At 64.0% G+C, this 111,048-nt stretch carries 117 protein-coding genes, 2 tRNA genes and 1 pseudogene (2 of these 120 only partly in view); 66 read left to right on the plus strand and 54 right to left on the minus strand.

The window, feature by feature from the left end; genetic code table 11:
- The 7 genes from AC2FNY_RS02435 to AC2FNY_RS02465 form a co-directional block, all read left to right on the plus strand.
- Positions 1-453, plus strand: the 3' portion of a protein-coding gene (locus tag AC2FNY_RS02435; RefSeq protein WP_496801520.1) for an adenylate kinase. It extends 231 nt beyond the left edge of the window; the window shows 453 of its 684 coding nt (coding positions 232-684); the start codon falls outside the window, past its left edge; its stop codon occupies positions 451-453.
- A gap of 173 nt (positions 454-626) precedes the next feature.
- Positions 627-911, plus strand: coding sequence for a DUF4212 domain-containing protein (locus AC2FNY_RS02440; protein WP_234169996.1), 285 nt, complete (start codon positions 627-629; stop codon positions 909-911).
- 6 nt (positions 912-917) lie between these two features.
- Positions 918-2,702, plus strand: coding sequence for a sodium:solute symporter family protein (locus tag AC2FNY_RS02445; RefSeq protein ID WP_496801521.1), 1,785 nt, complete (start codon positions 918-920; stop codon positions 2,700-2,702).
- A gap of 109 nt (positions 2,703-2,811) precedes the next feature.
- The gene (locus tag AC2FNY_RS02450; protein WP_496801522.1) at positions 2,812-4,635 is read left to right on the plus strand and encodes a DUF294 nucleotidyltransferase-like domain-containing protein; all 1,824 of its coding nucleotides are present in this window, start codon (positions 2,812-2,814) and stop codon (positions 4,633-4,635) included.
- Positions 4,636-4,720: 85 nt separating this feature from the next.
- Positions 4,721-5,239: a hypothetical protein gene (locus tag AC2FNY_RS02455; protein ID WP_496801523.1), complete on the plus strand. Its 519-nt coding sequence runs from the start codon at positions 4,721-4,723 to the stop codon at positions 5,237-5,239.
- 1 nt (position 5,240) lies between these two features.
- Positions 5,241-6,653 (plus strand): 3'-5' exonuclease, encoded by a 1,413-nt coding sequence (locus AC2FNY_RS02460; RefSeq protein WP_496801524.1) that lies wholly within the window; start codon positions 5,241-5,243, stop codon positions 6,651-6,653.
- A 182-nt stretch (positions 6,654-6,835) separates the two neighbouring features.
- On the plus strand, positions 6,836-7,336 hold the full coding sequence (locus AC2FNY_RS02465) for a flavin reductase family protein (protein WP_234137016.1): 501 nt from the start codon (positions 6,836-6,838) through the stop codon (positions 7,334-7,336).
- 139 nt (positions 7,337-7,475) lie between these two features.
- Here AC2FNY_RS02465 and AC2FNY_RS02470 read toward each other — a convergent pair whose 3' ends face one another.
- Genes AC2FNY_RS02470 through AC2FNY_RS02485 form a run of 4 tightly spaced genes read right to left on the minus strand, consistent with a single transcriptional unit; the run spans position 7,476 to position 9,911 of the window.
- A complete protein-coding gene (locus tag AC2FNY_RS02470) occupies positions 7,476-7,955 on the minus strand; it encodes a DUF6505 family protein (RefSeq protein ID WP_234162465.1) in 480 nt (159 codons plus the stop codon).
- Positions 7,952-8,659 carry a biotin/lipoate--protein ligase family protein gene (locus tag AC2FNY_RS02475; protein WP_496801525.1) on the minus strand — a complete coding sequence of 236 codons (708 nt, stop codon included), beginning with the start codon at positions 8,657-8,659 and terminating at the stop codon, positions 7,952-7,954. Before AC2FNY_RS02475 ends, AC2FNY_RS02470 begins: the two co-directional genes overlap by 4 nt.
- Positions 8,656-9,717 (minus strand): Mrp/NBP35 family ATP-binding protein, encoded by a 1,062-nt coding sequence (locus AC2FNY_RS02480; protein ID WP_496801526.1) that lies wholly within the window; start codon positions 9,715-9,717, stop codon positions 8,656-8,658. The genes AC2FNY_RS02475 and AC2FNY_RS02480 overlap by 4 nt, the downstream gene beginning before the upstream one ends.
- The gene (locus AC2FNY_RS02485) at positions 9,714-9,911 is read right to left on the minus strand and encodes a DUF6494 family protein (RefSeq protein WP_234136550.1); all 198 of its coding nucleotides are present in this window, start codon (positions 9,909-9,911) and stop codon (positions 9,714-9,716) included. The genes AC2FNY_RS02480 and AC2FNY_RS02485 overlap by 4 nt, the downstream gene beginning before the upstream one ends.
- 68 nt (positions 9,912-9,979) lie before the next feature.
- Between AC2FNY_RS02485 and AC2FNY_RS02490 the strand changes: the two genes are divergently transcribed.
- Positions 9,980-10,708, plus strand: a complete 729-nt coding sequence (locus AC2FNY_RS02490) for a hypothetical protein (RefSeq protein WP_496801527.1) — start codon at positions 9,980-9,982, stop codon at positions 10,706-10,708.
- Between the two features lie 107 nt (positions 10,709-10,815).
- On the opposite strand, the gene AC2FNY_RS02495 is transcribed toward AC2FNY_RS02490, so the two are convergent.
- The gene (locus AC2FNY_RS02495) at positions 10,816-12,765 is read right to left on the minus strand and encodes a 4Fe-4S binding protein (protein WP_496801528.1); all 1,950 of its coding nucleotides are present in this window, start codon (positions 12,763-12,765) and stop codon (positions 10,816-10,818) included.
- A 257-nt stretch (positions 12,766-13,022) separates the two neighbouring features.
- On the opposite strand from AC2FNY_RS02495, the gene AC2FNY_RS02500 reads away from it, so the two are divergent.
- The 10 genes from AC2FNY_RS02500 (at position 13,023) to AC2FNY_RS02545 (ending at position 22,246) form a co-directional block, all read left to right on the plus strand.
- Positions 13,023-13,583 (plus strand): DUF3305 domain-containing protein, encoded by a 561-nt coding sequence (locus AC2FNY_RS02500; RefSeq protein WP_496801529.1) that lies wholly within the window; start codon positions 13,023-13,025, stop codon positions 13,581-13,583.
- Positions 13,580-14,203, plus strand: coding sequence for a DUF3306 domain-containing protein (locus tag AC2FNY_RS02505; protein ID WP_496801530.1), 624 nt, complete (start codon positions 13,580-13,582; stop codon positions 14,201-14,203). The genes AC2FNY_RS02500 and AC2FNY_RS02505 overlap by 4 nt, the downstream gene beginning before the upstream one ends.
- A 3-nt stretch (positions 14,204-14,206) precedes the next feature.
- The gene (locus AC2FNY_RS02510; RefSeq protein WP_234220072.1) at positions 14,207-14,818 is read left to right on the plus strand and encodes a TorD/DmsD family molecular chaperone; all 612 of its coding nucleotides are present in this window, start codon (positions 14,207-14,209) and stop codon (positions 14,816-14,818) included.
- 65 nt (positions 14,819-14,883) lie between these two features.
- Positions 14,884-15,075, plus strand: coding sequence for a twin-arginine translocation signal domain-containing protein (locus AC2FNY_RS02515; RefSeq protein WP_234220071.1), 192 nt, complete (start codon positions 14,884-14,886; stop codon positions 15,073-15,075).
- A gap of 106 nt (positions 15,076-15,181) precedes the next feature.
- Complete coding sequence (locus tag AC2FNY_RS02520) at positions 15,182-18,076, plus strand: formate dehydrogenase subunit alpha (RefSeq protein ID WP_496801531.1); 2,895 nt, start codon at positions 15,182-15,184, stop codon at positions 18,074-18,076.
- Positions 18,077-18,088: 12 nt separating this feature from the next.
- The gene (fdh3B, locus tag AC2FNY_RS02525; protein ID WP_164127012.1) at positions 18,089-18,682 is read left to right on the plus strand and encodes a formate dehydrogenase FDH3 subunit beta; all 594 of its coding nucleotides are present in this window, start codon (positions 18,089-18,091) and stop codon (positions 18,680-18,682) included.
- Between the two features lie 122 nt (positions 18,683-18,804).
- Positions 18,805-19,986, plus strand: coding sequence for a formate dehydrogenase subunit gamma (locus AC2FNY_RS02530; protein WP_496801532.1), 1,182 nt, complete (start codon positions 18,805-18,807; stop codon positions 19,984-19,986).
- Positions 19,986-21,251 (plus strand): c-type cytochrome, encoded by a 1,266-nt coding sequence (locus AC2FNY_RS02535; protein ID WP_496801697.1) that lies wholly within the window; start codon positions 19,986-19,988, stop codon positions 21,249-21,251. The genes AC2FNY_RS02530 and AC2FNY_RS02535 overlap by 1 nt, the downstream gene beginning before the upstream one ends.
- On the plus strand, positions 21,248-21,373 hold the full coding sequence (locus AC2FNY_RS02540; RefSeq protein WP_255699818.1) for a hypothetical protein: 126 nt from the start codon (positions 21,248-21,250) through the stop codon (positions 21,371-21,373). The genes AC2FNY_RS02535 and AC2FNY_RS02540 overlap by 4 nt, the downstream gene beginning before the upstream one ends.
- Positions 21,374-22,246: a substrate-binding domain-containing protein gene (locus AC2FNY_RS02545; protein WP_496801533.1), complete on the plus strand. Its 873-nt coding sequence runs from the start codon at positions 21,374-21,376 to the stop codon at positions 22,244-22,246.
- Positions 22,247-22,337: 91 nt separating this feature from the next.
- Here AC2FNY_RS02545 and AC2FNY_RS02550 read toward each other — a convergent pair whose 3' ends face one another.
- From AC2FNY_RS02550 to AC2FNY_RS02580, 7 genes are all read right to left on the minus strand, one after another.
- Positions 22,338-23,153, minus strand: a complete 816-nt coding sequence (locus tag AC2FNY_RS02550; RefSeq protein WP_496801534.1) for an ABC transporter substrate-binding protein — start codon at positions 23,151-23,153, stop codon at positions 22,338-22,340.
- A 19-nt stretch (positions 23,154-23,172) separates the two neighbouring features.
- Positions 23,173-23,907, minus strand: a complete 735-nt coding sequence (locus AC2FNY_RS02555) for an ATP-binding cassette domain-containing protein (protein WP_234136539.1) — start codon at positions 23,905-23,907, stop codon at positions 23,173-23,175.
- Positions 23,900-24,613, minus strand: coding sequence for an ABC transporter permease (locus AC2FNY_RS02560; protein WP_496801535.1), 714 nt, complete (start codon positions 24,611-24,613; stop codon positions 23,900-23,902). Before AC2FNY_RS02560 ends, AC2FNY_RS02555 begins: the two co-directional genes overlap by 8 nt.
- Positions 24,614-24,782: 169 nt before the next feature.
- A complete protein-coding gene (locus tag AC2FNY_RS02565; RefSeq protein ID WP_234136537.1) occupies positions 24,783-25,769 on the minus strand; it encodes an ABC transporter substrate-binding protein in 987 nt (328 codons plus the stop codon).
- A gap of 72 nt (positions 25,770-25,841) precedes the next feature.
- Positions 25,842-26,687, minus strand: a complete 846-nt coding sequence (locus tag AC2FNY_RS02570) for an ABC transporter permease (RefSeq protein WP_234136536.1) — start codon at positions 26,685-26,687, stop codon at positions 25,842-25,844.
- Positions 26,688-26,781: 94 nt separating this feature from the next.
- Positions 26,782-27,696: an ABC transporter permease gene (locus AC2FNY_RS02575; protein WP_234166707.1), complete on the minus strand. Its 915-nt coding sequence runs from the start codon at positions 27,694-27,696 to the stop codon at positions 26,782-26,784.
- 111 nt (positions 27,697-27,807) lie between these two features.
- A complete protein-coding gene (locus AC2FNY_RS02580) occupies positions 27,808-28,611 on the minus strand; it encodes an ABC transporter ATP-binding protein (protein ID WP_234136534.1) in 804 nt (267 codons plus the stop codon).
- Between the two features lie 155 nt (positions 28,612-28,766).
- Here AC2FNY_RS02580 and AC2FNY_RS02585 point away from each other — a divergent pair, with 155 nt between their 5' ends.
- Entirely contained in the window at positions 28,767-29,057 is a 291-nt protein-coding gene (locus tag AC2FNY_RS02585; RefSeq protein ID WP_234136533.1) for a cupin domain-containing protein, read from the plus strand.
- A gap of 5 nt (positions 29,058-29,062) precedes the next feature.
- Here the strand turns inward: AC2FNY_RS02585 and hydA are convergent, their stop codons facing one another.
- From hydA to AC2FNY_RS02600, 3 genes are all read right to left on the minus strand, one after another.
- On the minus strand, positions 29,063-30,517 hold the full coding sequence (hydA, locus tag AC2FNY_RS02590; protein WP_496801536.1) for a dihydropyrimidinase: 1,455 nt from the start codon (positions 30,515-30,517) through the stop codon (positions 29,063-29,065).
- 24 nt (positions 30,518-30,541) lie between these two features.
- Positions 30,542-30,838, minus strand: coding sequence for a hypothetical protein (locus AC2FNY_RS02595; protein ID WP_234162454.1), 297 nt, complete (start codon positions 30,836-30,838; stop codon positions 30,542-30,544).
- A gap of 104 nt (positions 30,839-30,942) precedes the next feature.
- A complete protein-coding gene (locus AC2FNY_RS02600; protein WP_496801537.1) occupies positions 30,943-32,193 on the minus strand; it encodes a Zn-dependent hydrolase in 1,251 nt (416 codons plus the stop codon).
- 162 nt (positions 32,194-32,355) lie between these two features.
- Here AC2FNY_RS02600 and AC2FNY_RS02605 point away from each other — a divergent pair, with 162 nt between their 5' ends.
- Complete coding sequence (locus AC2FNY_RS02605) at positions 32,356-32,973, plus strand: TetR/AcrR family transcriptional regulator (RefSeq protein WP_234136529.1); 618 nt, start codon at positions 32,356-32,358, stop codon at positions 32,971-32,973.
- Here the strand turns inward: AC2FNY_RS02605 and AC2FNY_RS02610 are convergent.
- Positions 32,954-34,231 carry an MFS transporter gene (locus AC2FNY_RS02610; protein WP_496801538.1) on the minus strand — a complete coding sequence of 426 codons (1,278 nt, stop codon included), beginning with the start codon at positions 34,229-34,231 and terminating at the stop codon, positions 32,954-32,956. The genes AC2FNY_RS02605 and AC2FNY_RS02610 overlap by 20 nt on opposite strands.
- Before the next feature lie 117 nt (positions 34,232-34,348).
- On the opposite strand from AC2FNY_RS02610, the gene AC2FNY_RS02615 reads away from it, so the two are divergent.
- Complete coding sequence (locus AC2FNY_RS02615; protein ID WP_011047511.1) at positions 34,349-34,579, plus strand: hypothetical protein; 231 nt, start codon at positions 34,349-34,351, stop codon at positions 34,577-34,579.
- Positions 34,580-34,633: 54 nt separating this feature from the next.
- Here the strand turns inward: AC2FNY_RS02615 and preA are convergent, their stop codons facing one another.
- From preA to AC2FNY_RS02630, 3 genes are all read right to left on the minus strand, one after another.
- A complete protein-coding gene (gene preA / locus AC2FNY_RS02620; RefSeq protein WP_234166712.1) occupies positions 34,634-35,938 on the minus strand; it encodes an NAD-dependent dihydropyrimidine dehydrogenase subunit PreA in 1,305 nt (434 codons plus the stop codon).
- Positions 35,939-35,980: 42 nt separating this feature from the next.
- A complete protein-coding gene (locus tag AC2FNY_RS02625; RefSeq protein WP_496801539.1) occupies positions 35,981-37,315 on the minus strand; it encodes an NAD(P)-dependent oxidoreductase in 1,335 nt (444 codons plus the stop codon).
- A gap of 179 nt (positions 37,316-37,494) precedes the next feature.
- The gene (locus AC2FNY_RS02630; RefSeq protein WP_496801540.1) at positions 37,495-38,127 is read right to left on the minus strand and encodes a cupin domain-containing protein; all 633 of its coding nucleotides are present in this window, start codon (positions 38,125-38,127) and stop codon (positions 37,495-37,497) included.
- A 316-nt stretch (positions 38,128-38,443) separates the two neighbouring features.
- Here AC2FNY_RS02630 and nbaC point away from each other — a divergent pair, with 316 nt between their 5' ends.
- From nbaC to AC2FNY_RS02650, 4 genes are all read left to right on the plus strand, one after another.
- A complete protein-coding gene (nbaC, locus tag AC2FNY_RS02635) occupies positions 38,444-38,986 on the plus strand; it encodes a 3-hydroxyanthranilate 3,4-dioxygenase (RefSeq protein ID WP_234136524.1) in 543 nt (180 codons plus the stop codon).
- A gap of 50 nt (positions 38,987-39,036) precedes the next feature.
- Complete coding sequence (locus AC2FNY_RS02640; protein WP_234136523.1) at positions 39,037-40,020, plus strand: TRAP transporter substrate-binding protein; 984 nt, start codon at positions 39,037-39,039, stop codon at positions 40,018-40,020.
- A 66-nt stretch (positions 40,021-40,086) separates the two neighbouring features.
- Entirely contained in the window at positions 40,087-40,629 is a 543-nt protein-coding gene (locus AC2FNY_RS02645) for a TRAP transporter small permease (protein WP_496801541.1), read from the plus strand.
- Complete coding sequence (locus tag AC2FNY_RS02650; protein WP_496801542.1) at positions 40,626-41,885, plus strand: TRAP transporter large permease; 1,260 nt, start codon at positions 40,626-40,628, stop codon at positions 41,883-41,885. The genes AC2FNY_RS02645 and AC2FNY_RS02650 overlap by 4 nt, the downstream gene beginning before the upstream one ends.
- Positions 41,886-41,910: 25 nt before the next feature.
- On the opposite strand, the gene AC2FNY_RS02655 is transcribed toward AC2FNY_RS02650, so the two are convergent.
- Complete coding sequence (locus AC2FNY_RS02655) at positions 41,911-42,483, minus strand: hypothetical protein (RefSeq protein WP_234136520.1); 573 nt, start codon at positions 42,481-42,483, stop codon at positions 41,911-41,913.
- Positions 42,484-42,601: 118 nt separating this feature from the next.
- On the opposite strand from AC2FNY_RS02655, the gene AC2FNY_RS02660 reads away from it, so the two are divergent.
- Positions 42,602-43,618: a GT-B fold glycosyltransferase domain-containing protein gene (locus AC2FNY_RS02660; protein WP_496801543.1), complete on the plus strand. Its 1,017-nt coding sequence runs from the start codon at positions 42,602-42,604 to the stop codon at positions 43,616-43,618.
- A 44-nt stretch (positions 43,619-43,662) separates the two neighbouring features.
- Here the strand turns inward: AC2FNY_RS02660 and AC2FNY_RS02665 are convergent.
- Positions 43,663-43,739, minus strand: a tRNA-His gene (locus tag AC2FNY_RS02665).
- Between the two features lie 46 nt (positions 43,740-43,785).
- Positions 43,786-44,268 carry a GNAT family N-acetyltransferase gene (locus tag AC2FNY_RS02670; protein WP_496801544.1) on the minus strand — a complete coding sequence of 161 codons (483 nt, stop codon included), beginning with the start codon at positions 44,266-44,268 and terminating at the stop codon, positions 43,786-43,788.
- A 78-nt stretch (positions 44,269-44,346) separates the two neighbouring features.
- Between AC2FNY_RS02670 and AC2FNY_RS02675 the strand changes: the two genes are divergently transcribed.
- Positions 44,347-44,538, plus strand: coding sequence for a DUF6324 family protein (locus AC2FNY_RS02675; protein WP_234136517.1), 192 nt, complete (start codon positions 44,347-44,349; stop codon positions 44,536-44,538).
- A 76-nt stretch (positions 44,539-44,614) separates the two neighbouring features.
- On the opposite strand, the gene AC2FNY_RS02680 is transcribed toward AC2FNY_RS02675, so the two are convergent.
- Positions 44,615-45,061 carry an MmcB family DNA repair protein gene (locus tag AC2FNY_RS02680; RefSeq protein WP_234136516.1) on the minus strand — a complete coding sequence of 149 codons (447 nt, stop codon included), beginning with the start codon at positions 45,059-45,061 and terminating at the stop codon, positions 44,615-44,617.
- Between the two features lie 278 nt (positions 45,062-45,339).
- Positions 45,340-45,645 (minus strand): hypothetical protein, encoded by a 306-nt coding sequence (locus AC2FNY_RS02685; RefSeq protein WP_234145094.1) that lies wholly within the window; start codon positions 45,643-45,645, stop codon positions 45,340-45,342.
- Positions 45,646-45,741: 96 nt separating this feature from the next.
- Here AC2FNY_RS02685 and AC2FNY_RS02690 point away from each other — a divergent pair, with 96 nt between their 5' ends.
- Entirely contained in the window at positions 45,742-46,518 is a 777-nt protein-coding gene (locus tag AC2FNY_RS02690) for a response regulator transcription factor (RefSeq protein WP_496801545.1), read from the plus strand.
- A gap of 172 nt (positions 46,519-46,690) precedes the next feature.
- Here the strand turns inward: AC2FNY_RS02690 and nusB are convergent, their stop codons facing one another.
- The 5 genes from nusB to AC2FNY_RS02715 all read right to left on the minus strand — a co-directional run bounded on the left by nusB (position 46,691) and on the right by AC2FNY_RS02715 (position 50,210).
- Positions 46,691-47,173, minus strand: a complete 483-nt coding sequence (gene nusB, locus AC2FNY_RS02695; protein ID WP_496801546.1) for a transcription antitermination factor NusB — start codon at positions 47,171-47,173, stop codon at positions 46,691-46,693.
- On the minus strand, positions 47,170-47,721 hold the full coding sequence (locus AC2FNY_RS02700; RefSeq protein WP_234162446.1) for a 6,7-dimethyl-8-ribityllumazine synthase: 552 nt from the start codon (positions 47,719-47,721) through the stop codon (positions 47,170-47,172). The genes nusB and AC2FNY_RS02700 overlap by 4 nt, the downstream gene beginning before the upstream one ends.
- A gap of 1 nt (position 47,722) precedes the next feature.
- Positions 47,723-48,844 (minus strand): 3,4-dihydroxy-2-butanone-4-phosphate synthase, encoded by a 1,122-nt coding sequence (gene ribB, locus AC2FNY_RS02705; RefSeq protein ID WP_234166722.1) that lies wholly within the window; start codon positions 48,842-48,844, stop codon positions 47,723-47,725.
- Positions 48,845-49,046: 202 nt separating this feature from the next.
- The gene (locus AC2FNY_RS02710) at positions 49,047-49,586 is read right to left on the minus strand and encodes a hypothetical protein (protein ID WP_496801547.1); all 540 of its coding nucleotides are present in this window, start codon (positions 49,584-49,586) and stop codon (positions 49,047-49,049) included.
- A 36-nt stretch (positions 49,587-49,622) separates the two neighbouring features.
- On the minus strand, positions 49,623-50,210 hold the full coding sequence (locus AC2FNY_RS02715) for a riboflavin synthase (RefSeq protein WP_234162445.1): 588 nt from the start codon (positions 50,208-50,210) through the stop codon (positions 49,623-49,625).
- Positions 50,211-50,382: 172 nt separating this feature from the next.
- Between AC2FNY_RS02715 and AC2FNY_RS02720 the strand changes: the two genes are divergently transcribed.
- From AC2FNY_RS02720 to AC2FNY_RS02730, 3 genes are all read left to right on the plus strand, one after another.
- A complete protein-coding gene (locus AC2FNY_RS02720) occupies positions 50,383-51,675 on the plus strand; it encodes a capsular polysaccharide export protein, LipB/KpsS family (protein WP_234166724.1) in 1,293 nt (430 codons plus the stop codon).
- 95 nt (positions 51,676-51,770) lie between these two features.
- The gene (locus AC2FNY_RS02725; RefSeq protein WP_496801548.1) at positions 51,771-52,904 is read left to right on the plus strand and encodes a polysaccharide biosynthesis/export family protein; all 1,134 of its coding nucleotides are present in this window, start codon (positions 51,771-51,773) and stop codon (positions 52,902-52,904) included.
- A 3-nt stretch (positions 52,905-52,907) separates the two neighbouring features.
- Positions 52,908-54,911 carry a capsule polysaccharide biogenesis protein gene (locus AC2FNY_RS02730; RefSeq protein ID WP_496801549.1) on the plus strand — a complete coding sequence of 668 codons (2,004 nt, stop codon included), beginning with the start codon at positions 52,908-52,910 and terminating at the stop codon, positions 54,909-54,911.
- A 202-nt stretch (positions 54,912-55,113) separates the two neighbouring features.
- Here the strand turns inward: AC2FNY_RS02730 and ribD are convergent, their stop codons facing one another.
- The 12 genes from ribD to AC2FNY_RS02790 all read right to left on the minus strand — a co-directional run bounded on the left by ribD (position 55,114) and on the right by AC2FNY_RS02790 (position 69,146).
- On the minus strand, positions 55,114-56,202 hold the full coding sequence (gene ribD / locus AC2FNY_RS02735) for a bifunctional diaminohydroxyphosphoribosylaminopyrimidine deaminase/5-amino-6-(5-phosphoribosylamino)uracil reductase RibD (protein ID WP_496801550.1): 1,089 nt from the start codon (positions 56,200-56,202) through the stop codon (positions 55,114-55,116).
- A 2-nt stretch (positions 56,203-56,204) separates the two neighbouring features.
- The gene (gene nrdR, locus AC2FNY_RS02740) at positions 56,205-56,675 is read right to left on the minus strand and encodes a transcriptional regulator NrdR (RefSeq protein WP_234136505.1); all 471 of its coding nucleotides are present in this window, start codon (positions 56,673-56,675) and stop codon (positions 56,205-56,207) included.
- Positions 56,676-56,803: 128 nt separating this feature from the next.
- Complete coding sequence (locus tag AC2FNY_RS02745; RefSeq protein WP_496801551.1) at positions 56,804-57,214, minus strand: secondary thiamine-phosphate synthase enzyme YjbQ; 411 nt, start codon at positions 57,212-57,214, stop codon at positions 56,804-56,806.
- A 19-nt stretch (positions 57,215-57,233) separates the two neighbouring features.
- Entirely contained in the window at positions 57,234-57,647 is a 414-nt protein-coding gene (locus AC2FNY_RS02750; RefSeq protein ID WP_496801552.1) for a hypothetical protein, read from the minus strand.
- Between the two features lie 360 nt (positions 57,648-58,007).
- Entirely contained in the window at positions 58,008-59,990 is a 1,983-nt protein-coding gene (gene rpoD / locus AC2FNY_RS02755; RefSeq protein WP_234162443.1) for an RNA polymerase sigma factor RpoD, read from the minus strand.
- A 111-nt stretch (positions 59,991-60,101) separates the two neighbouring features.
- Complete coding sequence (dnaG, locus tag AC2FNY_RS02760; protein WP_496801553.1) at positions 60,102-62,051, minus strand: DNA primase; 1,950 nt, start codon at positions 62,049-62,051, stop codon at positions 60,102-60,104.
- Positions 62,052-62,143: 92 nt separating this feature from the next.
- On the minus strand, positions 62,144-62,440 hold the full coding sequence (locus AC2FNY_RS02765) for a hypothetical protein (RefSeq protein ID WP_234136502.1): 297 nt from the start codon (positions 62,438-62,440) through the stop codon (positions 62,144-62,146).
- 35 nt (positions 62,441-62,475) lie between these two features.
- Positions 62,476-63,021 (minus strand): sarcosine oxidase subunit gamma, encoded by a 546-nt coding sequence (locus AC2FNY_RS02770; protein ID WP_496801554.1) that lies wholly within the window; start codon positions 63,019-63,021, stop codon positions 62,476-62,478.
- Positions 63,014-65,947 (minus strand): sarcosine oxidase subunit alpha family protein, encoded by a 2,934-nt coding sequence (locus AC2FNY_RS02775; protein WP_496801555.1) that lies wholly within the window; start codon positions 65,945-65,947, stop codon positions 63,014-63,016. The genes AC2FNY_RS02770 and AC2FNY_RS02775 overlap by 8 nt, the downstream gene beginning before the upstream one ends.
- A complete protein-coding gene (locus tag AC2FNY_RS02780) occupies positions 65,944-66,207 on the minus strand; it encodes a sarcosine oxidase subunit delta (RefSeq protein ID WP_496801556.1) in 264 nt (87 codons plus the stop codon). Before AC2FNY_RS02780 ends, AC2FNY_RS02775 begins: the two co-directional genes overlap by 4 nt.
- 54 nt (positions 66,208-66,261) lie before the next feature.
- A complete protein-coding gene (locus tag AC2FNY_RS02785) occupies positions 66,262-67,515 on the minus strand; it encodes a sarcosine oxidase subunit beta family protein (RefSeq protein ID WP_234169898.1) in 1,254 nt (417 codons plus the stop codon).
- 200 nt (positions 67,516-67,715) lie between these two features.
- The gene (locus AC2FNY_RS02790; protein WP_496801557.1) at positions 67,716-69,146 is read right to left on the minus strand and encodes a Glu/Leu/Phe/Val family dehydrogenase; all 1,431 of its coding nucleotides are present in this window, start codon (positions 69,144-69,146) and stop codon (positions 67,716-67,718) included.
- Between the two features lie 329 nt (positions 69,147-69,475).
- On the opposite strand from AC2FNY_RS02790, the gene AC2FNY_RS02795 reads away from it, so the two are divergent.
- From AC2FNY_RS02795 to AC2FNY_RS02805, 3 genes are read left to right on the plus strand one after another with little or no spacing between them, the layout of a single operon-like run.
- On the plus strand, positions 69,476-71,149 hold the full coding sequence (locus tag AC2FNY_RS02795; protein ID WP_496801558.1) for a pilus assembly protein TadG-related protein: 1,674 nt from the start codon (positions 69,476-69,478) through the stop codon (positions 71,147-71,149).
- The gene (locus tag AC2FNY_RS02800; protein ID WP_234136495.1) at positions 71,146-71,679 is read left to right on the plus strand and encodes a TadE/TadG family type IV pilus assembly protein; all 534 of its coding nucleotides are present in this window, start codon (positions 71,146-71,148) and stop codon (positions 71,677-71,679) included. The genes AC2FNY_RS02795 and AC2FNY_RS02800 overlap by 4 nt, the downstream gene beginning before the upstream one ends.
- A 10-nt stretch (positions 71,680-71,689) precedes the next feature.
- Complete coding sequence (locus AC2FNY_RS02805; protein WP_234166732.1) at positions 71,690-72,235, plus strand: hypothetical protein; 546 nt, start codon at positions 71,690-71,692, stop codon at positions 72,233-72,235.
- A gap of 3 nt (positions 72,236-72,238) precedes the next feature.
- Here AC2FNY_RS02805 and AC2FNY_RS02810 read toward each other — a convergent pair whose 3' ends face one another.
- Positions 72,239-72,724 carry a hypothetical protein gene (locus AC2FNY_RS02810; protein ID WP_234162438.1) on the minus strand — a complete coding sequence of 162 codons (486 nt, stop codon included), beginning with the start codon at positions 72,722-72,724 and terminating at the stop codon, positions 72,239-72,241.
- 100 nt (positions 72,725-72,824) lie between these two features.
- Here AC2FNY_RS02810 and AC2FNY_RS02815 point away from each other — a divergent pair, with 100 nt between their 5' ends.
- Positions 72,825-74,000, plus strand: coding sequence for a 4Fe-4S double cluster binding domain-containing protein (locus AC2FNY_RS02815; protein ID WP_496801559.1), 1,176 nt, complete (start codon positions 72,825-72,827; stop codon positions 73,998-74,000).
- Between the two features lie 119 nt (positions 74,001-74,119).
- Positions 74,120-75,031, plus strand: a complete 912-nt coding sequence (locus AC2FNY_RS02820) for a pirin family protein (protein WP_234166734.1) — start codon at positions 74,120-74,122, stop codon at positions 75,029-75,031.
- A 75-nt stretch (positions 75,032-75,106) separates the two neighbouring features.
- Here AC2FNY_RS02820 and AC2FNY_RS02825 read toward each other — a convergent pair whose 3' ends face one another.
- Entirely contained in the window at positions 75,107-75,691 is a 585-nt protein-coding gene (locus AC2FNY_RS02825; RefSeq protein WP_234136490.1) for a TetR/AcrR family transcriptional regulator, read from the minus strand.
- Between the two features lie 102 nt (positions 75,692-75,793).
- On the opposite strand from AC2FNY_RS02825, the gene AC2FNY_RS02830 reads away from it, so the two are divergent.
- The 23 genes and pseudogenes from AC2FNY_RS02830 to AC2FNY_RS02940 all read left to right on the plus strand — a co-directional run.
- Positions 75,794-76,066, plus strand: coding sequence for a hypothetical protein (locus tag AC2FNY_RS02830; RefSeq protein WP_234166735.1), 273 nt, complete (start codon positions 75,794-75,796; stop codon positions 76,064-76,066).
- 101 nt (positions 76,067-76,167) lie between these two features.
- Complete coding sequence (locus tag AC2FNY_RS02835; protein WP_496801560.1) at positions 76,168-77,454, plus strand: homoserine dehydrogenase; 1,287 nt, start codon at positions 76,168-76,170, stop codon at positions 77,452-77,454.
- 97 nt (positions 77,455-77,551) lie between these two features.
- Entirely contained in the window at positions 77,552-78,505 is a 954-nt protein-coding gene (gene glpX, locus AC2FNY_RS02840) for a class II fructose-bisphosphatase (RefSeq protein WP_496801698.1), read from the plus strand.
- 108 nt (positions 78,506-78,613) lie between these two features.
- Entirely contained in the window at positions 78,614-80,353 is a 1,740-nt protein-coding gene (gene recJ, locus AC2FNY_RS02845) for a single-stranded-DNA-specific exonuclease RecJ (protein WP_496801561.1), read from the plus strand.
- A gap of 111 nt (positions 80,354-80,464) precedes the next feature.
- Positions 80,465-80,539, plus strand: a tRNA-Glu gene (locus AC2FNY_RS02850).
- Between the two features lie 136 nt (positions 80,540-80,675).
- Positions 80,676-81,614, plus strand: a complete 939-nt coding sequence (gene metA, locus AC2FNY_RS02855) for a homoserine O-acetyltransferase MetA (RefSeq protein ID WP_496801562.1) — start codon at positions 80,676-80,678, stop codon at positions 81,612-81,614.
- A gap of 6 nt (positions 81,615-81,620) precedes the next feature.
- On the plus strand, positions 81,621-82,568 hold the full coding sequence (locus AC2FNY_RS02860) for an alpha/beta fold hydrolase (protein ID WP_496801563.1): 948 nt from the start codon (positions 81,621-81,623) through the stop codon (positions 82,566-82,568).
- A 54-nt stretch (positions 82,569-82,622) separates the two neighbouring features.
- Positions 82,623-83,492, plus strand: a complete 870-nt coding sequence (ppk2, locus tag AC2FNY_RS02865) for a polyphosphate kinase 2 (protein WP_496801564.1) — start codon at positions 82,623-82,625, stop codon at positions 83,490-83,492.
- Entirely contained in the window at positions 83,485-84,096 is a 612-nt protein-coding gene (locus AC2FNY_RS02870) for a TetR/AcrR family transcriptional regulator (RefSeq protein WP_234136483.1), read from the plus strand. The genes ppk2 and AC2FNY_RS02870 overlap by 8 nt, the downstream gene beginning before the upstream one ends.
- Before the next feature lie 67 nt (positions 84,097-84,163).
- The gene (locus tag AC2FNY_RS02875; protein WP_496801565.1) at positions 84,164-84,907 is read left to right on the plus strand and encodes an FkbM family methyltransferase; all 744 of its coding nucleotides are present in this window, start codon (positions 84,164-84,166) and stop codon (positions 84,905-84,907) included.
- Between the two features lie 458 nt (positions 84,908-85,365).
- Positions 85,366-86,364 carry an AraC family transcriptional regulator gene (locus tag AC2FNY_RS02880; protein WP_496801566.1) on the plus strand — a complete coding sequence of 333 codons (999 nt, stop codon included), beginning with the start codon at positions 85,366-85,368 and terminating at the stop codon, positions 86,362-86,364.
- Positions 86,365-86,482: 118 nt separating this feature from the next.
- Entirely contained in the window at positions 86,483-87,310 is an 828-nt protein-coding gene (locus AC2FNY_RS02885) for an NmrA family NAD(P)-binding protein (protein WP_496801567.1), read from the plus strand.
- Positions 87,311-87,376: 66 nt separating this feature from the next.
- Positions 87,377-87,886 (plus strand): anthrone oxygenase family protein, encoded by a 510-nt coding sequence (locus tag AC2FNY_RS02890; RefSeq protein ID WP_234166371.1) that lies wholly within the window; start codon positions 87,377-87,379, stop codon positions 87,884-87,886.
- 95 nt (positions 87,887-87,981) lie between these two features.
- A complete protein-coding gene (locus tag AC2FNY_RS02895) occupies positions 87,982-88,683 on the plus strand; it encodes a hypothetical protein (RefSeq protein ID WP_496801568.1) in 702 nt (233 codons plus the stop codon).
- A gap of 33 nt (positions 88,684-88,716) precedes the next feature.
- Positions 88,717-89,760, plus strand: coding sequence for a GlxA family transcriptional regulator (locus tag AC2FNY_RS02900; protein ID WP_496801569.1), 1,044 nt, complete (start codon positions 88,717-88,719; stop codon positions 89,758-89,760).
- 97 nt (positions 89,761-89,857) lie between these two features.
- A complete protein-coding gene (locus tag AC2FNY_RS02905; protein WP_496801570.1) occupies positions 89,858-90,217 on the plus strand; it encodes a glycine zipper family protein in 360 nt (119 codons plus the stop codon).
- 193 nt (positions 90,218-90,410) lie between these two features.
- The gene (locus AC2FNY_RS02910; RefSeq protein ID WP_496801571.1) at positions 90,411-91,265 is read left to right on the plus strand and encodes an SDR family oxidoreductase; all 855 of its coding nucleotides are present in this window, start codon (positions 90,411-90,413) and stop codon (positions 91,263-91,265) included.
- A gap of 177 nt (positions 91,266-91,442) precedes the next feature.
- Positions 91,443-91,844, plus strand: a complete 402-nt coding sequence (locus tag AC2FNY_RS02915; RefSeq protein ID WP_496801572.1) for a hypothetical protein — start codon at positions 91,443-91,445, stop codon at positions 91,842-91,844.
- Positions 91,829-92,344: a DoxX family protein gene (locus AC2FNY_RS02920; protein ID WP_496801573.1), complete on the plus strand. Its 516-nt coding sequence runs from the start codon at positions 91,829-91,831 to the stop codon at positions 92,342-92,344. The genes AC2FNY_RS02915 and AC2FNY_RS02920 overlap by 16 nt, the downstream gene beginning before the upstream one ends.
- A 29-nt stretch (positions 92,345-92,373) precedes the next feature.
- A complete protein-coding gene (locus AC2FNY_RS02925) occupies positions 92,374-93,063 on the plus strand; it encodes a hypothetical protein (protein WP_496801574.1) in 690 nt (229 codons plus the stop codon).
- Positions 93,060-93,983 (plus strand): serine hydrolase domain-containing protein, encoded by a 924-nt coding sequence (locus AC2FNY_RS02930; RefSeq protein ID WP_496801575.1) that lies wholly within the window; start codon positions 93,060-93,062, stop codon positions 93,981-93,983. Before AC2FNY_RS02925 ends, AC2FNY_RS02930 begins: the two co-directional genes overlap by 4 nt.
- A gap of 106 nt (positions 93,984-94,089) precedes the next feature.
- Entirely contained in the window at positions 94,090-94,431 is a 342-nt protein-coding gene (locus tag AC2FNY_RS02935) for a hypothetical protein (protein ID WP_496801576.1), read from the plus strand.
- Positions 94,422-95,090, plus strand: a pseudogene (locus AC2FNY_RS02940) (alpha/beta fold hydrolase); the annotation flags it as partial. The gene AC2FNY_RS02935 and the pseudogene AC2FNY_RS02940, both read left to right, overlap by 10 nt.
- A 282-nt stretch (positions 95,091-95,372) precedes the next feature.
- Here AC2FNY_RS02940 and rpsI read toward each other — a convergent pair.
- The 3 genes from rpsI to AC2FNY_RS02955 all read right to left on the minus strand — a co-directional run bounded on the left by rpsI (position 95,373) and on the right by AC2FNY_RS02955 (position 97,887).
- Complete coding sequence (gene rpsI, locus AC2FNY_RS02945; protein WP_234136480.1) at positions 95,373-95,855, minus strand: 30S ribosomal protein S9; 483 nt, start codon at positions 95,853-95,855, stop codon at positions 95,373-95,375.
- 5 nt (positions 95,856-95,860) lie between these two features.
- Positions 95,861-96,319 (minus strand): 50S ribosomal protein L13, encoded by a 459-nt coding sequence (rplM, locus tag AC2FNY_RS02950; RefSeq protein ID WP_496801577.1) that lies wholly within the window; start codon positions 96,317-96,319, stop codon positions 95,861-95,863.
- Positions 96,320-96,483: 164 nt separating this feature from the next.
- Positions 96,484-97,887, minus strand: coding sequence for an aminotransferase-like domain-containing protein (locus tag AC2FNY_RS02955; RefSeq protein ID WP_234175903.1), 1,404 nt, complete (start codon positions 97,885-97,887; stop codon positions 96,484-96,486).
- A gap of 101 nt (positions 97,888-97,988) precedes the next feature.
- Between AC2FNY_RS02955 and AC2FNY_RS02960 the strand changes: the two genes are divergently transcribed.
- Positions 97,989-98,216, plus strand: a complete 228-nt coding sequence (locus AC2FNY_RS02960) for a DUF1127 domain-containing protein (RefSeq protein ID WP_496801578.1) — start codon at positions 97,989-97,991, stop codon at positions 98,214-98,216.
- 68 nt (positions 98,217-98,284) lie between these two features.
- On the opposite strand, the gene AC2FNY_RS02965 is transcribed toward AC2FNY_RS02960, so the two are convergent.
- Positions 98,285-98,728 carry a PaaI family thioesterase gene (locus AC2FNY_RS02965; protein WP_234136477.1) on the minus strand — a complete coding sequence of 148 codons (444 nt, stop codon included), beginning with the start codon at positions 98,726-98,728 and terminating at the stop codon, positions 98,285-98,287.
- A gap of 58 nt (positions 98,729-98,786) precedes the next feature.
- Between AC2FNY_RS02965 and AC2FNY_RS02970 the strand changes: the two genes are divergently transcribed.
- The 3 genes from AC2FNY_RS02970 (at position 98,787) to gluQRS (ending at position 102,111) form a co-directional block, all read left to right on the plus strand.
- Positions 98,787-99,572 (plus strand): enoyl-CoA hydratase, encoded by a 786-nt coding sequence (locus tag AC2FNY_RS02970; protein ID WP_234170926.1) that lies wholly within the window; start codon positions 98,787-98,789, stop codon positions 99,570-99,572.
- Between the two features lie 321 nt (positions 99,573-99,893).
- Positions 99,894-101,243: a methylenetetrahydrofolate--tRNA-(uracil(54)-C(5))-methyltransferase (FADH(2)-oxidizing) TrmFO gene (trmFO, locus tag AC2FNY_RS02975; protein ID WP_496801579.1), complete on the plus strand. Its 1,350-nt coding sequence runs from the start codon at positions 99,894-99,896 to the stop codon at positions 101,241-101,243.
- Between the two features lie 28 nt (positions 101,244-101,271).
- A complete protein-coding gene (gene gluQRS / locus AC2FNY_RS02980; RefSeq protein ID WP_496801580.1) occupies positions 101,272-102,111 on the plus strand; it encodes a tRNA glutamyl-Q(34) synthetase GluQRS in 840 nt (279 codons plus the stop codon).
- Positions 102,112-102,114: 3 nt separating this feature from the next.
- Here gluQRS and hisI read toward each other — a convergent pair whose 3' ends face one another.
- Positions 102,115-102,474, minus strand: a complete 360-nt coding sequence (gene hisI, locus AC2FNY_RS02985) for a phosphoribosyl-AMP cyclohydrolase (RefSeq protein WP_234145059.1) — start codon at positions 102,472-102,474, stop codon at positions 102,115-102,117.
- Between the two features lie 67 nt (positions 102,475-102,541).
- Here hisI and AC2FNY_RS02990 point away from each other — a divergent pair, with 67 nt between their 5' ends.
- A complete protein-coding gene (locus AC2FNY_RS02990) occupies positions 102,542-102,994 on the plus strand; it encodes an iron-sulfur cluster assembly scaffold protein (RefSeq protein ID WP_234136472.1) in 453 nt (150 codons plus the stop codon).
- 315 nt (positions 102,995-103,309) lie between these two features.
- Here AC2FNY_RS02990 and AC2FNY_RS02995 read toward each other — a convergent pair whose 3' ends face one another.
- The 5 genes from AC2FNY_RS02995 to sciP form a co-directional block, all read right to left on the minus strand.
- A complete protein-coding gene (locus tag AC2FNY_RS02995) occupies positions 103,310-103,432 on the minus strand; it encodes a hypothetical protein (protein ID WP_011047417.1) in 123 nt (40 codons plus the stop codon).
- A 114-nt stretch (positions 103,433-103,546) separates the two neighbouring features.
- Entirely contained in the window at positions 103,547-105,637 is a 2,091-nt protein-coding gene (gene recG, locus AC2FNY_RS03000; protein ID WP_496801581.1) for an ATP-dependent DNA helicase RecG, read from the minus strand.
- Positions 105,634-107,853, minus strand: a complete 2,220-nt coding sequence (gene ligA / locus AC2FNY_RS03005) for an NAD-dependent DNA ligase LigA (RefSeq protein ID WP_496801699.1) — start codon at positions 107,851-107,853, stop codon at positions 105,634-105,636. Before ligA ends, recG begins: the two co-directional genes overlap by 4 nt.
- A 138-nt stretch (positions 107,854-107,991) precedes the next feature.
- Complete coding sequence (ctrA, locus tag AC2FNY_RS03010) at positions 107,992-108,708, minus strand: response regulator transcription factor CtrA (RefSeq protein WP_011047414.1); 717 nt, start codon at positions 108,706-108,708, stop codon at positions 107,992-107,994.
- Positions 108,709-108,806: 98 nt separating this feature from the next.
- Positions 108,807-109,085 (minus strand): CtrA inhibitor SciP, encoded by a 279-nt coding sequence (gene sciP / locus AC2FNY_RS03015; RefSeq protein WP_234162430.1) that lies wholly within the window; start codon positions 109,083-109,085, stop codon positions 108,807-108,809.
- Between the two features lie 130 nt (positions 109,086-109,215).
- On the opposite strand from sciP, the gene mnmA reads away from it, so the two are divergent.
- Positions 109,216-110,361, plus strand: coding sequence for a tRNA 2-thiouridine(34) synthase MnmA (mnmA, locus tag AC2FNY_RS03020; protein WP_234166354.1), 1,146 nt, complete (start codon positions 109,216-109,218; stop codon positions 110,359-110,361).
- Positions 110,351-110,887, plus strand: a complete 537-nt coding sequence (locus AC2FNY_RS03025) for a GNAT family N-acetyltransferase (protein WP_496801582.1) — start codon at positions 110,351-110,353, stop codon at positions 110,885-110,887. Before mnmA ends, AC2FNY_RS03025 begins: the two co-directional genes overlap by 11 nt.
- Here the strand turns inward: AC2FNY_RS03025 and AC2FNY_RS03030 are convergent.
- Positions 110,851-111,048 carry the end of a hypothetical protein gene (locus AC2FNY_RS03030; protein ID WP_496801583.1) on the minus strand. The gene runs 381 nt beyond the window's last position, so 198 of the gene's 579 nt are visible here — the last part of the coding sequence; the start codon falls outside the window, past its right edge; it ends in the stop codon at positions 110,851-110,853. The genes AC2FNY_RS03025 and AC2FNY_RS03030 overlap by 37 nt on opposite strands.

Raw genomic sequence — 111,048 nt, forward strand, 5'->3', positions numbered from 1 at the left:
CGCGACCGGCTGGCCGAGCCCGATTGCGCCAAGGGCGTGATCCTCGACGGCTTTCCCCGCACCACCGTGCAGGCCGAGGCGCTGGACACGCTGCTGTCCGAGAGCGGACAGCGTATCAACGCCGCCATCAGCCTCGAGGTCGAGGATGCCGAGATGGTCACCCGCATCTCGGGCCGCTACACCTGTGGCGGCTGCGGCGAGGGGTATCACGACACGTTCAAGCAGCCGGCCGAGGCGGGCAAATGCGACAACTGCGGCGGCACCGAAATGAAGCGCCGCGCCGATGACAATGCCGCGACCGTGGCCAGCCGGCTCGAGGCCTATCACGCACAGACCGCGCCGCTGATCGCCTATTACGACGGGCACGGCGTGCTGCAACGGATCGACGCCATGGACGGGATCGAAGAGATCGCCCAGGGCCTCGCCACCATCGTCAAGGGGGCGATGGCCTAGGCGGGAAAGACCGGGGCGCGGCCCGCGCCGCCCCCTCCCCCCGCAAGACATTTCCGAAGGACCGCCCTGGCGGACCGGAGGAGTCATGCCCGCCGCCCACCGGCGGGTTTCAGGAGTGAGACCGCCCGGACCGCAGCCGGGCGCCTCAGGAGGAAGCAAGGAGGACCCGCGACATGGCGGACCACAGCACAACCTCCGCACAGGCCAGCGATGCCCAAAAGGGCTATTGGCAGGCCAATGTGCGGATCATTCTCATCAGCCTCGTCATCTGGGCGCTGGTGTCTTTCGGGTTCGGCATCGTGCTGCGCCCCATGCTCAGCGGCATCGCCGTGGGCGGTACCGATCTGGGCTTCTGGTTTGCCCAGCAAGGCTCGATCCTGGTGTTCCTGGCGCTGATCTTTTTCTACGCCTGGCGCATGAACAAGCTCGACGCCGAATTCGGCGTGGACGAGGAGTAATCAGCCATGGATCAGTTTACCATCAACCTGCTGTTCGTGGGCGCCTCGTTCGCGCTCTATATCGGCATCGCGATCTGGGCCCGCGCGGGGTCCACGTCGGAATTCTACGCCGCCGGACGCGGCGTGCACCCGGTCATGAACGGCATGGCCACCGCGGCCGACTGGATGTCGGCGGCCTCGTTCATCTCGATGGCCGGTCTCATCGCCTTTGTGGGCTATGACAACTCGACCTTCCTGATGGGCTGGACCGGCGGTTACGTGCTGCTCGCCCTGCTTCTGGCGCCCTATCTGCGCAAGTTCGGCAAGTTCACCGTGTCCGAGTTCATCGGCGACCGTTTCTACAGCTCGACCGCGCGCCTTGTGGCCGTGATCTGCCTGATCGTCGCCTCGGTGACCTATGTGATCGGCCAGATGACCGGTGTGGGCGTGGCCTTCGGCCGCTTCCTCGAAGTGTCCAACACCGCCGGCCTGCTGATCGGCGCCTGCGTGGTGTTCGCCTATGCGGTGTTCGGCGGCATGAAGGGCGTGACCTATACCCAGGTTGCCCAATATGTCGTGCTGATCATGGCCTATACCATCCCGGCCGTGTTCATCTCGCTGCAACTGACCGGCAACCCGATCCCGGGCCTGGGCCTGTTTGGCGAGCATGCCGCAAGCGGCGAGCCGCTGCTGGCCAAGCTGGACGCGATCCTGAAAGAGCTGGGTTTCGCCGAATACACCACCCATAACGGCGACACGTTCAACATGGTGCTGTTCACCCTGTCGCTGATGATCGGCACCGCCGGTCTGCCCCACGTCATCATGCGCTTCTTCACCGTTCCCAAGGTGTCGGACGCACGCTGGTCGGCGGGCTGGGCTCTGGTGTTCATCGCGCTGCTGTACCTGACCGCCCCCGCCGTGGGCGCCATGGCCCGCCTGAACATCACCGACATGTTCTGGCCCAATGGCACCAATGGCGAGGCGGTCTCGATCGAGCAGATCGAAACCGACCCGCGCTATGACTGGATGGCCAACTGGCAGAAAACCGGCCTGCTGGGCTGGGAAGACAAGAACGGCGACGGCAAGATCCAGTACTATAACGACGCCTCCGAGGCCATGCAGGCCAAGGCCGCGGAAAAGGGCTGGGCCGGCAACGAGCTGACCAACTTCAACCGCGACATCCTGGTTCTGGCCAACCCCGAGATTGCCAACCTGCCCGGTTGGGTGATCGGTCTGGTCGCCGCCGGTGGTCTGGCCGCCGCGCTGTCCACCGCCGCCGGTCTGCTGCTGGCGATCTCCTCGGCGGTCAGCCATGACCTGATCAAGGGCTCGATCAATCCGGGCATCTCGGAAAAGGGAGAGCTGTTGTCGGCGCGGATCGCGATGGCCGTGGCCATCGGGGTGGCGACCTATCTGGGTCTGAACCCGCCGGGCTTTGCCGCACAGACCGTGGCGCTGGCCTTTGGTCTCGCAGCGGCCTCGATCTTCCCGGCGCTGATGATGGGGATCTTCTCGAAGAAGATCAACAACAGCGGCGCGGTGGCCGGCATGCTGGCCGGTCTGATCGTGACCCTCGTCTACATCTTCCTGCACAAGGGCTGGTTCTTCATCCCCGGCACCAACTCCTTCACCGATGCCGACCCGCTTCTGGGCACGGTCAAGTCGACCTCGTTCGGCGCCATCGGTGCGGCGGTCAACTTCGGCGTCGCCTATCTGGTCGCCGGCATGACCAAGGAAACTCCGCAGGAAATCAAGGACCTGGTCGAAAGCGTGCGCATCCCCCGAGGCGCAGGCGCAGCTCAGGATCACTGAGATGCAAGGCGGTCCACACTCCCTCCCGATTGTGGACCGCCTTTACTGACCATGTCCCGCCTGGCCCTGTCCCGGCGGGACTTTTTCATTCAAGACCCGGTGTTGAGCCATGCCCCTTACCCCTGACCAGATCACCCGTTTCCTGAAATCGGTGCACCCCTATGATGCGCTGCCGCTGGAAGAACTGGAGCGGATCGCCACCCGGCTGGACGCCTGGGAGGTCGAACGCGATTTCGCGGTCTACGATCTGGGCGAGAAACTGCCGGGCCTGTTCATCGTCTACGAGGGCCAGATCGAGATCCGTGACGAGAACGGCGCGGTGGTCTCACACCTTGGCCTGCGCAATTCCTTTGGCGAACGTGGCCTGTTGCGCGACGGACGCGCCGTCACCTCGGCCCGGGCCGATGCCCATTCGGTGCTGCTGGTGCTGCCGCCGGAACTGTTCTCGGACCTGATGGCCGCCCATCCGGTGGTGGCGAAGTTCTTCAACCGCGCCCGCGCGCCGCGCCCGCAGGTGCAGAGCCTTGCCACCAGCCGGGTCGAAACCCTGATGGCCCGCGATCCGGCCACCTGCGCGCCCGGCGCCACGGTGCAGGCGGCGGCGCAGGAGATGCGCGCGCGCGGCATCTCCTCGCTCTGCGTCTGCGAAGGTGACGCGCTGGTCGGCATCCTCACCCAGCGCGATCTCTCGGGCAAGGTGGTGGCCGAGGCGCGCAGCCCCGACACGCCCGTGGCCCAGGTGATGACCCCTGCCCCGCTGACGCTCGCCCCCTCGGCCATCGGCTCGGACGTGCTGCACGCGATGATGGAGCGCCATATCGGCCATATCCCGATTGTCGAGGCCGGACGGCTGGTGGGCATGGTCACCCAGACCGACCTGACCCGGTTCCAGGCAGTCAGTTCCGCGGAGCTGGTCAGCCGCCTCGCCCGTGCCACAAGCGCCGGTGAGATGGCCGAGGTCACCGCCGAGATCCCGCGCCTGCTGGTGCAACTGGTGGCCGGCGGCAACCGACACGAGGTGGTCACCCGCCTGATCACCGATATCGCCGACACCGCAACCCGCCGCCTGCTGGCACTGGCCGAGGAGAAGCTGGGACCGCCGCCGGTGCCCTATCTCTGGCTTGCCTGCGGCAGCCAGGGTCGGCAGGAACAGACCGGCGTCTCGGATCAGGACAATTGCCTGTTGCTGGACGATGCGGTGACCGAGGCCCAGATGCCCTATTTCCGGGACCTGGCGCAGTTCGTCTGCGACGGGCTCAATACCTGTGGTTACGTCTATTGCCCCGGCGACATGATGGCCACCAACCCGCGCTGGTGCCAGCCGGTGCGGGTCTGGCGCGACTATTTCCGCGGCTGGATCGCCAAGCCGAACCCCGAGGCGCAGATGCTGGCCAGTGTGATGTTCGACCTGCGCCCGATCGGCGGGCATCAGGCGCTGTTCACCGATCTTCAGGCCGAAACCCTGCGGGCAGCGCGGGCCAATTCGATCTTTGTCGCCCATATGATCTCGAACTCGCTGAAACACACGCCGCCGCTCGGCCTGTTGCGCGGTTTCGCCACCATCCGTTCGGGCGAGCACCGCAATACGCTCGATCTGAAACACAACGGCGTGGTGCCGGTGGTCGATCTGGGCCGCATCTATGCACTGCAAGGCGAGTTGACCGAGGTCGGCACCCGCGCCCGGCTGGAGGCCGCCGAGGCGGCGGGCGTGCTCAGCCCGTCCGGCGCCCGCGACCTCAAGGATGCCTATGACCTGATCGCCGAAACCCGGCTGGAGCATCAGGCCGCGCTGGTGCGACGCGGCGAGGCGCCGGACAACTACCTGGCGCCTACGTCTTTGTCGGACTTTGAGCGAAGTCATCTGCGCGACGCGTTTGTGGTGGTAAAGACGATGCAATCGGCCGTGGGCCATGGCAAAGGCATGCTGAGCTGACCGGCGCGCGGGGCAGAGATTTTTCGACGAAAAATCTTGCCCCTGCCGAACGGTTGGCGGCCTGGAAGGCTGGAGGAGAAAGGCGATGTTTCTGGAACTGATCGGAACGCTGGTGGCGGGTCTGGCCATGGCCGGGGCGGTGATGGCGCTCAACTGGCTTCTGCGAGGACGCCTGCCCCGCTGGCTGGCGCCGGTGGCCGCTGGCTGTGGCATGATCGGCGTGACCATCGCCAGCGAATATGGCTGGTACGGGCGCACCCGTGCCGCCCTGCCCGAGGGCATGGTGGTCGTCGAAACGGTGGAAAGCCGCGCCCTCTACCGCCCCTGGACTTATCTGGTGCCGTTTGTCGACCGTTTCGCCGCGCTGGATGCCACCAGCCTCAAGACCCATCCGGGCCAGCCCGGTCAGCGCCTGATCGATCTCTATTTCTTTGGTCGCTGGGCCGCGGTGAACCGCGTGCCGGTGCTGATCGACTGCGACGGCCAGCGCCGCGCCAGCCTGGCCGATGGCGCCGAGTTTGCCGCCGATGGCAGTGTCGCTGGCGCCGACTGGCGCCGCCCGCCGCAGGGCGATCCGCTCATCCAGGCCGCCTGCGAGGTGTGAGATGCTGACCGGATTGAGCCTGCGCCTGCGCATCTTTCTCTTTTTCTGCCTGCTGGCGGCGGGCGGGCTGGCGGTGGTGCTGGGCGCGCTTTGGCTGGCCTATTCCCGCGCCGGCAGCCCCGAATTGCTCGACGCCTTTATGCTGGCGGCACTGGCAGCCGGCTTTGGCATTCTGGCGCTGGTGGCGGGGGTCTGGCTGCTGTTCGACGAGAATGTCGCCAAGCCGATCGAGCGCCTGTCGGCCAGCATGCGCGCCCGCGCTCATGCGGGTGTGGCGGGCGAGCTGGACCTGCACGCGGCACGCTATCTGGGCGATCTGGCGCCCGCCGCCGCCGGGCTGGCGGGCCAACTCAGCAGCAACGCCATGGATACCGCCGCAGCCGTCGCATCCGAGACCGCGCATCTGGCCGCCGAGACCGCCCGGCTGACCGCGCTGTTGACCGAGATCCCGGTGGCCATGCTGCTCGCCAACCCTGCCCATCAAATCGTGCTTTATGACGGTCAGGCGGCGGGCGTGCTTGCGCAGATCGCCCATCCCCGGCTCAACGCCTCGCTGTTCGACTATTTCCAGCGCGACGGGCTGGAGCGTGCCTATGCAAGGCTGGTCAAGTCCGGGCTGGAACAAAACTGTACCCTGACCGGCACCGACGGCGCGCAAAGCTATCAGGCGCGGATGAAGCCCTTGGGGGACGCGCCGGGTTACATGCTGATCCTTGACGAGGCCAGCAGCCGCATCGCCCCCGAAGCGGCGCGGCCGCTGGTCTATGATTTCGACCTGCTCAGCCAGCCCGCCGAGGCGGCGCTGGAGGCGCGCGGTCTCGACAGCCTTGTCTTTGCCGTCTTCGACACCGAGACCACCGGGCTCCTTCCGCACAAGGACGAGATCGTGCAGATCGGCGCAGTCCGCGTGGTCAAGGGCCGCATCGTGCCGGGAGAGCGCATCGACCAGCTGGTCAACCCCGGTCGCCCGATCCCGCCCGCCTCGACCAAGGTGCATGGCGTGTCCGACGCGATGGTGGCCGATGCCCCCGATATCGTGACCGCTGCGCGGCAGTTCCACCACTTTGCCCGCGACGCGGTGATCGTTGCCCATAACGCGCCTTTCGACATGGCGTTTCTGCGTCGTCACGGTAAACGTTCCGGGTTGGAGTGGGATCACCCGATTCTCGACACGGTGCTGCTTTCGGCGGTGCTGTTCGGCGCCAGCGAGACCCACACGCTCGACGCGCTCTGCGACCGGCTGGGCGTCACCATCCCCGCACCGCTGCGTCACACCGCGCTGGGCGATGCCCAGGCCACCGCCGCCGTGCTGTGCCGGATGCTGCCGATGCTGCGGGCGCGCGGGCTTGAAACCTTTGGCGCGGTGATTGGCGAAACCCGCAAACACGGGCGATTGCTTGAGGATCTGAACTGAGCCGGTCGCGACCCGACCTTCATGTGGCGCAATTCAAACATCAAAAACGCATATTTTGGTGTTTAGCTGCGGGAATGAACCGCAAACCCGATCTCTCGACCGCCGAAAGTCATGCGATCCCCGGCATGGACAATCCCGCCCCGCCATGGCACGTGGGGGCGCGATCCCGACCCGAGGCTGAGATGACCGAGACCACATTCACCCCCGGCCCCGACAGCGCCCGCGCCTTTCGCGACGCGCTGGGCTGTTACGGGACCGGTGTGACCGTGATCACCGCGCAATCCGCGCGGGGGCCCGCCGGGATCACCGCCAATTCCTTTGCCTCGGTCTCGCTGGAACCGGCGCTGGTGCTTTGGAGCCTGGCCAATGACTCGGCCCGTTTCAGAACTTTCGCCAATACCCGCCACTATGCGATCCATGTGATGGCCGAAGGTCAGCACGCTATCGCAAAGCGCTTTGCGCAGGACGGTCTCAACTTCGATGGCGTCGACTGGGAGCCGGGCCTGAACGGGGTGCCGACACTGGTTGGCGCATTGGCCCGGTTCGATTGCGAAATCCAGGCCCGCCACCCGGCGGGCGACCACCTGATCCTGGTCGGCCAGGTGCTGCGTGCCACCCAACGCCCCGGCAAGGGTCTGATGTTCAAGCGCGGTCAATATGGCGGCTTCACCGACCTGCTCTGAAAATCACTCCCCGCCGCCCCTTTCCTCTTGCCCCAAATATCCCGGAGCGCGAGGCAGCGCCTCGCATCCCGCGCCGCAAGGCGCGGCACCAAAGGCGTGCGCCGCAGGCGCTCCTTTTGACAACAAAGGGCGCTGCGCTCTATTCGTCGGGCGTGACATGCACCGCCAGCAGGTCCAGCTCGGCCTCTTGAGGCTGGATGGTGCGATAGGCCTCGCGCACACCGGCCTCGGACAGGTCCCGCGCCACCGTCAGCAGCGTATTGGGATCGTGATCCTCGCACAGATCGGCCATCTGCGCGATCTCGCCCCGCGCCACCTCTAGCGCCGCCTCGATCGAGGGGGCGCCGTAATGGCTGACGAAATGGCGCGCCAGGTTCTCGGCCAGCGCCGCGACCTCACCCTCCTCGATCCGGGTCACCGCCACAAAGGTCACCCGCCCGAAGGTCTCCAGCCCCAACCAGCCATTGGCAAAGGCCTGCCGCGCCTTGCCCTCCAGATCGGCCTCGGACCAGTTCGAAAACTCGAACCCCCCCGAGATGCACCATTCCCCGGTGCGCGCCGGGCTGTGAAAGACCCTCAGGTCGCTTTCGTCGAAATGAATGGCCCGGGCCAGGTTCATGAGCGGTCCTCCAACAGATCGGTCAGCGGGATCAGCCGGGTTTCGGCGCCAGAACGGATCAGCATCCCGAACCGCTCGTCGACACCCAGAAAGGTTCCGGTGCAGTCCGCGCGCGTGATCTCTTCGCCGACGCCGCGCGCCAGGCCCAGCCATTCGGCATGCAGCGGCGCGTTGCCCTCGTCCTCCCACCGGTGGATCCAGGTCATCACATGGCGGGCCCAGCTTTCCAGCAGGGTGGTGGCCGCCACATCGGCGCAGCCTTCCTCGTACAGCGCGGTCTCGTCGGGATGCGCGCCGGGCATGTCCGAGGTGGGCAGCAGCGCCAGATCGAGCCCGATCACCAGCCAATCGGGCTGCGCCTGCGGGTCGCGGGTCGAGGCCGCCACGCAAAGCCGTCCGCAGCGACCGCCATTGACATGGATGTCGCCCGCCCAGCCCAGATGCACCGCCACCTCGGGCGGGGCCAGCGCCCCCAGCGCGTTCTGAAATCCCACCGCACATAGCGGCAGCATCGCCATCGCCTCGGCCAGCGCCACCTCGGGCGCCAGCACCAGCGCCGCGCGCAGCCGGTCGGCCTGTACACTGTGCACCACCGTCCCGCCATCACAGCCAAGCGCCGCCATGGCCTGCGCCCGCTCGAACGGGTCGTCGCCCCCCTGGGCGGCGACGCCCTGCATCAGCGGCGGAAAGGTGGGCGCAGTCATGCCTGGCCCTTGGCGATCAGGTCGCGGGCGATCCTGCGGAACGCCTCGGCCTGCGGGCTGTCGGGCTTGCTGACAACGATCGGCGCACCGCCGTCGGCGGCGACCCGGATGTCGAGATGCAGCGGGATCTCACCCAAAAGCGGCACGCCCAGTTTCTCGGCCTCGGCCGCAACGCCGCCATGGCCGAACACATGTTCCTCATGCCCGCAATTGGAACAGATATGGGTCGACATGTTCTCGATCATGCCCAGGATCGGCGTCTTGAGCTGACGGAACATGTCGATGCCCTTGCGGGCATCGATCAGCGCCACGTCCTGCGGGGTCGAGACCACGATGGCGCCATCGACCGCGAATTTCTGGCTCAGCGTCAGCTGCACGTCACCGGTGCCGGGCGGCAGGTCGACGATCAGAACGTCAAGCCCGCCCCATTGCACCTGGCTCATCATCTGTTGCAGCGCGCCCATCAGCATCGGACCGCGCCAGACCACCGCCTGACCCTCGTTGGTCATCAGCCCCATCGACATCATGGTCACGCCATGATTCCTCAGCGGCAGGATGGTCTTGCCATCCGGGCTGGCGGGCCGCCCCGACACGCCCAGCATGCGCGGCTGCGAGGGGCCATAGACATCGGCGTCCAAGAGGCCCACGCGCCGCCCCTCGGCGGCCAGCGCACAGGCGAGGTTGGCCGAGACGGTGGACTTGCCCACGCCACCCTTGCCCGAGGCGACCGCCACGATGCGGTCGACACCGGCAACCGGCTGCGGCCCTTGCGGCGCCGCCTTGGGGCGCGGCTTCAGATCGGGCGGCGCCTTGTCGGAATGCGCCGTCATCATGGCCGAGACCTTGGCCACACCCTCGACCATCTGGGCGGCCTTCTCGGCGGCGGCGCGCACCGGCTCCATCCGCTCGGCCAGCTTGGGGTCGATCTCGATGACAAAGCGCACGGTGTCGCCCTCGACATTCAACGCGCGCACGATGCCGGCGCTTACGATGTCCTGTCCGGACACCGGGTCGGTGATCTTCTTGAGATTGGCCAGAACGGCCTCGCGCAGGCTCATGCGTCACCATCCTTGATCAGGCCGGTGACCTCGTGACTGACATCCAGCCCCTCGATCGTCAGCACCACACGGGCGCGAAAGCTGCCGCCCTCGGGGCTGCCCGCCTTGCGCAACCCCTCTTCGATTGCCTGCTGGCCGGTAACGCCCACCTGCTTGAGGAACTTGCGCATCGACATGTTGTAATCGCCGCTCATGGCCCGGTCTCTCCTGTATCCCACGCGTCATTTGACGCAATGCCCGCGCCGCCGTTAGGCTGCGGGACATGCGACATGCCCTCTTGTGCCTCAGCCTGCTCGCCTTCGCCACCCCCTGCATCGCGCAGGAGGAGATTGGTCTGGCCAGCCCCGAGGCCGTGACACGGTCGGGTCTTCTGCAACATATTCTGCCGCGCTTCTCGCTCAAGACCGGAATCCGCGTTGTCGCGGATCCGGCAGGACCCATGCGGCTGGTTGTCGAAGGTGACGGCACCCGGGTGTTCCGGCAGGGCGATACGGTCTATCTGCTCCAGATCGGCGCCGACACAAAACAGGAGCGGTTCCGCGACTGGATGCAATCGGAGATCGGTCAGCGGACGATCGAGAGTTTTACCCCCGCCGACGGACCCGCATTCGTTGCGCTGCGGGACGAAACGGCGTCGGAAGAGACCGTCGGCTTCGAGGGCGACGCGGCGCTTGGGGCCAAGCTTGCCCAGGGTAAATGCGGACGCTGCCACGTGACAGGCGCCGAGAACCGGATGAAGGGGATCGGGTCGACCCCCTCTTTCGCGGTGCTGCGCAGCCTGCCCGACTGGGACGCGCGGTTTCAGCAATTCTATGTGTTGCGCCCGCATCCGGCCTTTACCCAGATTCCGGGCGTCACCGCGCCCTTTGACGCTGAACGTCCGCCGCCGATCCAACCGGTGACGGTGACGATCGAGGAACTGGAGGCGATCCTGGCCTTCGTCGCGGCCACCGGCGCCGCCGATCTGGGCGCGCCGCTGATCGTGAAGTGACAGGCGACAAGCGCCGCGGTCGCGGCCGGGCGCCCAGCAGATTTTTCGCCGAAAAATCTGCGCCTCCGGCGGGAGTATTTTGGGCGAAATGAAGACAAGGGCGCCTATCAGTGATCCTTGCGTTTGGTGAAATAGTCCTCGGTCGTGACGGTTCTTGGTTTGGGCTTGGATGCGAAGGGATTGTTTTCCTGCTCGAAATGCGCGCCCACCCGACAATTGTCGCACATCTGGATGATGCGGGCCTGGGCGCTTTCAGCAAACATCGGATGCGTACCCGCCAGCTTCTCCATGATCCTCTCGACGGTGGAGCGTACCCCGAAGAGCGTCCCGCATTCGATACAGGCAAAGGGTTCTTCCTCGTTCAGCACCTGCTGCCCCAGCGCCGCATCCGACAGGTCGAGCCGGGGAACCAGCGTGATCGCCCGTTCCGGACAGATGGTCCGGCAGATGCCGCATTGCAGGCAGGCGTCCTCCTGAAAGTTCAGCTGTGGCAGGTCGGGATTGTCGATCAGCGCCCCCGACGGGCAAAGCGACACGCAGCTGAGGCAGAGCGTGCAGGCATCTGTATCAACGGCCACCGCGCCATAGGGGGCGCCTTGCGGCAGATCCAGCACCGGCCCGCCGGGGTTGAGGGCCTGCGCCGCCAGCCTTGTGATCTGGCGCCGGTTGCCAAGCGGCAGGACCGGGTCCACAAGCGGTTCCGGCACCGGCGCGGCGTAAAGGTGATCCGAGAGCGCATCGGGATCGGCAATATCGAGCAGTTCCAGCCGGCCCGCCCCGGCAATCGCATCTGCCAGTTTACGCTCGCGGGTCAGCGCGTCCTGCTCGGTGCGTGGACCCATCAGCACGGACAGGCTGGCAAACCCATGTGCCAGCGCCGCCAGCATCTCGGCATGGCCCAGGCCCGAGACGGTGCCCAGCTCCAGCGGGATCACATCGGCGGGCAAGCCGCGCCCGAACCGGGCCGCGAGGCGGATCATCTCGGCCCCATGGGCATCATGCACCAGCAAGCGCGGCGCCACCCCGCCTGCCCCGCGATAGGCCCGTGCGAGCCGCTGCATCCGCGCCAAGAGCGCCGACACGGTCGGTGCCTCGTAGGTGATCGCGGTCGAGGGGCAAAGCGCCGCGCAGGCGCCGCAGCCGGCACAGACCATCGGGTCGATCGCCACATGGTCCCCCGCCGGGGTGATCGCACCGGTCGGGCAGATATCGAGGCAATTGGAACACCCCCGCTGTCCGGCGCGCGAATGGGCGCAGAGACTGTCATCGAGCCGCACATAGAGCGGTTTCTCGAATGTGCCGGTCAGTTGCACTGCCTCGAGCGCCAGCCGCGCCACTGCCAGCGGATCGCGCGGGTCGGCGCGCAGATAGCCCTCGCGCTTGTCGGGGGCCGGGACAAGGGGCATTCCTCCGGTCAGGTCGATCACGATATCGCAGGCCGACTGCGCGCCATCGCGCGCCGGGCCAAAGGCAAATCCGCCCCGCCCGCCCGGCATCAACTGACGGAACCCGTCGATCCGGACGCGAAAGCCACCCAGCGCCCCCTCGATCCGCGTCAGCCGTCCCGCCACGACGTCATAGGCCCGGCTGAGTGGCGGTTCTTCGTCACTCAGCAGCACCGTGACCGCCAGCGTTCCGGTCAGCCGCTCTGCCAGATCGCAGGCCACATCCGCCGGTCCGGCAATCAGGCAGGTGCCCTCGCTGATCACGTCGACCGCGGGTGGGGCTGCAACGGGCATCAGCGCCTCGGCGGCCAGCGCCGCCATCTTGGGCGTGGCCTCAGCGCCCTGATCCGACCAGCCCGCGCGGTCGCGCAGATCGACAAAGCCGGGCGTTTCGACCCCAAGTTCAGCGGCCAGATCGGTGAACACCGCCTGTTCCTGGCCACAGGCGATCACCACATCGCCCGCCTGCATCAGCTCTGCCGCCTTGCCGATCTCGTCGGTGCAGAGCGTGCGAAAGACGCGCGAACAGGCAGCCCCGCAACCGCTGGCGATCCGTTCGCGGTCCAGGCTCTGGCTGCCGCCGCAATCGCACAAAATCAACGTCTCGGTCATGTCGCTCCCCTTTCGCCCGGGGCCGAGCTTGGCCCAGCCCGGCCCGCCGGTAAAGCCCCCGATCGCGCCATCCAACCGGCATCGCCTGTGCGGCACGAGCCATACTAAAGTCCTATTGCGCCTTGGCCGGATTTCACTCTGCGCATGAAACTGGTCAACTCTTCAGGCCAATCCGGGAAAAAGACTTGGCAGACCGGATATTCCGTCCCATAGTTTCCGGTACGGAAAGAAGGGGAGAGCTTTCCGGGGAGGAGCATGTGGCCCAGGCCGCCGGAATTCACATCGAGATGCCGCTGGGCGTTGTCGTCCGCAAAACACCGGGGGTGACCCGCTGGGCCCGGTGGTCGTGGCGCGCGGTTGCGGTGCTGCCCGGCGCGGGGCCCGCCGATTGGGCCGAGCTCCGGCGCGAGGGCGAGGCGGTCGAATATCACGCCGCCACCCTGCCGCTGACCCTCTGGGCCGCCGATGCCGAGGCCTACCGGATCAATCTGGCCGATGGCGTGCCCTCGATCTATCTGGTCCTGCGCGAAACCGACCTGGATGACCGCCCGCTCGACGCGGTGCTGGTCACCGCCTCGCCCTATGAGGGGCAGGACTATGCCGATACGGCGGACGATATCGTGGAAAAGATCCCGATGACGCCGGGCCTGGTGGCCTGGGTGCGCGATTTCACCTTGCAGCACCATCATGCCGAACCCTTTGTCAAACGGCGGCGCGACCGCAAGCGGGTGGACCTGGTCGAGGATGGACGCGGCGACGCGCGTATCCGGCAACAGGCCGATGTCTATCGCGCGCCCAGGCGGAAGGCGGTGCAATGAGCGCAAGGGGCGATTTCTGGAGCCGTCGCCGCGCCGGTGTCGCGGCCGAGGAGCGCGCCGAGGCGGCAGCACTCGAACTGCGCGCCCGGGCCGAGGCGCAGGCCGCGCTGGAACAACAGGACGATGCCGAGATCCTGGAGCGCCTCGACCTGCCCGATCCCGACCTGCTGCAACCGGGCGACGATGTCAGCCGCTTCATGAGCGAGCTGGTGCCCGACCGTCTGCGCCGCCGGGCGCTGCGCCGTCTCTGGCGGCTGAACCCGGTGCTGGCCAATGTGGACGGGCTGGTGGATTACGGCGAGGACTTCACCGATGCGACCCGGGTGATCGAAGGGTTGCAGACCGCCTATCAGGTCGGCCGGGGCATGCTGCACCATGTCGAGGCGCTGGCGGCACAGGCCGAGGCCGAGACCACACCCGAAACCGATACCCCCGACCTGCCCGCAGACGAGCCGCTGGCCATGGCCGCGACCGAGGCTGCGCCCGCAGCCGAGGCGGGCAACGAGGCGGTCCCCTTGTGGGACCCCGAGGCGCCCGCGCCCCCTGCCCCGGTCCTTGACGATGCCGACGACACCGCCCCACCCGCGCCCCGGCGCATGCGCTTCACCTTCGAAGGATAAGGAATGACCCGGACCGAGACAGCCCCATCACCGATCAGCGACGAGGACCGCCTGCGCGCGGATTTCTACAACTTCCTCGGCTTGCTTCTGTCGGCCCCGCCCGACCAGCTGCTGCTCGACCAGATCGCGGGCCTCTCGGGGGACGAGACCGATCTGGGCCAGGCCATCGGCGCGCTGGCCCGGGTGGCGCGGGTGACCAAGCCCGCCGCTGCCGAACGCGAGTTCAACGCACTCTTCATCGGGCTCGGACGGGGCGAGCTGCTGCCCTATGCCAGCTATTACCTGACCGGCTTCCTGAACGAAAAGCCGCTGGCCCAGCTGCGCCAGGACATGGCCGCCCGCGCCATCACCCGCGCCCCGAACGTCTTCGAACCCGAGGACAATATCGCCTCGCTGATGGAGATGATGGCGGGCATGATCGTGGGCCGGTTCTCGGCCCCCGCCCCGCTGGCCGACCAGCGCCTGTTCTGGTCGCGCCATATCGGCCCATGGGCAGGGCATTTCTATTCGGATTTGGAAGGCGCCGAAGCGTCGGTCCTCTATGCCTCGGTCGGTTCCGCCGGCCGGGTGTTCATGGAGATCGAGCGCGAAGCCTTCCGGATGTCGGCGGCCTGAGCCGCCTTTCGCCGGCATCCCCCGCCGGGGGGGTGCCAGACCCGCAAATGGAACAGGAGGTTTCCATGAGCAAGACCACCAGAGAAGACGGCGCCAGCCGCCGGGACTTCCTGAAACTGGCCGGAACGGCGGCCCCCGCGGCGGTGGCCGCGGCGGCCCTGGGGAGCGAGGCCGAGGCAGCCGCGCTGCCCACCGACGAAACCCGCCTTCAGGACACCGCGCATACCCGCGCCTATCTGGACAGCGCCCGTTTCTGACGAATGGACGCCGTCATCCCCCGGCAGACGGTTGCGTGAGGCCCTGACGCCGGTTCCAACAGGTACCAAGCCAGCCACATGATGTGGCCAGCACGGGAGGTAGAAGATGCTAAGGAAAAAGACCAACGGGGTTGCGCGACGCCCCCAGCGGAACTCGATCCTGTCCCAGGTCGGCGACAGCCATGTCGACCGCCGCGCGTTCCTGCGCGGTTCGGGTCTGGCGATCGGCGGCCTGGCCGCGATCAGCGCCACGGGCGGAACCGTGACGCAGGCCAGCGCCCAGACAGCCGCCGGATCGGCGGTTGAGACCGTGAAATCCGTCTGCACCCATTGCTCGGTGGGCTGCACCGTCGTCGCCGAAGTCAAGAACGGCGTCTGGATCGGGCAGGAGCCCGGCTGGGACAGCCCGTTCAACCTGGGCGCCCATTGCGCCAAGGGGGCCTCGGTCCGCGAGCACGCCCATGGCGAACGCCGCCTGAAGTACCCGATGAAGAAAGAGGGCGGCGAGTGGAAGCAGATCAGCTGGGACCAGGCCATCGACGAGATCGGCGACGGCATGATGAAAATCCGCGCCGAAAGCGGCCCGGACAGCGTCTATTGGCTGGGCTCGGCCAAGCATAATAACGAACAGGCCTATCTGTTCCGCAAGTTCGCCGCCTATTGGGGTACGAACAACGTGGATCACCAGGCCCGTATCTGTCACTCGACGACCGTTGCAGGTGTTGCCAACACCTGGGGCTATGGCGCGATGACGAACAGCTATAACGACATCCACAATTCCAAGGCCATCTTCATCATCGGCGGCAACCCGGCCGAGGCGCATCCCGTCTCGCTGTTGCATGTGTTGAAGGCCAAGGAACAGAACAACGCGCCGCTCATCGTCTGCGATCCGCGCTTTACCCGCACGGCGGCCCATGCCGATGAATATGTGCGCTTCCGTCCCGGCACGGACGTGGCCCTGATCTGGGGTATCCTGTGGCACATCTTCGAGAACGGATGGGAGGACAAGGAGTTCATCCGCACCCGTGTCTGGGGCATGGACCAGATCAAGGCCGAAGTGGCCAACTGGACACCCGAAGAGACCGAGCGCGTGACCGGCGTGCCCGGCAGCCAGTTGAAACGCGTGGCCCGTACCATGGCCAACAACCGCCCCGGCACCGTGATCTGGTGCATGGGCGGCACCCAGCACACCAATGGCAACAACAACACCCGCGCCTATTGCGTGCTCCAGCTGGCGCTGGGCAACATGGGTACCTCGGGTGGCGGCACCAACATCTTCCGCGGCCATGACAACGTGCAGGGCGCGACCGATCTGGGCGTGCTCAGCCACACCCTGCCCGGCTATTACGGCCTGACCGCCGGCGCCTGGGCCCATTGGGCGCGTGTCTGGGGCGAGGATCTTGACTGGCTCAAGGGACAGTTCGCCTCGATCAAGGACAAGGATGGCAAGGACAAGCCGCTGATGAACGAAAGCGGCATCCCGGTCAGCCGCTGGATCGACGGCGTGCTGGAAGACCCCGCCAACATGGATCAGGACAACAATGTCCGTGCCATGGTGCTGTGGGGCCACGCGCCCAACAGCCAGACGCGCGGGCCGGAAATGAAGACGGCAATGGAAAAGCTCGACATGCTTGTCGTGATCGACCCCTATCCCACCGTCTCGGCCGTGATGCATGACCGCACCGACGGGGTCTATCTGCTGCCAGCGTGCACGCAGTTCGAAACCCGTGGCTCGGTCACCGCGTCCAACCGCTCGCTGCAATGGCGCGACAAGGTGGTCGATCCGCTGTTCGAAAGCCTGCCGGACGAGGTCATCATGGCCAAGTTCGCCAACAAGTTCGGCTGGGCCGACCGGCTGTTCCGCAATATCGAGATGGACGACCCGGAAACGCCCAATGTCGAGAGCATCACCCGCGAGTTCAACGCGGGGCTTTGGACGATCGGCTATACCGGCCAGTCGCCCGAGCGGATCAAGAGCCACATGGCCAATCAGCACACCTTCGACCGCACGACATTGCAGGCGGTGGGCGGACCCAACGATGGCGAATACTATGGTCTGCCATGGCCCTGCTGGGGCACGGCGGAGATGGGCCATCCCGGTACGCCGAACCTCTATGACATGTCCAAACCGGTGGCCGAGGGCGGGCTGTGCTTCCGCGCCCGGTTCGGGGTGGAACGCGACGGCGACAACCTGCTGGCCGAGGGCGTGTCGAACCCGGGCGCCGAAATTCAGGACGGATACCCTGAATTCACCATGCAGATGCTGATGGATCTGGGATGGGACGGCGATCTGACTGCCGAGGAACGTGCCGCCATCGACGCGGTGGCCGGACCCAAGACCAACTGGAAGACCGACCTTTCGGGCGGTATCCAGCGGGTGGCGATCAAGCATGGCTGCGCGCCCTTCGGCAATGCCAAGGCCCGGGCCGTGGTCTGGACCTTCCCCGACCCGATCCCGCTGCATCGCGAGCCGCTCTATACCAACCGGCGCGACCTTGTGGCGGATTATCCCACCTATGAGGACCGGCATGCCTATCGCCTGCCGACCCTCTATGCGTCGATCCAGAAGAACGACTTTTCAAAGGATTATCCGATAATCCTCACGTCGGGACGTCTGGTCGAATACGAGGGTGGCGGGGAAGAGACCCGGTCGAACCCCTGGCTGGCGGAATTGCAGCAGGACATGTTCGTCGAGATCAACCCGCGCGATGCCAACAATCTGGGCATTCGTGACGGGCAACAGGTCTGGGTCGAGGGCCCCGAGGGCGGCAAGGTCAAGGTGATGGCGATGCTGACCGAACGGGTCGGCGCCGGCGTGGCCTTCATGCCGTTCCATTTCGGCGGTCACTTCCAGGGTGCCGATCTGCGCGAGAAGTATCCAAAGGGCGCCGATCCCTATGTGTTGGGCGAGGCCTCGAACACCGCGCAGACCTATGGCTATGACTCTGTGACCCAGATGCAGGAGACCAAGGCCACTCTCTGCAAGATCTCGGCAGCGTAAGGAGGACTGAAAATGGCAAGAGCAAAGTTTCTCTGTGACGCCGAGCGCTGCATCGAGTGCAACGCCTGCGTGACCGCCTGCAAGAACGAGCACGAAGTGCCCTGGGGCATCAACCGCCGCAGGGTGGTGACGATCAATGACGGCAAACCGGGCGAACGCTCGATCTCGGTGGCCTGCATGCATTGTTCGGATGCCCCCTGCATGGCGGTCTGCCCGGTGGACTGCTTCTATCAGACCGAAGACGGTGTGGTGCTGCATTCCAAGGATCTGTGCATCGGCTGCGGCTATTGCTTCTACGCGTGCCCGTTTGGCGCGCCGCAATATCCGCAGGCGGGCAATTTCGGATCGCGCGGCAAGATGGACAAGTGCACTTTCTGCGCCGGTGGCCCGGAAGAGACCCATTCGACGGCCGAATTCGCCAAGTACGGGCGCAACCGGATCGCCGAGGGCAAGCTGCCCATCTGCGCCGAGATGTGTTCCACCAAGGCGCTTCTGGCCGGTGACGGCGACGTGGTCTCGGCCATCTATCGCGAACGCGTCGTGGCGCGCGGTTTCGGCTCGGGCGCCTGGGGCTGGGGCACGGCCTATGACCAGAAGGGCGGCTGACACCGTCAGACCCTGCGGCGCATGAACTTTGCGCCGCAGGACCAAGAATTTTCTGCGAAAATTCTCGCGCCGCCGCACTGTTTCGCGGTTTTCCGGCGGTGCGGATTGCACATGAGGTTCCGATGCCGGTTCTGCGACTTCTGATCTGTCTGCTCTGTCTTGGCCTGCCCGCCGTGGCGCAGGAGGCCACGCCGGATCGCTCCGCCACCGGCGGCGCCACCACGCTTGAGGACATTCTGGCCCGGCAACGTGGCGAGGTGGTTGACGATGCCTATCGCGCCACCAACACCGGCAGCCAGACAGCACCGCTCGAGGCACAGTTGGGCGTACGCGGCGGCGCCTCGGACAGCGAGATTTACCGCGCCCTGCGCTATGGCGCGGCGGATGTCACCGTCTCGGCGCGCGGCCCCGCTGCCGATGTGATCATCCAGGACGATGGCATGTGGTGGCTGACCCTGCGCGAGGGTGCGCTGCGCGATTATGGCACCTATGCGCTGGGGGGCATGATCATCGTGCTGACCCTGTTCTATCTGCTGCGTGGCCGCATCCGCATCGACGGCGCCAAGACCGGGCGCAGCGTCACCCGCTTCGCCGCCTTTGAACGGTTCGGGCACTGGTTGTTTGCCGGGTCGTTCCTGGTGCTGGCCGTGTCGGGCCTGATCACGCTGTATGGCCGCGACGTCCTGATCCCGTTCTTGGGTAAAGAGACCTTTGCCAGCCTCGCGCTGGCCTGCAAATGGGTGCATAACAACATCGCCTGGGCCTTCATGCTGGGACTGGCCATCGTGACGGTGAACTGGATCGCCCATAATATTCCCAACCGGCATGACCTGAAATGGCTGGCTGTGGGCGGCGGCCTGTTCAGCAAGGGGATGCATCCGCCCGCGAAGAAATTCAACGCGGGACAAAAGATCATCTTCTGGCTGTGTATCCTGCTCGGCCTGTCGATCTCTCTCTCGGGCCTGTCGCTGCTGTTTCCCTTTGAAATGCCGATGTTTGCCAAGACCTTTGCGCTGGCCAATGCCACCGGCCTGCCACAGGCCATGGGCCTGTCCCTGCCCGAGGTGATGACCCCGCATCAGGAAATGCAGTACGCTCAGCTCTGGCATCTGATCGTGGCCTTTGCGTTCATCACCATCATCATCGCCCATATCTATCTGGGTTCGCTGGGGATGGAGGGCGCGTTCGATGCCATGGGCTCGGGCGAGGTCGAGGAGCAATGGGCGCGCGAGCACCATTCGCTGTGGCTGGACGAGGTGAAATCGGCCGAGGCCAGCAAGGCCAGGCCCAGCCCGGCGGAATGATGCGGGCGCTGGTGCTGGCGCTGGTGCTCTGGCCCGCCTGCGCGGCGGCAGAGTTCTTTACCCTCAAGGGTCACGGCGGGCCGGTCATGGGCATCGCCGTTGGCCCAGAGGGGCAGATCGCAACCGCCAGTTTTGACAATTCCGTGGGGCTGTGGGCCGGGCGGGCACCGCATTGGTTCGAAGGACACGAGGCCGCTGTCAACACGGTGGCGTTTCAGGGCGGCATGCTCTACTCGGCGGGCGACGATTTCACCCTGCGCCGCTGGCCCGAGGGTACCGTGCTGGGCCGCCACAAGGGCAAGATCACTGGTCTTGCCCTGTCGGACACCCTCGCCGCCACCGCCAGCTGGGACGGCACCATCGGCCTCTGGCCGCTGGACGGCGCGGCGCCGCGCAGCTTCGATGCCGGCAGCGGCGTGAATGCGGTCGCCTTCTCTCCCGATGGCGCGCAGCTTTATTCCGCTGGCATGGATGGCGTGCTGCGGCTTTGGGATGTTGCGAGCGGCAGCGAGCTGCGCCAGATCACCCGCCACGGGTTCGGCATCAACGAGATCGTGCTGAATGCGCCCGATGGCTGGCTGGCCTATGGCGCGGTCGATGGGGTGACGCGGGTCATTGACCTTGCCACCGGGGCCGAGCGCGACTTTACCCTCGACCGCCGCCCGGTTCTGGCGCTGGCACTCAGCCCCGACCGCAGCCAGCTCGCTGTGGGCGATGGCGAGGGCTATATCATGGTGATCGACACAGACAGCTGGCGCATCGCCCGCGACTTCCGCGCCACCCTGCGCGGCCCGGTCTGGGCGCTGGCCTTTTCGCCCGATGGCGCGAATATCCACGCCGGTGGGATCGACGACACGATGTACAGCTGGCCGGTGGCCTCGCTCTCGGAACATGGCAAGATGGCAAGCGGCGAGCGCAGCTTTCTGAAATCCCCCGAGGACATGGACAACGGCGAGCGGCAGTTTGCCCGCAAATGCTCGATCTGCCACGCGCTGACAGCGGATGGCGGACGCCGGGCCGGTCCCACTCTCTACCAGATATTCGGCCGCCGCGCGGGCACCCTGCCCGGCTATCTCTATTCCGACACTCTGGCGGGGTCGGAGATCGTCTGGACCGAAGACAGCATCAATTCGCTTTTCGATCTGGGCCCGGACCATTACATTCCGGGATCGAAGATGCCCATGCAACGGATCACCGGCGCCCAGGACCGCGCCGACCTGATCGCCTATCTGCGCCGGGCCACCCTGGCAAAGGAGCAGCCATGAAAGCCTTTCTCAGCGCCGTTGTCCTGATGGCCATCATCACCGTCGCCGCGCCGCAGATTCTGAACCGTGCGGGCTTTTCCGCCGCTGAACGCGGCACCGGCGCGGATGTGCGTCTCGACTGAATGGCCGAGTTCCTGACCACCCGCGAGCTGGCCGACCTGCTCAGGATCGGCGAGCGCAAGGCCTATGACCTCGCCGCCTCGGGCGAGGTGCCGCATGTGCGCGCCATGGGCAAGCTGCTGTTTCCCCGGGCCGAGGTACTGGCCTGGCTCAACGCCTCGCGCGCGGGGCCGCAGGTGGCAGAGCCGCCCCTGCCCCCGATCCTGGCGGGCAGCCATGACCCGCTGCTCGACTGGGCGCTAAGGGAAAGCAGCGCCGGGCTGGCCACCTATTACGACGGCTCCTTCGACGGCCTGATCCGGCTGAAAGAGCGCAGCGCTCAGGCCGCTGCGCTGCATATCCGCGAGGCAGACGGGTTCAATACCACATCCCTGAGGGACGCCGTCGGAGAGGCGCCGGTGGTGCTGATCGAGATCGCGCGGCGCCAGCGTGGATTGCTGCTGGCACCCGGGATCACCGGCATCAGAGGGATCGCCGATCTGCGCGGACGCAAGGTTGCAATGCGCCAGGCCAGCGCCGCCAGCCAGCACCTTTTCCTTGCCGAGCTGGAGAAACTGGGCCTCTCCCCCGCCGATCTCGCCCCAGATCCCACCTGCGCCCGCACCGAAGAGGACCTCGCCCAGCTGCTGCAATCGGGCAAGGCCGAGGCGGGATTTGGTCTGGGGGCCCTTGCGTCGCCCTACGGGCTTGGCTTCATCCCCACCCATGAAGAGCGGTTCGACCTGGCGATCTGGCGCCGCGCCGTATTCGATCCACCGATGACCCGGCTGATGGCCTTCCTGCGAAGCCCCGCCTTTGCCGCCCGCGCAGCCGAGATGGGGGGCTATGACCTCAGCGGCCTTGGCACCGTCCATCACAACGGCGCCAGCGGCTGACTGAATAATCCCCCTTCATTCCGCCCAAAATACTCCCGCCGGAGGCGAGATTTTTCGTCGAAAAATCTCTCCCTGCCGCAGCCGCGCCGGACTATTTCGCGTTGGGAAAGAACAGCTGCTGGCCGTCCAGCGTATAGCCCGAGATCGCCGCCTGCCCGTCCGCGCCGGTCAGCCAGTCGACGAACCGCTGCCCGGCTTCGGCCTTGACGCCGGGATGCTTCTCGGGGTTGACCAGGATCACCCCATACTGGTTGAACAGCCGCGCGTCGCCCTCGACCGCGATCACAAGGTCACCCTTGTTGGCAAAGGCGATCCAGGTGGCGCGATCGGTCAGCGCATACGCGCCCATGCCGGCCGCCAGGTTCAGCGTCGCCCCCATGCCCGAACCGGTCTCTCGATACCAGCCGCCCGAGGCAGCAGACACGTCGATACCCGCTCTCTGCCAGTGGCGCAGTTCGGCCTTATGGGTGCCGCTGTCATCCCCGCGCGAGGCAAAGGGCGCCTCAACCTCTGCAATCGCGCTCAGCGCCGCCACGATATCGCTGCCACCGCGCACGCCCGCCGGGTCCGAGGCCGGGCCGACCAGCACGAAATCGTTGTACATCACATCAAGGCGTTCGACACCCCAGCCCTCGGCCACGAATTTCTCCTCGGCCGCCCTGGCATGCACCAGAAGCACATCGCCATCACCATTGGCGGCGTTCTTGATCGCCTGGCCGGTGCCCACCGCGACCACTCGCACCTCGATCCCGGTCTCGGCCTCGAACGCGGGCAGAATATGGTCCAGCAGGCCCGAATTCTGGGTAGAGGTGGTGGATTGCACCACGATGAACTCTGCCGCCTGCGCCAATGTGCCCGCCATCAGGCCAAGCGCAAGCGCGCTCGCGCGGAAAACACTTCCGATCATGTTCAGTCTCCGTGAATGTTCAGAAAATCAGCTCTCCGGCCAGGAACCGACGCACCGCGCCGCTGGCCGGGTCATCCAGCACCTGAGCGGCAGGTCCGTGTTCCACCACCTGCCCGCCCATCATCACCACCACATCCGCCGCCAGCCGCCGGGCCTGGCCGATGTCATGGGTTACCATCACGATCCGCACGCCACGGGCGCTGGCGCGCAGCACCAGCGATTCGACCGCCTGGGTCGCGCCCGGGTCCAGCGCGCTGGTGGGTTCGTCGAGGAACAGCACCTCGGGTTCGGTGGCCAGCGCACGCAGGATCGCCAACCGCTGCGCCTCGCCCACAGACAGCGAGCGGGCCCCCTGGCGCGCGCGCGACGGCAATCCGCCCTCGGCCAGCAACGCCGCGATCCGGGCCTGACGCTGCGCCCGGTTCAGACCCCGGCGGCGCAGGACGAAATCGAGATTGCCCGCCACCGAGCGGCGCAGCATCACGGGCCGCTGGAACACCATGGCCTGGCTGGCCCGCTCCTCGGCGTCAAGCGCGCGCCCATTCTGCCGCACTGTCCCGGCATCGGCCTGGATCAACCCATGCAGGCAGCGCAACAGCAGGCTCTTGCCCGCCCCGTTCGGCCCCAGAATCACCGTAGGCCCCGGCCCGCCCAGCCTCAGATTCGGCACATCCAGCAGGCTCTGGCCACGACGCGAGATGCGCAAGCCCTGCGTCTCGATCACCAGCCCGCTTTCCTCGACCAGATCACGCATGGGCCAGCGCCTCGGCCCGGCTGCGCGCGCCCAGCAGGCTGACCAGCGCATTGACCGCGACGGCAATCCCGATCAGGACCGCCCCAAGCGCCAACGCCAGCGCCAGATTGCCCTTTGAGGTCTCAAGCGCGATCGCGGTGGTCATCACACGGGTCACATGGTTGATATTGCCGCCAACGATGATCACCGCGCCCACCTCGGCAATGGCACGGCCAAAACCAGCCAGAAGCGCGGTCAGCAACGCCACCCGCCCGTCCCACAACAGCACCGGCACCGTGGCCAGCCGCGAGAGGCCCAGGCTGCGCATCTGTTCGGCATATTCGGCATCCAGCATCTCGACCACCTGACGGGTCAAGGCGGCGATGATAGGGGTAACCAGAACCACCTGCGCGATGATCATGGCTGTTGGCGTATAAAGCAGTTGCAATACGCCAAGCGGGCCCGAGCGCGATAGCATCAGATAGACAATCAGCCCGACCACAACCGGTGGCAGCCCCATCAGCGCATTGACCAGCACCACCATCGCGCGGCGACCGGGAAACCGCCCGACGGCCAGCGCAGCCCCCAGCGGCATCCCGATCAGAGCCGCGCAGAGGACCGCAAAAAGCGACACGCGCAGCGACAGGCCCACGATCCCGAGCAATTCGGAATCACCAGCCAGAACCAGGGCAAACGCAGCCTGCATTTCTTGCGCAAAATTTAGCATTTTATTCCAGCTCGGGTTGACCTACGATCATTGGGGTTCTTTTTGCAACTCAATGCATATCACGCCCTTGTATCCCGTCCCAACCAAAACCAACATCCGCGCACGAAAAAGCGCGGCCCCAAACGGGACCGCGCCTGCCGAGGTCGCCCCCGGCGTAGCTTTCCAGACGTTACTTCAGTGCCGCGTCGGTGATCTCGTGGGTCCAGGCGCCCTCGGGCGTCTTGGTGATCACAGGGTCAGAGCCGCCTGCCAGCAGCGTGGCAACCGTGCGGTCGAAGTCGGCCGGATCCAGCGCACCGTTCGACCCGGCGGTCAGCTTGGCGATCTCACCCATCATGCGAACCTGATGCGCCTCGGTCTGGGCACCGGTGGCGTCATTGTCCAGAACGATGCCCGCGGCCTCGTCCGGATTGGCCTCGGCATATTTCCAGCCTTTCATCGAGGCACGCACAAAGCGGGTCATCTTGTCCTTGAACGCGTCGTCCTTGAGGTTGTCCTCGAGCACATAGATGCCGTCCTCCAGGGTGGCGACACCCATGTCCTCGTATTTGAAGGTCACCAGTTCGTCCTCGCTGACACCGGCATCCAGCACCTGACCATATTCGTTATAGGTCATGGTCGAGATGCAATCGGCCTGACGTTGCAGCAGCGGGTCGACGTTGAAGCCCTGCTTGAGCACGGTCACCCCGTCGGCGCCGCCATCGGTGCTGATCCCCTCCTGGCTCATCCAGCTCAGGAACGGGTATTCATTGCCAAAGAACCAGACACCGATGGTCTTGCCCTTGAAATCCTGCGGTCCGGTGATGCCGGTATCCTTCCAGCAGGTCAGCATCAGGCCCGAGGATTTGAAGGGCTGCGCGATATTCACCACCGGCAGGCCCTTTTCCCGCGCCGCCAGCGCCGAGGGCATCCAGTTCAGCATCGCATCGGCGCCGCCACCGGCCAGCACCTGCGGCGGGGCGATGTCGGGGCCGCCGGGCAGGATGGTGACATCCAGACCCTCTTCGTCGTAATAGCCCTTGTCCAGCGCCACGTAATAGCCGGCGAACTGCGCCTGGGTGACCCATTGCAGTTGCAGCTTGACCTCGTCCGCCGCCAGAGCCGGACCAGCCGCCAGGGCCAGGGCAAGAGCCGCGCCATTCAACAGTTTCTTCATGATTTCACTCCTTGTTGGTTGTTCAATTCTGTGCCCCGGTTCGGTCCGGGATCTTGTCGCATATCTGTCAGCCTAGCGTCTCTGCGAGGGGTGCCAAAAGGTGACATGATGTTCGATCAGCGCCACCAGCCCATAGAACAGCGTTCCCGCCAGCGCCGCCACCACGATTTCGGCCCAGACCATGTCCAGCGCCAGTTGTCCGACACTGGTCGAGATACGGAACCCCATGCCCAATGTCGGCGAGCCGAAGAACTCGGCCACGATCGCCCCGATCAGGGCCAGCGTGGTCGAGATTTTCAAACCGTTGAAGATGAAGGGCATTGCCGCCGGCAGCCGCAGCTTGAAGAAGCTCTGCCAATAGCTGGCCGCATAGGTCTCCATCAGGTCGCGCTGCATCGACGTGGTCTCGCGCAGGCCCGCCACGGTGTTGACCAGCATGGGAAAGAACACCATCACCACCACCACGGCGGCCTTCGACTGCCAGTCAAAGCCGAACCACATCACCAGGATCGGTGCAGTGCCAACGATGGGCAGGGCCGCCACGAAATTGCCCACCGGCAACAGGCCCAGCCGCAGGAACTCGGACCGGTCCACCGCAACCGCCATCAGGAACGCGGCACCGCAGCCGATCAGATAGCCGCTCAGTGCCCCCTTGACGAAGGTCTGTACGAAATCCGCCCAGAGGATCGGCAGGCTACCCGCGAACCGCGCCGCGATCAGCGAGGGCGCGGGCAGGATCACCAGCGGCACCTCCAGGCCCCGTACCACCAGTTCCCACACGATGAGGATCGTCGCGCCAAAAATCAGCGGCACCGCCAGTTGCACCGAACGGGTCTCGGCCTGCGGACCCTCGGCCAGCCGCGTGTTCAGCCACCAGGCCGCGCCCCAGACGAGCAAGGCCACCAGAACCAGCATCATCCGCGCATCCCCCCAATCTTCTTCTGTTCCAAAATACCTCGGGGGAGTCGCGCCTGCGCGACGGGGGCAGCGCCCCCCCTATGTCGTGCCATCCTCATGCCATCCCCATCCGCTTCAGAACCAGCCGCTCGATCACCCCCAGCAGCCCCACCAGACAGGCCGCCAGGATCGCCGCCCCGAACAGGGCCGACCAGATCTGCACGGTCTGGCCGTAATAACTCCCTGCCAGCAGCCGCGCACCCAGACCCGAAACCGCTCCGGTCGGCAACTCACCCACGATGGCCCCGACCAGCGAGGCCGCGATCCCGATCTTGAGCGAGGCAAAGAGATAAGGCATCGAGGCCGGCAGGCGCAGTTTCCAAAAAGTCTCGCCCTTTGAGGCATTGTAGGTTCTCAGCAGGTCAAGCTGCATCGCATCGGGGCTGCGCAGCCCCTTGACCATACCGACCACGACCGGGAAAAAGCTCAGATAGGCCGAGATCACCGCTTTGGGGATGATCCCCTGAACACCCACCGAATAAAGCACCACGATGATCATAGGCGCCAGCGCGATGATCGGAATGGTCTGGCTGACGATGGCCCAGGGCATCACCGACATGTCCATGACACGGGAATGCACGATCCCCACCGCCAGCAACACACCCAGAACAGTGCCGATGCCGAACCCCAGCAATGTAGCACTCAGCGTTACCCAGCCATGATAGACAAGGCTGCGTTTCGAGGTGATCTTCTTCATCACCGTGGTGTCCCACAGTTCGATCGCCACCTGATGGGGCGCCGGCAAGCGCGGACGCTCCTGCGCCCAGGTCTCGGGCACGGCAAACCCGTTCTTCAGCGCCAGCGAAACACCGCTCATCTCGCGCCGGGCGGCACCATCGGACGGCTCCACCACCGCCCCGCCGCGTTCCGCCGTCACCAGCACACCGTGAATGTTCATCGGCACGCAGGCCGCATACCAGAGCCCAACGATCGCAGCGAGGACGGTCAGAACCGCAAGCAGAGATTTCATGCCGTCCCTCCCCACGCGCGCAACTCCGATTTCCTGCAAGGAAATCGGGCCGGAATTCGTGCCGAATTCCGGTTCCGCCCGGCCTCGTCGCCGCGCATCCAGAAACCCAGCTCAGTCATCGGCATGCCCCGCCCTGAGACCCTCGCGCACGCGATGCGCGACCTCTATGAACTCCTTGCTGTCCCGAATATCCAGCGGCCGCTCCCTGGGCAGCGGGCTTTCGATCACATCGGTGATCCGGCCCGGGCGCGGGCTCATCACCACGATCTTGGTCGACAGATAGACCGCCTCGGGAATCGAATGGGTGACGAACCCGATGGTCTTGCCGGTCCGCGCCCAAAGCGCCAGCAATTGCTCGTTCAGGTGATCGCGCACGATCTCGTCCAGCGCCCCGAACGGCTCGTCCATCAGCAGGATATCGGCGTCGAAGGCCAACGCGCGGGCGATGCTGGCGCGCTGCTGCATTCCGCCCGACAGCTGCCAGGGAAACTTGCCGCCAAACCCAGCCAGATCAACGAGTTCCAGGACTTTTCTCACCCGTTCTTCCTGCTCTTGCCGGGAAAACCCCATGATCTCGAGCGGCAGCTTGATATTCTTGGCGATGGTCCGCCACGGGTACAGACCCGCCGCCTGGAACACATAGCCATAGGCGCGCTTGCGCCGCGCCTCGTCGGGCGTCATCCCGTTCACCGTCAGGCTGCCACCGGTCGGCGTTTCCAGCGCCGCGATACAGCGCAGGAAGGTGGTCTTGCCACAGCCCGACGGCCCGATGAAGCTGACGAAATCGCCCTTGTTGATTTCCAGGTTCACGTCCTTGAGCGCGTGAACCGGGCCGTCATTTGTCTGAAACGTCAGATCCAGCCCCTTGGCCGAAACCACGCTTGACAACTCCGGCTGCTGCCCTGTCCCATTCATAGTGTCATTGTCCTGTTCGAGACCCCCGAGCGATGCCCGATCAGATGCCAGAAACCTGCCAAAAACTCCGCCTTGGCGAAACCTATGCCGGCAAGCAGGGGTTCAATTATTTTCAAGGGATCGCACGCGAGACGACCGGCGCCCGATCCATTTGTATGCACATGTTGCGCATTCCGCCGGGTGGCCGGGCCAAGGCCCATCTGCACGCCGACCACGAAACAGCGATCTACGTGATCGAGGGGTCGGCAATCATGTACTGGGGCCCTGCGCTGGAACACCGCATGGAGACCAATGCGGGCGATCTGATCTATATCCCCGCCGGTGTCCCGCACCTGCCGATCAACACCGGTCAGACCGAGGCTGTCGCCATCCTGGCCCGCACCGATCCGCACGAGCAGGAGAGTGTCGTTCTCCTGCCCGAACTGGATGCGCTTGTGCCCGAATAGGCGCATCAGACCCCCGTCGCCGGAATGCCCGACCGTTCCACCGGACGCGGTGCGGTCAGTTCTTTCCAGCTGCTCAGCGCCCGGTTCACCGGCGTGTTCGCCTCGCGCGCCACGAACTTGCCATGGCCCTCCTGGGTGCGGATTTCGCCATCATGGACCGCCACCTGGCCGCGCGTCAGGGTAAAGCGCGGCAGGCCTTTGACCTCCTTGCCTTCGAACACGTTATAGTCGATGGCCGATTGCTGGCTGCCTGCGCTGATCGTCTTGGATTTCTCCGGGTCCCAGACCACCAGATCGGCGTCGGCACCGACCAGAACCGCACCTTTTTTCGGATAACAATTCAATATCTTAGCGATATTTGTTGATGTAACCGCCACAAATTCGTTCGGCGTCAGGCGACCGGTCGCCACCCCATGAGTCCACAGCATCGGCATCCGGTCCTCCAGCCCGCCGGTGCCATTAGGGATCTTGGAAAAATCACCCACGCCATAGCGTTTCTGCTCGGTGGTAAAGGCGCAGTGATCGGTAGCCACCACGCTCAGCGAACCCGATTGCAGCCCCGCCCACAGGCTGTCCTGATGTTGCTTGTTGCGGAAGGGCGGTGACATCACGCGCCGTGCCGCATGATCCCAGTCGGGGTGGAAATACTCGCTCTCGTCCAATGTCAGATGCTGGATCAGCGGCTCGCCCCAAACCCGCTTGCCTTGTATGCGGGCGCGCCGGATCGCCTCGTGGGACTCCTCGCACGAGGTATGCACCACATAAAGCGGCACACCGGCCATATCGGCGATCATGATGGCGCGGTTGGTCGCCTCGCCTTCGACCTGAGTGGGGCGCGAATAGGCATGCGCCTCGGGCCCGGTATTGCCCTCGGCCAAGAGGCGCGCGGTCATCTCGGCCACCACATCGCCGTTCTCGGCATGGACCATGGCAATGCCACCCAGTTCGGCCAGGCGGTTGAACGAGGCGAACAGCTCGTCATCGTTCACCATCAGCGCGCCCTTGTAGGCGAGGAAATGCTTGAACGTGTTGATCCCGCGCGTCTCGATCACGGTCTTCATGTCGTTGAAGACCTGCTCGCCCCACCAGGTCACCGCCATGTGGAAGGAATAATCGCAATTGGCCCGGGTCGATTTGTTGTCCCAGCGCTTGATCGCGTCCAGCAGGCTCTCGCCCTGATTGGGCAGGCAGAAATCCACCACCATCGTGGTTCCGCCCGCCAGCCCGGCGCGTGTGCCGCTCTCGAAATCGTCGCTGGAATAGGTGCCCATAAAGGGCATCTCCAGATGCACATGGGGATCGATGCCGCCGGGCATCACGTAACAGCCGGTGGCGTCCAACTCCTTATCACCGCTCAGCCCCGGGCCGATTTCGGTGATCACGCCGTTTTCGATCCGCACATCCGCCTTATAGGTCAGATCGGCGGTGACAACGGTGCCGTTCCTGATGACTGTGCTCATTTGCTTGAACTCCCTGTTTTCTTGTCAGACCGACCCGAAACAGCCGATCGCATTGCCATGCACCCCGATATCCAGCGGCCCGAACGGCCCCTCGACACAGAGCGAGAAACATCCCGCCTGCGGCAGGTAGACGACCACGTAGGGGCCATTCGGCCGCGTGACCGCCCAACCCTGCCCCATCACGCCGCCGCTGAACTGCACTTCCACAACCTCCGGCTCTTGCCGCAAAGCCGCGAAATCGCGCAGCGTGGCCCGGCCCACCGCATCCAATGGCGCGTTCGAAAGATCGGCCTCAACTGCCGCCCTCACACGTTTGCGCATTATGGCCGTGTCCGGCACCATCCCCTGTCCTTCATTTCGCCGAAAATACTCCGGGGGGTTCGGGGGGCAGCGCCCCCCGCTGGTCCGGGGGCATCGCCCCCGGATCACTCCACGATTTCCGCCGTCTCCACCACCGCATGGAACAGCACATCCGTACCAGCAGCGGCCCAGTCCTTCGATATCTCCTCGGCCTCGTTATGGCTCAGCCCGTCAACGCAGGGACACATCACCATAGCCGTCGGCGCCACCCGGTTGATCCAGCAGGCATCGTGGCCAGCGCCCGAGATGATGTTCATATGGCTGTATCCCAGCCGCTCGGCCGCGTTGCGGATGACCGAGACACAGCCTTCGTCAAAGGCCACCGGGTCGAAGCCGCCCACCTTTTCAAAGGCGATCTCCAGCCCCATCGCATCGGCGATCCTCTGGCCCTCGACGCGCAGCCGCGCCTCCATATCCTCGATCACCGACAATTCGGGGCTGCGGAAATCGACCGTGAACACCACCTTGCCCGGGATCACGTTGCGCGAGTTCGGGTAAACGTCGATATGACCCGCTGCCCCCACCGCATGGGGCGCATGGCTCAGCGCGATCTCGTCCACCTTTTCCAGAACCCGCGCCATGCCCAGCCCGGCATTGCGCCGCATCGGCATCGGAGTCGAGCCCGTATGGGCGTCCTTGCCGGTGATCGTGACCTGTGTCCAACTCAGCCCCTGGCCATGGGTGACAACGCCGATATCCTTGCCCTCGGCCTCCAGAATGGGCCCCTGTTCGATATGCAGCTCGAAAAACGCATGCATCTTGCGCGCGCCCACCTCTTCCTCGCCGCGCCAGCCGATGCGTGACAGCTCGTCGCCAAAGCTCTTTCCTTCGGCATCGGTGCGGGCATAGGCCCAGTCCTGCGTATGCATACCGGCAAACACCCCCGAACTCAGCATCGCGGGGGCAAAGCGCGTACCCTCCTCGTTGGTCCAGTTGGTGGCGACGATGGGGTGTTTGGTGCGGATGCCCAGGTCGTTCAGGGTGCGGATCACCTCCAGCCCGGCCAGAACCCCCAGCACCCCGTCATATTTGCCGCCCGTCGGCTGGGTATCCAGATGCGAGCCCACATAGACCGGCAGCGCATCCGGGTCGGTTCCCGCCCGCATGGCGAACATGTTGCCCATCTGGTCAAGCCCCATGGAACATCCCGCCGCCTCGCACCATTGCTGAAACAGCGCGCGGCCTTCGCCATCTTCGTCCGTCAGGGTCTGACGGTTGTTGCCGCCCGCCACGCCGGGGCCGATCTTGGCCATCTCCATCAGACTGTCCCACAACCTGTCGCCGTTGATTCTGAGATTCTGTGCCGGAGCCGCCATACCTGTTCCCCTGTTGCTTGCTTTGCGTTCTTGCTGGCCTAGCTATTTGACCAACTGGTCAAACTCACGCTATCACGGGTTTGACACCAGTCAAGAAATAGCCGAGTTCCCCTGCAAGATTCCGTCACTTCGACGGGCAAGCGAAGGAAAAATCAGCAGATCATGCCTCAGGACCGCGCGCCGACCCGTATCCAGAAGAAAAACCGTGCCGCCATCCTGGACGCCGCGCTGAACGTATTCTCGGCGCATGGGTTCCGGGGCGCGACGGTGGATCAGATCGCCGCCGAGGCAGGGTTGAGCAAGCCCAACCTGCTCTACTATTTCCCGTCGAAAGAAGCGATGCACGAGGCCCTGCTGGCCGAGTTGCTCGATACCTGGCTGGATCCGCTGCGCGCGCTCGACGATCAGGGCGAGCCCCTGACCGAGCTTTTGGCCTATGTCCACCGCAAACTGGAGATGAGCCGCGATTACCCCCGCGAAAGCCGCCTGTTCGCCAACGAGATCGTACAAGGCGCCCCGCGCATTTATCAGGCCCTGAGCGAAGACCTGAAGGCGCTGGTCGATGACAAGGTGGCGTTGCTCGAAGCCTGGATGGCGGCGGGCCGGATCGCCCGCGTTCATCCCTATCACCTGCTGTTCTCGATCTGGTCGCTGACCCAGCACTACGCGGACTTCGACGTGCAGGTGCGTGCGGTTCTGGGCAACGAGGATCCCTTCGACGGCGCCGATGTGTTTCTCGATACACTCTACCGGCGACTGCTCAGCCCGCGTCCGGAGTAATCTCTGTTTTCTCAGTCTCGACCTCATCGGACTCACCGCTTGCCAGCGCCGCGGTTTCAGGCGTGGTGGCGCGGGCGGCGGGCGCGGGCACAAAGCTCGATTTGTCGGCCTCGTCCACCGGGGCGCGCAACAGGATCCGCAGGCCAGAGAACAGGATCAGCAGCACATGCGCCGCCGCCGAGGTCATGAACAGGCCGGTTCCGCCCAGGTTCTCCATTCCGACCCCTGCCAGCAAGGGCCCCAGGATCGACCCGACACCGTAAAGCATCAACAGCCCGCCGCTGACCTGAATCGCCTGATCCGCGGCGGCGTGATCGTTGGCATGGGCAATGATGATCGGATACATGGCATAGATCGCGGCGCCGAACAGCGAGGCCAGCACGAGGTTCAGCATCCGGGTTTCCGGCGACAGAGCGATAAAGACCATATCGACCGCCAGCGCCAGGGCCGCGACACCGATCAGCACCGCGCGCCGGTCCAGCCGGTCCGACAACCAGCCGATCGGGATCTGCGACACCGCGCCCGCCAGCACCGGCAGACTGGCAAACAGCGCCACCGTCGTAAGCGCCAGCCCGATCCCATCGGCATAGACCGCCGACAACGTGCCAAAGGCGCTGTTCGTCACGCCGACACACAGCACCCCGATCACCGCCACGGGAGAGTTGCGCCAGAGCGCCATCAGGTCGAGACGGACACTGACCAGCGGTTTTGGCATCGCCTTGGAGGACATCGCCGTCGGCATCAACGCCAGGCAGTAAAAGATCGCGGGCAGGACAAAGAACAGAAAGCCCGACGTATCACCCATCGTCAGCACCAGTTGCCCGGCGGTCGAGGCACCGAGGTTCACCATCGTATAGAGTCCGAAGATGCGACCGCGCGTGCTCGGCTCGGCCCGTTCGCTTAGCCAGCTTTCGACGATCATCGCCGCCCCGGCAAAGCAGAAACCCGACATGGCGCGCAGCGGAATCCAGGTCCAGGGCGTCAGCAGCAACAAAGACATCAGCACGGCGACGGCAGCGAACCCGGACATTACGCTGAAGGCACGCACATGGCCGACCTTCCCCACCAGCCGCGGCGTATAGAAACATCCCGCGACATAGCCAAAAGCCCACCCCGTCCCCAGAAGACCCAGCGCCGAGGCACTGAACCCTTCCTGCGCGCCCCGGATCGGCAGAATCAGGCTGTTCATGCCCCCCGCGAAAAGCAGCAAGGCAGAGCCAAGCAACAAGGCACTTACGGGAAGAAGCTGACGTACCATGGGGACCTGCAGACTGAACACACCCTTGTCCCGAAGTACCCGCGCGGCGGCCTGGAGACAAGGCAAGGCCTTGGGGTGAATTCAGCCTTTCTTTACCATAACCTGCTGAGATGAGGCATGCAGACCCTGCCTCACCCCGATCAGGCCCGCCGCTGGCTGGAACAGATTTTTGCCACACGCGCCGTTCAACGCGGCGCGGTCGTCCGCAGATCCATCGCCTGGGTTGACCGCGAAGTCGGCAAGGAGCGCTTCCTGACTGAAATGCGCCGCCGCAACTTTCACGTGATCGAAACGGCGGATCAGTTCGTCGTGGTCTGCCACAACGGACCGATCCGCCTTCTTTTCTGAGAAAATTCGTCGAATTTTCTCAAGCAGAGATTTTTCGTCGAAAAATCTCAGACCTCACTCCGCCGCGCGTGCCATCGGGTTGTTGGGATGCGTGGTCCAGTTGGCATAATCGGCCTGCACCACCTTGCCGGTGCGCGGGTCTGTTTCGCCCGGCTGCATCGGCACCATCGAGATGCACCCCTCGATCGGGCAGACATCGACGCAGAGGTTACAGGCGACGCATTCGTCATCCATCACCTCGAACACCCGCTCCTCGGACATGGAAATCGCCTGATGCGAGGTATCCTCGCAGGCGGCATAGCAGCGGCCACATTTGATGCACTGATCCTGATCGATCTTGGCCTTGGCGATGTAGTTCAGGTTCAGATACTGCCAATCGGTCACATTGGGCACCGCGCGCCCGACGAAATCGCTGACGCTGGTGTATCCCTTCTCATCCATCCACTGGCTGAGGCCGGATTTCATCTCTTCCACCACGCGGAAGCCATAGGTCATCGCCGCGGTGCAGACCTGCACTGTTCCACAGCCGAGGCTCATGAACTCGGCCGCGTCACGCCAGGTGGTCACCCCGCCGATGCCGCTGATCGGCAGTCCCTGGGTTTCCGGGTCGCGCGAGATCTCTGCCACCATGTTCATCGCGATCGGTTTCACCGCCGGACCACAATAACCGCCATGGCTGCCCTTACCGTCGATCGAGGGTTCGGGGCTGAAATTATCCAGGTTCACCGACGTGATGGAACTGATTGTATTGATGAGAGAAACCGCATCCGCACCGCCGTTTTTCGCGGCCCGTGCCGGATAGCGGATATCGGTGATATTGGGTGTCAGCTTCACGATCACCGGCTTGTCGTAATGGGTCTTGCACCAGCGCGTGACCATCTCGATATATTCGGGAACCTGGCCCACCGCAGCGCCCATGCCACGCTCGCTCATCCCATGCGGGCAGCCGAAATTGAGCTCGATTCCATCGGCCCCGGTTTCAGCCACCCGCGGGAGGATCGCTTTCCATTCCGCTTCCTCGCAGGGCACCATGATCGACACGATCACCGCCCTGTCGGGGTAATCCGCCTTGACCCGCGCGATCTCTTCCAGGTTGGTTTCCAGCGGGCGGTCGGTGATCAGCTCGATGTTGTTGAGGCCCAACAGACGCCGGTCGGCACCATAAATGGCGCCGTAGCGCGGGCCGTTGACGTTGACCACCGGCGGCCCTTCGGAGCCAAGCGTCTTCCACACGACACCGCCCCAACCAGCCTCGAAGGCACGGCGGACGTTGTATTCCTTGTCGGTCGGCGGCGCCGAGGCCAGCCAGAACGGGTTCGGGCTTTCGATGCCCAGAAAGTTTGTCTTCAAATCAGCCATTTATACGGCCTCCCTGATGTGCTTTCGCATCCTTGTTCGGTGTCACGCGCTTAGTTGTGCGTGGATGTCCATGGCGGCATCGCGGCCTTCGGCCACGGCGGTCACGGTCAGGTCCTCGCCGCCGCTGGCACAGTCGCCGCCGGCCCAGACCCCGGGCACCGAGGTACGACCCGCCCCGTCGACCTTGATCTTGCGGCCCTCCAGTTCCAGCCCCTCTGGCGCGCCTTCCAGCGTCTGACCGATGGCCTTGAACACCTGATCGGCAGCCAAACGGATGGTCTCGCCCGTTCCGGTCACCGAACCGCCCGCGCTGGTGGTGTATTCCAGCTCGATCTCGACCGCCGCGCCATTGCCATGCACCGCCACCGGCATCACGTTGAACATCAGCCTGACGCCTTTGGAGGCAGCCAGATCCTGTTCGAAGCCGCTCGCTCCCATCTCGGCCCGCGAACGGCGATAGGCGACGGTCACGTTCTCGGCGCCCAGCAGTTTCGACTGCACGGCGGCGTCGATCGCGGTCATGCCGCCGCCGATCACCACCACATTGCGCCCCACCGGAAGTGCAGACAGGTCGCCCGCCTGGCGTAGCTCCGCAATGAAATCGACCGCGTCGCGGACGCCATCCTTGTCCTCGCCCGCTGCGCGCAGGGCGTTCACCCCGGCAAGGCCAATGGACAGGAATACCGCGTCATAGTCGGCGCGCAGCCCACCGAGCGTGAGGCCCTGCCCCAGGGCCGAGCCCTGCTCAACCGTGATGCCACCGATTTGCAGCAGCCAGTCCACCTCGGCCCCGGCAAAGCCGCCGGTCGCCTTGTAGGCGGCGATACCGAACTCGTTCAGCCCGCCGGCCTTGGGCCGCGCCTCGTGGATGACCACGTCATGGCCCAGCATCGCCAGACGATGCGCGCAGGCCAGCCCCGCAGGCCCTGCGCCAACAACCGCCACGCGCTTGCCGGTGGACGCCGCGCGGGTAAAAGGATGCACGCCGCGCGCCATCAGCGTATCGGTGGCATAGCGTTGCAGCCGCCCGATCTCGACCGGCTTGCCCTCGGCCGCCTCGCGCACGCAGGCCTCTTCGCAGAGCGTCTCGGTGGGGCAGACGCGGGCGCACATGCCGCCCAGGATGTTCTGCTCCAGAATGGTCCGCGCCGCGGCCTCGGGGTGGCCGGTCTGGATCTGCCGGATGAACAGTGGAATGTCGATCTCGGTCGGACAGGCCGTCTGACACGGCGCGTCGTAGCAGAAATAGCAGCGATCCGCGGCCACCGCCGCCTCATGCGGCGCATAGGCCGGATGCAGATCGTCGAAATTCGCGGCAAGTTCGTCGCTGGAAAGCCGCCCGGCGACAATGCCGGGAGCCATCTGGCCCTGTGCCATCGTTCTTCTCCCTGAAGATATGTTCGTTATTGAGATCAGCTTGCCACATCCAGAAATTTTATCAACTGGTAAAATTTATCTTTCGGTCAAAAATGAAGAACCCGGACGAATTCGCCCGGGTCCGCAAGGCTGGGTGCCAGAATTTTCGGCGAAAATTCTTGCCGCATGCCGCAAGGATGTCAGACCATTCCGGCGAGGTGGCCGGATTTCACCCAGACACGCGCCCCCTCGGCCCCCACGGTCAGCTCCAGCCGCGCGCCCGGTGGCAGGCGCAGCCAGTCCCAACGCGAAAAGGACTCCCCACCCTCCTGAAACCCGCCCTCCAGCACGAAGACCTCGATCCCGCCGGGCAGATCGCGCGTCACCTGCGCACCCGCCGCCCAGCTTTCCAGCCGCACCTCTTCATGCGCATCGGCAAAGAGCGTCTCGTCGCTCTTTCCGGTGATCGAACGGCGCACCTCGGTGCGGTCGGCTGGGTCGAACTGATGCAGCTTGACCAGGATGGTCGCCCCCGGTTCGGTCGTGGGCGTATGGGACGAGGTCGGCGGGTTGCGCACATAAGAGCCGGTCGGAAAATCGCCCAGCTCATCCTGAAACACACCGTCCAGAACCAGGTATTCCTCGCCTCCGTCATGGGTATGGGCGGCAAAGGCGCTGCCCGGTGCAAAGCGGACGATGGTGGTGGCCCTTGCCACCTCGGCCCCGATCCGGTCCAGCATCTTGCGTTCGACCCCGGGCGCGGGCGACGGCACCCAGTCCGTCTGGTCGAAATGCACCGCCGCGCGCTGGCTGAAATCCGCATTGATCCGCATGGGTTGTCTCCTGCTTGCTCCGTCGCCCTTCGATCTGGCGCGCTGCGGGGGCCAAGAAAGCACGTTCACGCAGAGGTGATCAACCGCCCTGACCCTCGACCGCGGCCAAGACACTTGACAGGAGCCATTCCTTTAACCTTAAAATTTCATGCATGAAGGAAGTTCGTCAGCACCCCACGGTTCGCAAGGCCGGTTCCCGCGCTGCTATCGCGATTTTCGATAGCGGCATTCGGACAAATTCCTTGTCTTGCAGCCCCGCCCGGCCCGACGCTGATACAAGCCCGCAATGGCAAGCACCGGTAAGGAGGAACACGTGATGGCACGGCTGAGCGCCTTCAATTTCCAGAAATGGATCGACGAACACAAGCATCTGCTGAAACCGCCCGTCGGCAACCAGCAGGTCTGGGAGGATGCGGATCTGATGGTGACCGTGGTCGGCGGCCCCAACAAGCGCACCGATTATCATGACGACCCGGTCGAGGAGTTCTTCTACCAGCTCAAGGGCGACATGGTGCTGAAACTTTACGATGGCGGCGAATTCTATGACGTGCCGATCCGCGAGGGCGACATCTTTCTGTTGCCGCCGCATGTGCGCCACTCGCCGCAGCGCCCGCAAGAGGGCTCGATCGGTCTCGTGATCGAACCCAAACGCCCCGAAGGCGCCCATGACGCCATCGAATGGTATTGTTTCGGCTGCGGCAGCCTGGTGCACCGGGCCGAGCTGTTGCTGGAAAGCATCGTGCGCGATCTGCCACCCGTCTATCAGGCCTTTTATGCCGACGAACAGGCGCGCACCTGCCCCAATTGCGGCGAGGTACATCCGGGCAAGGAACCACCAGAGGGTTGGGTGAAACTGTAAACCGCGTTTAGACTGACAAAAAACAACGAATCCAACAGGGAGAGAACCACATGACAATCAGCTTCAAGGGACTGGCCCGGGGGGTTGCCTGTGCCGCGCTGGTGCTGGCGGCGCTGCCGGCGGCGGCCAAGGAATTTCGCCTGGGCCTGATCACCCCGCCACCGCATACTTGGACCAAGGCCGCCGAGGCCTTTGGCGCCGAACTGTCCGAGAAATCGGGCGGTGCGCATTCGGTCTCGGTATTCCCCGCGCGGCAGCTGGGCAACGAGGCGCAGATGCTGCAACAGTTGCAGACCGGGGCGCTGGACATGGCCTTCATGACCGTGGCCGAAGTGTCGAACCGGGTGCCCAACATGGGGGCGTTCTATGCGCCCTATCTGGCCAAGGATATCAACCACGCCTCGGCCATCCTGCGCTCGGACACCGCGCGCGGCATGCTGGCGGTGCTGCCGCAAGAGGCGGGCGTGGTCGGCGTCGGCTATGGCAGCGCAGGCATGCGCCAGATCCTGAGCCGGGGCGCGGTGAATTCCGCCGCCGATCTGTCCGGGCTCAAGCTGCGGATCACGCCGTTCGATCCGATCCTCGATTTCTACAACGCGCTGGGGGCCGCACCCACGCCGATGCCGCTTCCGGCGGTCTATGACGCGCTGGCCAATGGCCAGGTGGATGCGATCGACATGGATGTCGAGCTGATCAACGTGTTGAAATATCATGAACATGCCGACACGCTCCTGATCTCGAACCACATGATGTTCCCGATGGTCGGGCTGATCTCGGCCCGCGTCTATGCCGGGCTGAGCGATGCGGACAAGGCGATGATTTCCGAGCTGATGGCCAAGCATGTGGACAGCACATTGGACGTTTACATGGCCAAAGAGCCGGAATGGACCGATGCGCTGACCAAGGTGGGCAAGACCTTCAAGCGGGTCGATCAGGACTTCTTCGGCGATGCCATCGCACAATGGGAGACGATCTGGGCGGACAAGGCCCCATCCCTGCCCGAGCTGCGCAAGACCGCGGCGGACCTGCAATAACCCCGGAAAACCCCGCGTCGGGCCGGCCCTGTGCCGGCCCGTTTCGCGACATTTGAAGGCAGGCACATGCTGTATCGGGCATCGCATCTCTGGGCCAGGGTCGAACTGGTCTGCGCCGCTGCGCTGGCGGCCTCGGTCACCGGGCTCATACTTCTCAACGTGGTGACCCGCGCGGCGGGCAACGCCATCTATTGGGTGGACGAGGCGGCAATCTATGCCATGGTCTGGATGACCTTTCTGGCCGCATCCGCCGCGATCCATTTCCGCAGCGCCATCGCCGTCACCCTGGTGAACGAGATGCTGGACGGGCACGGCGCGCGCATGCTTGAACGGGTGGTCGATCTGGTGCTGTTCGCCTTTGCCTGCCTGATGGTCTGGATCTGCCTGCGCTGGTTCATGCCGCTGGAACTGATGCGGGCGGGCTGGGATGTGAAGGCGTTTCAGGGCCAGACCTTCAACTTCATCTATGCCGAGCCCACCAACACGCTGGACCTGCCCAAGGTCTGGGTCTGGCTGGTGATGCCGCTCTTTACCCTTGGGGCGCTGCTGCATTCGGCGGCCAATCTGTTCTATCCGGGCCGACACCCCGAGGCGGAGACCGCGCAATGACCCCGATCCTGTTCCTTGTGCTGCTCTTTGCCTCGGTCCCCATCGCGCTGGTGCTGGCGCTGACCGCGCTTTGGTACATCTATGACAGCGGCAATCTGGTGCTGTATGACAGTTTCGCGCAGCAGATGTTCGCCGGGGTCGAAAACTACGGGCTGCTTGCCATCCCGCTGTTCATCCTGACCGGAGAGTTGATGAACGAGGGCGGCATGACCCAGCGCCTGGTGCGCGCCGCGCGGGTCTTTGTCGGCGGGTTCCGGGGCGGGCTGGCCTATATCAACCTGCTTGCCAACATGTTCATGGCTGCGATCATCGGCTCGGCCGCCAGCCAGATCGCGGTGATGAGCCGGGCCATGGTGCCCGCGATGAAGGAAGAGGGTTACGACCCCGGTTTCGCCGCCGCCACCACCGCTGCTGGCGGGTTGCTGGCACCGGTCATTCCGCCTTCGATGCTGTTCGTGATCTATGGCGTGCTGGCGCAATTGCCCATCGGCGATCTGTTCATCGCGGGCATCATCCCCGGCCTGATCATGGCGGGTTCGTTCTTTGTCGTCGTGGCGCTGATCGGGCTCAGCCAGCAGTTTCCCAAGGGCGACTGGATGACCATGCCGCAGGCGCTGCGCGCCCTGCGCGACGCCCTGCCCGCCTTTCTGATCCCGCTGGCCATTGTCGGCGGCATCCTTTTCGGCATCGCCACCCCCACCGAAAGTGCCGCCGTCGCCTCGCTGATCGCCTTTGCCGTCGGCTGGCTGGTCTATCGCGAGATCCATATCCGCGATCTGGGCGCCATGTTCGCGCGCACCGCCACCAATTCCTCGCTGGTGATCTTCATGATCGCGGCGGCCAATGTGTTCGGCTGGGTGGTGATCTACGAGGAACTGCCGCAGAAATTGGCGGCGTTTCTGTCCACCGTCACCTCGGATCCGTTCACCTTTCTGCTGATCGTCAACCTGTGCCTTCTGTTCGTGGGCATGCTGATCGACGGCATCGCGGCGCTGATCCTGATCACGCCGATCCTGCTGCCGATCGCGATGAACAGCTATGGCATCAGCCCCTATCAGTTCGGCGTGGTGATCAGCCTGAACCTGGTGCTGGGCCTGCTGACGCCGCCGGTGGGGGTGGGTCTCTATATCGCCTCGGCCATGTCCGGGGTGCGCCCCTTTACCATCTTCACCGCCCTCTGGCCGTTCCTGCTGGCGGTGGCGGTGGTGCTGGTGATGCTGAGCTATTTCCCGATCCTGAGCACCGCGTTGATCTGACCCTCCCCGATAGCGGCAGCACCCGTCAGGGCATCAGCACCTGCGCGCGCGCGAAACTGGCACTGTCGGCGCTCAGATCGTCATAGATCAGTTCGACATCAATCTGCGCCACCGAGCCCGAAGGGAAACTGCGGAATGGCAGCCCGTCGCTGTCGATGATCGCATTGGGCGCGGCGGTCTCGGCATGGCAGGGCGGCAGGGGCCAGATCTCGGGCGCGGCCCCGTTGATCGAGACCGACATCTGCGCCAGCCCGCAGCGCCAGGACCACAGATGCGTGACATAGAGCAGGTCCTGCCCGTTATAGTCGCGCAGCGCCACCCAGTTGCCGCGCGTGGCATTCAGGATCGGCTTCACTTCGGTCGCGGTGGTGAACTTGCCGCTGGGCACCTGCGGCTCGGCGACCAGTTGGGGCGCGGGCGTCAGAAAGGCCGGGGTCGCGGGAGCCTCGGCCTTGGGTTCGGGTGTCAGGAAGGCAGGGGCCGCCGGCGCCTCGGCCGGGGCCGTGACAGCGGCGCTTTCGGTTGGCGTCGGCGCCTTGCCCTCGCCCTGGGACGACTGCGCCGCGCCGGCGATGAGGAACAGCAGAATATCGAGCATCTGGAACGGGCCTTTCAAAATCAGTTGGCGGGAAATCCGGGCTTTTGGCGCCCGGCCCCTGCCCCTATACTACGTCAAAACAGGGGCGCCGCATCACCAAATCCGGCGGCGGGCAGAGATGGCAAAACAACAGGTCGCGAAAACGACGGGGCGCAGACCCTTCAATATCGTGGTGGTGGGTCAGAACAACCGCCTGCAATACGAGGCGGTGCTGTTTGCCGCCTCGCTGCGCCATTCGACACCCGATTTTGACGGCCGCCTGTTCGTCGCACACCCGCAGCCCGGCCCCAAATGGGACGAGGACCCAAGCATCCAGAGCGACGAGTTGCGCGCCGCGCTCGACATGCTGGGGGTCGAGCTTTTGCCGTTTGACAACAAGGTGTTCGGCCAGACCTATCCGCATGGCAACAAGATCGAGGCGCTGCTGGCCCTGCCCGAGGGCGAACCCTTTGTGTTTTTCGACACCGATACGCTGATCACCGGCGACCTGATGTCGGTGCCCTTCGATTTCAGCCGCCCGACCGCTTCTCTGAAACGCGAGGGCACCTGGCCCCAGCCCACCCTCTATGGCCCTGGCTATACCGAGATCTGGCGGGCGCTTTATTCCCGCTTCGGGCTGGATTTCGAAAGCTCGCTGGATTTCGATCAGCCAGACGAATACTGGCGGCGCTATCTCTATTTCAACGCCGGTTTCTTCTATTACGAATGCCCCCACAAGTTCGGGCACCGGTTCCTGACCTATGCCCGCTCGATCCGCGACACGCCGCTGCCCGAACTGGTCTGCCAAAGCCTCAATCCCTGGCTCGACCAGGTAGCGCTGCCGCTGGTGATCCACTCGTTTGGCGGCGGGCGCGACAGCCTGCCCGAGGGGCTGCTGGACGGAACCGTCAGCTGCCACTATCGCCTGTTCCCGCTGCTCTACGCCCGTGAGGCGGACCACGTGGTCGAGGTGCTGGAAGAGGTCTGCGCGCCCAACAAGATCAAGAAAGTGCTGAAGAATTACGAACCGCTGAAAAAAATGGTCTATCAGGGCAAGGGCGCGAAGATCCGCGAGATGTTCGACCGTGAGAACCTGCCGCACAAGGAACAGGCAATCCGCAACCGGATCAAATCCAAGGGGCTGTGGCTGCGCTAGGATGCAGCGGAAGACGCGACGTCATGGTGTGGGGAAACCGTTTATGGTACCGCCTCCCTGGCTTGAACAGGGGACCTCTGGATCCACAATCCAGCGCTCTAACCAACTGAGCTAAGGCGGCACCGTGAGGGGCGATGTACCCAACCGGGTTGCGGATTGCAAGAGGGTCAGAGCGTAATTTTCCAGCTTTGTTCGACCAGATCGACGCCAAAGGAATGCACCGGTTTGCTGTCGGTCAACTGCCAGCCGGTGGCGGCGTAAAGGGCGCAGGCGGCACGGTGGCTCTCATGGGTCCAGAGCTGCATTTCTAGATAACCCTTGTCCCGTGCAAAGCCCATGCAGGTGTCGAGAAGACGGCGGCCAATGCCCCGCCCCCGTGCCTCTGGCACCAGCAGGAACAGGCGCAGCTTGGCGGTGGTCTCGTCCAGCCGGACGCAGAAGATACTGCCCAGCCGCTGGCCATCCGCCTCGGCGATCCATCCCTGTTCGCAATCAGGGTCGTGATCGGCGATGAAGTCGTCGAGGATACGCGCCACCAGCGGTGCGAAACTGTCATCGAACCCCTCGGCCTGGGCATAGAGCGTGCCATGCTGTTCGACCAGCCAGGAGGCGTCATCGGGGCGAAAGGGGCGCAGGGTGATCGTGTCCATGGGGTATCAGACCCCGGAACCGGCTTGATTCTCAACCCGGCCCGGTCTAGTCCGGCTAAGGTTTCTCCGGAGGACGAGATGGGCATCAATACCGAACGCGATATCGAGGCGAATCTTCAGATCGGCCCGACCGATGCCGGGATGGTGCGGCTCTTTGTCGAGGCGCACGGGGTCGAGGTGCCGATGGATTTCGATCCCGAAGAGGCCGAGGAAATCGCGGACGAAATCCGCGCCGCCGCGCAGGCCGCCCGCCTGATGTCCAAACGCTGAGGCGGCGCCGGAAAACGACACGTTTTCCGGACCGTTTTCCGGTGCGGAAAACGGTGCTGGCCGCGCTCGACGCGCTTTATTCGAAAATGCCGTGGCCCTCGGGGTCGCGCAGCGCCTGCAGGCGCCGCGCCGCATGGGTGGCGAATTTCTGGATCAGTACCTTGCGTCGGGCCGGGGCCAACTTTTGCTCCGGCGCCATGCGCACGATCTCGGCGTCATAGGCATCGGCGATCAGCAATCCGCTTTCTGACGGCAGCAATTCGGCCGGAAACTCCACATCCACCGCCCAGAAATAGCGGTCACACCACTCCAGATACCCCTGCCATTTCGAATCCGCCTGAAAATCGGCGCGGCTCGACTTGCATTCGACCACCCAGATCTCGCCCTTGGGGCCCAGCCCCATCACATCGACACGCAGCCCGCGGGCGGGCACGAACTCTTCGACCGAGACGAATCCATGCGCCCTGAGGTGTCGTGAAACGCCACGCGCCAGCCGCTGTCCGGGTTGCAAATCCAGTGTCATGGCAACATGGTGAACAATAGGTGAACAAAATTCAAGCCCGTTCCCGTCATCTGCCCCCTTGCGGGCGGTAGCGGTGCGCCCTACCTATGGGGGCGGCGGGTTCTGCCCTTCTCGTGACAGGTAGCATTCCGGTGGCCTTAAACATTTCCGAGGGGGCTGGCTCTGTTCAGGTCCTGGCCTGATTACCTGGCGCCCACCTGTATATACAGGTCCTCGGGAATCGAACCGCACGGTCGATACTTGGTGGTTCCCGCCGCATACCACCCGATGACCCGGGATCAGCCCCGCTGTGCGGGCGCTTCCTGCCGGGCCGGCACCGGGCGCAGGTCGGACACCTTGCTGCCACCGCGCGGCGGCGTGTCGTCCTCGGCCAGGCTCATGATCTTCCAGGCGAATTGCACCCCGGCAAAGACGATCCCGTTCATGAACCACAACATGAACACGGCAAGCAGCGCCGAATCGGACCGGGCGATCAGCCCCCGGAGGCCAGCGATATCGAGCCACAGGAGACCCGCGATGAACACCGCCGAAATCGCAAAGCCTACCAGGACCTGGGTGACGTAGAGACGGATCAGACGGGGCATGGTCTTACTCCTTGTTGTTTCTTCTCATCTTAGCGCAGAATGATCTGAAAGGCAGGGTATCCCAGCGGATCTGCGACAATATATGCCGGAGACGGAATGCGAAATCTCACCGAGTTTGCGCTCGATCTTTTGGAAAGCCTCTCTCATATCTTCGACGATGCCGCGCGTTGGGAATACGCGGTCGCCCGTCTGAACGAGTTTGGCTTCAAGGCGCTGAACATGGGGCAGTTCACCCCCAAATCCGGAATCCTGCACTGGGCGCGCAGCTCGATGGCGCCAAACTGGCTCAAGATCTATTCCGAAGGGGGCTATTCGGATGCCGATCTGGTGCTGGCACAAGCCGCTCAGGGGCCCGAAAGTCTCTATATCGATTCGAACCGCCGTTTGCAGGAAAGCAACTCGGACACCGCCATGGCGCTCTATTCCGGGCTGCTCGAACATGGCTATCGCCATGTCTTCAGCCTGATCGTGCCCTGCCCCGGCAATCTGGCGACGCTGGTGGCTCTGTTCACCGATCACCCCGAAGCCGAGGCCTGGATGACCGAACAATCGGCCGGAATGCGTATTTTGGCAACAGTCATCGGCACCAATCTGGGGCCCGGAACCGAACATGGCCTGTCGCCGGGCCAGGATCTGGCCCCAATCCTGGGCACAACCACCCCCCTGTCGCGCCGCGAGCGCGAGGCGCTGCATCTGCTGGCAGACGGATTGCGCAATGAACAGATCGCCACTGCGATGGAGATCAGCGAAATCACCGTGCGGATGCACCTGAAATCGGCCCGCGACAAGCTGCGTGCGCCGACGCGCGAAGCAGCGCTGGTAAGAGCCGTCAAGATGGGGCTGCTCAGTGGCCAGACCTATCGGAACAGATAGGTTTCTTTGTTGATCGGCTTGCGCTAGCGTCCCGGAGCCGGGCTCCTGTCGTGAGTGGTGGCCCCGGTGAATTTCATCCAGATATTTTAATATGCGGCGGCGGTTTCGTCCCATGGACGGCCGCCGCCGGTTTCCCTATTTCGACCCAGACAGAAGCGGGGGTGCGAGAGCCTCAGAACGCGTCCGGGCGTGCCTCTCGGGCCATGTGATCCAGCACCGCGTTCACGAAACTGGTCTCACGCCCCTCGGGAAAAAACGCGCGCGCGATATCGACGAATTCGGTGATCACCACCTTGGGCGGGGTGTCGTTCTGGCTCAACTCGGCCCCCGCGGCGCGAAACAGCGCCCTGAGAGTCGGGTCGATCCGCGCAATCGGCCATTTTGCCACCAGCGCCCGGTCTGTCATCTGGTCGATCAGCGCCTGATTGTTGACCGCATCCCCCACCAGCGTGCGGAACAGTTTCGTATCCCCCTCGGCCAGTTCGTCGCCTTCGTAAACGGCGCCGAAACGGTGGTCGACAAACTCGGACACGACGGATTCGACCGTCTGACCCGAATGCTCCATCTGGAACAGCGCCTGCACGGCATATAGCCGCGCGGCGGATTTCATCTGGCGTTTCCGGTTGACCGGTTTGGGGGTGTCGCTCTGGCTCATGCGGTGCGGGATCCGTTCTTGTCCTCGGCGAGAAGAATGTCCTCCGCCTTGGGGCGGAAACCCACATCCTTTCTCGAAGCGCCCCACTTACGTCCGAGCGCGATCAGATGCAAGGCCGCAGCAGCCGCGCCGCCACCCTTGTTCATCGCGGCCGGATCGGCACGCACCTCGGCCTGGGGGCGGTTCTCGACCGTGAGGATGCCGTTGCCGATGCACAGGCCCTGAAGCCCCATCAGCTGGATCGCGCGGCTGCTGTCATTGCAGACGGTGTCGTAATGGGTGGTTTCGCCCCGGATCACGCAGCCAAGCGCCACGTAACCGTCGAAACTGCTCTGCCGGTCGGCCATGGCGATGGCGGTGGGCACCTCAAGCGCGCCGGGCACCTCGACAAGGTCCCAGCTGCCGCCAACGGCCTCGATCTCGGCCTTGGCGCCGGCAACTAGGTTGTCGGCGATGTCCTTATAATAGGGCGCCACCACGATCAGCAGTTTCACCGGCTTGTCGAATTCGGCGCGCGGCAGGGTGTAATGGGTCTCGTGTCCGGCCATGTCAGACGTCCTTCATGATGGGGCGGGTGCCGACGATGGAGAGGCCATAGGCATCGAGCCCGAGATACTTGGTTTGCGGCGAGTCGGTGAGCAGGATCAGCTCGTGCAGGCCCATCTTGGACAGGATCTGGGCGCCCAGACCGGTCTGCTTGATGGTGCGCACGCCGTCCTCGTCGCTGGCATAAAGCGCGTTGCGCGGCTGGCGGAACAGGCAGACGACGCCGCGCCCTTCGGCGGCGATCTTCTCCATCGCGCGGGGCAGTTCCTGCGTCGGCTTGGGGCCAAGGCCCAGCACATCGGACGCCTCGTGCAGCGCATGGGTGCGGGTCAGCACCGGTTCGGAGGTCGAGATGTCGCCCTTGACCAGCACCACATGTTCGATGCCGTGGGTCTGGTCGGTAAAGATGCGCATCTCCCACGCGCCACCATATTCCGAGGTGACGGTGCTGCGGGATGTTTCGTCCACCAGATTGTCGTTGCGGGCACGATAGGAGATCAGGTCGCTGATGGTGCCGATCTTCATCCCGTGCCGCTCCGCGAAATCGACCAGGTCCGGCAGGCGGGCCATGGTCCCGTCTTCCTTCATGATCTCGCAAATCACGCCCGAGGGGTTCAGCCCGGCCAGACGCGAGATATCGACCGCCGCCTCGGTATGACCGGCGCGCACCAGCACCCCGCCCCGCTTGGCGCGCAGCGGAAAGATATGGCCGGGGGTGGCCAGGCTTGCCATGGTGTTCTGTTCGTTGATCGCGGTGGCAACCGTCAGCGCCCGGTCGGCGGCGGAAATGCCGGTCGACACCCCCTCGCGCGCCTCGATCGAGACGGTGAAGGCGGTTTCGTGGCGAGAAGAGTTGTTGACCGCCATCATCGGCAGGCCCAACCGGTCGATCCGGTCGGCGGTCATCGGCAAGCAGATCAGCCCGCGCCCATGGGTGGCCATGAAATTGATCGCGGCGGCATCGGCAAACTCGGCGGCGATGCACAGGTCGCCCTCGTTCTCGCGGTCCTCGTGATCGACCAGGATATACATCCGGCCCTTGCGCGCCTCGTCGATGATCTCCTCGATCGGACTGATCGCGTCGCGCAGGCGGGCCTCGACGGGTCCGGGCGTCTCAAAGCTCATGGGGCGGCCTTTCAGCTGTCTTGTCTGCCTGCGCAGATAGACCACCGCGCGCGCGAATGCCAGTGCACAAACGGCAGGCAAGGTGCGGGACGCGGCGTTCAGGCCCGGCTGCGGGGGGGGGGTGGATTGGGGGCGCTGCCCCCGGCGCCTGTGGCGCCTCCCCCGGAGTATTTTTGGCGAAATGAAGGGGCGAAGGTCGGCGCTAACCCAGCTGATGGGCGAAATACTCGGCCGAGGGCAGGTATCCGGCCGCGCGCCCGGCGGCGGCCCAGTCGGCCTCGAGCGGGGCGTCACCGATGATCAGCACGCCCGAGGCGGGCAGGCGCTGACTGTGGATCAGACCCTGCACCCGGTCGCGCATCTGCGCCCAGCTGTCGGAAAGATGCGGTGCGCGGTCGGCGGCGGCCAGTACGTGGTTGACCGCCAGCACCGCCTGTGGCGTGGCGGGCGGATGCACCAGGGTCAGACGCGTGGCGCTTTTCACTTGTTCGATCTGACGCGCTTCGGGCGCGGCAATCTCGCCGCCCGAGCCAAAGATGCGCAGCGCGTTGGACGAGAACAGCAGGCCCAGGATATCCTGTCCCGAATACTGCCGCACCTTTGCATAGCTGCGGTAGGTCATGCCTAGCTCGGCGGCTCGGCGCATGCGCATCCGCAAAACCAGCATCGGGATTGCCTCAGGCATCAGCGCCTTTTGCGCCTGCCGCCAGGCATGGGTGCGCCAGAGACGTCCACTCTCCATCGACGGACCCCCATTATGCCCGATTCCGGCCATGGCTCAGAGCGCCTCGGCCAGCCGCGCCACGTAGCGCGCCAACATGTCGATTTCCAGGTTGACCCGGTCACCTACCGCCACGCTGCCCCAGGTGGTCGCCTCTTTGGTATGAGGGATGAAGTTGATGCCGAATTCGGCCCCCTCGACCGCATTCACGGTCAGCGAGGTTCCGTTCAGCGCCACAGACCCTTTGGGTGCGATGAAACGGGCCAGTTCAGCGGGTGCACGCAGGGTGACGCGGGTGCTGTCGCCCTCGTCGGCGATGGCCACAACCTCGGCCACCCCGTCCACATGGCCCGACACGATATGGCCGCCCAGCTCGTCGCCCACCTTGAGCGCGCGTTCGAGGTTCAGCCGCTTGCCGACCGTCCAGCGGCCCAGATTGGTCTTGGACACGGTCTCGGCGCTGATCTCGACATCGTACCAGTCCTCTCCCAACGCGATCACGGTCAGGCAGACCCCGTCGCTGGCGATAGAGGCGCCGATGTCGATGCCCGAGGTGTCGTACCCGGTGCGAATGCGCGCGCGAAGATCGCCGCGCTGTTCCAGCTCGACCACGGTGCCGATATCTGTGACGATGCCCGTAAACATGGTTCTTACCTTTGCTGTGCCATTCCTGCACCGAGGTAACGCCCTGCCACGCGCGCGGCAAGCCCCCCGCTTGCCCGCCTGCCCCACCCGGGTCATAGTTTCGCCCGATTGGCCGGTCAGGATGGCGGTCACGCCCGAAAACCGGGCAGCGTTAACTAGGAAAGGCACAAGTATGCCAGAGCCGACCCAAACCAGGCGGGTCTTTCTGTTCCTCCAAGGGCCACATGGGCCCTTTTTCCATGCGCTCGGCCGTATGCTGCGCGCGGCGGGGGCCGAGGTCTGGCGGGTCGGGTTCAACGCAGGCGACCGGGCATTCTGGTTCCATCCGCCAAGCTTCATCCCCTACAAGGGCGCGCATGAGGACTGGCCTCAAGCGTTTGAGAACCTGCTTGAGCGCAAGGGCGTCACCGATATTGTCCTTTACGGTGATACAAGGCCCATACATGCCAGCGCAGTTGCGGCGGCCAAGGCGCGCGGACTGGGTGTGCATGTGTTCGAGGAAGGCTATCTGCGCCCCTATTGGGTTACTTACGAGCGCGAGGGCTCGAATGGCAACTCGCGCCTGATGGACATGACGCTGGAGGACATGCGCGCGGCACTGGCGCTGTCGGATCTGGAAACGCCGCTGCCGCCGTCCCATTGGGGCGACATGCGCCAGCATATCTTCTATGGCGCGCTCTATCACTGGTTCGTCATGTTCACCAATCAGGGCTATCGCCGGTTCAAGCCGCATCGCGATCTGCCGGTGACCAAGGAATTCCAGCTATACCTGCAACGGCTGCTGCTGATGCCTGTGCTGGCGGTCGAGCGGATGCTGGCCACCGCGCGTATCCGCAACGGCGGCTTCCCCTATCACCTGGCCCTGTTACAGCTGGAACATGACAGCTCGTTCCAGCAGCATTCGCCCTTTTCCACGATAACCGATTTCCTTGAGGAGATCTTTGTCGGCTTCGCCCGGGGGGCGCCGCAGCATCATCACCTTGTGGTCAAGGCGCATCCGCTGGAAAACGGCCGTGTGCCGCTCAGGCGCGAGTTGCGCCGGTTGGCCCGCCAGCACGGGCTGGAGGGGCGAGTGCACTATGTGCGCGGCGGCAAGCTGGCGCAGCTGTTGAACGATGCGCGCAGCGCGGTCACGGTGAATTCCACCGCCGGTCAGCAGGTGCTCTGGCGCGGCATTCCGCTCAAGGTGTTTGGCCGCGCGGTCTATGACAAGCCTGAATTTGTCTCGACCCAACCTGCGTCAGAGTTCTTTTCCGCCGCCAACCGACCCGATGCCCGCGCCTACAAGGAATACCGCCGGTATCTGCTAGAGACCAGCCAGCTGCCCGGCGGGTTCTATTCGCGCAAGGGACGCCGCCAGTTGCTGCGCCAAGTGGTCGACATGATGCTGTCGCCGGACGATCCCTATGATGCGCTGAAATCAGGCAAAGCGGCACCACGGCAACAGTTGCGTCTGGTGAACTGACAATGGGTACTGCCGGGACTGGATTTTTCATCCGGATTCCGATAGTTTGGCAAAAAAACCGAGGCAGAAACATATAAGGTCGAGGAGACCGAGCAGTGAAACTGATCCCCGTCCGCTGGGCGAAGCCCGTTCTCGTGCTGGCTGCGATGTCTGTCGCGGCCTCTTGCTCGTTGCCCAAAGTGGGGCCGAACAAACGGCAAATCTTCGCCGGTTCCGTTCAGAAGGAGGGCGACGCCTTTATCGTTGCCGTGAACGATCGCGTCACCCGTGCCACCGCTGTGGTTCCGGCGCTGGGTTTCTCGGACTCGTTCAAGAACGCCTCCCCGTTGACGTCGGACACGATCCGACCCGGTGACGTGCTGGGGCTGACGGTTTGGGAAAACGTCGATGACGGCCTTTTGGCCAGCGAAGCAACCAACGCCACCATCCTGGAAGAGGTGCAGGTGGACAGCGCCGGCTTTATCTTTGTTCCTTATGCCGGTCGCCTGCGCGCCTCGGGCAACACGCCCGACCAGTTGCGCGAGGTGATCACCTCCAGGCTTGAAGAGCAGACCCCCGACCCGCAGGTGCAGGTGCGCCGTGTTGCCGGCGACGGCTCGACAGTCTCGCTGACAGGTGCGGTCGGCGGTCAGGGGATCTATCCGATCGAACGCCCCACCCGTACGCTGTCGACCATGCTGGCCCAGGCAGGTGGCGTAACCATCCAACCCGATATCGCCGAAGTCACCGTTATCCGCGGCAATCAGCAGGGCAAGGTCTGGTATCAGGACCTGTTCAATTACCCGGAACTGGACATCGCCCTGCGCGGCGGCGACCGCATCCTGGTCGAGGAAGACACCCGATCGTTCACCGCGTTGGGTGCCACGAACACCCAGGCCCGCGTGCCATTTGAGACACAGGACCTGTCGGCGCTCGAGGCAATTGCTCAAGTGGGCGGCTTGATTTCCGCCGCCTCGGACCCGACCGGCGTTTTCGTCTTCCGCAACGAACCGGCCGAGATCGCTGGCCAGGTGCTGGGCCGCGACGACCTGCAAGGCGCTCAGCGCATGGTTTATGTCCTAAACCTGACCGAGCCCAACGGGTTGTTCACCGCACGTGACTTCGTGATCCGGGACGAGGATACGCTCTATGTTACCGAGGCGCCGTATGCCCAGTGGACCAAGACGATCTCGCTCATTTCCGGCGGCCTAACCCCGCTTGCTAACCTGCAGACGATCACCGGCGGCTGACGCATGTCGCCCAATGGCAAGAACCGGGCAGCCGGGGGCGAGCGCTCCCGGCTGTTCGTTTATAACGGCGGCTTTCTCACCCAGCGCCGCCTGCGCCGGGTCCTGTCGCTGGCAGGGTACGACATCCGGCTCGGCCTGCCGGGTGACGGCGACCTGGTGGGCATCTGGGGCAACAGCCCCACCGCCAATCGCGGGCTTGCCGTGGCTGCACGCCGCTCTGCCCCTCTGCTCCGGGTCGAGGATGCCTTTCTGCGCTCGCTCTTTCCCGGTCGCGCGGGTGAGCCACCCTTGGGTCTGCTGCTGGACCGGGCGGGCGTGCACTTCGACTCCGCCGCGCCCTGCGACCTCGAACAACTGCTGGCCACCCACCCGCTGGACGATACCGCCCTGTTGAACCGGGCACGCGATGCCATGGTCCGTATCCGCGAAAACCACCTCAGCAAATATTCCGCCACCGATCCCGGCCTGACCCCACCCGAGCCGGGCTATGTGCTGGTGGTCGACCAGACGCACGGCGACGCCTCGGTCACCGCAAGCGGCGGCAATGACGCGCTGTTCCGCGAGATGCTGGTCTTTGCGCAAGAGGAACACCCCGGCGCCCGAGTGCTGATCAAGACCCATCCCGAAACCGCCGCCGGGTTCCGCCCCGGTTACTACGGCGACACGGATGTCAGCACGCGGGTCAGCCTCTACGACGCCCCGATCAGCCCCTGGACCCTGCTCGATGGCGCGGTGGGAGTCTACACCCTGTCCTCGCAACTGGGGTTCGAGGCGATCCTGGCCGGGCACAAACCGCGCGTCTTTGGCCAGCCCTTTTACGCGGGCTGGGGATTGAGCCTGGACGAACACCCGGTGCCCCGCCGCGAGCGCCGCCTGACGCGCGCGCAGCTCTTTGCCGCCGCGATGATCCTTTATCCCACCTGGTACGACCCGTTCGGCGACAAGCTTTGCGAGCTGGAAACCGTGCTCGACACGCTAGAGGCGCAGTCCCGCGCCTGGCGGCAGGATCGGGCGGGATGGACTGCCGGCGGCATGCGCCTGTGGAAACGCAAACCCCTGAAACGCATGTTCGGACGCTTTGGCCCGATCAGCTTTACCGACACGCCCGTTGACGGGGATCCGCGCCCGCATATGGTCTGGGCCGCGCGCGCCGCGACCAGGGACAGCGTCACACGGGTCGAAGACGGCTTTCTGCGCTCGCGCGGGCTGGGGGCGCAACTGGTGCCGCCGCTGTCCCTGGTCACCGATGACAGGGGCATCTATTACGACCCGACCCGCCCCAGCGCATTGGAGAGCCTGATCACCAACCGCGCCGAGCTGCGCGCCGACCAGCGCCAACGGGCCGAGGCGCTGATCCGTACGCTCACCACCGCGCGCATCAGCAAATACAACCTCGGTGGCATCCTGCCCGACCTGCCTCCCGGCCACCGCATCCTAGTACCTGGCCAGGTCGAGGATGATGCCTCGATCCTGACCGGCACCGGAGAGATATGCGGCAATCTGGACCTGTTGCGCAGCGTCCGCGCCGCCCATCCCCAGGCGGTGATCGTCTACAAGCCACACCCCGATGTCGAGGCAGGGCTGCGCGTCGGCGGCATCGACCCGGGCACGCTGGCCGATGTGGTCGCGACCCAAGCCGACCCGATGCAGCTTCTAGATCAGGTGAACGAGGTCTGGACGCTGACTTCGCTGTTGGGGTTCGAAGCACTCTTGCGTGGCCTGCCGGTGACTACTCTAGGTGCGCCATTCTACGCCGGCTGGGGTCTCACCCGTGACCTAGGCACCATCCCCGCCCGGCGCCGGGCCCGGCCGGACCTGGCCGGCCTCGTCCATGCCGCGCTGATCGACTATCCGCGCTACTGGGATCCGCGTACCGGCCAGCCTTGCCCGGTCGAGGTCGCCACCCAACGCCTCGCCTCTGGCACCATCCCCCACCCCGGGCCCGCCAACCGGCTGCTGTCAAAGCTGCAAGGCCTGTTGGCCACCCATGCACATCTGTGGCGCTGAAACCCGCATCCTTGCGAGCGTGACCGGTCGGAATTGAGTATTTACAACCAGAAAGAAGCAGCAGTCCCTTCACTTTGCTCCAAATACTCCCGCCGGAGGCATTCGTCCGCGCAACAGGATCCATCCCTCGAAAACCCGCGTTGCCGCGCCACAAAGCCCAGGATAAAGCGCGCCGAAGGCACTCAATGGGATCAAGGCCCACCTATTGGCGTTGCCAGCGGTGCAGGATGTCGGCGCCGATGGCGCGAGCCTCAACCAGGTTGAACCGCGCCGCCTCTGACAGCTGCTCCAACCCCAGCACGCCCACGGCGGGCAGGCCCTCGGCCCCGATCGCGATACCCGCGGTAAAGCCCACCAGTTCATCGACCAGATCGGCCGCCAACAGAGAGGCGGCAAGCGAAGCGCCGCCTTCGCAGAACACACGCGTGAGCCCCTGCGCACCCAGTTGCCGCATCAGGTCGGTCGCGCTGATCTGGCCGGCCTCAACCGCGCAGGGGAGCAACCGGGCACCTGTGCCCTCCCAGGCACGGGCGCGGTCGCCATCCACGCCGGGCCCATGGCAGAGCCAGACCGGCACCTGCCGCGCGGTCCGGGCCAGCTGGCTCATCAGCGGCAGGTCGAGATAGCGCGACACCACCACCCGCACCGGCTGGCGTGCCACGCCCATGTCGCGCACGGTCAGCGAAGGATCATCCACCCGCGCCGTCCCGGCCCCCACCAGCACGGCATCGTGCCGCGCGCGCATGGCATGCACCGCACGCCGCGCCTCGGGTCCGGTGATCCATTGGCTTTCGCCCGAGGCGGTGGCGATACGGCCGTCAAAACTGCTGGCCAGTTTCAGGGTGACCCAGGGCCGGCCCAGTTCGGTTTTCAGGAAAAAGCCCGCCAGATCGCGCGCCGCCGTCCCCTCGCCCGTGCCGACCGACACCTCGATCCCGGCGCGGCGCAGCATCTCAAACCCGTTGCCCGCCACGCGCGGATCGCTGTCCTCGATGGCCGCGACCACCCGCGCCACGCCAGCACCGATCAGCGCCTCGGCGCAGGGTGGCGTCTTGCCGTGATGGGCGCAGGGTTCCAGCGTGACATAGGCGGTGGCGCCGCGCGCCGCGGCGCCCGCCTGGGCCAGGGCCACCACCTCGGCATGGGGCCGCCCGCCCGGCTGGGTCCAGCCCCGACCGACGATGCGGCCATCCTTGACGATGACGCAGCCCACCGCCGGGTTGGGCCAGCAGACACCCTGTCCGCGCCGGCCCAGCGACAGGGCCAGCGCCATGTATCGCGCGTCAGACATGCTCACTCTTCGGTTGGCGGGCTCGGCGGGCGCAACTCGTGGACAAAGTCCTCGAAATCGTCAGCCGCCTGGAAGTTCTTGTAAACGCTGGCAAAACGCACATAGGCAACGGTGTCGATCCGGGCCAGCGCCTCCATCACGATCTCGCCGATCTTTTTCGAAGGAATATCGGTCTCACCCATGCTTTCCAACCGCCGCACGATGCCGGAAATCATCTGGTCGATCCGCTCGGGGTCGATGGGGCGTTTCTGCATCGAGATGCGGATCGAGCGTTCCAGTTTGTCGCGGTCGAAATCCTCGCGTTTGCCGCTGGACTTGATCACCACCAGATCGCGCAGCTGCACCCGTTCATATGTCGTGAACCGACCGCCACACGCGGGGCAGAACCGGCGTCGGCGGATCGAGACATGATCCTCTGCCGGGCGTGAATCCTTGACCTGAGTGTCGATATTTCCGCAAAACGGGCAGCGCATCCGCCGTCTCCTCGTCCGTTAATCCGCCTCTTTTGTGAACGCTTCGGCTCACTTATCCACAACTATAGGACCAACGCTAGGATTTGGGTAGAGGAGATTTGCAGCCCCAACATAATGGGCGGCAAGCGTCAGGCGAAATGGGCGGCGACCCGGCGGTCATGGGGCGCGCGGCGATGTTCGACCAGATAGATACCCTGCCAGGTGCCCAGCAGCATCGCCCCCGCCCGCACCGGTATGCCCAGCGAAACCGGCATCAGCGCCGCCTTGATATGGGCAGGCATGTCATCGGGGCCTTCGTAAGTATGACGCAGATAGGCCATCGAGGGGTGATCCGCGGGCGGCACCAGCCGGTCGAAATAGGCGGTCAGATCGGTCTGCACCTCGGGGTCCGCGTTTTCCTGGATCAGCAGCGAGCACGAGGTATGCCGCACCAGGAGTGTCAACAGCCCGTCCCCCTGCCCGGCGAGCCAGCGGTTCACCTCGCCGGTAAACTCGTAAAGGCCCGCCCCCCGGGTCGAGATCGAAAATTCGGTCAGCATGGCAGCGGCGCCCCAGGCCTCAGGGCCGCACGGGGCCGAATTCGCAATAGCTGTTGCCCTGGTTGACGGTCATGTTGTCGCCGACCTTGAGCCCGGTGCGGATGGTGGTCAGCTCGTTTTCCAGCGGTGTCACGCCCACCGCCTCGGACGTCATCGAGAACTGCACTGCCGTCTTGCGCCCGGTGGTGACACTGGGCCCGCGCCCGCGCACCAGATAGATACGGTCATTCCAGCCCGCGCCCAGTTCGCGCCGGGCATATTCCGAGGCCGCGCACCAGAAATCGCCGACCCGCTGCTTGCCGCGCGGAACAACCTCGAACACCGCGTCATTGACCGGCAGAACCCGGTGCCCCATCCGCGTGGTCAACGCCTGGGCCTGAGCGCCAGCCCCGAGAAACACCGCAAGGGCGAGAATCTTTGTCAGTCCGGTCATGGTCTCAATCCGTTTTGCCTATAAGCCCTATCTAGGGCGCATCTGCGCGCAGAGACAGGGGAGAGCACGCAAAAATTGCCCGATCGCATGGATTTGCCGCAGGAAATTGAGACAAGAACGGCGCCTCCGGCCTCTCTGATGAAACAGGGGCGCTGCCCCTCTGGGGCCCTTGGCCCCATTCACCCCGGGATATTTCGGGCAAGAGGAAGGGGAATGCATGCTCTGTCGTAAAAGAGGGGCACGTCCGATCAAGCGTTGCGACAGAGGCAACTGCACAGGATTGGCAGACGGCGTTGCGCTCTGTTCATGTCGTGCAAGCCGCGTCCCAAAAGAAAACGCCCCCTTGCGGGGGCGCCTTGATCACTGGTCCAGAAAGCTGCGCAGCTTGCGCGAGCGGCTGGGGTGTTTCAGTTTCCGGAGCGCCTTGGCCTCGATCTGGCGGATGCGCTCGCGGGTGACGCTGAACTGCTGGCCCACTTCCTCCAGCGTGTGGTCGGTGTTCATGCCGATGCCGAACCGCATCCGCAGCACCCGTTCCTCGCGCGGGGTGAGCGAGGCCAGCACGCGGGTTGTGGTTTCCTTGAGGTTTTCCTGAATGGCGCTGTCCAGCGGCAGCACGGCATTCTTGTCCTCGATGAAATCGCCCAGCTGGCTGTCTTCCTCGTCGCCGATGGGCGTCTCGAGGCTGATCGGCTCCTTGGCGATCTTCATCACCTTGCGGACCTTTTCGAGCGGCATTTGCAGCTTTTCGGCCAGTTCCTCGGGCGTGGGTTCGCGACCGATCTCGTGCAGCATCTGGCGCCCGGTGCGCACCAGCTTGTTGATCGTTTCGATCATGTGCACCGGGATACGGATGGTGCGGGCCTGATCGGCGATGGAACGGGTGATCGCCTGCCGGATCCACCAGGTCGCATAGGTCGAGAACTTGTAGCCACGGCGATACTCGAACTTGTCCACGGCCTTCATCAGGCCGATATTGCCTTCCTGAATGAGGTCGAGGAATTGCAGGCCGCGGTTGGTGTATTTCTTGGCAATCGAGATCACCAGGCGCAGGTTGGCCTCGACCATTTCCTTTTTCGCCTGACGGGCCTCTTTCTCGCCCTTCTGCACCTGTTGCACGATGCGGCGGAATTCCGAGATATCCAGACCCACATACTGACCGACCTGGGCCATGTCGGCGCGCAGCTCCTCAACCTTGTCGGACGAGCGTTCGATGAACATCTGCCAACCGCGACCGGGCTTTTCGGCCATTTCCGCCAGCCAGTTCGGGTCCAGCTCACGCCCGCGATAGGCGTCGACGAACTCGCGCCGGTTGATGCGCGCCTGGTCGGCCAGCTTGACCATCGAACTGTCGATCGACATCACCCGCTTGTTGATGCCGTAGAGCTGGTCGATCAGCGCCTCGATCCGGTTGTTGTGCAGGTGCAGTTCGTTCACCAGCAGCACGATTTCCGAGCGCAGCGACTGATAGGTCGCCTCGTCCGTGGCGCTGAAGGAGCCGTCTTCGTTCAGCGTGGCCGAGATACGGCTGTCCTGCATCTCGCTCAGCTGTGCGTAATCCGACGAGATTCGCTCGAGCGTGATCAGCACCTTGTCCTTGAGCGCGGCCTCCATCGCGGCCAGCGACATGTTGGCCTGATCGTCCTCGTCATCGTCATCCTCGGTGACAATCGGGTTGCCGTCGGCGTCGTATTCCGGCGTTTCCTCGCGCTGCGGCTTGACCGCTTGCACCGCGCTGGTTGCGACCACCGGTTCGTCATCCTCGTCATCCAACTGGTTGCCGAAAGTGGCCTCCAGGTCGATCACGTCGCGCAGCAGGATGTCCTCGGACAGAAGTTCGTCATGCCAGATGGTGATCGCCTGAAAGGTCAGCGGGCTTTCGCACAGCCCGGCGATCATCGTATTGCGGCCGGCCTCGATCCGCTTGGCGATCGCAATCTCGCCCTCGCGGCTGAGCAGTTCGACCGAACCCATCTCGCGCAGATACATGCGCACCGGGTCATCGGTGCGGTCAAGCTTTTCAGTCTGGGCGCCGGCCAGCGCAACTTCGCGGTTGCTTTCGGTGGTGATGAGGTCGGTCGAGCCCTTCTGCTCTTCCTCTTCGGCCTCTTCATCCTCGATGATATTGATGCCCATCTCGGAGAGCATCGACATCACATCCTCGATCTGCTCGGAACTCACCTGATCGGGCGGCAGAACCTGGTTGAGCTGATCGTAGGTGATATAGCCCTTTTCACGGGCCTCGGCGATCATCTTCTTGACTTGGGCCTGGCTCATGTCGAGCGAGACTTCGTCTTCCTGGTCTTCGGGCTTCTGGTCTTCGGCGGTGTCCTTGGCGGCCATTCAGTGCTCCTGCAGGGATGGGCGATTCGTGTGAGCCGAATCATTAGTGCTCAGAATTGATTCGGCCACCCGTTTACCGGTTTTATTTTGCCTTTTCCTTCGGAAAACGCGCTAGCGGCGTTTCCGGCGAAAATCGATTCCCGCCATGATCGCGTCAAAGGCCTCGCGTTCGTCGCGCTTGATTCGCGCGCCATTGTCGGCCACGTCGAACAGCGCCTTGTCCTCGTTCTGGCTGCGCGCGGCGCGCTGTTTCTCTTCGGCGGCCTGTGCAACGCGCCAGGTCAGCGACTCGTCGGCATCTTCGGCGATGTCCTCTCGGGCCTCCTCGATCTCGGCGTCATACCCCCTCAGCGCCTGGAGTTTTGCGAGTTCCTCGGCCAGCGTCATTTCCGCCAGCTCAACATCGCCCGGTCTGCGCACACAGGGGATAATCTGGACATGGCGCAGCGCGTAGAGGTTTTCAAGGGCCTCGGGGCCGAGATTGTCGTCAATCCGGTCGCGCAGCCCCTGCGGGTCGTCAATCCCGATGCGCAGAGCCAGATCGCGCAGCATCGCCAGGTCGGGATCGCGGCAGTCGAGCCGTTCCAGCGCGTGTTCGAACCGCACGATCACCTCAGGTGTGGCAATGGCGGCGGCGAGGATCACCGTCTCGCGCAGCCGGATCTGCGCCGCGTCGTCGGAACTTGCCAAGAGCGAGGCCCGCGTGCCCGGTGTGGCCGCAACCGGCGCCGCCTTCCAAGTACCGCGCGGCTGCCAGGGCTTTTTCGGGCCGCGCTGTGGCCGGAACAGCTGCCAGCGCAGGTCCTTGATCTCCTGCCCGTAATGGGCGCGGATCGAGGGGTCGCGGATCAGCTTGATCTTGTCGCGCAACGCCTTGTCCAGCGCCGCCTTACGCTCGGGGCTGTCGAACACGCGGCCTTCGGTCTCGCGCTGCCACAAGAGCTGCACCATGGGCCGGGCCTGATCCAGCACGCTTTGCATGGCTGCGGGTCCCTCGGCGCGGATCAGGTCGTCGGGGTCCTTGCCCTCGGGCATTATTGCAAACCGAACCGATTTACCCGCCTCGAGCAGCGGCAACGCCAGATCGACCACCCGCAGCGCGGCACGCAGGCCCGCCGTGTCACCATCCAGCGCCACGATCGGTTCGTCCGCGATGCGCCAGATCATCTGCAACTGTTGTTCGGTGACGGCCGTGCCCAGCGGCGCCACGGCGGCGCCGAACCCGGCCTCGGCCAGCGCGATCACATCCATATAGCCCTCGGCCACGATCAGCGGCTGGCCCTGCCCCGCCGCCGTACGGGCGGGACCGTGGTTGAACAGGCTGCGGCCCTTGTCGAAAAGCGCGGTTTCGGGCGAGTTTAGGTATTTGGCATTGTCCTTGGGATCCATCGCCCGGCCGCCAAAGGCGATGCAGCGCCCGCGCGCGTCCCGGATCGGGAACATGATCCGGTTGCGGAAGGTGTCATAGGGCTTGCCACCCTTGGTCGAGGGTTTGGCCAGCCCCGCACCGGTGATCAGCTCCTCGCCCACGCCTTTGCCGCGCAGGTGGTCCCACAACCCCTGCCAGCCATCGGGGGCAAAGCCGATCTCCCAGCGCTCCAGCGCCTGTGCGCTGAGACCACGCCGGGCCAGATAGTCGCGCGCCGCCGCGCCGCCCCCGGCGCTCAGGTTCAGGCGGAAAAACCGCACCGCCTGTTCCATCACCTCGGCCAGCTGGCTGCGGTGGTCCTGTTTCTCCTGTGCCTTGGGGTCGCGCGCGGGCATGGTCATACCCGCCTCGCGGGCCAGGATCTCGACCGCCTCCATGAAGCCGACATTCTCGGTTTCCTGCACGAATTTCAGCGCGTCGCCCTTGGCCTGACAGCCGAAGCAGTAATAGAACCCCTTGCGGTCATCCACATGGAACGATGCGGTCTTTTCGTGGTGGAACGGGCAAGGCGCCCACATGTCGCCCTTGCCCTGGTTCGACTTGCGCATGTCCCACATGACCTTGCGCCCGACAACCTGTGTCAGGCTCAGGCGGTTTCGCAGCTCGTCCAGAAATCCGGGGGGCAGTGACATGGGACCACGATGGCAGAAAGCGCAAGGCGCGCCAAGCGGGCGGCGCGCCTTTTCCACAGCGAAGACGGCCCGTCAGGGCCGGACAAGCGCGACTATTGCTTCAGGCACAGTTCCAGCCAGGCCGCCGACAGGTCCTGTTCACGCACATCGCGCATCTTCTGCTGATAGACCCAGGGCGCGATCAGCGGGATGGCGGCATTATAGTTCGCGGGCCAGGTCGGGTTGGTGGCGGCCACGGCGGCGGGCACGTCGCGTTCCTTGACCCGGTCCAGCCGCGCCTGCTGGATCGCGGCCACCACATCGGCCTGATACTGACAGCTTTCCTGCTTGGTTTCGGCCGCCGCCAGCGGCGAGGCCGCAAGCAGCGCAACAAGGGCGTAACGGTACATGGGTCGTCTCCCGGGATTCGAAGGTTCCCCGGACCTTACCCGCGCGCGGCCACCGCTTCCATCGCCGATTTCAGGTCATGCAGCAGGGTTTGCGCCATCGAGCGGAACACCATCAGCAGAAATCCGCCAGTGTCCAGCCGGGTGACCGAGCCTGCCATATGCCCGATCCGGCAACGTGCCGTGGCGCCCGGACCAAATCCGGGCGCGCGCAGATCGACCGGCACCAGCCGCGCCAGAACCGCCTCGGCACCGGTGCCGTCAAGACGCACCACCGTCCAGGCATCCGACTGATCGACCAGCACACCCGGCCCGGCCAGCGTCGCATCCGGCGCGGCGCCGGTCAGCAGCACGCTGTCATGGCCGAACCAGATCGCGCGCGCATCGCCCGCCGCCGTGGCCCGGCCCGCGCCGGGCCAGTCCAGCCCATGCGCCGCGCCCAGCGCCCCGGCCAGTGCCGCCCCCTGCCCCTTGCGCGGCGACAGTGCTGTCATCGGACCCAGCTCCACCTCGCTCACCGTCATGCCGCCGATGCTCAGCGGCAATTGCCCCGCACAGGGCGTCTTTGCGAACAACCTATCCACGCATCCGCCCTCCCTCGGGGTCATAGAAGACCGGGCTGACCACCTCGCAATAGGTGGTCACTCCGCGCAGCCCGTCGACCATCTTGACGATCTCTCCGATCCGCTCCGGCCCATCGGCCAGAAAGCCCAGCCCGATCATGCGGCCCTGAACCGGCGAATGGCAAACCGAGGTCACATAACCCTGATCATGCTCGCGCCGGGCGGCATCCTCTTGCCGATAGAGATGCGCGCCCGCCAGCAGCTTGCCCTCGGCGGCGATGGGTTTCAGCCCCACCAGACGCTCGCGCCCCGGCTCCTCCAGCCCCGGACGCTGCGCCATGGTCTTGCCGATACAATCCTTTTTGGCCGAAACCATGCCGCCCATGCCGATGTCATAAGCGGTGACGCGGCCATGGATCTCGGCATGGGTGATGAAGCCTTTCTCGATCCGCAGCACGTTCAGCGCCTCCATCCCGTAGGCACCGCCGCCCAGCGCCTCGGCGCGACGGACCAGCAAGTCGAAGAGGCTGGCGCCATAGCGCGCGGGCACGGCGATCTCGTATCCTTCCTCACCCGAGAACGAGATCCGGAACAATCGCCCACCAACCCCCAGCACCGACACCGCGCCGCAGGACATGAAGGGCCAGTCCGCCGGATCGACCGGCGTGTCGAGCAGCCCGTTCAGCAGCTCGCGCGCCCTGGGACCGGCAACGGCGAATTGCGCCCATTGCTCGGTCACTGAACAGATCGACACGTCCCATTCGGGATGCAGGCCCTGGGTCACGAACTCCAGATGCGCCATCACCTGCCCGGCGGCGGCGGTGGTGGTGGTCATCAGGTAGTGATCCTCGCCCAGCCGCGCAGTGGTGCCGTCATCCATCACATGACCGTCCTCGCGCAGCATCAGCCCATAGCGCACCCGCCCGACCTTCAGCGTCGAGAACATGTTGGTATAGACAAAATCCAGCAACCGCGCCGCATCCGCCCCCTGGATGTCGATCTTGCCCAGGGTCGAGACATCGGCCACACCCACCGCGTTGCGCACGTACCCCACCTCGCGGTCGCAGCTCTGTTGCCAGTCGGTCTCGCCCGCCTGCGGGAAATAGCTGGGCCGGTACCACAGACCGGCCTCGATCATCGGTGCGCCGCGCGACAGGGTCGCGGCATGCGAGGTGGTGAAGCGTTCGGGCTGGAACCCCTTGCCCTCGCCCCCCGCGCCCAGCGCCGCGATGGCAATCGGGCTGTAGGGCGGGCGAAAGGTGGTGGTGCCGGTCTCGGGGATGCCGCGCCCGGTGGCATCGGCCAGCACCGCCAGCGCCGCCACGTTCGAGCTCTTGCCCTGATCGGTCGCCATGCCCTGCGTCGTATAGCGCTTCATATGCTCGACCGAGCGGAAGTTCTCGACCGCCGCCTGTTTCACGTCCTTGACGGTGACATCGTTCTGAAAGTCGAGCCAGGCCCGCCCGCGCCCCGGCACCGCCCAGAGCGGCTCCAGAGCATAGGGCGTCTCTTCGGCCTTGGGCAGTGTACCCTGATCCGCCTTGAGCCCCAGCGCGCCCAGCGCCTCGGACGCCGCCGCGGCCCCTTCGCGCAGACAGGCCATGGTCGAAAAGGCACCGTTGCAGGCGCCTGCCGCGCGCAGGCCGGGCACCATGCCCGCCACCGGCACAAAGGCTGCAATGTCGCGGCGCCATTCAGGCCGCCCGTTCATGTGACAGGTCAGGTGCAGGCTGGGGTTCCAGCCGCCCGAGATGGCCAGGCAGTCGGTGGCAATCCGTTCTTCACCACCGGGATGGCGGATGGTGATCCGCTCCAGCCCCTGCCGCCCGCCGCTGCCGCAGACCTGACCGCCCCGGATCATCCGCACCCCATTGAGGCGCGGCGCGTCATGACGGCTGTCGATCAGGGCCGCCACATGTACCCCCGCCGCCAGCAGGTCGCGCACGGTGCGATGGGCATCGTCATTGTTGCCAAACACGGTGACGGCGCGGCCCGGGCTAACGCCCCAGCGGTTCAGATAAGCACGCACCGCGCCGGCGGTCATGATGCCGGGCCGGTCATTGTCGGCAAAGGCGATGGGGCGCTCCAGCGCGCCCGCTGCCAGCACCGCGCGCTGCGCCACGATACGCCAGAAACATTCCAACGGCGCACCCGCGCCCCGGTCGGCGCGGTGATGCGAGACCCGCTCCAGCCCCGCATAGGTGCCCTGATCATAGGCCCCGGCAACGGTGGTGCGCGTCATCAGACGCACATTCTCCATCCCGCGCAGCTCGGCCAGCGCCTCCTCGGCCCAGACCGCCCCCGGCTTGCCGTCGATCTCATAGGTCTCGGCCAAAAGGCGCCCGCCCATGCGCGCGTCCTCGTCGGCCAGGATCACATCGGCCCCGGCGCGGCCCGCCACCAGCGCCGCCATCAGCCCCGCAGGCCCGGCGCCGATCACCAGCAGATCACAAAAGGCAAAGGCGCGCTCATAACGGTCGGAATTATCCTGCCCCGACAACGCGCCCAGACCCGCAGCGCGGCGGATCACCGGCTCATACAGCTTCTCCCAGAAACTGCGCGGCCACATGAAGGTCTTGTAATAGAACCCCGCCCCCAAAAACGGCGCCGCCAGGTCGTTGACCGCCATCAGGTCAAAGCTCAGCGAAGGCCAGCGGTTCTGGCTCCGCGCCTCCATCCCCTCGTATATCTCCTGTACCGTGGCGCGCACATTGGGGTCCTGCCGCCCGTCGCGACCCACCGTAACCAGCGCGTTGGGCTCCTCGCTTCCTGCCGTCAGGATGCCGCGCGGGCGGTGATATTTGAACGAACGCCCGACCAGCCGCACGTCATTGGCCAGCAAGGCCGAGGCCAGCGTGTCGCCCTGATACCCGCTGTAGCCCACCCCGTCGAAGGTGAACGAGACCGGCCTGTCCCGGTCGATCAGCCCCTTGCCCTGAACCCTCATCGCCGTGCCTCCGAGGCCAGTTCGCAGCCCAGCACCTCATGGGTCAGCGTGTTGCGGGTGACCACCAGCCAGGCGCCACAGCCAAAATGGTGATGCCACAGGTCGCGGGTCTCCCCGGCCGGGTTCTCGCGCAGATGCACATAATCGTCCCAGGCCTCGGCGCCTGCCTCGGGCGCCGGACGCTCCAGCGCCAGCGCGTGGCCCTTATAGGAAAACTCGCGGCTGTCGCGGTCGCCGCAATGCGGACAGGTGATCCTCATCGCCGTCCCCCACTCTTCATTCCGCCAAAAATACTCATGTCCGGCCTCTCCCCCTCAATGCAGGTTGTGTTGAGAGCCGGTGCCCTCTTCATCCAGGATACCGCGCCCGGTGCGGAAGCGGTCCAGACGGAACCGTGTTGCCGCCGGGTGGTACTGGTCCGTTGCCAAGAGATGCGCGAACACGTTGCCCGAGGCCGGCACCGCCTTGAACCCGCCATAGTTCCAGCCGCAATTGACATAGAGCCCGTCGATATGGGTGCGGTCGATGATCGGCGAGCCATCGGGCGACATGTCCATGATGCCGCCCCAGCTGCGCAGCACGCGCGCCTTGCCGATCATCGGCATCAGCGCCATGCCCGCCTCCATCACATGTTCCACCGTGGGCAGGTTGCCGCGCGCCGCGTAAGAGGCATAGAAATCAAGGTCACCGCCAAAGACCAGCCCACCCTTGTCGGACTGGCTGATATAGAAATGGCCCATGCCAAAGGTGATCACATGGTCGATCACCGGCTTCAGCCCCTCGGTGACAAAGGCCTGGAGGATATGGCTCTCGATCGGCAGGCGCATGCCCGCCATCGCCGCCACCTGGCTGGAACGGCCCGCCGCCACCATCGCCACTTTCTTGGCCCGGATCGGGCCGCGCACCGTCTGCACGCCGGTGACCCGCCCGTTCTCGACGTCGATCCCCGTCACCTCGCAATTCTGGATCAGGTCGACGCCGCGACTGTCCGCCCCCCGCGCATAGCCCCAGGCCACGGCGTCATGACGCGCGGTGCCGCCGCGCGGGTGATAGAGCGCACCGTAAAGCGGAAAACGCTGGTCGTCGAAATTGAGGAAGGGCACCTTGGCGCGCAGTTCCTCGCGCCCCAGCAGGATGGCATCGTCGCCCTGGCTCAGCATCATGTTGCCACGCCGCGCCGCCGCATCGCGCTGGCCGTCGGAATGGAAGAGGTTCAGGATGCCGCGCTGCGAATGCATCACGTTATAGTTCAGGTCCTCTTCCAGACCCTCCCACAGTTTCAGCGAGTGCGAGTAGAATTCGGAATTGCCCTGAAGGAAGTAATTGGCCCGCACGATGGTGGTGTTTCGGCCAATGTTGCCGCCGCCGATATAGCCGCGCTCCAGCACCGCCACATTGGTCAGCCCATGATCGCGCGCCAGGTAATAGGCGGTACTCAGCCCGTGGCCGCCGCCGCCGATGATGACCAGGTCATATTCCGGTTTGGGCGCCGGGTCGCGCCAATGCGGCCGCCAGCCCTTGTTGCCGGTCAGCCCCTCCTTCAACACCCGAAGGCCCGAAAACCGCATCGCCGTCTCTCCTTGCCGACCTGGTATCGCTGTCATAACGAGTAGCACCGATGAGCGCGGTCTCAAGACCGTAATCGACAGAGACTGGTCTGTCCGCGACTAATCCTGTCGCCGGCACGACATGACTTCAGACCCTGATCGCGCAAAAAGGGGGCGCCCGGTTGCCCGCACGCCCCGCGTCTTCGATGCCGCGCCCCGCCTCAGAGGCCCTTGGCGCGATAGCTCTTGGCCACCCGGTCGATCGAGACCAGATAGGCGGCGGTGCGCAGATCCTCGACATCGCTCCGCTCATGCCAGACATCGCGCATGGCCTGATAGGCGATGCGCATGGTGTCATCGAGACCCGAGCGCACCAGCTCCAGTTCATCGGCGCCGCGCAGGTATTTCTCCTTGAACTGCGGCGTCATCGACCAGGCGTCGCCCAGATAGCGGTCGAGCCGCTCCAGCTCGTCCACCACCAGCTGGTGGCGCGCCTCTTCCTGGCGGCGCTGCATGCGGCCGAACCGGATATGGCTGAGGTTCTTGACCCACTCGAAATAGGACACCGTCACACCGCCCGCGTTGGCATACATGTCGGGAATGATCACGCATCCCTTCTTGCGCAGGATCTCGTCGGCACCGGCGGTGACCGGGCCGTTTGCGGCCTCGATGATCAGCGGCGCCTTGATCCGGTCGGCATTGCCGAGGTTGATCACCCCCTCCAGCGCCGCCGGGATCAGGATGTCGCACTCCTCTTCCAGCACCTTGGGGCCATCGGTCACATGAGTGCCGTCCGGGAAACCGGTAACGCCGCCATGCTTGACGATCCAGTTATGCACCGCCTCGACATCCAGCCCCTCGTTGCTGACCAGGGCGCCGTCGCGTTCAATGATGCCGGTGATCAGGCACCCATCCTCTTCACTAAGGAACTTGGCCGCGTGATAGCCCACATTGCCCAGGCCCTGTACGATCACCCGTTTACCATCGAGCTTGCCTGACAATCCCGACTTCCCGACGCCGATGCTGTCACGGAAGAACTCCTGCAACGCGTATTGCACGCCGCGCCCGGTGGCCTCGACCCGGCCATGGATGCCGCCCGCATTCAGCGGCTTGCCGGTGACGCAGGCCCGCGCGTTGATATCGGTGGTGTTCATGCGCGCATACTGGTCGGCGATCCAGGCCATCTCGCGCTCGCCCGTGCCCATGTCGGGGGCAGGCACGTTCTGGGACGGGTTGATCAGGTCGCGCTTGGCAAGCTCATAGGCAAAGCGTCGGGTGATCTGTTCCAGCTCGTGTTCCTCGTACTGGCGCGGGTCGATGCGCAAGCCGCCTTTCGAGCCGCCAAAGGGCGCTTCGACCAGGGCACATTTATAGGTCATCAGCGCCGCCAGCGCCTCGACCTCGTCCTGATTCACCGCCATCGCATAGCGGATACCACCCTTGACCGGTTCCATATGTTCGGAATGGACCGAGCGATAACCCACGAACGTCTGGATCTGGCCACGCAGGCGCACCCCGAACCGGACCGTGTATGTGGCGTTGCATACCCTGATCTTCTCTTCCAGTCCCGGTGGCAGGTCCATCAGGGCAACCGCCCTGTTGAACATCATATCCACGCTTTCTCGGAAACTGGGTTCGTTCTTGCGGGTCATTAAACCAAAATCCTCCATGACCTTCTCCGACTCGGATGATGACACCTTGTCGCAGGCAACATATGACGCTTCGTCACAGGAGTGCGACATTTTTAATCGCTTGAAGAATCTGAATTCAGGGGGAACGGCGATTCTTGGGGGGACAGTTCCAGGGCATTGTCGGCCACAGGGAAACAAAGTCCGAACATTTGACTGCGTTGTCTTTAACACGCGGTTAACATTCACCCTTTCGGGCGATTTACGCCCCAATCCTGCCATCTTCTCAAGGCAAAACAGTGAATTGGAACTGTATTCTCCGGCTGGGGTTCTGCCGGAAAGGTAGGTGGACAATGTTCAATACGCAGATCAGCATCGACACGGTGTCGCGTCGTATCCGCACCAGGCTCAAGGCGCATCTCGGGAACTTCGCTCGCGAAGAAGACGGTTTGATGACGGTCCTCGCATTGTTCCTGTTTCTTGCCTTGGTTGGTGCGACCGGCATCGGTGTGGACCTGATGCGCTATGAACAAAAGCGAGCGTCCCTGCAGTATACGATGGACCGCGCGGTTCTGGCCGCGGCCGACCTCGACCAACTGGTTGCACCCGAAACCGTGGTTCGCAGCTACCTGGAGAAAGCGGGCTTGCTGGAATACCTTTCCAGCATCACGGTTGAGGAAGGCCTTGGCTTCCGAAAGGTGTCCGCCACCGCAACCGCCGACTTGCCGACCCATTTCATGAAGCTCTCGGGCTACGACAGCCTGACGATCCCCGCGGCCAGCACCGCAGAGGAGAGCATCGGCAACGTGGAAATCTCGCTGGTGCTCGATGTTTCGGGCTCAATGAACAGCAACAGCCGGCTCTACAACCTCAAGATCGCGGCCAAGGAGTTTGTCGATCACATGCTGTCGGCGACCGAACCTGGAGCCGTGTCGATTTCGATCATCCCCTATGCATCTCAGGTCAACGCTGGCCCCGATATCCTGCCCTACTACAATGTCAGCGAGGAACATACCTACTCGCATTGCGTGAATTTCATCGATGACGAGTTCAGCCAGCCCGGCCTGTCGCGTGTAACGCCGCTGGAGCGGACGATGCATTTCGATCCGTTCACCTATTCCAAGGATCCGATTCAGACCCCGGTCTGCCCCGTGCGCAACAGCACCGCGATCTTGCCATTCACCAACAACCAGACCGTTCTGAACACCTATATCGACGGGATGACCGGTCGCGGAAACACCTCGATCGATATCGGGACCAAATGGGGTGTCGTAATGCTGGATCCGAACACGCAAAGCGTGATTAACGGATTGATCGCAGACGACAAGGTGCCCGCGATCTTCTCCGGCCGGCCCAGCGCTTATGACTCTGGCGATGTTCTCAAAGTGCTGATCGTGATGTCCGACGGCGAGAACACCAACCAGTACATGCTGAACCCGTCGCTGCGCACCGGCCTGTCGCCGGTCTGGTACAACGCAGCCGAAGACGTGATCAGCGGCTCGCCCGACAAAAACAGTACCAATGCGTTCAGCGTCTACCACGACAATGGTGGTAACAGCTATTACTGGCCGGACCAGAACCGCTGGTCGGATCATCCCTATGGCAACGGCCAGAGCGAGGCATGCGGCTATACCTCAGGCGGCTATTACAGCTGCGCGATGAAGGACGAGCCTGGCGAAGCAGTCCAGCTGACCTATGCCGAGCTCTTCAATAAGGTATCGCTGGCCTACAACGCGTACTACAACTTTGAGTTCACAAGCAGCGCCTGGGGTGAATGGTACAGCGCAGCCTTTACCAAGAAAGAAGCATCGGCCAAGGACCAGCGGACCAAACACATCTGTGACGCGGCCAAGGACGAAGGTGTGATCGTCTATACGGTCGGTTTCGAGGCCCCATATAGCGGTCGCCGGGTGCTCAAGCGCTGCGCAAGCTCGGACAGCCACTACTATGACGCCGAAGGGCTGGAAATCAGTGACGCATTTACCTCGATCGCCTCGTCGATCCGCAAGCTGAGGCTGACACAATGATACGGCATTTGGGCAATTTCCTGCGCCGGTTCCGCAATCGCGAAGACGGCAACGCAACAGTCGAATTCGTTATCGTATTCCCTGCAGTCATCGGTGTGATGCTTGCCGGGGTCGAACTGACATTCATGACGCTGAACCACGCAATGCTGGAACGCGCTGTGGATGTGGTGGTACGTGACCTGCGTCTCAACACCGGGTCCAATCCCGGCCATAACGAGCTGAAGAACAGGATCTGCGACAAGGCGGTCTTTATCCGCCAGTGCAGCACCAACCTCAAGCTCGAGATGGTTCGTCAGGATCCCTATGCCGGCATCACCTTGCCTGCCGTTCCCGACTGTACCGACCTTTCCGAAGAGACGCGCCCCGTGCGACAATTCGAAAATGGCCAGGCAAACGAGCTGATGGTCCTGCGGGCCTGCGCCAAGATCAACCCGATCTTCCCGACTTCAACCCTGGGAGCCGCCTTGGCCAATGACGAAGGCCAATACGCCCTGACGGCCATGTCCGTCTTTGTGCAGGAGCCGTTGTAAAGCCATGTCCATGTCTCGCATATTGAACTCGCTGCGTCTGTTCCGCCGGAACGAGGAAGGCTCGGTCGCGGTCGAAGCGTTGCTGACGGTACCGATCCTGTTCTGGACCATCATGATCGGCTACACTTACTTCGATGGCTACCGCGAGGCAGCTTCGAACGTGAAGGCCGCCTATACGATCGGCGACCTTATCTCGCGAGAGACGCGGACCATCGACGACGCCTACATCGATTCAATGGTCGAACTGTTTGAACGCATGGTGCAGGATACCGACAGCCTCCAAGTCCGTATCTCGCTGCTGCGTTACGAGAGAAGGCGTGATCGGCATCGGGTACGCTGGTCGGCCAATCGCGGTTTTCCCGAAAGGTTGAGCAACGCCAATGTTGGGTCCATCAGTTCCCGATTGCCGCCGATGTCGGACCAGGACACGCTGATCCTGGTCGAGACCAGAAACGTCTACAGATCGCCTTTCCGGGTCGGGCTGGATGACACCGACATGGAAACGTTTATCTTTACCCGGCCCCGTTTCACCAACGAGATCGCCGGCAGCGTCTGACGCTTAGCGCGGCAAGGTTCCATCGCGTTCCGCCATCATGGCCGAGAGCATCTCGGCCATGAATTTCGTCTGCGATCCGGGGGTGACGCCGCCGATGCCGATCCGGCGGCCCATCCGCCACCAGAGGCCCGGCTGCCAGGTGCGCCCGCCCGGCACCGAGGTACGCAGCAGGAACCCGTTCGACGGCTTGAAGGCAAACACACCCCGGTCCAGCGCCTCGATATCGGCGATGCGGGCGATCACGGTGCCGTCACTGCCGCGCAGCTCGGTCGCGGTCATTTCGACCCGCCCCGCCGTCGCCAGGAACATGCGCTGCGCCAGCCACAGCGTCAGCGCCCCGAGCACGATCAGAAAGACCTGCCAGACCACCGCCGGCGGCGTTACGACCGCCACATAAATCAGCAGCCCGCCCAATACCGTCAGCACCACCAGCGCCATCCAGCGCCGGGGCGCCGATGCCTCGATCGTTGCCAAAACCTCGTCCTGCATCTGGTGTCGCCCTCTTGTTCGTTGCGCCTGCATAGCCGATTGCGCGGGCGCCGAACAGGCATCTTGCCCTACCCACAAACCCCGAGTTAGCGTGACGCCCATGAGCTATCCCGCCAACCGGCCCGACCGCACCCGTCCGACCGATGCCGCCGCCGGGATCGAAACCACCGAGGCGTTTGAACGCTTTTCCCAGCGCAACGACGTGTTCACCCGCGCCATGTGGGATCCGTCGGTGCGGTCGAAACAGACGGATGCCTTCTTTGCCTCTTACCGGATGGAGGCGGCACCGCGCCGGGGCGATGGGTTCACCCAACGTGATTTCGCGCTGCGCAACGCCGCCTGGCTGATCTCGGATGTTGTCACCAACCGCTTTGCCGCCGAGGGGCGGCGCGAGGGGTTCCAGGCCCCGATCAGCTATGACACCCCGGTGGCGCCGCAACAGGTCGATATCGACGACCCTGCCGCCATGAGCGCCGAGATCAAACGCGTCGCCCGCTTCTTTGGTGCCGATCTGTGCGGCGTGACCGAGCTGGACGAACGCTGGCACTATACCGCCCGCGTCGATACCCGCGACATGAGCGAGGCACCACTCGGCCTGCCCAATGGGCTGACCTCGGTCATCGTGCTGGGCCACGAGATGGAGCGCGACCTGGTGGCCACCTACCCCTCGGCCTTGGCCGGGGCCGCCACCGGACGCGAATACAGCCACGAGGCGGCAGTGGTGATGCAACTGGCCGCCTATATCCGCAATCTGGGATACGAGGCCGTGGCCTCGATGAACGACACCGGACTGGTAATCCCCTATGCTGTCAAGGCGGGCCTGGGCGAATACGCCCGCAACCAGATGGTGATCACGCCCGAATTCGGCCCCCGGCTGCGGTTTTCCAAGGTGTTCACCAACCTGCCGCTGGCCCATGATGTGCCGCGCCCACAGGGTGTGCGCGCCTTTTGCGACATTTGCACGGCCTGCGCCGATGCCTGCCCGGTCAAGGCGCTGCCCTATGGGCCGCCTTCGGATGTGGCGCCGAATGTCTCGGCCATCCAGGGCGTGCGCAAATGGACCTCGGATGCCGAGAAATGTTTCGGCTTCTGGGCCAAGCTCGCCTCGGATTGCGCGATCTGCATGCGGGTCTGCCCGTTCAACCGCGACTATGCGCGGCGACGCAACCGGTTGTGGCTGCGGCTCGCGCTGTCGCCGCTGCGCCAGCTGGCGCTGCGGCTGGCGCGTGGGCACGGCAAGCGGCGCAAACCTGCGGAATGGTGGGCCGAGACCTGAACCTGACAATCCGTCGGCTGTGCACCGCTGCACAAGCCCGGTGGCGCGACGCGGAATTGCCTTGGCAACGGCGCCCCCTATCTTAACACCAGCTTTCACAGCCCAAGCGAGACCCCACCATGTCCATTCGTCCCATCCTTGAAACCCGCCGCGCCACCCCCGCGCTCGAAGGCGCCGGGGTCAAGCTGCACCGCGCCTTTGGCTTTCAGGACCCGACCGAGCTGGACCCGTTCCTGCTGTTTGACGATTTCCGCAATGAGCATCCGCAGGATTATTTGCGTGGGTTTCCCTGGCATCCCCATCGCGGCATCGAGACCATCACCTATGTGCTGGCCGGCACGGTGGAGCATGGGGATTCGCTGGGCAATACCGGCACGCTGGGCGCGGGCGACGTGCAATGGATGACCGCCGGGTCGGGCATCCTGCATCAGGAGATGCCCAAGGGAAATCCGCAGGGCCAGATGCATGGCTTTCAGCTTTGGGGCAACCTGCCCGCCAGCCAGAAGATGACGGCGCCGCGCTACCAGGATGTGCGCGGCAGCGAGATCCCCGAGGTGATCGACGATGACGGCACAAGGGTGCGGGTGATCGTCGGCAGCTTCTGGGGCAAGACCGGTCCGGTGGACGGCATCGCCGCCGACCCGCAATATCTCGATATCTTCGTCCCGGCGGGGGTGAAGAAGACGTTCCGGATCGACACCTATCGCCGCGCCTTTGCCTATGTGTTCGAAGGGGCCGGCGCCTTTGCCGATGCCTCGGCGCCAACCGGTGTGCTGCTGGAAAAGGAAGTGGCGGGCGAAGAGCTCAATATCCGCGACCTGTCGGGCGACCGCACCCTGATCCGCTTCGGCACCGGCGACGAGGTGACGGTGCAGGCCGGGCCGCAGGGGATACGCTTTCTGTTGATCTCGGGCGCGCCGATCGCCGAGCCGGTGGCCTGGCACGGGCCGATCGTGATGAACACGCAGGAAGAGCTGATGCAGGCCATGCGCGACCTGCGCAACGGCACCTTCATTCGCCCCGCGCATTGAGGCGCGCGGAATTCTGCAAGAATTCCGACCCGGAAAACATCTGTTTTCCGGGTCGTTTTCCGGATCGGAAAACGACTAGGCCGCCACCGCCTTGCGGACCATGTCCCAATAGATGCCTTCCACCTGGTCAAGCGATAGCCGCCCCTCGGCCCGGTACCAGGTATTGACCCCGTTCAGCATCGCGATCACCGCCAGGGTCGCGATCTTGGTATCGGGCACCGCAAAGGCACCTTCCTCCACCCCGGCGCGCAGGATCGCCTCGAGATCGTCCTCATACCGCCGCCGCAATCCTTCGATGGTTGCGAAATTCTCGGGCGTCAGGTTGCGCAGCTCCATATAGGCGATGAACACTTCGTCCGGCCGGTTCAGGTGGAAGCGGATGTGAAACCCCACGAAATCACGCAACCGGGTCAGCGCATCCCCGCGTACCCGGTGCTGGCGCGCCGACAGGAGTTCGTCCATATGCCGGTGCATCAGCCCGAACAGCAGGCTCTGCTTGTCCGGCGTGTAATTGTAGAGCGCGCCCGCCTGCACACCCACCTCTCCGGCGATCTGGCGCATCGACACGGCGGCGAAACCGTGCCGCGCAAACAGCCTGAGCGCCGCGTCCTGAATGCGCGGGCCGGTGATATCGGAATGGGAACCTTGGGTACGTGCCATATGGCCACGCTATCTGAACATATGTTCAGATAAAAGCCCCGCTTGCGCAGGTGCCGACAATTTACGACAAAAGGGACACCCTTCAACAGGTCCGGTGGCCGCATGCCTAGATCCGCATTTCTTTCTCTTTTGCTGCTGGCGGCAGCCTGCACACAGGTACCCGAGTTGAACGAGCGGATCAGCCCTGATCTGCGCAAAGCGGGTTTTCCCAAACTGGTGCCACTGGACGAGGCTCTTGGCCCGCCCGCCGACCCCGAGGGAGAGGCCCTGGCGGTTCAGAAGTCCCTCGAAGCGCGTCGCGACGCATTGGCCCAGCGCGCCCGGCGCCTGCAAGAGGCGACCGACCAAGACACCTCGCGGAGCGAGACCGAATAACACGCCCGACGATTGCACGCCCGCCCCGAACGGGCTAAGGCACGCGGCAAGGGACCGGTCCGGCAGGACCGGTCCAGGCACGAGCAGAAAGGACAGACAGCATGAAACCGGCATTGCGGCTTGGGATCGCGGGATTGGGAACCGTGGGCGTCGGCGTTGTGCGCATCATCCGCCGTCAGGCCGATCTGCTTGAGGCGCGTACCGGACGCCGGATCCAGATCGTGGCCGTCTCGGCCCGCGATGCGGGCAAGGACCGGGGCATCAACCTGTCCTCTTACGCCTGGGAGACCGACCCGGTCGCCCTCGCCCGCCGCGACGATGTCGATGTGTTCGTCGAATTGATGGGGGGCGAGAACGGCCCCGCCAAGGCCTCGATCGAGGCCGCGCTGGCAACCGGCAAGGACGTGGTCACCGCCAACAAGGCACTGCTGGCCATCCATGGCCAGGCGCTGGCCGAGCAGGCCGAGACCGCAGGCCGGGTGATCCGGTTCGAGGCCGCCGTCGCCGGCGGCATCCCGGTGATCAAGACCTTGACCGAAGGGCTGGCCGGCAACGAGATCACCCGCGTGATGGGGGTCATGAACGGCACCTGCAACTATATCCTGACCCGCATGGAATCGCAGCGCAAAGGCTATAACGCGCTGTTTCAGGAATGCGCCGAACTGGGTTATCTCGAGGCCGACCCGACGCTGGATGTGGGCGGGATCGACGCGGCTCACAAGCTGGCGCTGCTAGCCGCCATCGCCTTTGGCACCAAACCGCATTTCGACGGCATCGACATCGAGGGCATCGAGCGCATCAACCTCGAAGACATCGCCTATGCCGCCGACATGGGCTATCGCATCAAGCTGTTGGGCGTGGCCCAGCGCAGCGGGCGCGGGCTGGAACAGCGGATGCGGCCCTGTCTGGTGCCGGCGGACTCGCCGCTTGGCCAGCTCGAAGGCGGCACCAACATGGTGGTGATCGAGGGCGACGCGGTCGAACAGATCGTGTTGCGCGGCCCCGGCGCGGGCGAAGGCCCCACCGCCAGCGCCGTACTGGGCGATATCTGCGATATCGCGCGCGGCTTCCGCCTGCCGGTATTCGGCCAGCCCGCCATCACGCTGGCCGAGGCCGACAGCGCGCAATCGAACTCTCCGGCGCCCTATTACCTGCGCCTGCTGCTGCCCGATCGTCCGGGCGCGCTGGCCAAGGTGGCCGCCGCGCTGGGCGATGCCGGGGTCAGCATCAACCGGATGCGCCAGACCGGCCATGACAGCGCCGAGGCGCCGGTGGTGATCGTCACTCACAAGACCCAGCGCGCCGATCTGGACGCCGCGCTGGACGCCATGACGGCGACGGGTGTTCTGGCCGCCGAACCGGTGGCGCTGAGGATCGAGGCGGTCTGACCCGCCCGAACCGTTTTCGCAAACATGCTTGTGGACTCCCGCCGCGCTGCGTTAGAGGGTCAATAAGCCCATCTGCAAGGAACTATTCATGTCCGCCATGCCCGAATTTCATGACCGTATGCTTTCCCTGGGCCTTGCCCGCGTGGCTGAACAGGCAGCGCTGGCCTCGGCCTCGCTGATTGGACGCGGCGATGAGAAGGCCGCCGACCAGGCCGCGGTGAACGCCATGCGCGAACAGCTGAACCTGCTCGACATCGCCGGTGTGGTGGTGATCGGCGAAGGCGAACGCGACGAGGCGCCGATGCTGTATATCGGCGAGGAAGTGGGCACCGGCAACGGTCCGGGCGTCGATATCGCGCTCGACCCGCTGGAAGGCACCACGCTAACCGCCAAGGACATGCCCAACGCGCTGACCGTGATCGCCATGGGCCCGCGCGGCTCGATGCTGCACGCGCCCGACGTCTATATGGACAAGCTGGCGATCGGTCCGGGCTATGCCGAGGGCGTCGTGTCGCTCGACATGTCGCCGCGCGAACGGGTCGAGGCGCTGGCAGCGGCCAAGGGCTGCAAGCCGTCGGACATCACCGTCTGCATCCTGGAACGTCCGCGCCACGAGGCGATGATTGCCGAGGTGCGCGAAACCGGCGCTTCGATCCGGCTGATCACCGATGGCGATGTGGCGGGCGTCATGCATTGCGCCGAGGCCGAGACCACCGGCATCGACATGTATATGGGCTCGGGCGGTGCGCCCGAGGGGGTTCTGGCCGCGGCAGCGCTGAAATGCATGGGCGGGCAGATCTTTGGCCGGCTCCTGTTCCGCAACGATGACGAGCGTGGCCGCGCCGCCAAGGCCGGCATCACCGATCTGGACCGCGTCTATACCCGCGACGAGATGGTGACGCAGGACGTGATCTTTGCCGCCACCGGCGTGACCGGCGGATCGCTGTTGCCGCGCATCAAGCGCGAGCCGGGTTGGGTCGAGACCACGACGCTGCTGATGCGGTCCAAGACCGGCTCGGTGCGGCGGATGAGCTATCGTTCCCCGGTCTGAGCCTTTGGCGGGGGATGCGGCTGGCGCCGCAGCCTCCGGCGGGAGTATTTGAGGCGAAATGAAGGGCCGGGTCCGGGGCGGGTCCGGCCTTTGCGCATGAGGTGAGTGGTGAGTTATCTGGGCATCGAACAGTCCCTGAGCGGGCGGCGCTGGGTCGGCCCCGATCTGGAGACCGAGCGGGCGGCGCAGATGATGCGGCAGCAGACCGACCTGCCGCAGGCGGTGTGCCAGGTGCTGGCCCGGCGCGGGGTCCCGGCGATCGAGGCGCGCGGCTTCCTTGACCCCAAGCTCAAGGAACTGCTGCCCGATCCGCGCAAGCTGAAGGATATGGAAATCGCGGCGACACGGTTCCTGGCCGCAGTTTCCGAGCGCCAGCGGATCGCGGTCTTTGCCGATTACGACGTGGATGGCGGCAGTTCAGCGGCGCTGCTGATCTGCTGGCTGCGCGAGATGGGGCAGACCGCGACGCTTTACGTGCCCGACCGCATCGACGAGGGCTATGGCCCCAACGAGGCGGCGATGGCGGATCTGGCCCGCAGCCATGACCTGATCGTCTGTGTCGATTGCGGCACGCTGAGCCATGGCCCGATCGCCGCCGCCAAAGGCGCCGATGTCATCGTGCTGGACCACCATCTGGGGGCTGAGACCCTGCCCGACTGCGTGGCGGTGGTGAACCCCAACCGACAGGACGAGAGCGGCGATCTGGGCTATTTCTGCGCCGCCGGCGTGGTGTTCCTGATGCTGGTCGAGGCGGGCCGCCAGCTGCGCACGCGTGGGCAACGCGGCCCCGACCTGATGGCGATGCTCGACCTGGTGGCACTGGCCACGGTGGCCGATGTGGCGCCGCTGGTCGAGGCGAACCGGGCGCTGGTGCGCCAGGGGCTGAAGGTGATGGCACAGCGACAGCGGCCCGGTCTGGTGGCGCTGGCCGATATCGCCCGCATGGACGCCATGCCCAACACCTATCACCTGGGCTTTCTGCTGGGGCCGCGCGTCAATGCCGGGGGCCGGATCGGGCAGGCCGATCTGGGCGCCCGCCTGCTCGGCACCGACAGCATGAGCGAGGCGCAGGCGCTGGCCGAGCGGCTGGACCTGCTCAATACCGAGCGGCGCGATATCGAGGCCGCCGTACGCGCCGCCGCGCTGGATCAGGCCGAAACCCGCGGGCTGGAGGCGCCGCTGGTCTGGGCGGCGGGCGAGGGCTGGCATCCGGGCGTGGTGGGCATCGTCGCCTCGCGCCTCAAGGATGCCGCCAACCGGCCCGCCATCGTCATCGGTTTCGACGGCGACGAGGGCAAGGGCTCGGGCCGCTCGGTGGCGGGTGTCGATCTGGGCGCGGCGATCCAGCGGCTGGCATCCGAGGGGCTGCTGGTCAAGGGCGGCGGTCACAAGATGGCGGCCGGGCTGACCGTGATGCGCAACCGGCTGGAACCGGCGATGGACCGGTTGTCGGAGCTGCTGGCCAAACAGGGTGCCGGACAGGGCGGACCGGCGGATATGCGGCTGGACGGCGTGCTGATGCCGGGCGCGGCCACGGTCGAGCTGCTGGAACAGATCGAACTGGCAGGCCCTTACGGCGCCGGCGCCCCTGCCCCGCGCTTTGCCCTGCCCGACCTGCAAATCCGCTTTGCCAAACGGGTCGGCGCCTCGCATCTGAAACTGTCGCTGGCCGACGGAATGGGCGGCGGGCTGGACGCGATCCTGTTTGGCGCCTTTGATGGCGAGATCGGCCCGATACTGGAAAACCACGGCGGCGCCCGGTTCCATTTCGCCGGCCGGCTCGAGATCAATTCCTGGGGCGGCAGGCAGAGCGTGCAGCTGCGCGTGGACGACGTCGCGCGCGCCTGAGCATTTGAAAACAAAGACTTTTCACAGCCTTGCAAAAAAGTTCCCCAAATAGTGTTTTTCCACTTGCGAGGGACAGGGGGACACCATAAAACGCCCTCCACAAGCCAGTGTGGCCCGTTCGTCTATCGGTTAGGACGCCAGGTTTTCAACCTGGAAAGAGGGGTTCGATTCCCCTACGGGCTGCCACTTTCCCGACCCTGTCATGCCTAGGAGCCCTCTCGCCACCAGCGCGATCTCCTTCGAACCCAACAGGACCGTGATAGGGGCTGGCACTTTTGCATGTGATGGCTTACCTCCAAATCTCGGAAAGGAAGCCCGCGACATGCCTATCAAAATCCCCGCACATCTGCCCGCCTATGACATTCTGACCCGCGAGGGGGTCATGGTCATGTCCGAGGATCAGGCCGCGCGCCAGGACATCCGCCCGCTGCGGATCGGGCTTTTGAACCTGATGCCCAAGAAGATCCAGACCGAGACCCAGTTTGCCCGGCTGATCGGCGCCACGCCGCTCCAGATCGAACTGAGCCTGATCCGGATGACCGAGCATCAGACCAAGACCACCGCCACCGAGCATATGGAAGAGTTCTATCGCCCCTTTCAGGAGGTACGCGACGAGAAATTCGACGGGCTGATCATCACCGGTGCCCCGATCGAACATCTGGAGTTTTCGGACGTCACCTATTGGGATGAATTGCGCGAGGTGTTTGCCTGGACCCAGACCAACGTGCATTCCACATTCGGCGTCTGCTGGGGCGGGATGGCGATGATCAACCATTTCCACGGCATCCGCAAACATATGCTGGACCACAAGGCATTCGGTTGTTTCCGGCACCGCAATCTGGACCCGGCCTCGCCCTATCTGCGCGGGTTCTCGGATGATTTCGTGATCCCGGTCAGCCGCTGGACCGAGATGAAACAGGCCGAGATCGACGCGGTGCCCGAGCTGGTCACCCTGCTGGGCAGCGACGAGGTCGGCCCCTGCCTGGTGGCCGATCCGGGGCATCGCGCGCTCTATATCTTCAACCATTTCGAATATGACAGCGACACGCTGAAACAGGAATATGACCGCGACGTCGAGGGCGGCACCGCGATCAATGTGCCGATCAACTATTATCCCGACGACGATCCCTCGCGGCGACCACTCAACCGGTGGCGCAGCCACGCGCATCTGCTCTATGGCAACTGGATCAGCGAGATCTACGAGACAACGCCCTATGACATGGCGCGGATCGGGTTGGAATCCACCGACCTGCGGGGCTGAGCGGTCATGCGGGTGCTGCTGATCCTTTTGCTGTTGGCGGCGGGGTTCTGGGCGCTGACCCTGTGGCGCGCCGCCCGGCACGAGGCACGCGCTCAGGCCAGCCATCCCCCACAGGGCCAGTTTGTCACCGTGGACGGGATGCGCATCCATGCCGAGGTGATGGGCAGCGGCCCGGATCTGGTGATGATCCATGGCTCGAACGGCAATACCCGCGATCTGAGCTTTGTGCTGGCGCCGATCCTGGCCGGGCATTTCCGCGTCATCCTGCTGGACCGGCCCGGGCTGGGCTATTCCGATCCCGCCCCCGCCGGGTCCGAGGATATCGCTGGTCAGGCGCAGCTGTTGATGCGGGCGGCGGTGCAGCTGGGCGCCGAACGCCCCATCGTGCTGGGCCACAGCTATGGCGGCGCGGTGGCGCTGGCCTGGGCGGTGCATCACCCCGACCGGCTGGCGGCGCTGGTACCGGTGGCCGCCGCCTCGAACCCCTGGACCACGCCGCTTGACCTTCTCTACCGGATCACCTCGACCCGGCTGGGCGCGGCGGTGGCGGTTCCGCTGATCACCGCCTATGTGCCCGACAGCTATGTGACCCGCGCGCTGGAAGAGGTCTTTGCGCCGCAACCGGCCCCCGCAGGCTATGACGCGCATTTCGGCCCCGGCCTGTCGCTGCGCCGCGGCTCGCTCAGGGCCAATGCGCGGCACCGGGCCAGCCTGTTGCAGGAAATCGAGGCGCTGCATCCGCGCTATGGCGAAGTAGCGGTGCCCACCGAGATCGTGCATGGAACCGAAGATGACACGGTGAATTTCGACCTGCATTCGCGCACCCTGTCGCGGCAAATTCCCGGCGCTGTGCTGACCGCCCTGCCCGGCATCGGCCACATGCCCCAGCATGTGGCGGCCGAGACAGTGGCCGAGGCGGTCCTGCGTGCCGCGACACGTGCGGGTTTGCGTTAATCGCCAACAGCTTCCATATTGAACCCAAACGGCAGCACAAGGGAGCGCGGGCAAATGACAGGCGCGGCAACAGGCGAGATTTCCCGCTATTTTAACGACAAGGCACCAAAGGACATCCGCCGCGCCATCGAGAAGGCGGACAAGGACGATATCCTGAGCGCCAGCTATCCCTATGACGCGGAGATGTCGTCGAAAGCCTACCGGGCCGAGATGGAGGCCCTGCAGATCGAACTGGTCAAGCTTCAGGCCTGGATCAAGCAGAGCGGCGCCCGCGTCGCCATCCTGTTCGAGGGGCGCGACGCCGCCGGAAAGGGCGGCACCATCAAGCGGTTCCGCGAGAACCTGAACCCGCGCGGCGCCCGTGTGGTGGCGCTGGCGAAACCAACCGAGGCCGAACGCAGCCAATGGTATTTCCAACGCTATATCCAGCATCTGCCCTCGGCGGGGGAATTGGTGTTCTACGACCGCAGCTGGTACAATCGCGGCGTGGTCGAACATGTGTTCGGCTGGTGCAGCGAGGACGAGCGCGAACGCTTCTTTCGCCAGGTTCTGCCCTTTGAACATGACCTGACCGATGACGGCATCCACCTGTTCAAGTTCTGGCTGAACGTGGGCCGCGCCGAACAGCTGCGCCGGTTCCACGACCGCGAACTCGACCCGCTGAAACAGTGGAAGCTGAGCCCGGTGGACATTGCCGGGCTGGACAAATGGGACGCCTATACCGCCGCCATCTCGGAAACCCTGACCCGCAGCCATTCCGACAAGGCGCCCTGGACCGTGATCCGCTCGGACGACAAGAAGCGCGCGCGGCTGGCGGCGATCCGCACCGTGCTGGCGGGCATCGACTATGACAACAAGGACCGGGACGCGGTCGGCCAGCCCGATGCGGCCATCTGCGGAGGCCCCGACATCTGGAATGCGTAAGCAGGGCTATCATCACGGCAATCTGAAACAGGCGCTGATCGACGCGGCGCTGGAACTGATCCGCGCCAAGGGGCCAACCGGGTTCACCCTGTCCGAGGCCGCCAAGACCGCCGGGGTGACCCCCGCCGCGGTCTATCGCCATTTCGACGGGCGCGAAGAGCTGATCGCCGAGGCCGCCCGCCAGGGGTTCGAGATCTTTGCCGACCTGATGCAATATGCCTATGACAAGGGCCAGCCCTCGGCGCTGGCCGCGTTCGAGGCGACAGGCCGCGCCTATCTGGCCTTTGCCCGCAAGCATCCGGGCCATTACATTGCCATGTTCGAAAGCGGCATCTCGGTCAATCGCAGCCCGGAACTGGCCGCCGCCGCCAATCGCGCCAAAGCGGTGCTGGAACAGGCCGCCGCCGATCTGAGCGACCACATTCCCCCCGAAAAACGCCCGCCCGCGGCCATGGTCTCGGCCCATATCTGGGCGATGAGCCATGGCGTGGTCGAGCTTTATGCCCGCAATGCCGGCGCCACCGCCCCCTTTGCGCCCGAGGATCTGCTGGAGTCCGGGGTCGGAATCTATCTGCGCGGGCTGGGTCTGATCGCGCCCGACTGACAAAGCCCCTTGCCTCGGTTGGGGTGTCCCGCTACCCAGACAGGGTGATTGCCGGAGTAAACTTGCCGTGAGCCATTCGATTTCCAACACCACACTTGTTCGCCGCGACCGCCTGCGCCAACTGCAACAACGGGAGAAAGCCTGGTTCGACCTGGAATTCCTCAAGGCGATGGCGCCCGAGGATCGCAGCCGCTGCATCGACCTGTTGGACCAATCGAAATCGCAACTGCGCCAGGACCTGTTCGCGCTGTGCCAGACCGGGTTCAAGGAGGGCGGTTTCTTTGTCGAATTCGGCGCCACCGACGGGATCGAGCTGAACAATTCCTACCTGCTCGAGACCGGCTTTGGCTGGAGCGGCATCCTCGCCGAACCGGCACGCGGCTGGCATACTGCGCTCAAGGCCAACCGCGCCGCCACCATCGAAACGCGCTGCGTCTGGCACACATCGGGCGAAACGCTGGGCTTTACCGAGGCGCCGCGCGGCGAGAACTCGGGCATCTCGACCTTCGTCAAATCCTCGCGCCGCATCCGCGGCCAGAACTACAAGGTCGAAACGATCTCGCTGGTCGAACTGCTGGAAACCCACAAGGCGCCCGCGCATATCGACTATATCTCGATCGACACCGAGGGCAGCGAGTTCGACATCCTGAACGCCTTCGACTTCGACCGCTGGACATTCGGGGTGATGACAGTGGAACACAACCACGCCCCCCAGCGCGAAGACATCCACGCCCTGCTGACCTCGAAAGGCTATCGCCGGGTGCTTCCGGACATCTCGCGCTTTGACGACTGGTACCTGCGCGAGGGGTGAGACCTCCCCTTTCCGGTTAGGGCTGAGGGCGCGCAGGTTCGCGCGCGATCCTGCGTTTTTTGGCAAAGCGTCGCGTTTCGTGCGTCGTCAGCGTGGCTGCCAGGGACCGAGCGCCATCAGGCGGCTGCGAACAGGCGCACTTGGCGTCCGTCGGGGAGCGGTCGTTCGCTACTTCAGTTATCAGAAGCAGCTATGCGGGACAAAGCAGACTTGTGCAGTTGCGGCTATTGCTGACGCAGCATTCTTTCGCGCTTGCGGCAGGCGATGTTCCGCGTTGCAGCGTAATCTTCATTCCAGTTATTCAAATGCACTTCGCCAAATAACGAAATCATAGCTTCGCTGCGGTCGTCACGGCAGGTTACTTCATCGGCGAAGCAGCGATCCGTTAGGACTTCGGGAGTAACTTTAGCTCGGTCGGCAGACTTGGAACGTGTTTCAGACTGGCTTAACTTAACTGTATGGGCCAGGTTACGTCTCTTTTTGCTCGGAAAGTTGTCGGCGTCGCGGGTGATGCAATCGATGCAAATGCGGTGTTGGCGTCCGTTGGCGTCGATGCCGCTGGCGCGTGGGACCCCAAGCACATGCTCGATGAAGATGACTTCTATGGCATGATCGAGCTGATGGCCGACAAGATGGATGTCACGTCTTTGCCACTGATCGTAGGTGAAGCGATGCGGCCGGATGAATATGGTGCGCTTGGCTTGGCTTGGAAATCCGCGCCCAATCTCCTTGGTTCGTTCTCACGCGTTGCACGGTACTGGCGCCTTTGGACCAGCTTTACGCAGTATGAGCTGCAGGAAACAGACGGCGGCATTCTGTTTGTCGAACATCGCGAAGGCCTCCGCCGGCTTGGTATGCGCATTTCTATAGAGGCTGACTTGGCGAGCGGCGTGTCGCTCAGTCGGCAAGTGTCTCCACGACCGTTTTCCCCGATCGAAGTCTATTTCAAGCACGGCGCACCCAAGACCATCAAGCATCACGAAGCTTACTTCGGCTGCCCGGTTCATTTCGGCGCGAATAAAGATGCGATGCTGCTCTCCCGCCAGTCCCTATCCGATCCGAACATTCTCGGGGATGAGGGCATCACGCATTTTCTTGTATCGCACCTCGATCAGGAACTTGCGCAAATCGATGATACACCCACTTTGCCTGCGCAAACAAAAGGCGAGATTGCCCGCGCCCTCAGTGAGGGCTTGCCCAAAATGGCGGATATCGCCCGAAAGCTGGGGCTGAGCGCCCGGTCGTTTCACCGACGCCTTGCCAAACACGGGCTGAGCTTTCAGACCCTGACAGAAGAGACACGTCGCGAGATTGCCACAGCCATGCTGCAGGAAGAAAGCTACGCGCTCTCCGAGATTGCGTTCCTCACCGGATATTCCGAGCAAAGCGCCTTCAACCGCGCGTTCAAGCGCTGGACGGGGATGACACCAGCGGCCTATCGGAGGTCTCTCGGGTAAAGGCACCGCGACGCGCGGCATTGGCTGCAGATGTCAAAACCCTGGCAATCGCGGTCAATACCGGCGCACCGCGGATTTTCTAAACCTTGGTCATCAATACGAACCAAGGAGACAGACAATGACAAACCAACCCATCCTCGTCATCGGCGCCACCGGCAAGACCGGCTCTCGCGTTGCCAGCAAGCTCGAAGCAAAAGGCATCGCCGTTCGGCGCGGCGCACGGCAGTCCGAGACGCCTTTCGACTGGGAAGACCCCAGCACATGGGCACCTGTCCTGAACGGCGTTTCCAAGGCCTACGTGACCTACTTCCCAGATCTGGCCTTCCCTGGCGCGGTGGAAAAGCTGGAGGCTTTCACAAAGGTTGCAGCTGAAACTGGGCTCAAGCATATCGTACTGCTCTCAGGCCGGGGCGAACACTTCGCCACCATGGGCGAAGAGATCGTCCGCAATTCAGGCCTGCCCTTCACCATCGTGCGGGCCGCCTGGTTTGCGCAGAACTTCAGCGAAGGCTATTTGCGCGACCCGATCCTGGGTGGCGTTTTGCCAATGCCCGGCGGTGATATCAAAGAACCGATCATCGACATTGACGATATTGCCGACGTTGTGGTCGCAGCCTTGACGGAAGACGGGCACATCGGCGAACGCTATGAGGTCACCGGTCCACGCCTGATGACATTCGCAGAGATGGCCGAGGTGTTGTCGAAAACTTTGGGCCGCCAGATCCAGCACATTCCGATCACCTTTGAAGACTTCCACGCCAATGTCGCAGCCTCTGGCGGTGACTTCGTGGCCGAGGTCTTTACGCAGATCGCCCGCGAAACGCTGGATGGCCGCAATGCCCATACGACGGGCGGTGTCGAACGCGCCTTGGGCCGCAAACCACGCGACTTCGCTGAATTTGCCCAGACGGCAATGGTCGCGGGCGCGTGGTCCACGGCCGCGTGATCATCTCGAACCCTTTGGCAGGAGGTACCGCCCTCCTGCTGCAACACCCAATCAGGAGGATCGACCATGACGACTGTTTTCTTCTTTCTTTTTCAATTTGCAATCCTCGCCTATGCCCTTGTGGGCGGTGTCTTTCTGGCCTTTTCAGACTTCATCATGCGGTCGCTTGCCCTGACCGGTGGTCATAGCGGCGTCGAGGCCATGCAAGTCATCAATCGCGAGGTGTTTCGCTGGGTCTTCATGGCCCTGTTTCTGGGCATGGCAGCCGTTTCGGTGGCCGTGGCGGCCTATGGGGCCTTTGGCCTGGCAGGGCCTGCAGGGACGCTGATCATGGCGGCCGGACTGGTTTATTTAATTGGATGTTTCGGCGTCACCGTCTTCTTCAACGTGCCAATGAACGAAGCGCTTGCCGGAATGGAGACGTCATCTGGCACAACACGCGACTACTGGATGCAGACCTATGTGCCGCGCTGGACCTTCTGGAACTCAGTCCGGACGCTGGCTTGCGCCCTCTCCGCTGCGCTGCTTCTCTTCGGGCTGCTCTGGATGACCCAGAACCAAGCTCAGACCGCTTGATGCGGTGCTTTTTGCAGGGCGGCGCGTATCCGTAACGTCCCGCCCTGCAAACTACGAGCGACACACAGCGCGACGACCTAAGCGAGACCAAGTCCATGACGATCCTCGAAAAGGTAAACATCCTAATTCTGCTGGTCACGATCTCCTATATCATGGCGCTCAGCAGCCTGCTCTCCGCAATTGACGACATCCCGACGCAAGTCGCTTGGCTGATCACGTTCCTGACAAGTGTGGGGCTGTTCCGGTTGCTGATCCTGCTGGTCTACTGGCTGATCAACCGTTCGGACCTGCTGCTGGCGCTCTACCATCGGGAAAAGTTCGTCAAAGGACTGTGGACCTATCGTTACGAAGCCAATGCCAAATGCCACTCTGGTATTTGGCGTATTTCGCAGGGCGTCGCGTCACTGTCGATCACGGGATACGGTGTCGATGAGGACGGCAAGATGGACTCGCATTTTCGGAGCATCAGCCAGCCTTTCGAACATCAAGGCGTCGACGAGATCATGTTCGCCCGTACAGACATTGCCAGCGGCGACGAACACTATTCAAAATCGACGCTCTACATCGATCCGCGCAGCCGCCGATCCTGGCGCTCAGGACCGTCAGATATCAGGGCTCAGTCCATCCTTTACGGCTATGACGAAAAAGGTGTCCGGCACGCGGAACTGATCTTGCAAAGGGCGGATCAAGGCCTGAGCGAGCGAGAAGTCGTGGCAAATATGATTGAGGGTAAACCAGCAGCTCGTCTTGAGACCGCGAAGTTTCATTTGGCGGAAAAAGTGGGGTCTTTGTCCTAACGGACGGTTGATGAAATCGGATAATGTCTGACCATGACACAGAAACACGACATTCAGACAGAGGCGCGGAACCGCAAGGTCCTGATGGTGGTCTACCCCGGGGTGCATCAACTCGATGTGATAGGCCCGCTGGAGATCCTTGCGACGACCCAGTTCTTCATTGGCGACGGCGATTTGCCTTACGACTTGAAGATCGTTGCGGCGCAGGCGGGGCCCGTGAAAGCCAGTTCCGGTCTGACGATCACGGCAGAGACCTCCTACGCCGATGTGATTAGGAATGATGATGAGATCGATACGCTCATGGTGGCCGGTGGCCATGGCTCTTCTTTGCAATTGAAGAACCCGGAGTTGTTGGAGTTCATGCAGACTATGGCTCCGCGCGCCCGACGCATCGTATCGATCTGTACAGGCGCGCTGATCCTGGCCGAGGCTGGCCTTTTGAAAAACAAGCGGGCCAGCACCCATTGGTTTTGGTGCCCAGTTATGGAGACCGAATATCCGGATGTGACGGTGGACCATGAGGCGATCTATGTGCGCGATGGGAACGTCTGGACCTCTGCCGGCGTGACCTCTGGCATGGATCTCGCACTGGCATTGGTTGAGATGGACTGGGGGCACAAAGTCGCGCTCGAAGTCGCGCGGTTCAGCGTGATGTACATGATGCGGCCAGGTGGCCAGTCACAGTTCAGCGCGCATCTGGTGGCCCAACGGGCCGAAGACCCGGCGATCAACGATGCACTAAGCTTCATTCTAGAACACCCAGCCGATCCGCTGACTGTGACCAGCCTTGCTGCGCGCGCGATGATGTCTGAACGGACTTTTGCGCGGCGGTTCAAGGACGAAACCGGCGTCACGCCTGCGGCTTATGTTGAGACTGCCCGCGTGCAGGCCGCGCGCGTCGTGTTGGAAACGACAGACCACACGATTGATCAGGTTGCCCTCGAGACCGGCTTTCAAAGCTCGGAACGGATGCGCCGCGCGTTTCACCGCCATGTCGGTATATCCGCTGGCGAATACCGAGATCGCTTTCGCATGACGGCTGACCCGGGGGCCCGCCCGCGCGCCGGACCCGGCTAAGCCTATCACCTGACCCAAACCACAACAGAAATTCCCGCGTCTGCGCGCACCCTTGCGCGTGGCCACACCCTCGCTTGTTCAAAAGAAAGGACACATTATGAAAAAGACATTGGTGTTTGCAGCGCTCCTTCTTGCTTTGGCTGCATGCGCTGACAGTGGTGCAAACTATCAACCGATCCTGGATGGTCAGCCCAAGGCTGCCTTTCAATCCGATCTTGCGGCCTGTCAGGCCCTTGCCCGCGACCAGAACCAGTTCGATCAGGAACGCTTTGCTGCGACTGTGCTTGGTGCTGGTGCCGGTGCGATCCTCGGAGAGGCTGACAGCGGCGATGCGCTTGGTGGCGCCGTCGCTGGTGCCTTTGCAGGCGGGGTCGCCAGCAGCGTGGATGTGAACGAGCGGCGCGAGGCCATCGTCATCGAATGCCTGCGGGGCCGCGGCCATCGCGTTGTCGGATAGGGGGCAAGATGTCAGAGTTTTTCATCCTACGCGCAAGACGGTTTCACGCGCTTCATGACCTTTTGACAGGGCGACTGCGAAATCACCCACAACCACTTCCGACATTTCTTGCAGAAGATGTCGGGCTGCCCGTCTCAGATGCACCTGACTATGTCGCTGGTCCGTGGGGTACGTTGATCCGGCGGCCAAGCAAATGAAACACGTGATGATTGCCGGTGCGACCGGCTACCTTGGCCAGTTCCTTTGCGCCGAATACAAGTGGCGGGGGTGGCAGGTGTCTGCTCTTGTCCGGTCTGCAAACGCTGATGCGCCATTGGCCGCTGACAACATCGTGACAGCGGAAGCGACCAAACCTGACACCTTGAAATGCGTTATGAAAGGCGTCGATCTTGTCGTCTCTGCCCTGGGGATCACCCGACAAACCGATGGCCTGAGCTATTGGGACGTGGATTATCAAGCCAACCTCAACCTGCTGCGAGAGGCCTTGGCCAGTGACGTCAAACACTTCGCTTACGTCCATGTGTTGAATGCGGATCGTATGGCCGGTGTGCCTCTCGTCGCGGCGAAATCAGCCTTTGTCCGCGCCCTGCAGGCTGCGGACCTCGACAGCACGATCATCGCGCCATCCGGGTATTTCTCGGATATGGAGGACTTCCTGAGTATGGCGCGCAAAGGGCGGGTTTGGTTGTTCGGCGACGGGCAGCTTAAGATCAACCCGATCCATGGCGCCGACCTTGCCTCAGCGATTTTTGAAGCTGTGGACCGCAAAGAGGCGTGGCTGGACGTTGGCGGACCGGATGTGCTGACCCACTGCGAACTCGCGAAACTCAGCTTCGACACACTGGGCGCACAGAACCGGGTCACGTTCCTACCCGATATCTTTCGGCGGATCGCACTGTGGCTGCTCCCCCGGTTTGCACCACACCATGTCGCTGGCCCCGCACAGTTCTTTCTGACGGCGTTCGGCATGAATATGGCTGGCAACCCTGTAGGGACCCGCCATCTGGCTGATCACTTTCGAGACCTTACGTCTCGTCATGCCAAATGAAAGGAGGCGAGGATGAAACTCTTTCGTGCACCTGCCAATTTGCTTCTTCCAATCATCGGTACAGCTTCCCTCTAGCCAAATACGGCAGCGGCTCACGTCCGTTGGTTTGTTGAAGGCGGCGATGCTGCACCGGCGGTTCCCTTCACGCTGTCTGATCCTGCCGTCTGGATTTGGGCATTGGTCGCAATTGCACTCGTGGCGACGGCAATTGTGCTGGACTGCAAGCTCTTTGCCTTGGCGGTTCCAAATACGAAAGTCCGGCATGATGTGATGGAACTGATGCGGATTCTGACGGGCATGTCGCTCTTGCTGACCGCCTACGACGGCAGTCTGATTGCGCCCCACCTACAAGGTGTTGGCAATTTTGGTTTGGCGCTGGTCCTGCTGCAAGCCAGGATCGGCCTCCTGCTTCTGAGCAATCACGCCTTGCAGCACGCAGCCCTTCTGCTGTTGCTCCTGTTTCTGGGAATGTCGGTTCACTTTGGTTTCGGCCTGACTATTGAATACGTCAACATCGTCGGGATGCGCTGTTCATCTTGTTCAACGCTATGCCGGACTCCGCAATGCGCGACCGGCTAAAGCCGTATTCCGTTGATGTCTTGCGGATTTTCACGGGGCTGTCGCTGATCATTCTCGGGGTCGCGGAAAAGCTGCATCCAGCAGCGCTGGGGCAGGCCTTCATCGCGGATTACGCATGGAATTTCATGCCACTGCTGGGCTTTGACTGGTTCGATGACCGCCCGTTCGTCCTGTCTGCCGGTGTGATGGAAGTCGTGTTCGGCACGATCCTTGTGCTTGGTGTCGTGACCCGTCTGAACATCCTTGCGGTGGCTGTTTTGATGCTGGCGTCCAACATCGTGTTCCTGATCGAGGGCCGAAAGGAAGAAGCAATGGTGGAACTGATCGGCCACCTGCCCATCATTGCAACCGCTTTGATCCTCCTTGTCTTAGGCTCCGGCCAACGGTTGAAGGTGACGCCACGACAGCAGACCATCTCGCCCGTCAGCGCTTACCGCAATGTGGGGGAACGGGCATGCGCAGAGCGCAGACCGAGCTGTCCCCATCAAATCGATTGCTAACCAACCATCAGAAACGAACGGATAGAACGATGACTCTTCAAAAGACTGGCGGTTTTGCCGCTTTGATATGTGCCGCAACCTACCTGTTCGGGTTTGCTTTTCTTGTCACCACGCTCGCGCCACTCGGCTTTGGCACCAGCAACATTGACGGCCCAGCGGTTGTGGCCTTCATACAAGGCCAGCCGGGCTTCCTGATCCTCTGGAATACAGTGATCTACATCATCAACGCCATTGCCCTAGCGCTCCTCGTCACAGCGTTGCATGGGCGATTGAAGTCCGCTGGGCCTGACCTCGCCATGCTCACACTGGTGCTCGGCATCATCTGGGCCACACTTGTGATCGGCGCAGGCATGATCGGCAACGTCGCGGTCGAACGCGCGGCCCAATTGGCCCAAACCGACTTCACCCAAGCCGTGCAAGTCTGGCTGACGCTGCACGCGGTCGAGCTTGGTCTCGGCGGCGGGAATGAGATTGCGGGTGGTGTCTGGATCGGCTGCGTCTCACTCGCTGGCTTACTGGGGCGTGGTCTCGGGCGGATCGCTGTTGGCCTTGGCCTTCTGACGGCTGTTGGCGGTCTGTTAACACTGATCCCCGCCATTGGCGACGTGGCCGGTGCCGTCTTTGGGCTGGGTGCCATCGCATGGTTCATCGCGGTTGGGTGCTTTTTGCTGTTCAGCCGCTCGGCCACGCCACTCCCGCAAGGCGGGCAAGTCGCATGACTGGCGTGGCACCTTCCCTCCAGCGCCTGCTCGAAAAAGAGCGGGCGCGAACCAACGCTCATTCGCTCTTGTTGCGGGTTGAGACCGGCGATGGCCACGTGATCTTTGACGGCAGCGCGGGGGACGCGGCGCCGGGCGTGCGCTTCTCGATTGCAAGCATAAGCAAGACGTTCACCGCCGCCCTGACCCTCAAACTTGCTGACCTTGGCCTGCTTGATCTCGACCAGACAGTTCAAAGCGCTTTGCCGCGCCACGACCTGTCGGATCTGCATGTGATTAAGGGCGCGCCCCACGGGCCGGCCCTGACGATCCGCCATTTACTGTTCCAGACCTCGGGTCTGGCTGATTACTTCAAAGGCGGCGTAGAGGCCGATATGATCCAAAACAAGGATCGGGCGATCGACTTGGCAATGGTTTTTGAGATGGCCCGATCTCTGCCGCCGATGGCAGCCCCGGACAGCGGGAAGGCCCATTACTCCGACACGAATTTCCAGCTGCTTGGGGCGGTGTTGGAGGCGGTTTCCTGCAAACCCTTTGCCACGCTTTTGCAGGCTTACATTTGTGAACCGTTGGGCTTGCGTCAAACCACAACATTCGATGCACAGAACCCACCTCTGCCGCTCTTCCAAAAATTACAGCAACTGACTTTGCCAAAGTCATTGGCGAGCATGGACCCGGATGGTGGCCTTGTATCGACGCCCGAAGAGTTGATCGGTTTTTCGCGCGGGTTTCTTGGCGGTCGCCTGTTTGATCCCGCCTGGTTGGATGAGGTCCGGAACTGGAAACCTGTGTTTTTCCCGCTCCAGTACGGCGGCGGTCTGATGCGCTTTCAACTGCCGCGCTGGATGACCCTGTGGCGGCCGACACCGGAGCTCATCGGGCATCTGGAAGTTCAGGGTCGTTCGCCTTCTACGCGCTAGAGCGGGACATCTATCTGGCAGGGACATTCAACCAAACTGACCTGCCGCGCCGCCCGGTGGGGTTCATGCTCAAAGTCCTTCGGACTATCGAAAAGGCGGGCGTGACATGATCAGGCGCGCCCTCAAAATGTTCGGCATCCTGACCGCCGCCTGCATCGCTCTCGTCGTCTTGCTGTTTTTCGGAACACGTGGGACCTACGTGGTCGCACCTCTTGTGACACAGGATGACGGACTAACATCCGCCATGGTCGCCGGCGTCAAACTGCATCTGCGTCAGATCGACGGCCCTGCTGGCGCACCAACGATCATCGTTTTGCATGGCGGGCCGGGCGGTGACTTCCGGTTACTCCTTGCGCTCAGCGCCCTCACTGAAACGTACAATGTCGTCTTTTCGATCAGCGGGGGGCCGGTCTTTCGGAACGTGTTCCGGCCGAACAACTCACGCTAAGTGACTACATCAGCGAACTGAATGGCGTGAAGCGACTGGTTTCTCCGAACGCGCCAGTTACGCTGATCGGGCATTCATGGGGAGCGATGTTGGCCACAGCCTATCTTGGTCAACACCCGGAGCATGTGACGGCAGCAGTTCTTATTGAGCCGGGATATCTGGACAGAGCAGGCAAGTCAGCTCGGGACGAGGTCGCAAGCCGCTACATGTCTGGCACAGGGTATTGGGCCGAGGCGGTTATGACTGGATTTCGTGCGCAACACGTGGATGGACCAGATCCGGCGGCGGCAGACGACTTCCTCGTTGGTCACATGGTGGGGGTGTTCACCGATCACCCTGAAAATCCCTACCATTGCGGAGACGGCTACGATGCTCCCGGCTGGCGGTTCGGTGCAATGGCAAGCCGGGCCTGGTCGGATACCCCGGATGCCGTTGTTGATCGTCTGGCTGCCAAGGTGCGCCGCTTTGACGGGCCGGTGCTGTTGCTCACCGGGGAATGCAACGATTGGCTCGGCCCGCTGCAGAAAACCCATCTACAACTCTTCGCGAATGGCAGTTCTCAGATCATCCCCAACGCTGGTCACGATGTGATCTGGGACAACCCGGAAGCCACACTGGACGTGATCCGCCGTTTTCTGGATTTAGGAAAACCGGAGTGAGTCTGATGATGAAACGGATGTACTCAATAGGGTTTGACAAGAGTGAGGCCTTATGTTGCCGCACGGTGCAAAGGATCGCGCAATTGCCGCGAACTTCATGCTGCGTGCGCACGCAGCATGAAAAGTGAGTTCACAGGATGGGCTCAAACCAGACCTATGCTGCAAAGAGATCAAAGACCGGTCTCGGCTGTTTCATGGGTCTGCAAAGCCACTAACCTCCACATCCCACAACAAAAAAAGGCCGCGCAATGCGCGGCCTTTTCCATGTTCTGGGTCCGAAACTTAGCGCTTCGAGAACTGGAACGAACGGCGGGCTTTGCGCTTGCCGTATTTCTTACGCTCGACCACGCGGCTGTCGCGGGTCAGGAAGCCGGCGGCCTTGAGCGCGCCACGCAGCGAGGGATCGTAGAGTTGCAGCGCCTTCGAGATGCCGTGCTTGACCGCGCCGGCCTGACCGGTCAGGCCGCCGCCCTTGACGGTTGCCATCACGTCGAACTGGCCTTCGACACCGGCCACCTGGAACGGCTGGCGCAGGATCAGCTGCAGAACGGGGCGCGCGAAATAGGCGTCCTGGTCCTTGCCATTGACGACGACCTTGCCCGAACCCGGCTTGATCCAGACACGGGCGACCGCGTCTTTCCGCTTGCCGGTGGCATAGGAGCGGCCCAGCTCGTCGCGAACGGGTTCGCGCGGCTCGTCTGCGGCCACGGTTTCGAGGCCTGCGACGGCGCTCAGCTCTTCGAGAGTGTTGATCTGATCAGCCATCGGTTTCAGCTCCGGGTGTTTTTCTTGTTCATGGACTTGACGTCCAGAACTTCGGGGGCCTGGGCTTCATGCGGGTGCTCGGTCCCGGCATAGATACGCAGGTTGGTCATCTGCTGACGCGACAGGCGGTTGCCCGGCAGCATGCGCTTGACGGCCTGATAGACCACGCGCTCGGGGTGTGCCCCCTCGAGGATCTGCTGCTTGGTCCGCGACTTGATGCCGCCCGGGTGGCCGGTGTGCCAGTAGAAGTGCTCTTCGCGCTTCTTGCCGGTCATCTGGATCTTGTCGGCATTGATGACGATGACGTTGTCGCCCATGTCCATATGCGGGGTGAACGAGGCCTTGTGCTTGCCACGCAGGCGCATGGCGACGATCGAGGCGAGGCGGCCCAGAACGACACCCTCGGCGTCGATCAGGATCCACTTCTTGTCGATGTCTGCAGGAGTTGCAGAGAAGGTTTTCATGGCAGGATGGTCCTGTTTGATGTGAAAGACCGGCCGCAACGACCGGTCCTAATCCGATGGGCGGTTTCTAAGGAGATGTATGGGGCGGGTCAAGAGCATGTTGCGCGATTTAATTAAGCGAAAACAATCGTTTGCAAAATAGGTATTATTTTACCCCAAGAAAATCAGACACTGATCTGCTCGGGCGGGTTATCCAGCAGCGCGCGCAACCGCATCATCGCGGCCTCGAACCGCTCCAGCGAGACATGGGCGTTCATCGCGATGCGCACCGCATTGGGCGCGCGCCCGTCGCGCAGGGCAAACTCGTCGGCCGAACGCACCTGCACCCCTGCCCGCTCGGCGGCGCGGGTAAAAGCGGCCGAGCGCCAGCCCGATGGCAGCCGCAACCAGACAAAAGGCACTGCCGAATCCCAGACCAGGTCGAACCCGCCCAGCGTGTTGACCGTGACGCGCACATATTCAGCCATGCGCTGCTGGACCGCGCGGGCCAGATCGCGGGCGCGCGGATCGCTCAGCATCAGCCGGGTCAGTTCCGCCAGCGGTTGGGCCAGGCCGAAATAGCCATATTCGGCCGAGCGGCGCAGCCCCGCGCTCTGCCCTTCGGGGGCAATGGCGAACCCCACCCGCAGCGCCGGGGTCAGCGTCTTTGAGATGGACGAGACATGCCAGCCCCGCTCGGGCGCCAACGCCCGATAGCTGGGCGCCTGAGGCTCTCCCATCCGGTAACAATCGTCCTCGATGATTTGCAGGTCATGCTTTCGGGCGACCTCGACCACCTCCTTGCGGCGCTCCAGCGGCGAGCGGCAGCCGGTCGGGTTCTGCACCTCGGGTGAGACGCAGATCGCCTGCGCCGGGGTCTGGCGCGCAGCCAGGTCCAGCGACATCGGGTCAATGCCCCATTTGTCCATCCGCACCCCGATCACGTCGGCCCGCATCAGCTCGGCTGCGCGCCGGAACCCGGCATAGGACAGGTCCTCGACCAGAACCACCGGTTTGGGCCCCTTGAACACGGTCTGGAACACCACGCACAGCCCGCTTTGTCCGCCATGGGTCAGCACGATATCATCCGCCGTCAGCGGCCCCAGCGGCAGATCGGACATCCAGTCCGCCACCGCCTGGCGCACCCCGGCATAGGCATCGCGGGTGGGATAGTTCAGGAACATCGCCGGATCACCCTGCGCCACCTTTTGCAGGCATTCCCGGATCAGCGCCACCTGCCCCATATCGGCCAGGCGCGGGCTGAACAGGCTGACATTGTTGTCGTTCCGCTCATCCAGAAGATAGAGCTGCCGCGACCAGACATCATCCAGCACCGGACGTTTGGGCGGCGCCACAAAGGTGCCGCGCCCCACTTCGGCATTCAACAACCCCTCGTCGGTCAGGATCGTATAGGCCCGCGCCACGGTTCCGGGGGTAATGCCCAGTTTATAGGCAAGCTCCCGCACCGGCGGCAGTTTCACCCCAACCTCCAGGTCCTTGGCATCAATCGCTTTTCGGATGACGTCGGCAACCAGCGTGTACTTGGCGCCTTTGGCCTGCGGCAAGGAGTCGGGCCAAATTGTACCCATTACAATCTTTCCTTTGATCTTGGGACAATTTCGAATGTATCAAGCACATGTACCAAGTAAATTCAACTTGTGTCAATACAATTTTTGAAAGGACCCATGTCATGACCCGCATGATGCATTCGCCCGCTCTGATGCTGCTGAACGCCAGCCCCCGGCTGCCGCTGATCGCCGCTCTTGCCGTGCGTTTCGCCGCGACCGTGACCAAATGGGAACAACGTCGGCGAACCCGTCTCAATCTGGGCAAGGTCGACGATCACCTGCTGCGCGATGTGGGCCTGACCCGACAGGCCGCCCGCGACGAGGCCGCCCGCCGCTTCTGGCAGGGCTGAGACGGAATCCCCAGTCCCTTCATTGGGACCTCTTCACTGGCCGGGGCTTGCCCCGGCCTTTTTTCGTCTCACCCGAACTGCGCGGCAGCGGACCCCTGCGGCGGGATCGAATAGGTCATGCTGGCCCGCGCCACGGGCTTGTCGGAGCCTTCGGAGAACATAAGGATATCCCCCACCGCCAGTGACCGGCCCAGTTTCAGCAGGCGACATTGCGCGATCATCTGGGTATTGCCCTCGGGCTTGCGCATGAAATCCATCGAACAGCTGGTGGTCACTGCCAGCGCCTGCCGCCCCAGCCGCGCCAGCACCATCGCATAGACGCAGACATCGGCCAGCGCGAACATCGACGGCCCCGAGATGGTCCCGCCCGGACGCAAATGCCGCTCGGCGGTCAACAGCCGCATGGTGATCGTGTCCTCGGTCAGGTCGTCGATGGCGAAATCCTCGCGCACCTGCGGGAATACCTCGGTCAGGTATTGCGACAATTCCTCCCGGTTCAGTGCCAACGCCATGCTTTCCCTCCTCGTCTCCTGCGCCTAGAGTTGCCCCGAGTTTGGCAGGGAGGGCAAGATGGCAATTCTGGAACGTCGCGACACGGGGGCGGTTGCCCATCTGACCATGAACGCGCCCGAGCGCCTGAACGCGCTCAGCGACGAGATGCTGGCGGCGCTTCAGGCCGAGTTCGACGCGCTGCGCGACGACGCGGGCATCCGCGCGGTGATCCTGTCCGGCGCGGGCAAGGCGTTTTGCGCGGGCCACGACCTGAAACAGATGACCGCCGGGCGTCAGGCCGAGGATGGCGGCAAGGCCTATTTCAAGGATCTATTCGACCGCTGCGCCCGGATGATGATGACCATCCAGTCGCTGCCCCAGCCGGTGATCGCCCAGGCCCATGGCATCGCCACTGCTGCCGGCTGCCAGTTGGTCGCGACCTGCGACATGGCCGTCGCCGCCGAGGGCACCCGGTTCGGGGTCAATGGCGTCAATATCGGCCTGTTCTGCTCGACCCCGATGGTCGCACTCAGCCGCAATATCCCGCGCAAGCAGGCGTTCGAGATGTTGACCACCGGTCAATTCATCGAGGCCAGCCGGGCCGCAGACCTGGGGCTGGTCAACCGGGTGGTGCCCGCCGCCGATCTCGAGGCCGAAACCCGCGCCCTGGCCGATACCGTGGCGGGCAAGCTGGGCGCGGCAGTGCGGATCGGCAAGGAGGCATTTTATCGCCAACAGCTTCTGCCGCTGGACCAGGCCTATGCCTATACCGGTGAGGTGATGGTGGAAAACATGCTCTATCGCGACACCGCCGAGGGCATCGCCGCCTTTATCGAGAAGCGCGACCCCGATTGGCGCCAGTAATCGGATCATCGCACCAATCCACGGGAATTGTTTCCAAATTTGCGCTTTCAATCGGGGCAACACTGTGGCAAAGGTGGGGCAAGGTAAATGCCTTGACGACTTTTGGGTCGCCGTGGGCGGAAGGTCCCTCCTAGCCGGCTCTCTCTCCGGCGTTGACATTCCCGCAGCGGCGACCCCAAAAATCTCCCCTCTCTGATCCGCCACAATTGCTGCGCTGGCCAAGCGTGTGACGTATTTTTCCGTTGACAGCGCCTTGGACAGGCGAAAGCGGGCCACACTCGATCATTGCACCATGCCGCGCCCTGCCCTATGTGGCAGATCATGACAGACAGATTGCATATCGTGGGCGGCGGCATGGCCGGATCCGAGGCCGCCTGGCAGGCGGCAGAACAGGGTATCGACGTGGTGATCCACGAGATGCGCCCCACCGTCGGCACCTTCGCGCATCAGACCGGCAACCTGGCCGAGATGGTCTGTTCGAACTCGTTCCGCTCGGACGATGACGAACAGAACGCCGTGGGCCTGCTGCACTGGGAGATGCGCGCGGCCGGTGGGCTGATCATGTCCGCCGCCGATGCCCACCGCCTGCCCGCCGGGGGTGCGCTGGCGGTGGATCGCGACCCGTTTGCAGAGACCGTGACCGCCCGGCTGCACGCCCATCCCCGCGTCTCGGTCACCGCCGAGGAAGTGACCGAACTGCCCCGTGACGGGCATTGGATCTTTGCCACCGGCCCGCTGACCTCGCCCGCGCTTGGCGCCGCCATCCAGGCCGAGACCGGAGCCGAGGCGCTGGCCTTTTTCGACGCCATCGCGCCCATCGTCTATGCCGAGACAATCGACATGTCGCGCGCCTGGATGCAGTCGCGCTATGACAAGGGCGAGACCGAGGAAGAGCGTACCGCCTATCTGAACTGCCCGATGGACCGCGACCAGTACGAGGCCTTCATCGACGCGTTGCTGGCCGCCGACAAGACCGAGTTTCACGAGGGCGAGACCGCGACCTATTTCGACGGCTGCCTGCCGATCGAGGTCATGGCCGAACGAGGCCGCGAAACCCTGCGCCACGGCCCGATGAAGCCGGTTGGCCTGACCAATCCGCACCAGCCCGACGTCAAAGCCTATGCGGTGGTGCAGCTGCGCCGCGACAATGCGCTGGGTACGCTCTATAATATCGTGGGCTTTCAGACCAAGATGAAATACGGCGCCCAAACCGCTGTTTTCAAGACAATTCCCGGCCTCGAAGAAGCCAGCTTTGCGCGTCTGGGCGGCATCCATCGCAACACCTTCCTGAATTCGCCGACCCTTCTGGATGCGCAGATGCGGCTGAAATCACGCCCCAATATCCGCTTTGCCGGGCAGATCACCGGGGTCGAGGGCTATGTGGAAAGTGCGGCCATGGGCCTTTTGGCCGGGCGGCTGGCCGCGGCCGAGATCCAGGGCCGCAACCTGCCCGAGGTGCCGCAAGACAGCGCCATGGGCGCGCTGATCCACCACATCACCGGCGGTGCCGAAGCGAAGACTTTTCAGCCGATGAACGTCAATTTCGGCCTGTTCCGCCCGGTCGACGGGCTGAAAGGCGGCCGCAGGGGCCGCAAAGACCGCTACAAAGCCTATACCGACCGCGCCAAGGAGGCCTGGTCCGCTTGGCTAACCGAGGCTGAGAATAAGTAAACATCATGCGCTTTCGAATTGAAAAGACATGACTTTTACCACCCGCTTTGCACCATCCCCCACCGGCCCGCTGCATCTGGGTCATGGCTATTCGGCAATCCTGGCCCATGACATGGCGCGCGCCGCTGGTGGCCGGTTCTTGTTGCGGATGGAGGATACCGACCTGCAACGCAGCAAACCGGAATGGGATGCGCAGATCATTGACGACCTGACCTGGCTGGGCCTCACCTGGGACGGACCCGTCCTGCGCCAGTCGGAGCAGCTTTCCTCATACGATTTTGCCCTGCGCGCGCTTGCCGATCTGGGCCTGCTCTATCCCTGCTCGTGCAGCCGCAGCCAGATACAGGCCGCGCTGGCCGCCCCGCAAGAGGGCGTCACGCATGAGGTTTATCCCGGCCTCTGCAAACACCGCCCGATGGCAAGCCGACAGGACGGCGACGCGCTGCGCCTGCATCTGGACCGGGCGCTGGCATTGTTTGACGGCGCCTATCCACAATTCACCGAAACCGGCCCCCGACATGCCGGGACCCATCGGATCGATCCCAAACAGGCCATGGCCCGGATCGGCGATGTCGTCCTGTCCCGCAAGGGCGAGGATATTGTCGCCTATTTCCTCGCCTCGGCGCTGGATGATGTGGCGCAAGGCATCACCCATGTGATCCGGGGCGAGGACCTGTTCGACTTCACCGCGATTCAGGTAATCCTGCTGGCGCTTCTCGACCTGCCGATCCCGATCTACCACCACCATCGCCTGATCCGCGACGACAACGGCAAACGGCTGGCCAAGCGCGACGATGCCCGCGCCATCGCGAAATACCGGGCCGAGGGCGCCAGCCCCGCCGAGATCCGCACCATGGTCGGGCTCTGAGCCTCAGACCATCGGCGTCATCAGTTCGACCTCTTCGCCCTCACGAACAGCGGTATAGAAACAGCTGCGCCGGTTGGTGTGACAGGCCGGGCCGGTCTGGCGCACCGTGACCAGCACGCAATCGCGATCGCAATCGACGCGGAAATCCACCAGTTCCTGCACATGGCCCGAGCTTTCGCCCTTGACCCAGAAGCTTTGCCGCGAGCGCGACCAATAGGTCACCCGCCCGCTTTCCAGCGTGCGCGCCACGGCCTGGGCATTCATCCACGCCATCATCAGAACCTCACCCGTGGCGGCATCCTGCGCGATGGCCGGAATCAGCCCAGCAGCGTCATACTTTAGTGTCGAAGGGTCGAAGGACATGGCCAAAAACCTTTTGCATCCGGATTTTCGCCCACTATGTATGGGGAACAGCCAACGAGGGAAAGCCATGTCCGGCGAGACCGATCTGATCAAGCTTTATTCCGGCCGTATCCTGGCATTGGCGGCGGATATCCCGCATCTTGAGCGGCTGGACAGCCCCGACGCCACCGTCAAGAAACGCTCGCCGCTTTGCGGGTCCACCGTGACGGTGGATGTGAAGCTGCGCGACGGGCGTATCGACCAGTTCGGCCAGGACGTGAAAGCCTGTGCGCTGGGTCAGGCCGCCGCCGCCGTGGTGGGCGCCGCCGTGATCGGCACCACTCGCGCCCAGATCGAGGCCGCGCGCGACCAGCTCAAGGCGATGTTGAAACAGGACGGGCCGGTGCCCGACGCCCCTTTTGACGGGCTCGAAGTGCTGATCCCCGCGCGCGATTACAAGAACCGCCACGCCTCGATCCTGCTGACGCTGGAGGCCACCGCCGAGGCGCTGGAGCAGGCCGAACGCGCCAACTGCGCCTGACCGGATCAGGGGGCGCTGCCCCCGTCGCCACAGGCGACTCCCCCGGAGTATTTCCGCGGAATGAAGACTTGGGCGGTGCTGCTTCTTTCTGGTTCCAAATACTCCGGAGCGCCAGGCGGAGCCTCGCAAAAAAACCGCCGCTCCTCCCGGGCAGGAGGGCGGCGGCAGGTTGTGCGGGTCTCGTATGGGGTCCGGTCCGCGACGCCATGGGCCGAGGCGTGGCCCAGGAAGGGTCTTGGGATAGGCAGGTCACCCTTGCATCGAATGGGACAGGATGCGCGCGGAAACCGGGTACGAGATCGCAGGCAGAAACGGTCAGAACGTGCCGGGCAGCAGCAGAGCCGCAACCAGCATCACCACCAACGAGGCGGCCCCGGCGGCATCCTGCAACAGGGTATGCTGCGAGCGGCTCAGGACGGTCTTGATCTGGGTCAGCATCGGCTCTCTCCTCCGGGTGTCGGTTAATCCTTTGTTGACCTTTTGTTCTCATATCTCACCGAGTCGGTAAAGAACTTTTTGAGAACATTTGTGAACTTTTAGGGGGAGGCGGGCTCAACCCACTGAAATCAAACGGATCGCCTGATCCTGCTTCATCAGCCACAGCAGGAGGCGGGCGGCGCGACCGCGCTCGCTGCTCAGCTCGGGGTCCTGGGCCAAAAGCGCGCGGGCATCTGTCTGCGCCGTCGCCATCAGCGCGGTGTGCCGCTCCAGGTCGGCGATGCGAAACTTCGGCAGGCCCGATTGCGCGGTGCCGATCAGGTCGCCGGCACCGCGCATGTCCAGATCGGTCTCGGCGATGCGGAACCCATCCTCGGTCTCGCGCAGCACCTCAAGCCGGCGGCGCCCGCCCTCGGTCAGAGGCGGCTGGTACATCAGCAGGCAGGTCGAGGCCGCCTCGCCCCGCCCCACCCGGCCGCGCAGCTGGTGCAGCTGGGCAAGGCCGAATATCTCGGCCCGTTCGATCACCATGATGGTGGCATTGGGCACGTTCACCCCCACCTCGATCACCGTTGTGGCGACCAGAACCTGGGTCTCGCCCGCCTGGAACGCGGCCATGGCGGCGTCTTTTTCGGCGGGCGGCATCTGGCCATGGACCAGCCCGACCACGCCCTCGCCCAGAACGGCGCGCAGGCGTTTGAACCGGTCCTCGGCGGCGGTCAGATCGCTGACCTCGGATTCGTCCACCAGCGGGCAGACCCAGTAACATTGCCGCCCCTCGGCGATGGCGCGGCGCAGGTGGTCAATCACCTCGTCCATCCGCTCGGTGCTGATCACGGCTGTGCGGATCGGTTTGCGGCCGGGCGGTTTCTCGTCCAGCACCGAGACATCCATGTCGCCATATTGCGCCAGCGCCAGGCTGCGCGGGATCGGCGTGGCGGTCATCACCAGCACGTCGGCGCCCATCCCCTTTTCCGCCAGTTCCATCCGCTGGCGCACCCCGAACCGGTGCTGTTCATCGACGATGGCCAACCGCAGATCGGCAAATTCCACATCCGCCTGAAACACCGCATGGGTTCCGACCAGGATCGAGATATCGCCGTTTTTCAGCGCCGCCAGCTTGGCGCGCCGCTCGGCCCCCTTGTCGCGACCAGTGAGCAGTTCAAGCACCACGCCCGCCTCTTCGGCCAGCGGGCGCAACCCTTCGAGGTGCTGGCGCGCCAGGATCTCGGTGGGCGCCATCATCACCCCCTGCCCGCCTGCCTCGACCGCGACCAGCAGCGCCATGAAGGCCACCAGCGTCTTGCCCGCCCCCACATCGCCCTGCAACAGCCGGTTCATCCGCGCGGGCGCGGCCATGTCGGCGGCAATCTCCTCGATCGCGCGAGCCTGGGCGTTGGTGGGGCGATACGGCAGGCTGGCCAACACCCGCGATTGCAGCGCGCCGGTCGCCACGCTGGAGATACCGCGCGCCTTGCGCTCGCGCCGCCGCGCCAGCGCAAGGGTCATCTGATGGGCAAAGAGTTCATCATAAGCCAGCCGCATCCGCGCCGGAGAGGTCGCCGCCACATCGTCCAGCCCCTGCGGTTCATGGGCCGCGCGTATGGCCTCGGCCCAACCCGACCAACCCTCGCGCGCGCGCAGGGCCGGGTCGATCCATTCGCCCAGATCGGGCAGCCGCGCCAGTGCCGAACGCGCCGCCTTATAGGCGGTTTTCTGGCTGATCCCCTGGGTCAGCGGATAGACCGGTTCGAATTCAGGGATATCGCCCGCCTCGGCCACTGGCAGGATGTGGTCGGGATGGACCATGTTGGCCATGCCATCGAACAGCTCGACCTTGCCCGAGACCAGGCGGCGCGACCCTTCGGGCAGCACCTTTTTCAGGTAATCGCCGCGGGCGTGAAAGAAGACCAGCTGGAAATCGGTCTGCGAATCCTCGACAAAGATACGATAGGCGCCGGCGCGCCCGCGGGCCGGACGATGGGCGCCAACCGTCACCTCGACCGTCAGCGTCGCGGGTAGATCGGCACCCCGGATCGTGTCGCGCCGGCGCCGGTCGACGACGGAATAAGGCAGCGAAAACAACAGGTCACGCGGAGTTTCCACATCCAGATGTGCAAACAGCTGCGCCGTCTTGGGCCCCACCCCTTCGAGCGTCTCCAGACCCGCGAACAGCGGGAAAAGCTGTTCCGGCCGCCCGCTCATAGCCCCTCGATCAACGTCAGCCAGCCGTCTTCGTCCAAGGTTTCGATCCCCAGGCTCTGGGCGGTCTTGAGCTTGGAGCCCGCGCCGGGCCCGGCCACCAGCAGATCGGTCTTCTTGCTGACCGAGCCGGCCACCTTTGCCCCCAGCGCCTCGGCCCGCGCCTTGGCCTCGGCCCTGGTCATCTTTTCCAGCGAGCCGGTAAAGACCACAGTCTTGCCCGCGACCGGGCTGTCGCGCGCGGGCGCATCGGGGGGGATCACGGTCAGATGCGCGGTCAGCCGGTCAAAGGCGGCGCGTTCGTCTGTATTGGCAAAGGCATCCGACAGCGAAAGGCCCAGCGTGGCGCCGATCCCGTCGACCCCGATCAGGTCGGCCCATGCGGCAGCGGCCTCTGGCGGCACCTCTTGCGCAGAAATCACGGCGGCGCGGGTGTCGCTGATGCGGGCGCGGCGCCCCTCGGCCTGTGCCTGCTGGCGCTCCTGCACCTCGGCGGTATCGGCGGCGCGATGGGCCAGCGCGGCGGGCCGCGCGGTATCAAGGGCGGCGGCCATCGCCGCCCAATCGCGGTAATGCAGCGCCAGATCCTTGGCGCCCACCTCGCCCACATGGCGGATACCGAGGGCAAAGATCAGACGGGCCAGCGGAATGCGGCGCTTGTCGTCGATGGCCTGAAACAGGTTGGTTGCCGATTTCTCACCCCAGCCCTCGCGGTTCTTCAGCTGTTGCAGCCCCTCGCCATAGCGGCTGCGCAGTTCGAAGATATCGGCGGGCTCACGGATCCAGCCATCGGCGTGAAACTGCTCTACCTGCTTGGCGCCCAGCCCTTCGATGTCAAAGGCGGCGCGGCTGACGAAATGCTTGAGCTTTTCCACCGCCTGCGCCGGGCAGATCACGCCCCCGGTACAGCGGCGCACGGCATCGCCTTCCTCGCGAATGGCGGGGCTGCCGCATTCGGGACATTGCGTCGGGAAATCAAAGGGCAGCGCATCCTCCGGCCGCTTGCTCAGATCGACATCGGCGATTTTCGGGATCACGTCACCGGCGCGATAGACCTGCACCCAGTCGCCGACGCGAATATCCTTGCCGTCGCGAATCTCCTGCCCCCGGCTGTCGCGCCCGGCGATGTAATCCTCGTTATGCAGGGTGGCGTTCGACACCACCACACCACCCACGGTGACCGGGGTGAGTCGCGCCACCGGGCTGAGCGCACCGGTGCGGCCCACCTGAATGTCGATCGCCTCAAGCCGGGTCCAGGCCAGTTCGGCGGGAAATTTATGCGCAATCGCCCAGCGTGGCGTGGTCGAGCGGAAGCCGAGCCGCGCCTGCAGCCCCAGATCGTCCAGCTTGTAGACCACACCGTCGATGTCATAACCCAGCGTCGCACGCTGTGCCTCGATATCGCGATAATGCGCGATCATGGCGCCCAGATCGTCGCAACGGCGGGTCAGCGGATTGGTCTGAAAACCAAGGCTGGCCAGCCGCTCGATGGCCTGCATCTGCGTTTCTGCCAACGGTTCCGAGAGTTCGCCCCAGGAATAGGCGAAGAAACGCAAAGGCCGCGCCCGGGTGATCGCGGCGTCGAGTTGGCGCAGCGACCCGGCGGCGGCATTGCGGGGATTGGCAAAGAGCTTGCCGCCCTCGGCCTCTTGCCGTGTGTTGAGGGCAGCGAAATCCGCATGGCTCATATAGACCTCGCCGCGCACCTCCAGCACCTCGGGCGCGCCCTCGATCCGGGCCGGGATATCGGCGATGGTGCGGGCATTGGCGGTGACATTCTCGCCCACCTCGCCATCGCCTCGGGTCGCCGCCTGCACCAGCACGCCCTGCTCATAGCGCAGCGACAGGGACAAACCGTCGATCTTGGGCTCGGCGGTATAGGCCAGTGGCGCATCGGTATCGAGGCCCAGATATTTGCGGATCGAGCGATCAAAATCGGTGACATCCTCATCGTCGAAGGCATTGCCCAGCGACATCATCCGCACCGCATGGGTGACCTTGGAGAAGCCCTCGCCCGGACGGGCGCCCACTTGCTCGCTGGGGCTGTCGGCGCGTTTGAGATGGGGGAATCGCGCCTCGATCTTGGCATTGCGCTGTTTCAGCGCGTCATATTCCGCATCGGAAATCTCGGGCGCGTCCTGAGTATGATACGCCAGATTGGCCTGCGCCAGCAAACCGGCCAGCCGTTCCAGTTCCTGCGCGGCTTCAGCCTCGGTCATTTTTTCGATGGGTTCTGAAACTGTCATGGCCCCGCCCGGTCTGTCTGGTCTTTGCGACCAGTGATAGGGCGAGGCCATGGTCAGGTCCAGATCAGTCTGCGTGAGTGGTGGTGCCGCGCTGGACTCGCGACTGGCTGTTCAGGCGTTGACCGCGATCCGGGGATCGGGCAACCCGTCGGCCTGAGGATCGCGCAGCACATAGCCCCGCCCCCAGACCGTTTCGATGTAATTCTCTCCTCCGGTTGCATTGCTCAACTTCTTGCGAAGCTTGCAAATGAACACGTCGATAATCTTCAATTCGGGTTCGTCCATGCCGCCATAGAGATGGTTCAGGAACATCTCCTTGGTCAGGGTCGTGCCCTTGCGCAGCGACAGCAGTTCGAGCATCTGATATTCCTTGCCGGTCAGATGCACCGGCTGGCCCTCGACCTCGACCGTCTTGGCATCAAGATTGACGGAGATCTTGCCGGTGCGGATCACCGACTGCGAATGACCCTTGGAGCGGCGGATGATCGCGTGAATGCGCGCGACCAGTTCCTCGCGATGGAAGGGTTTGGTCAGGTAGTCGTCGGCGCCAAAGCCGAAGCCCTTGATCTTGCTCTCTGTATCGTCGACGCCGGACAGGATCAGGATGGGGGTTTCGATCCGCGACATGCGCAGTTGGCGCAGTACCTCATGCCCGTTCATGTCGGGCAGATTGATGTCGAGCAGGATCAGGTCGTAGTCGTAAAGCTTCGCCAGGTCGATGCCTTCTTCGCCGAGATCGGTCGCATAGACGTTCAGATTGGCATGGGTCAGCATCAGCTCGATGCTTTTCGACGTCGTCGGATCATCCTCGACTAAAAGTATGCGCATCTCAGTTCTCCGCCTTAAACGCTATTCCGTACTGGAATTAACCGTGACGAATAAAGGTTAATCTGCCGTTACCGATATTCACATCATGCAATCTCAACCTACAGTTGTCGATACTTTTTTAGCGCAGTCACCTTCAATGCATCTTTCCCGTGTTCGGCAAGGGCCGAAACCCAGCTGTTGAATTCCTCATCGCTCAGGCCATAGATCTGTTTGGCCTCTGTCAGCGTGATCAGCCCATAGATCACGCCCCGCACCACCGCGATCTTGCGCGATGCGACCCAGCGGCGCGTATTTGCCGGGGGCAAATCCGCGCGCGTCATGATAGAGCCATCCGGCAACGTGACAGATCGGGGGCCTTCAACCTTTCGCAAGAACATCACCTATCCCTTCTTGTGTCAGGGCAACATTGGCGACAGCCTACTTAATGCCGGGTGAAACCGCCCCTTGAGAGTAGTTCGGATTTTCCTATATTCTGCCGGTCTTCCTTAATCGTCAGGAGCTGCCCCGATGGCGCTGGACACCGAAACGCCGCTGAACTCGCTTGGCTTTGCCAAACCGCCCTCTGAAACGCGGGTGGTGGTTGCCATGTCGGGTGGCGTCGACAGTTCGGTCGTGGCCGCCTATCTGGCCGACCAGGGTTATGACGTGGTGGGCGTCACCTTGCAGCTTTACGATCACGGCGCCGCCCTGGCCAAGAAGGGCGCCTGTTGCGCCGGGATCGACATCCACGATGCCCGCCGCGTCGCCGAAGAGCGCGGTTTTCCCCATTACGTGCTGGATTACGAGAACATCTTCAAGGATGCGGTAATCGACGAGTTTGCCGACAGCTATCTGGCCGGGGCCACACCGGTCCCGTGCATCCGCTGCAATGAACGGGTGAAGTTCAAGGACCTGCTGGAAACCGCCCGCGATCTCGAGGCCGACTGCATGGCCACCGGCCATTACATCCAGCGCAAGATGGGGCCGAACGGGCCCGAGCTGCATTGTGCCGAGGATGCCAACCGCGACCAGTCCTATTTCCTGTTCTCGACCACGCCGGAACAGCTCGACTATCTGCGCTTTCCGCTGGGCCACCTGCCGTCAAAGGACGCAACCCGCGAAATGGCGGCCCAGTACGGTCTGGCCGTGGCCGACAAGCCCGACAGCCAGGACATCTGTTTCGTGCCCAACGGCAACTATGCCAGCGTGATCGAGAAACTGCGCCCCGGTGCCGCCGAACCGGGTGAGATCGTGCATGCCGATGGCCGCGTGCTGGGCAGCCACGAGGGCGTCATCCACTACACGATCGGCCAGCGCCGCGGTCTGGGTATCGGTGGCCTCAGCGATCCGCTTTATGTGGTGCGCCTGGACGTGGACAAGAAACAGGTTGTCGTCGGACCCAAGGAGATGCTGGCCACCCGCACCATCCCGGTGCGCGAGATCAACTGGCTGGGTGATGAACCTTTCACATCGCGCCCCGAATGGCACCTGTCGGTCAAGGTCCGCTCGACCCGCCCGCCGCGCGAAGCGATCGTGCGCCCGATCAGCGAGACCGAGGCCGAGGTGGACCTGCTGACGCCCGAGGAAGGTGTGTCGCCCGGACAGGCCTGCGTGTTCTACGAAAGCGACGGCAGCCGCATCTTTGGCGGCGGCTGGATCTGGCGTGGGTATTGAGACGCTTCAGACCCCGCGCCTGACCCTCTGCCCGATTCGGGCAGAGCATGCCCCTGCCCTGCATGCCTTTTTCTCCGACCCGCAGGCGATGCGGTTCTTTGGCGATCTCCACACCGATCTGGCACAGACCAAACGCTGGGTCGCCGGGACGCTGGCGGAACCGCCGGAAAGATGCCGCGAATACGTGCTGCTTCAGGGCGACGAGGCAATAGGCAAGGCGGGGCTGTGGGCCGTGCCCGAGCTTGGTTTCTTTTTGCGACGCGACCGCTGGGGCCAGGGGCTGATGCGCGAGGCCTTGAGCGCGCTGATACCGCATCTCTTCGACACCATGCCCCTCGACCATATCCGGGCCGATGTCGACCCGCGCAACGCGGCCTCGCTGGGGTTGTTGCACCACCTTGGATTTGTCGAAACCCACCGCGCCAGCCGCACGATCCGGATCGGCGGAGAGTGGGCCGACAGCGTCTATCTCAGGCTTTCCCGCCCGGATCAGACCAGATCGGTGCCGGTGTTGGACAGGACATAGAGGCCCGCGCCCAGCATGACCCAGGGCGCCAGAACCTCCAGCCGGGCGGCCCAGTGGCCCAGACCCCGGCGCAGGCCACCAGCCGCAAAGCCGCCCATGCCCAGAACCAGCACCGCGAACGCGGCTCCCGTCAGCCCGGCCCGGCGAAAGGCCGGGGCCGA

It is taken from the genome of Ruegeria sp. BHSC223, from assembly GCF_059613025.1.

Coding starts and splice junctions, on each gene's coding strand:
- AC2FNY_RS02440 (WP_234169996.1), top strand. CDS start 627: ATGGCGGACCACAGCACAACCTCCGCACAGGCCAGCGATGCCCAAAAG.
- AC2FNY_RS02445 (WP_496801521.1), top strand. CDS start 918: ATGGATCAGTTTACCATCAACCTGCTGTTCGTGGGCGCCTCGTTCGCG.
- AC2FNY_RS02450 (WP_496801522.1), top strand. CDS start 2,812: ATGCCCCTTACCCCTGACCAGATCACCCGTTTCCTGAAATCGGTGCAC.
- AC2FNY_RS02455 (WP_496801523.1), top strand. CDS start 4,721: ATGTTTCTGGAACTGATCGGAACGCTGGTGGCGGGTCTGGCCATGGCC.
- AC2FNY_RS02460 (WP_496801524.1), top strand. CDS start 5,241: ATGCTGACCGGATTGAGCCTGCGCCTGCGCATCTTTCTCTTTTTCTGC.
- AC2FNY_RS02465 (WP_234137016.1), top strand. CDS start 6,836: ATGACCGAGACCACATTCACCCCCGGCCCCGACAGCGCCCGCGCCTTT.
- AC2FNY_RS02470 (WP_234162465.1), bottom strand. CDS start 7,955: ATGAACCTGGCCCGGGCCATTCATTTCGACGAAAGCGACCTGAGGGTC.
- AC2FNY_RS02475 (WP_496801525.1), bottom strand. CDS start 8,659: ATGACTGCGCCCACCTTTCCGCCGCTGATGCAGGGCGTCGCCGCCCAG.
- AC2FNY_RS02480 (WP_496801526.1), bottom strand. CDS start 9,717: ATGAGCCTGCGCGAGGCCGTTCTGGCCAATCTCAAGAAGATCACCGAC.
- AC2FNY_RS02485 (WP_234136550.1), bottom strand. CDS start 9,911: ATGAGCGGCGATTACAACATGTCGATGCGCAAGTTCCTCAAGCAGGTG.
- AC2FNY_RS02490 (WP_496801527.1), top strand. CDS start 9,980: ATGCGACATGCCCTCTTGTGCCTCAGCCTGCTCGCCTTCGCCACCCCC.
- AC2FNY_RS02495 (WP_496801528.1), bottom strand. CDS start 12,765: ATGACCGAGACGTTGATTTTGTGCGATTGCGGCGGCAGCCAGAGCCTG.
- AC2FNY_RS02505 (WP_496801530.1), top strand. CDS start 13,580: ATGAGCGCAAGGGGCGATTTCTGGAGCCGTCGCCGCGCCGGTGTCGCG.
- AC2FNY_RS02510 (WP_234220072.1), top strand. CDS start 14,207: ATGACCCGGACCGAGACAGCCCCATCACCGATCAGCGACGAGGACCGC.
- AC2FNY_RS02515 (WP_234220071.1), top strand. CDS start 14,884: ATGAGCAAGACCACCAGAGAAGACGGCGCCAGCCGCCGGGACTTCCTG.
- AC2FNY_RS02520 (WP_496801531.1), top strand. CDS start 15,182: ATGCTAAGGAAAAAGACCAACGGGGTTGCGCGACGCCCCCAGCGGAAC.
- fdh3B (WP_164127012.1), top strand. CDS start 18,089: ATGGCAAGAGCAAAGTTTCTCTGTGACGCCGAGCGCTGCATCGAGTGC.
- AC2FNY_RS02530 (WP_496801532.1), top strand. CDS start 18,805: ATGCCGGTTCTGCGACTTCTGATCTGTCTGCTCTGTCTTGGCCTGCCC.
- AC2FNY_RS02535 (WP_496801697.1), top strand. CDS start 19,986: ATGCGGGCGCTGGTGCTGGCGCTGGTGCTCTGGCCCGCCTGCGCGGCG.
- AC2FNY_RS02540 (WP_255699818.1), top strand. CDS start 21,248: ATGAAAGCCTTTCTCAGCGCCGTTGTCCTGATGGCCATCATCACCGTC.
- AC2FNY_RS02545 (WP_496801533.1), top strand. CDS start 21,374: ATGGCCGAGTTCCTGACCACCCGCGAGCTGGCCGACCTGCTCAGGATC.
- AC2FNY_RS02550 (WP_496801534.1), bottom strand. CDS start 23,153: ATGATCGGAAGTGTTTTCCGCGCGAGCGCGCTTGCGCTTGGCCTGATG.
- AC2FNY_RS02555 (WP_234136539.1), bottom strand. CDS start 23,907: ATGCGTGATCTGGTCGAGGAAAGCGGGCTGGTGATCGAGACGCAGGGC.
- AC2FNY_RS02560 (WP_496801535.1), bottom strand. CDS start 24,613: ATGCTAAATTTTGCGCAAGAAATGCAGGCTGCGTTTGCCCTGGTTCTG.
- AC2FNY_RS02565 (WP_234136537.1), bottom strand. CDS start 25,769: ATGAAGAAACTGTTGAATGGCGCGGCTCTTGCCCTGGCCCTGGCGGCT.
- AC2FNY_RS02570 (WP_234136536.1), bottom strand. CDS start 26,687: ATGATGCTGGTTCTGGTGGCCTTGCTCGTCTGGGGCGCGGCCTGGTGG.
- AC2FNY_RS02575 (WP_234166707.1), bottom strand. CDS start 27,696: ATGAAATCTCTGCTTGCGGTTCTGACCGTCCTCGCTGCGATCGTTGGG.
- AC2FNY_RS02580 (WP_234136534.1), bottom strand. CDS start 28,611: ATGAATGGGACAGGGCAGCAGCCGGAGTTGTCAAGCGTGGTTTCGGCC.
- AC2FNY_RS02585 (WP_234136533.1), top strand. CDS start 28,767: ATGCACATGTTGCGCATTCCGCCGGGTGGCCGGGCCAAGGCCCATCTG.
- hydA (WP_496801536.1), bottom strand. CDS start 30,517: ATGAGCACAGTCATCAGGAACGGCACCGTTGTCACCGCCGATCTGACC.
- AC2FNY_RS02595 (WP_234162454.1), bottom strand. CDS start 30,838: ATGCGCAAACGTGTGAGGGCGGCAGTTGAGGCCGATCTTTCGAACGCG.
- AC2FNY_RS02600 (WP_496801537.1), bottom strand. CDS start 32,193: ATGGCGGCTCCGGCACAGAATCTCAGAATCAACGGCGACAGGTTGTGG.
- AC2FNY_RS02605 (WP_234136529.1), top strand. CDS start 32,356: ATGCCTCAGGACCGCGCGCCGACCCGTATCCAGAAGAAAAACCGTGCC.
- AC2FNY_RS02610 (WP_496801538.1), bottom strand. CDS start 34,231: ATGGTACGTCAGCTTCTTCCCGTAAGTGCCTTGTTGCTTGGCTCTGCC.
- AC2FNY_RS02615 (WP_011047511.1), top strand. CDS start 34,349: ATGCAGACCCTGCCTCACCCCGATCAGGCCCGCCGCTGGCTGGAACAG.
- preA (WP_234166712.1), bottom strand. CDS start 35,938: ATGGCTGATTTGAAGACAAACTTTCTGGGCATCGAAAGCCCGAACCCG.
- AC2FNY_RS02625 (WP_496801539.1), bottom strand. CDS start 37,315: ATGGCACAGGGCCAGATGGCTCCCGGCATTGTCGCCGGGCGGCTTTCC.
- AC2FNY_RS02630 (WP_496801540.1), bottom strand. CDS start 38,127: ATGCGGATCAATGCGGATTTCAGCCAGCGCGCGGCGGTGCATTTCGAC.
- nbaC (WP_234136524.1), top strand. CDS start 38,444: ATGGCACGGCTGAGCGCCTTCAATTTCCAGAAATGGATCGACGAACAC.
- AC2FNY_RS02640 (WP_234136523.1), top strand. CDS start 39,037: ATGACAATCAGCTTCAAGGGACTGGCCCGGGGGGTTGCCTGTGCCGCG.
- AC2FNY_RS02645 (WP_496801541.1), top strand. CDS start 40,087: ATGCTGTATCGGGCATCGCATCTCTGGGCCAGGGTCGAACTGGTCTGC.
- AC2FNY_RS02650 (WP_496801542.1), top strand. CDS start 40,626: ATGACCCCGATCCTGTTCCTTGTGCTGCTCTTTGCCTCGGTCCCCATC.
- AC2FNY_RS02655 (WP_234136520.1), bottom strand. CDS start 42,483: ATGCTCGATATTCTGCTGTTCCTCATCGCCGGCGCGGCGCAGTCGTCC.
- AC2FNY_RS02660 (WP_496801543.1), top strand. CDS start 42,602: ATGGCAAAACAACAGGTCGCGAAAACGACGGGGCGCAGACCCTTCAAT.
- AC2FNY_RS02670 (WP_496801544.1), bottom strand. CDS start 44,268: ATGGACACGATCACCCTGCGCCCCTTTCGCCCCGATGACGCCTCCTGG.
- AC2FNY_RS02675 (WP_234136517.1), top strand. CDS start 44,347: ATGGGCATCAATACCGAACGCGATATCGAGGCGAATCTTCAGATCGGC.
- AC2FNY_RS02680 (WP_234136516.1), bottom strand. CDS start 45,061: ATGACACTGGATTTGCAACCCGGACAGCGGCTGGCGCGTGGCGTTTCA.
- AC2FNY_RS02685 (WP_234145094.1), bottom strand. CDS start 45,645: ATGCCCCGTCTGATCCGTCTCTACGTCACCCAGGTCCTGGTAGGCTTT.
- AC2FNY_RS02690 (WP_496801545.1), top strand. CDS start 45,742: ATGCGAAATCTCACCGAGTTTGCGCTCGATCTTTTGGAAAGCCTCTCT.
- nusB (WP_496801546.1), bottom strand. CDS start 47,173: ATGAGCCAGAGCGACACCCCCAAACCGGTCAACCGGAAACGCCAGATG.
- AC2FNY_RS02700 (WP_234162446.1), bottom strand. CDS start 47,721: ATGGCCGGACACGAGACCCATTACACCCTGCCGCGCGCCGAATTCGAC.
- ribB (WP_234166722.1), bottom strand. CDS start 48,844: ATGAGCTTTGAGACGCCCGGACCCGTCGAGGCCCGCCTGCGCGACGCG.
- AC2FNY_RS02710 (WP_496801547.1), bottom strand. CDS start 49,586: ATGGAGAGTGGACGTCTCTGGCGCACCCATGCCTGGCGGCAGGCGCAA.
- AC2FNY_RS02715 (WP_234162445.1), bottom strand. CDS start 50,210: ATGTTTACGGGCATCGTCACAGATATCGGCACCGTGGTCGAGCTGGAA.
- AC2FNY_RS02720 (WP_234166724.1), top strand. CDS start 50,383: ATGCCAGAGCCGACCCAAACCAGGCGGGTCTTTCTGTTCCTCCAAGGG.
- AC2FNY_RS02730 (WP_496801549.1), top strand. CDS start 52,908: ATGTCGCCCAATGGCAAGAACCGGGCAGCCGGGGGCGAGCGCTCCCGG.
- ribD (WP_496801550.1), bottom strand. CDS start 56,202: ATGTCTGACGCGCGATACATGGCGCTGGCCCTGTCGCTGGGCCGGCGC.
- nrdR (WP_234136505.1), bottom strand. CDS start 56,675: ATGCGCTGCCCGTTTTGCGGAAATATCGACACTCAGGTCAAGGATTCA.
- AC2FNY_RS02745 (WP_496801551.1), bottom strand. CDS start 57,214: ATGCTGACCGAATTTTCGATCTCGACCCGGGGGGCGGGCCTTTACGAG.
- AC2FNY_RS02750 (WP_496801552.1), bottom strand. CDS start 57,647: ATGACCGGACTGACAAAGATTCTCGCCCTTGCGGTGTTTCTCGGGGCT.
- rpoD (WP_234162443.1), bottom strand. CDS start 59,990: ATGGCCGCCAAGGACACCGCCGAAGACCAGAAGCCCGAAGACCAGGAA.
- dnaG (WP_496801553.1), bottom strand. CDS start 62,051: ATGTCACTGCCCCCCGGATTTCTGGACGAGCTGCGAAACCGCCTGAGC.
- AC2FNY_RS02765 (WP_234136502.1), bottom strand. CDS start 62,440: ATGTACCGTTACGCCCTTGTTGCGCTGCTTGCGGCCTCGCCGCTGGCG.
- AC2FNY_RS02775 (WP_496801555.1), bottom strand. CDS start 65,947: ATGAGGGTTCAGGGCAAGGGGCTGATCGACCGGGACAGGCCGGTCTCG.
- AC2FNY_RS02780 (WP_496801556.1), bottom strand. CDS start 66,207: ATGAGGATCACCTGTCCGCATTGCGGCGACCGCGACAGCCGCGAGTTT.
- AC2FNY_RS02785 (WP_234169898.1), bottom strand. CDS start 67,515: ATGCGGTTTTCGGGCCTTCGGGTGTTGAAGGAGGGGCTGACCGGCAAC.
- AC2FNY_RS02790 (WP_496801557.1), bottom strand. CDS start 69,146: ATGACCCGCAAGAACGAACCCAGTTTCCGAGAAAGCGTGGATATGATG.
- AC2FNY_RS02795 (WP_496801558.1), top strand. CDS start 69,476: ATGTTCAATACGCAGATCAGCATCGACACGGTGTCGCGTCGTATCCGC.
- AC2FNY_RS02800 (WP_234136495.1), top strand. CDS start 71,146: ATGATACGGCATTTGGGCAATTTCCTGCGCCGGTTCCGCAATCGCGAA.
- AC2FNY_RS02805 (WP_234166732.1), top strand. CDS start 71,690: ATGTCTCGCATATTGAACTCGCTGCGTCTGTTCCGCCGGAACGAGGAA.
- AC2FNY_RS02810 (WP_234162438.1), bottom strand. CDS start 72,724: ATGCAGGACGAGGTTTTGGCAACGATCGAGGCATCGGCGCCCCGGCGC.
- AC2FNY_RS02815 (WP_496801559.1), top strand. CDS start 72,825: ATGAGCTATCCCGCCAACCGGCCCGACCGCACCCGTCCGACCGATGCC.
- AC2FNY_RS02820 (WP_234166734.1), top strand. CDS start 74,120: ATGTCCATTCGTCCCATCCTTGAAACCCGCCGCGCCACCCCCGCGCTC.
- AC2FNY_RS02825 (WP_234136490.1), bottom strand. CDS start 75,691: ATGGCACGTACCCAAGGTTCCCATTCCGATATCACCGGCCCGCGCATT.
- AC2FNY_RS02830 (WP_234166735.1), top strand. CDS start 75,794: ATGCCTAGATCCGCATTTCTTTCTCTTTTGCTGCTGGCGGCAGCCTGC.
- AC2FNY_RS02835 (WP_496801560.1), top strand. CDS start 76,168: ATGAAACCGGCATTGCGGCTTGGGATCGCGGGATTGGGAACCGTGGGC.
- glpX (WP_496801698.1), top strand. CDS start 77,552: ATGCCCGAATTTCATGACCGTATGCTTTCCCTGGGCCTTGCCCGCGTG.
- metA (WP_496801562.1), top strand. CDS start 80,676: ATGCCTATCAAAATCCCCGCACATCTGCCCGCCTATGACATTCTGACC.
- AC2FNY_RS02860 (WP_496801563.1), top strand. CDS start 81,621: ATGCGGGTGCTGCTGATCCTTTTGCTGTTGGCGGCGGGGTTCTGGGCG.
- ppk2 (WP_496801564.1), top strand. CDS start 82,623: ATGACAGGCGCGGCAACAGGCGAGATTTCCCGCTATTTTAACGACAAG.
- AC2FNY_RS02870 (WP_234136483.1), top strand. CDS start 83,485: ATGCGTAAGCAGGGCTATCATCACGGCAATCTGAAACAGGCGCTGATC.
- AC2FNY_RS02880 (WP_496801566.1), top strand. CDS start 85,366: ATGGGCCAGGTTACGTCTCTTTTTGCTCGGAAAGTTGTCGGCGTCGCG.
- AC2FNY_RS02885 (WP_496801567.1), top strand. CDS start 86,483: ATGACAAACCAACCCATCCTCGTCATCGGCGCCACCGGCAAGACCGGC.
- AC2FNY_RS02890 (WP_234166371.1), top strand. CDS start 87,377: ATGACGACTGTTTTCTTCTTTCTTTTTCAATTTGCAATCCTCGCCTAT.
- AC2FNY_RS02895 (WP_496801568.1), top strand. CDS start 87,982: ATGACGATCCTCGAAAAGGTAAACATCCTAATTCTGCTGGTCACGATC.
- AC2FNY_RS02900 (WP_496801569.1), top strand. CDS start 88,717: ATGACACAGAAACACGACATTCAGACAGAGGCGCGGAACCGCAAGGTC.
- AC2FNY_RS02905 (WP_496801570.1), top strand. CDS start 89,858: ATGAAAAAGACATTGGTGTTTGCAGCGCTCCTTCTTGCTTTGGCTGCA.
- AC2FNY_RS02910 (WP_496801571.1), top strand. CDS start 90,411: ATGAAACACGTGATGATTGCCGGTGCGACCGGCTACCTTGGCCAGTTC.
- AC2FNY_RS02920 (WP_496801573.1), top strand. CDS start 91,829: ATGCGCGACCGGCTAAAGCCGTATTCCGTTGATGTCTTGCGGATTTTC.
- AC2FNY_RS02925 (WP_496801574.1), top strand. CDS start 92,374: ATGACTCTTCAAAAGACTGGCGGTTTTGCCGCTTTGATATGTGCCGCA.
- AC2FNY_RS02930 (WP_496801575.1), top strand. CDS start 93,060: ATGACTGGCGTGGCACCTTCCCTCCAGCGCCTGCTCGAAAAAGAGCGG.
- AC2FNY_RS02935 (WP_496801576.1), top strand. CDS start 94,090: ATGATCAGGCGCGCCCTCAAAATGTTCGGCATCCTGACCGCCGCCTGC.
- rpsI (WP_234136480.1), bottom strand. CDS start 95,855: ATGGCTGATCAGATCAACACTCTCGAAGAGCTGAGCGCCGTCGCAGGC.
- rplM (WP_496801577.1), bottom strand. CDS start 96,319: ATGAAAACCTTCTCTGCAACTCCTGCAGACATCGACAAGAAGTGGATC.
- AC2FNY_RS02955 (WP_234175903.1), bottom strand. CDS start 97,887: ATGGGTACAATTTGGCCCGACTCCTTGCCGCAGGCCAAAGGCGCCAAG.
- AC2FNY_RS02960 (WP_496801578.1), top strand. CDS start 97,989: ATGACCCGCATGATGCATTCGCCCGCTCTGATGCTGCTGAACGCCAGC.
- AC2FNY_RS02965 (WP_234136477.1), bottom strand. CDS start 98,728: ATGGCGTTGGCACTGAACCGGGAGGAATTGTCGCAATACCTGACCGAG.
- AC2FNY_RS02970 (WP_234170926.1), top strand. CDS start 98,787: ATGGCAATTCTGGAACGTCGCGACACGGGGGCGGTTGCCCATCTGACC.
- trmFO (WP_496801579.1), top strand. CDS start 99,894: ATGACAGACAGATTGCATATCGTGGGCGGCGGCATGGCCGGATCCGAG.
- gluQRS (WP_496801580.1), top strand. CDS start 101,272: ATGACTTTTACCACCCGCTTTGCACCATCCCCCACCGGCCCGCTGCAT.
- hisI (WP_234145059.1), bottom strand. CDS start 102,474: ATGTCCTTCGACCCTTCGACACTAAAGTATGACGCTGCTGGGCTGATT.
- AC2FNY_RS02990 (WP_234136472.1), top strand. CDS start 102,542: ATGTCCGGCGAGACCGATCTGATCAAGCTTTATTCCGGCCGTATCCTG.
- AC2FNY_RS02995 (WP_011047417.1), bottom strand. CDS start 103,432: ATGCTGACCCAGATCAAGACCGTCCTGAGCCGCTCGCAGCATACCCTG.
- recG (WP_496801581.1), bottom strand. CDS start 105,637: ATGAGCGGGCGGCCGGAACAGCTTTTCCCGCTGTTCGCGGGTCTGGAG.
- ligA (WP_496801699.1), bottom strand. CDS start 107,853: ATGACCGAGGCTGAAGCCGCGCAGGAACTGGAACGGCTGGCCGGTTTG.
- ctrA (WP_011047414.1), bottom strand. CDS start 108,708: ATGCGCATACTTTTAGTCGAGGATGATCCGACGACGTCGAAAAGCATC.
- sciP (WP_234162430.1), bottom strand. CDS start 109,085: ATGTTCTTGCGAAAGGTTGAAGGCCCCCGATCTGTCACGTTGCCGGAT.
- mnmA (WP_234166354.1), top strand. CDS start 109,216: ATGGCGCTGGACACCGAAACGCCGCTGAACTCGCTTGGCTTTGCCAAA.